The sequence below is a fragment of the Nostoc sp. FACHB-280 genome (assembly GCF_014697615.1).
GTDB lineage: Bacteria > Cyanobacteriota > Cyanobacteriia > Cyanobacteriales > Nostocaceae > Nostoc_B.
In genome coordinates, this window is sequence record NZ_JACJSD010000010.1 from 115,343 (window position 1) to 196,357 (window position 81,015).

Genomic DNA, 81,015 nt, shown 5'->3' on the forward strand with positions numbered 1-81,015 from the left:
ACTATCATTACAAAAAACGATACTCTGATAGCAAATAACACTATGTCTGATAAAAACGTTGTCACAACTCCTTCTGGACTAAAATACGTTGAAATCAAAGAGGGAACTGGGGCAACTCCTCAGCCTGGCCAAACAGTTGTAGTTCACTACACTGGTACTTTAGAAGATGGGACTCAGTTTGATAGTTCTCGCGATCGCGGTCAACCTTTCCAGTTTAAAATCGGCATTGGACAGGTAATTAAAGGTTGGGATGAAGGACTCAGCACCATGAAAGTTGGCGGTCAGCGTGAGTTGATTATCCCTTCAGCGTTGGGTTATGGTTCCCGTGGTGCAGGTGGCGTAATTCCACCTAACGCTACCCTAATTTTTGATGTGGAATTGCTTGGTGTTAAATAAAGTCTGAAGTGTGAAGTATGAAGTCTGAAAATTTCAGACTTCATACTTCATAGTTAATAATTTGGTCTGGCTAAGTTTTTAAACTTGGTATATTGCGGGTCGAATAATAATTTCACTGTACCTGTTGGGCCATTGCGGTGTTTTGCTACTATGACTTCAGCAATGCCGCGATCGGGGGTATCTGGTGAATAATATTCATCGCGGTATAACATAATAACTAAATCTGCATCTTGTTCAATCGAGTTGTGAACAATAATATTATTGGCTACAAAGTTGTGCAAGCCAGGAACAGTTAGGTCAAACACTTCTTCCTCTCCACTTAATTCAATTGAAACTATTTCATCCCAATAAACATCGCTGTTGGCAAGTGTAAGTAGTTGATTTGATTTAACAAGCTTGGCTACTTTTAATGCTCTTTCTCTACTTAAATTTGCTTTGTAAAGTGTAGAGCCACAATAAGATGTTCCTAGGGAGGAATGTAATAGCCTTGTAGTTAAACCAACACTTGGCATTGCAGGTACAACTAGTGTTTTCCAAACATCTTTGGGAATTATGTCTCTGTTTGGGTTATGAATTGATTTTTGCAAGTGTTGAGCAATTTGTTGTAATGAACTTAGCTTATATTCTCCTACTGCTCTAACTTTTTGGATAAATAACTCAAGGTCAGGCTTACCAGTAATTGTTACATGATATTGGTTTCTACCTTTGCCTATTTGAGGAATTATCTTGAGCTTGGCATTAATACCAAGCCTTAACAAAAGTGTTTGTACATCAAACGCTAATCTCTCACTACTGCTGGCATAATACGCAATAGGTCTTGGTCTTTTACCAGCAACTAATTTAATACAACCATCTGTACTCCAAAGGTGTCGTAAAAAGCAGGCGATTAACTCTTGTGGTTGTGAGAATAATTCTTGAGGTACAAATTTTTTGTAAGACCTTAAACCAAAAATTCCGAGGGAATCTAACCATTTAGCAATGGGATTTCTCACATTATGAGTAAGACGTTGTGCTGCGGATAAATAAACTTGATACCAGCCTCGTTCAGGCGAGATTTTAGGAACAATTGAATCTCCAAAAAATTCTCTGGCTAAGAAAGCAACATTCTCTGCTAAATCTATCTCTTTGGTTGTGTACTGTATCACATGACGTGGAAGTGTACAGCCGTCACCAATTAAATGTCCTAATAATGCAACTTCGGCATAGGTCATTGTTTGTTTACCAGAACTAGGAATATGTCTTGGTAAACATAGATGTTGGTTAAGATTTAATTCATCAAGCCTTCTCCAGCCATTAATAGTTAAAAATTTATGATTACCTGTGGCACGAATTTTTCGTCCTAATCGAGTTTTGATGGTAAATACAGGCTTGATTCCTGTAGAAAAAGCATGGCTAACAATTGCCCTTTCTAATTGCATTGTAAATTCATTCAATGCCCAAACAGCAAAACCTGATTGACCAACTAATTCTTTAATTGGTACTTGTAATCCACTATCTGCCAATGTGATTAAACTATCACCAGTTAAACAACCTGATTCTCTCAAATCAGATAACATTGGGCGCTTGTTGGTACGTGCTTCTACACCGCGACTTAACTGTGATAAAGCAATTATAGGTACAGATAATTCACGGGCTAAACCTTTGAGACTGCGTGTGATGCGAGATAATTCTTGTACGCGGTTATCGCCTGCGCCTTCCATTAATTGCAGGTAATCTATGATAATCAAGCCTAAGTCTGCACCTTGTTCAGCTTGCAATCTTCTGGCTTGCGATCGCATCTCGTTGACTGTTATATTCGGCGTATCATCGATATAAAGTGGAATCTCGGAAAGCATACCAATTGCCCGACTTAACGGTTCCCACTGGGTTTGGCTGATACGTCCACTCCGCAAATAACCAGATTCAATTCCCGCTTCACTAGCTAATAGTCGTTGTACTAGCTGTTCTTTTGACATTTCTAAGCTAAACACAGCCACTGGTAATTTATATAAAGCAGCGATATTATGACCTAGGTTCAAACAAAAGGCTGTATTGTGAACACAGATATCGTTAGCGACAAAATTGTGTGTTTCAGGAATTGTTAAGTCATAGACTTGTTTGTAACCTATTAACTCAATCGCTACAATTTCATCCCAATAGATATCACTAGTAGCTAACTGTTGTAGTTGTAAGTTTTCTAAAGCAGTTGCTAAATTCCACAGCCGTTCTCTTTTTAAAGCACGTTTACCGACGTGTATATTTGTAGAGTTTTGAATACCAGCACGTTTGGCTAAACTTGCCCAAGATTCGTTGCCTTTAGCTACTGTTATCTGTTCCCAAATTTCAACTGGAATAAAGTCACAGTTAGTTTGATATCTTTTTTGTGAGATTGCGTCTGCAACTTTTTTTAAGGCTGCTTCTTTACCAAAAATCCCAATTTCAGAAATAAATGTTTTGATACTTTGGGCATCAGTAATATCTAATTGCCAAGCTTGTCTGCGAGTGTCTTGATATTTTACCGAACGTTTTTTCAGTCTGGCAATAATGCCAAATCGCAATAATAAATGTTGTATTTGTCTTGCTAGTTTTTCGCTGACAGAACAGTAACCTAATTGGGATTGACCGCTTGACAGTAAAGTTGCCCATCCATCTGTAGCAAATAGACGATTGAGAAACATAGCTATTTGCGATCGCTCTAACTGAAATACAATGGCTGGTACTGTTTTAGCATGAGCATCTTTGCCCCATAACCCTAGTTCTTCTAACCAATTTGCTAAAGAGTTTCGGCTGGCTTTGCTGATGCTAGTAAATCCATGAGGTGCAAATTCCTCTGGTTCAGTTTCGAGAAGTGTACACAGTTGTTTAAAGGTATCAAAATTTGGTACACATTGCCCTTGCTGCCAAATACTAAACAAAGCTGGACTAACATTTAACTCATAACTCAATTGTCTAGCAGTTAAACTTTGAGACTGAACTAAAGTTTTTAAGCGTTGAGCAAACAGATGTCTTTGACTAGCAATAAATTCTAAATCACCTCGAACACAAAGTGATGGTGTGCGTTGTCCTTGGGAAGTCTCCCAGCGCACAGCTAAACCACCAAAATCAGCCACAGCTTGAGAAAATTCTGCTTGTAGTAACGGATTACTATTTGTAAATCTGGGATTGCTATTAGTTAAACCACCATCACCAATTAAATAGGCTAGTAATTTCACCTCACATTCACGCAAAGTTTTTGTCCCAAATACATCTACTTTGCGCGGTACAGCAATTCGCTCTCCAACTTGGATATTTGCTAATTTTTGCCAACCTTGAATGGTTAGAAATGGATGGGTAATTGTGGTTTCAATGGTTCTTCCTAGGCGAGTTGTCACCCGAAAAACAGGTTTTATACCATCATCTACAAATGCTGATGGTTGAGTAAAGCTAAATTTCCAGTTATCATTTAACGTCAATAAGGAGCCTTGACGTTGTTTATACAATTGTTCAATTGTCGTAATTTGTCCATCTGCCAAGACAATTTCCGCATCAAAACTGAGGCATTTGCCCATTGACGGCCTGCCAGCGACGATAATCAAATCAGAACGCTGAAAACCGCTAGTCATGGCATCTAAATCATAAAAGCCACAAGGAATTCCTGGTAAAGCGACACCTTGATGGCGTGTTTCAATATCTTGAAAAGTATTGACTAAAGTATCAGAAATATGGACTAAACCTGATTGGGGTCGTTCTTGGGTGACACCAAAAACTTTTTGTTCTGCTTTGTCTAAAACTATGGGTAACTCGGTTTCTGTCTCGTAACCAAGATGGACAATTTCGTTACCAGCTTTAATTAACTGTCGCCGCAGGTATTTTTCCATGACTAACCCTGCTAAAGCGTCGATGTTAACAGCAGAAACTGTTCTGTCTACGAGGGTCGCTAGTTTATTTCTCCCGCCAATCCGCGCTAGTAAATCATTATCTGCTAACCAACTGGTAATGGAGAGTAAATCTGTGGGTTTACCTTGGGCATGGAGGCGCAGGGCGGCTTGATAAATATCTTTATGGGCGCTAATGTAAAATGCTTCAGGAACTAAGCGATCGCTAACTCGCCCAATCGCTTCTGGATCTAGTAAAATTCCCCCCAAAATCGCTTCTTCTGCTTCAATATTTTGGGGTGGTAGGCGATCGCTACCATCGCCTTGAAAATTTAATTCTTCCGCCATATACGATTTTGGATGAGTAATGAGGATTCTCTATTACCCTTATAGTCCAAAATCTAGGTAATTACGGAGGCGGCAGAAGGCTGAAGACTAGAAAACTTGTACTGTAAGCTTTTTGTCTTTAACCACAGATTTAACACTGACAAAATATCTGTGTACATCTGTGGCAGAACCTCAAAAAAATCGTTAGCTGGCAACGACTTCAAAGTCGATTTGCGCTGTAACGTCTGAGTGCAACTTGATTTCAGCTTTGTAAGTACCCAGCTTACCAATGTCGGGAATTGTAATCCCACGACGATCAACTTCTTGACTGGTAGCTGCTTGAATTGCATCGGCAACATCTTGAGTGGTGACAGTACCGAAGATGGCTTCGTTTTCACCAACTTGTTTAGCAATTTTTAGACTGCCAACTTTTTCTAAAGCTGCTTTTTGTTCTAAGGCTTGTTGCTTGAGTTCCAATTGCCGTTGACGTTCTTGTTCACGACGGCGTTCTACTTGTTTGAGAATACCAGGAGTGGCGCGGGTTGCCAAACTCTGGGGAATAAGGTAATTTCTAGCATAGCCAGGAGCAACTTCTACTAAGTCACCTAATTTGCCTAACTTGCTGACATCTTGAGTTAATACTAACTGAACGCGTTTCGCCATTGTTTTGTTGTTTTTCCTGTAAAATCTCAATAACTTGGGTTGCAGCCGGATAACCTACATGAGTGTAGCTGTATCCCAAGGGGCTTTGTCTATACCCTAAAGCTTACAGATCCTAGCGAAAGGCGGGGGGCGATCGCAACTGTTTAGTAAGTTAAAAGTTAAAAATCAAAAGGCAAAAGAATAAAAATTTGGATTAGCAAGGGTTTCCGACTTCGGGGGTTTAATTAAAGATTTTGCGAACTTGTTTTTTGACTGTCCGTAGGGTTGTCTCCAATTGACTTGGTTTGGCTGGGGCGGGAATTGCCGCAGGTGGTATGGCAGGATTTAGATTACGGTAGTACTCCCAAATTTCCCAGTAAGGACAGCCTGGTTGAATATGAATCCCTGCCCAATGGAGGAATTGTAAAGGTTGATTAACTGTTGGGTCAATGAGAATCTGACCTTGTTGTTGGAACTGGGGACTACCTGCCCAATTGCCTGGGGCTTTCTCTGGGCGACGCACAATGTTAAAGCGACGGGGAATGCGCCGCAGCAGAAGGTAGTTGAGAATAGGTTGATCAGAAACTTTTTCGCTAAAGTCAAAATATTCTGGATGGGCAGCACACTCAGCAAAGGTGTCGTATAAATCTTGTTCCGAAAAAATGTTTTTCTTTGAACCCCAAAAACCACTGTTAAAAATATCTTTGGTTTCAGCTTGAGTAAATACCTTTGCTTCTACAACATAGGGACTGAAGACATTTTTTATCCCACCCAAATGTTGATAATCGCAACAAATAAAGTCGGATTCTGCTAAATATTGAAAGTTATTACTGAGTTTCTCAAAAACAACAACATCGGTATCGATGTACAAAAATTCATCAAAGGGGCCAAACCAACAAGCTGGTTTGCGGAGTTTATTCGGACTGGCAAAAAACTTACCGCCAAAAATATCAAATAGTTTTTGGGAGAGGTGACTGATAAAATCTAAATCTTCATATAACTGCACTCCATAATTTTGGTTCAGCAGTGCAGCTATATTGTGGTAGTTTTCATCATAGGGAATCATGACAATCGGGATATCCGGGTCTGTTAACCGGATGCTATTTAACAGAGCGATCGCATGATCTGTGACCTTATCATTGGCAAAAATATAAATTCCCTGACTCATCTTACTTACCTCCTACTGCCAAGCCTAATTTTTTGAGAATACGTTTACCTAAACTCGGCGGTGCATTATAAGCTTTGGGTTTAGTGGTAAATTTTGGTCGCTGTTCTGGTGCTTTTAAATAACGATAGTGCAAGAAAATATCTCTATAGGGAAAATCAATATTTTCTCCAGCACACAAGCGATTAAAAAGTTTAGAAGACAAGCCAATATAATGCAGAAAAGTTAATTTATTCCCTTTGTCGTAGAGAACCTCATCTTGATTGATAAAATGTGGCGAATTAGCACAACAACCAGTTAATTGATTTTCGGGCAGATTCAGAGCAAAGTTATAATAAGATACATTACTCTTCATTCGCATATAATTCAAAACTGACTGGTTAGGAGCGCCCATATACAAAATTTCTGAGTCACCATTATTTAATTGTGTAAGTAACCATTCTCTTTGTTCTGGGGGAAATACACCGCGCTTAGAAGCATAAAATCCAGAGCAGAAAATTTCCGATTCTATGCGCTCTTTGCTAAATACTTCGTACAATTTTGGCGATGAAACTTTAAATATATGAGCAGGGTCTTTATATTGAAAGTCGTAGGCGACAAAATCATACTCATCTAACTTGGCAAACACAAAATCTAATGGCTGCATTACTAATGTGTCAGCATCCAAATAGATAAACTTTTCAAAATAACTACCTGGGTCAAAAGCACAATAACGGCGATTTTCACCAACGCGATAAAATTTCTTAATGCCTTTCGCTTGCCAAGTTTCAATAGCTGTTGGGTGAGATTGCCAAACGCGATGAGAAAATTCTTCCCAACGAGCAAAAATTTCTGGATCTTCTAAAAGCGTGACATTTTTTCGGGATGCAACTTCGGCACGTACTAAATCTATTTGATCGTTATAAGCAATCACGCATACCGGCACATCGCCAGCATTAACTTCGATGCTATTGAGTAAGGCTACAAGTTGGTTGTAGACATAATCATTAGCCAAAGTATAAATGCCATTTGTCATAAGTTTTATCCATTATTTTTCACAAAATTTGCCAGCCAATTCAGCAGATTTAATTTATGCAGAATAATTTGACGAGCTTCTGCGATCGCATCTTTAGCTGCATACCAAGCATCAGGTGTAGCAGTGACTTCTTGAATGTAAGCAATGCCTTTTTCATCTAAGCTGGGTAATCTTAAAAAACTCCCAGGTGGTAATAATTTATCCGCAGCCGGGCCGCCATAGTATATTGGCAAACACCATGCTAGTAGAGCATCCCAAAGTTTTTCACTTACATACCAATTATTATCTGCATAGTTTTCAATCGCCAGATTGTAATAATACGGAGCCATGCCATACCATTTATTACCTAGCTCACCCTGAGATTTTGCTGATGTCGGTAAATCACGCCCGTACAAATCAAATTTAATGTTGCTTGATTGCATGGATTGTAAAAAACTTAAACGCTGACGATGGTTAGCTGTGCGGTTAATTCCAGAAGTAATCCAACTACAGGAAGAGACTTTTTCTGGCGGCGGCATTTCATTTAAATCTTTAAATGAGTTGCTGTGATACCAAATCGCTGGCATATATTCGGGAACTGGGGCAAAGTCATCGGGGCCAGATACATAACCACAATATTCTTGGGCGACTTGGTAAACTTTTTTATGTTTTTCTACTACCTCTTCTAAGGGTGGTTCGCGCATCAGGTAAATAATTTTTTCTTTGCTAACTCCCCGGAGAGAAGAGGCAAAATTTGATTCTGGTGCTGGCTGTTTTTTCTGCCAACGACTTAACCAAGTTTCCTTGGGCTTTTTGAGGATATGGGGAAAATCAAACTGATACATCAATAAAAATTCAGGCTTGTTTGCTAATGCCTGAATTTGAATATTTTGCCAAACTCCAAAAGGATGGGGTGTTTGTTGCCACAGCCAATCGCCTTGGGTTTTTAAGGCTTTATAGCTGCTAATCATACCAACGGTTGTAATTTGCATTTGGTTTATTTGGATTGCAATTAAGCTACAAGTTGCGGACGATAAGATTCATCAACATAACTGAGAATTTTGGCAGCGCGATTTTCCCAAGAAAATTGTTTAACAAATTCAATTGTTTCGGGATAACCATCAATTTTTTTGGGATGAGTTGCTAAAACTTGTTGTAGGGCAGCGGCAAATTTTACAGGGTTATCTGGTTCACACCAAGCTGCGATCGCCACAGTATTTTTAAATTCCATTAATGAGGGAATTTCTGTAGACACAATCGGATTTCCCGATGCTAAATAATCAAATAATTTTAAGGGTGAAGTAAAGGTAGCTGCTTGTCCTGAACAATGGGGATGAGCCAAAATATCAGCAGCTTGTAATAAAGGTGCTAATTCATCATGCAAAACATGACCCAAAAAACAAATATTATCTGTTTGTTTGGTTTGGGCTAATTGTTGATAATGTGCAACTTCGCTTGGTTTACCACCAGCACAGGCAAACTGCACATTTGGCATTTGTTTGGCAACATCAATTAAAATATCAATGCCTTTAAATTGTTGGAGCGCCCCGGCATAAACTACTAAATGCGATCGCTGATTTCTTAGTAGCTTATCTCGCCACGCGGTGGCTTTTTCGGGCTGTCTCTCCATAAATAAGCGGTTGAATCCATTATGGATTTTAATGAGTTTTTCCGGCGGCATTCCATGTTTAATCATGCTGTCTCGGACTGTATCTGCCACTGTGACAGCCACTTGAAATAAGGGATGATTAACGATTTCTGGTTCAAATTGCTTATCTTCATGGTGGTGATGCTCATAAATTGCTGGCACACCATTTTTAATTGCCGCTTTGATAAAATTCCAATTCCAAGCATGAACAATTTTCGTCGTTGCTCGGATATGAAAGGGAAAATAATACTTGGTGGCGATGGTTTTAGAATTAGTAAATTTATTTTTAAAATAGTCAACAGGCCAAGGCATTGGTAGCCTAGCTACTTTGAGTTTATCTTGCAAATTGTAATATTTAACAACGCTTTCTGGCGGTTGTTCTGGTTGAAAAGGCTGCAATAAATGAACAGGATTCATTGCTGACAAGCCTCTTTGGGGATAAATTAAAACTGTAGGACAACCTAAGTTTGCAGCTCCATTGGCAGCATTAGCCGCCTGCACATAATAAGCATCTGGTTTAGGCAGTTCTTCTGTGAGAAAGAAGTTATAGTTTTTTTGTAAACTCTGGTTTGGCATAAAATTTAAATTTTGTCTTCAAATTTTTGGAGTTTATCAAGCAGGTCAATGGCAGAACTATAAGCACTGGTAATAAATTGATTTTGTTCTTCCGGGCTGTAAATTGTATTGTCAGACAGAGATTGCAAACTATTCAAAATAATATTTAAGCAGTCATGAAACTCAGAGAACATTAAAATAAAGTGTTGATATTGATCATTGAGGTTTTGATTGGCTTCTGTGGACGGTAGAAATCGCCCTTGAATTTGCGTTTTCAAGACATCTTGAAAAATATCAATGGTGGTGATAATTCTGAGAGCAGATTTATAAGATTCTTCGATTAATTCTTGCTGTTCTTGGACATTATCAATCAAATCATCTATGAGTAAACCCAACACCCCAATCATCGAGTTGAGACGGGTACGAATTTCGTGAGAAATACGGGTTAAACTTTGATGTTGTTTTGTCTTATCATCTGGGCGATCGCCAAATTGCATCGCATACAGGCGAGAATAGTAACCACCTTTTTGTAAAAGTTCTTCGTGGGTTCCTACCTCCATAACTCGTCCTTGGTCGAGGACGGCGATTTGGTTGGCTTTTTGGACTGTGGAAAGGCGGTGGGCGATGACTAAGGTGGTGCGATCGCGGCTTAAATCATCCAATGCTTCTTGGACTAAGCGTTCGGAGACGGTATCTAAGGCGCTGGTGGCTTCATCTAAAATTAGAATTTCGGGATTTTGCAGTAAGGCGCGGGCGATGGCTAATCTTTGTCTTTGTCCCCCAGATAACATTACGCCGCGATCGCCAATTAAGGTTTCAAATCCTTGGGGTAATTTGCTGATAAACTCATAGGCATTCGCTCGCTTGGCGGCACTGATAATTTCATCTTCCGTGGCTTCTGTGCGTCCGTAGGCAATGTTATTTTTGATGGAATTATTAAACAGAAAGGTGTCTTGACTAACAATTCCCATCTTCTGGCGTACAGATGCAATATCAAATTTTCGTAAATCTACGCCATCAAGGGTAATAGAGCCGGCGATCGGGTCATAAAATCGCGGTAACAGGTCGGCTACGGTTGATTTCCCAGCTCCAGAACCACCCACTAACGCCAAAGTCGTACCACGGGGTAAAAACAAATCCACATCTCTGAGAACTAACTTCTCATGGCCAGGATAGGCAAAGGAAATGCAATTAAAATGAATCCCTTCTTTTAACTGTGTATAGATAAGTTCACCTTGAGGCATAAAAGGTTTATTATCTAACCGCAAAAAGTCTGTAACAGCTTCAACACTAGCACTAGTGTTAGCAAAACTACTCCGCAGTCCGTTTAACTGTGAAATTAAGGGCAACAATCGCAACAGTATTAATAAATATGTGAGTAATACTGCCGAAAGTGAAGCAATTTGGTTAGCGAAAAAAGTTTTACTCAAAAATACAATCAAAATTAAGGCAGTAATTCCCATCACCTCACTCAACGGTGCGATGATTTCAGAATTAGCTTGAGATTGAAAATCGGCTTTTTCTCGTTCTCGAATTAATTTTTGGATTTTGCGATATTCTGTATTTTCATTACCTGTTGATTTCACTAACCGAATACCGTTCAAAGTCTCCAGCATTGCTATAGAATAAGCCTTCGACATTTCAGCTAGTTGCTTACCAAATTTTTTGGCGCGGCTAATGGCATACTGATTTACTAAAGTTACTAAAGATAGTAAAACTGTAGAAGCTAAGGTTAACTGCCAAGAAATTGATAGTAATAAGCCAATAAATACTAAAATTGTAATTGCTAAAGTAGCTAATTTAAATGTATTACCAATCGCCGTTGCCGAGCGGCCAATTTCTCCGCCAAGACGGTTGATTAAATCACCCACTTTCATCTTGGCATAATAATCAATATCAATTTCTAGTAATAATTTTAATCCGGCTTCGCGCATGTCTGACATCAACATCCGCGTCAAAGAGTTAGAAACTAATGAACTGGTATAGGTTGCTAAATTCTTGCAAATAATTACTACAATAATTGCCCCAGCCATGACAACTATGCGGTAATTCTCTGGCACTCCATCAAAGGGAGTCATGATTTTTCTTAAAACTGCTGGGGCTTTCGTTAAATCAACATCCTGCCCGACAATTTTTAAAATCACCGGCACAATTAAAGCTGTGCTGACACCATTAAATAAAGCTCCAGAAAATCCCAAAAATATAGTCAGCAGAATTAAACCTGGATATGGCTTGGCAAATCTTAATAGTAACTGCTTGGTGGACATTGTAGATTTATCAAATTTTATATCTTCTCGATAGGTAACAATTCAGAACTCAGAAATCAAAAGTCAGACTTAAAAACTATGTCAGCTTAACTAAGCCAAAGACTGAAAAGCATTTTACTAAATTTTCAACATCTAACTTCTGAATTCTGGCTCCTCAATTCTGACCTCAATACAATATTATTCCTCAAGTAATTACCAAACCAGCTAATCTTGAAATAATTATTCTGCACTTGGCTTTTGCTATGAAAAATTATGTTAAGACGGGCATTAGCCTATCATTTAAAACTTCTACTTACAACCGCGCAATTACTGACTCAAGGGTGGCTGCCATCGCTTCAATGCTATATTTTTCTACACATCTTTGTCTGGCTTTTTTACCACGTTCATTGGCTGCATCTAAATCTTGAAAAATGATTTGAATTTGCTCTGCCAGTTGTTCAGGACAAGCAGGTTCCGCTAAATAACCTGTGTCGCCTAAAATTTCGGGAATATCACCTACCCTTGTGGATAATACAGGTTTAGCCATTGACATTCCATCTGTGAGTTTGAGTGGGAATTGCGCTCGTGTTTCGGGGGTGTCTCTTTGGGGAACAACCACAACATGAGCCGCCGCCACCACATCAGGCATCACATCTGCGGGATAATTGGGTAATTTGATGATCCAATGTCCCCATTTTTGGCGGAGTTCTTCATCATAATTGTCATAGGGACTACCACCAACAATTACTAATCTCAAGTCTGGTTGATTGAGTTTATCCAAAGCCATTAACACATCTTCTAAACCTTTATATGGTCTGGGTGCGCCAGGAAACATTAAGAGACGATAATCAGATAAACCATAGCGATGCCTACTAGCTTCCGGCTGATATTTAGCCGGGTCAAATAAAACTGTATCTTTGCCATTAGGGACAGAAATACCCCCAAAACGTTTTTGTAAAAAGCTAGTATGTGTGGTGATGGCATCGGCACGCTTGACTAAACTTTCCATCCATTTCACATATAAAGGATGATGAGGAATTCTTAAAACTCCATCTTTTTTTAAGATGTCTTTAGCTAACTGTTTAATGCTGGGTTTATAATGCCAATTATCACCACCAAACCAGCTAAGTTCCCAATCATCTATGTCTACAATGACTGGCTTTTTACTGGATAATTTTTTAATAAGTGCTACCCCAAAGCTGGCTGGCTGTGGTTTAATTGCGTAGATAATATCGCCATCAATTAATTTTAAAATCTTGCCGATAGATTTGAAGAAACCTGGATAATTGCCACCTACTACAGTTTTTAATTTAGCTTCTGGGGGAATAGCACGATATAATTCTTTTTCAAATAAGAAGCCGATAATTTCTACTTCACAACCTAATTGATTTAAGGCTTTTTCTAACAGCGAAGCTCGAATGAAACCATCATTAGTTGATAAGTTCCAAACGAGTATGGAAATTTTAGGTTTATTTTGCATCCTTAATAATATTCCTTGAATAATAAATTATTTCTGCCGCCAGGGGTTTTTAACTTGATCTGGCAAAAATAACTGCGCAAGTTTATCAAATATTCTCGTATATAAGGAACGAGTAATATTTTTAGCGTACTGGGGTCGATAAGGATAGGTACAATGCAATACTTTAATTTCTTGATCAATTTTGTACGCATCTTTCCATTTACTCAAGAAATTGTAAGTAGGTGGTAGGACTTTCATGCGAGGTTTCACTGTAGCGATCGCCGCCGCAAAAGCTCCTTGATCTCGCAACAATAACTTATCTTGATTTTCGGTAATAATTGCAAAATATCTTTGAAATTCACTAAAGAGTTTTTGGGTATCTGCGGTTTTGCGGAAAGCGATTAAGCCGCTATTATACTGAATATCGGTTTCTTGGACTGGTAAGCCGACAGATTGTAGTGTTGATAAAACTTTATCTAAGTTTTCTTGTTGGCTACCTCGCAGTAAATTGGTAGCTTTTGATATCTCTGGCTGGACATCTTCTGTTAGCAATAAATCAAATTCATCCAACGCTGCAAACACATCATTGATATCAGTTAATAGGCAAATATCAGAGTCTAGAAAAATGGTTTTATCAAACTCCGAGGCTTCATATAAAGATATTTTAGCCAGCCTTGAAGCTAGAACTGGATTTTCATGTTTTGGTGCTGGTTTGAGAATTACATTTTTAAAGACTTTTAAAAATGGATATAAAATAGGTGGAACTTGATCAATTAAAACAATGATTGGTTCATTATGAAACTTGCGGATTGCGGCTAAAAAGTGGATACAGTCTTGAAAAGAATACAATCCGGTTAAGATAGTAATGAATCCTCTCGTTTCTTTCATAAATTTAATTATTAACCATATTTATTAACATCAATTATGACTTTGATATGAGGTCAAAAGCCTTGACTGTTGATGAGATTTTACCGTGTCTTGCCAAGCAAATATATAAACTAAAGTAGTCAACTCAAGTTTAGCGGCTATAGCAATTGTCAATATGTAATTGATTATGTTGTAGGGTTATTAATTTTTTCAAACAATACAAGTGTGCTTATATGATGGTGAATTTTGCTATCTAACACATCATAATGCACAAGGTAGGAATGAGCGATGCTACGAATACTGATGAATTGTAAATTCTGTCTTACCAGTCAATTAATTTTAACTGCCCTGTTTGAATCTGATCTAAGATGCGGTTAATTTGGCGGCGCACTCTATCGCTGATTTGACCATTAGCAAACACTTGGGAAAGCAGTAAAGCATGGTCTTGACGACTCAGTTTTCCGGATGAAATGATTTTATCTACGATTTTTTTAATAGCAATTTCTGATTGACTATCAACACTGATGTAGATAGACGGGCGATCGCTCATTATTTCTCCTGCAAAATGCAAAAACTACGTACATATTTGTTCACCGAAGTATAGGTAAATGCACCCCAGCTCAAGATTAATTTCGGTAGTCAATAGCAAATATGTACACCCATTGATAACAGTCTTTTTAGCGATTTTTCAACTAAAAAGAACAGAACAAATCTAACTTCGGACTTACTGATACTCCCAGAGGATTTTTACTGATAAAAATAACAGTTTTTTTGGTGTTTTTACAATGTTTTCAGTATAAGCACGGTTGTAGCTGAATATAGCTTATGCAACTTAACCGCTAGAATAAGTAAAATCAAAAGGTTACAGTATCTCAAAAATTACCAAGAATTAATTATTTTAGGAAGTTAAGAGGAAATGCGGGTATTCCGTCTTGAAGCACTCTCAGATAACTACATATTCTTACTGCACAATAGTCAGCAAAATATTGCCGCAGTTGTCGATCCAGCTGAGTCCGAACCGGTGCTGCACAAACTGGCAGAACTGAATGCTGAGTTAGTCGCCATTTTCAACACTCACCATCATCATGACCATGTAGGGGGCAATCAGCAATTAATGCAAAGCTTCCCCAAACTCACAGTCTACGGCGGGGCTGAGGATAAAGGGAGAATTCCGGGACAGCAGGTATTTCTACAACAAGGCGATCGCGTTTTGTTTGGCGATCGCTCTGCTGAAGTCATCTTCGTTCCTGGCCATACTCGCGCCCATATTGCTTATTACTTTCCACCCCAGACAGCAGAAGAACCGGGAGAATTATTCTGTGGGGATACTTTATTTGCAGGTGGTTGTGGTCGCTTATTTGAAGGCACACCTACACAAATGGTCTCATCCCTAGAGAAACTCCGTTCTCTCCCTGATAACACTCATGTCTGGTGCGCCCACGAATATACCTTAAAAAATTTACAATTTGCCCTGACTGTAGATAGTGATAACACTGACTTACAACAACGCTACGCAGAAGTAAAAACCTTTCGCAATCAAGGTAAAGCTACTGTCCCCTCTTTGCTGGGAGTCGAAAAACTAACTAATCCATTTTTGCGTTGGGAACAACCATCCCTACAAGCAGCGGCCAAAAGTAATGATGCAGTGCAAACATTCGCCCGCATTCGCGGAATGAAAGATAGATTTTAGTTAATGCTCATCAGTTATTGACCTTCCTCCCTCCAACTAGTCAGGAAGTAGGGAGGGAGAGGTTGATTGAACTCAGGTTTTTAGTTGATGATCACACCATTTCCGATGATGTTTGCACCACAGGCTGCGGTTGGGGTTGGAACATGAACAAAGAGTAAACTACATCTCGGCGGATGTTGACCATCATGTCGAGGAATAGTTCATAACCTTCGCTCTTATATTCAATTAGTGGGTCTTTTTGACCGTAACCACGCAAACCTACAGACTCACGCAAAGCATCCATTTGTTGCAGGTGTTCGCGCCACAAGGTATCAATGCGCTGCAAGATGAAGAAACGTTCGGCTTGGCGCATTAGTCCTGGTTGCACTTGGTCAATTTGCGCTTCTTTCATATCGTAAGCAATTCGCACTTGTTCGTGGAGGAATGCTTTAATTTCGGTGACAGACATATCCTCTAGCTGACTTGCTTGCATATCTGAGAGCAAGTAGACGAATTCTTTGACTTTCTCAACCAGCTTGTCTAATTCCCATTCTTCTGAGGGCAAATCTGGGTTGATGTAGTAGTCAACGATGTCGTCCATCGTTTTTTCAGCGTATTTGATGACTTGTTCTTTTAAGTCTTGCCCTTCTAATACCCGACGACGTTCGGCGTAGATGGCGCGACGTTGGTTGTTCATTACCTCGTCGTATTCAAATACTTGTTTACGGATGTCGTAGTAGTAGGTTTCGACTTTTTTCTGTGCGCCTTCTAAGCTGCGAGTCAGCATTCCTGACTCAATTGGCATGTCTTCTTCGACTTGGAAGGCATTCATTAAACCAGCAACGCGATCGCCACCAAAAATCCGCAACAAGTTATCCTCTAAACTGAGGAAAAATCTGGTGGAACCAGGGTCGCCTTGTCGTCCGGCGCGTCCCCTCAACTGGTTGTCAATGCGGCGTGACTCGTGGCGTTCTGTACCTATTACGTGCAGACCACCGATTTCGACGACGTTATTGTGTTCGCTGTCTGTGAACTGTTCGTACTCGTGCTTAATGCGGTTGTATGCTTCGCGCAACTTCTGAATTACTGGGTCAGAGGTGGGGGCTTTTTCGGCAGCTACCGCCACCTTATCTTCCGCCTCTAGTTCTGGTAAACTGCGATCGCCATATTCTCTGACTGCAACATCCACCGCTTCTTTCAGTAGTTTTTCGGTTTCTTTAGAAAGTTGGGTGGGGAAGATTTCTGGTGAAGCTTTCCAAGTTTTGACTTTTTTACCAGGGGCAAAACCTTGACCACCGCCATGTCCACCGGGTAGACTACCACTCGCCCTTTGCACACCAAACACATCTTCGTCTTCTGGTTGGACGATGCGTGGCATAAAATATTCCCGCAATTTCAACCGCGCCATGTATTCGGAGTTACCACCGAGGATGATGTCTGTACCGCGACCCGCCATGTTGGTTGCAATGGTGACAGCACCTCTGCGTCCTGCTTGAGCGACAATTTCCGCTTCCCGTTCTACGTTTTCGGGGCGGGCGTTGAGTAATTCGTGGGGAATACCAGCTTGTTTGAGGAGTTGGCTGAGATATTCTGATTTTTCGACACTAGTGGTTCCTACGAGTACCGGGCGACCAAGTTCGTGCATTTCGGCACATTCTCTAGCGATCGCTGTCCATTTACCTGCCTCTGTCTTAAACACCAAATCCGACAAATCTTCCCGTTTTCTGATGCGGTTAGTCGGAATGATACTTACTTCTAGTTTGTAAATTTTTTCAAACTCCGCTTCTTCTGTCTTGGCTGTTCCGGTCATCCCGCCTAATTTGGGATACAGCAAGAACAGGTTTTGATAGGTAATTGTGGCTAGAGTTTGAGTTTCCGGCTGAATTTCTACGTGTTCTTTGGCTTCAATGGCTTGGTGTAGACCATCACTCCAGCGCCGTCCCGGTAATACCCGTCCAGTAAATTCGTCTACAATGACGACCTCACCATTTCGAACGATGTAATTGACATCCTTTAAGAACAATTCTTTGGCTTTAATGGCGTTAAATACAAAGTGCGCCCAAGGATCTTCCGGGTCAAATAAATCTGTGACACCTAATAGTTGTTCTGCTTCTGCAAAGCCTTCATCAGTCAACAACACGTTACGAGCTTTTTCATCTACCTCGTAATGGTCATCTTTTCTCAGCGTCAGGGCAATTTCCGCCGCTTGTAAATATTTTTCTGTCGGTCTTTCTACCTGACCAGAAATAATCAATGGTGTGCGGGCTTCATCAATTAAAATTGAGTCTACTTCGTCGATGACACAATAGTTAAACGGACGTTGCACCACATCAGCCATTGAAGTAGCCATGTTGTCGCGCAGGTAGTCAAAGCCGACTTCACTATTGGTAACGTAAGTAATATCACATTCGTAGTTTTTCTGGCGCTCGCTGGGGTTCATGGTCGCCTGAATTAGTCCCACACTCAAGCCGAGGAAGCGATGCACCTGTCCCATCCACTCCGCGTCCCGGCGAGCTAGGTAGTCGTTGACAGTAACGACGTGGACACCCTTACCAGTGAGAGCATTTAAATAACTAGGCAAGGTTGCTACCAGGGTTTTGCCTTCCCCAGTTTTCATTTCCGCAATTTGCCCAGAGTGCAGGATGATACCGCCCAACATCTGGACATCAAAGTGTCGCAACCCTAAGACTCGCCGTCCTGCTTCTCTCACCACGGCAAATGCTTCTGGCAGAATATCATCCAGAGTTTCGCCTTTAGCAAGACGCTGTTTGAATTCTCCGGTTTTACCTTTTAATTCATCATCAGAGAGAGCTTTAATTTCTTCCTCTAAGAGATTAATTTCCGTGATGTAAGGTTGGTATTTTTTCAGTTTACGAGCGTTGGGATCGCCCAACAGGAGTTTTAACATGGCGGTTATGGAACTAAATCAAGGGGGATGGGAAATATAGCTTTGGTATTGATTATAAGAATTTAACCTAACCCAGCTTTTTTAGTAGGAGATGGGTAGGAAATGAAAATTCACTCAAGAACACAAAAACGTAGATGAAATAAATCTACTAAAAGATTTGCTTTTATTTTACGTTTGATATCGAAACTCTATTAATACTATCATTTTGCCCGAAACTGAAGCAGTGAACCCCGATCATGCTGGAGTAGCGATGCCCGATTAACAGAAGGCAGGAGGCAGAAGGCACTCCGGCAAAGCCAGAGAAGTCAAAAGTAAAAAACCAAAAGTCAAAAGTATTCTTGATTTTTGCCTTTTAACTTTTGCCTTTTGACTTACCGCTACGCGGTTGAGGCAGGAGTTATAAGGATGAAATTTTATACTTTCACACTATATTAGGTCTTATGGGTGCTGAGTACTGGCATTAAATATTGTGTCAATGTATGGGCATCTACGCCTAGTTCTGTGCGTTCTTGGGCTGCTAAAATTCCGGCTTGGGAATGCCACCAAGCAGCAGTAGCGACGATATCTTCTATAGGAATTTGTTTTTTTGTTGCTTGTGCTAATAAACCCCCTAGTAAGCCAGTTAACACGTCACCACTACCACCACGGGCTAGGGCTGGGGTACTTTCGGGATTAATCCAGATGTTACCTTGAGAATTGGCAATGGCCGTCCTCGCACCTTTTAACAATACCACTGCGCCACTTTGGGCGGCGGCTTCTCTGACGGCTTTGATTCTGTCGTGTTTGGCATCTGATACGTTGGGAAATAACCTGTGAAATTCACCTGTGTGGGGAGTGAGGACGGTTGTAGCTTGCCGTTTTTGTAAAGTGGGGATGGTGTCTAGCTGTGCCAAAATATTTAAACCATCAGCATCAAGAACCAAGGTGCGATCGCTCTCGATAACTTGCTGCACAATGGGAGTAGCTTCGCGGGTTAAACCAGGGCCACAGGCGATCGCACTAAAAGCACTTAAATCAGTATTCTCTGGTAATGTTAATTCTAAAATTGCCCCTGTCTCGGTTTCTGGGCAACCAATAATCAATGCTTCGGGTAAATGTGACACCAGAAGATATTTTAATGATTCAGGAACCGCTACAGAAAGCATTCCCACACCACTAGCCCGCGCCCCTAAAGCTGTTAAAATTGCTCCGCCAGCATAACGCCGCGAACCACAAATTAATAATAGATGTCCTTCTTTATACTTATGGGTTACTGCTGGACGCGGCAAAGGTAAAGTAGAAAGTGCAGTTTTTCTAGTAATCTGTCTAATTTTGGGTGTATTTCCCAATACAGCTTCTATATCTGCCACGGGAATATCAAAATCAATTAACTCTGCTTTGCCAACATACTCTAAAGCATGATCTTGCAATAAACCCAACTTCCACAAACCCAAGCATAATGTGTAAGTAGCGCGAATTGCCGTTCCTAAAACTTCCCCGGTATCGGTATGCAAACCGGAAGGAATATCAATACTAATAATCGGTTTTTGCCATTCATTGAATTGATTAATTGTAGAAGCGATCGCACCCGTAAGCGGTCTTTCTAACCCAAATCCAAATAACCCATCAATTAAAAAATCACAATTTGGTAATTGTTCAATATTTTCATAACAAGCAATACCTAAACTTTGAGCATATTGTAAATGCTGTGCAGTTAATTCTTTTAACTTAGAAAAAGGCGAATATATCCAAACTTCATACCCACGAAAGTGCAATTCACGGGCTACAACCAAAGCATCCCCACCATTGTGACCAGGGCCAACTAAAATACCTACACGGCATAAATTATCAGACAAAGGAAACAACTGCTGCACGCGCAGGGCAATCAGTCCAGCCACCTTTTCCATCAAAGCAGCTACAGGCATCCCTACAGCAAAAATCTGTGCTTCAATATCCCGCATCTGCACGGAAGTGACTACAACTTGTGCAGTATATTCTTGTCTGTTTTGCGAGTGGTTGATCTGAATAAGAGACGGGTTTGGCATTGTTATAAATTTCCAGATTTAGTTGCTGATAGGAGTTGAGTTAAAAGTTAGTAAAAGAGAATTCATAAATCAGAAGTCAGAAGCCAAAATTATTAATTCATCAAGATTATGCAGAACTAAGTAAAAGGACTGAATTAAACCTAACTTGAAATTGGCGGGTTTCGACTTCGCTCAACCCTCTTTTAGTAAGGCTATCGAGCATTGAGCGAAGTCGAAATGCGTCTTATAAATTTCAAAAAATCTCCAGATTTTTACTCTTTACTTTTAACTCAGAACTCGGCACTCATACCAATTCTCCATGAAGTTGCACCAAATGATGTAGAGACGTTGTATGCAACGTCTCTACCGTACAGAATCAAGTGCATCTTCATCAAAAAACGGTATCAGAAATTACCTAGCGTAATAAACCCTCGCATCACCAAATCCTAAATCCCGGACATATCTATTCCATCTATCTGCATCACCTCGTTCCACAAATGGCCCTACAGCTACATGGGGGCCAAAGGGTTTTTGTCTCTCTTGAACTAAGCTAGAATAGCCGCTTTTGCGGATGATTGTATTAGCAATTGCAGGTAAATCTTGGGTTCTCCCAGGAATTACAACATAATACCGATTACTTCTATTTTGAGAATTGCTGCTACTATTACTACTGCTAAAATTTTGTATTTCCTGCCCGTTAGAAAAGCTGACAATTTTTGCACCACGAACACCATAAGACTGTAATTCTCTCACACGCTCTTGAGCATTAGATTGTCTACTAAAAACTCCTGACTGAATAATCGAACGTCCTTGATATTGACGGATGTAAGCCTCTGGTTCAATTTGCCGGACTCGTTGTAGTGTTTGATAATTATCACTGTCAACATAGACAAAGTAGCGTTCAAAGTTTTGACTATATTGATTGGGCTGACTCGGTTGAATTAATACAGGAATTTGTTGAGACTGATTATCTGTAGATGGGTAGGGAAAAGGAGTAGAATCATATTGCTCAATTTGCCCTGGTTGTATTTGGGGCAAAGTTTGTTGATTATCTGGGGTAACGGAAGTATCTGGCGGTGGCGGTAAAGTTTCAATGACGGTTTGTTGTGACAGCAGAAGATGATGATTGTTGATTTGTGCTTGGGCTGGATAAATCTGGGAAATCATCGCCAAGGAACTTCCCAAAAATAAAGGCATTATCGACAATGTACTAAACTGACCTGATAACTTTATGGACATAGTAGTAACAAAATTTTTCAAACTATATAGTCTAAGCATAAAATCCACAGGCACAGGTGGCAATGGATACATTATAGGAAACAGGTGACAGGTGACAGGGAACAGATTTGATGATTAGTCTTTTTCCTTGTCTATTTGGTATCCAAAATTTGAGTTACTGTGGTTATGAATTGTTTACTCAATAACCCAAGTGCTTGAGTAGCAAGGGTTTGGGATATATATGCTACAATTGAGGAGTCGCGCAGCTGTCTTTAAAAAAGCCGATCGCTCAGTCAGGGTATTTAGATCCGCTAGTCGGATATCTTACAGCCCATCAGAATTAATGAAAACAGTTTTAATCGCTGTCGTCAGCAGCTGCTAGTCTAAAAAAATTAAAGATATGAAAAAAGTTGTCGTTGGTCTTTCCGGTGGCGTTGACAGTTCTGTTGCTGCTGCTATCTTACATAATCAGGGCTATGAAGTAATTGGTTTGACCCTTTGGCTAATGAAAGGCAAAGGGCAATGTTGCTCTGAAGGAATGATCGACGCGGCTGATATTTGCGAACAACTGGGTATTCCCCATCAAGTTGTTGATATTCGGGATGTCTTTCAGAGCAATATTGTTGATTATTTAGTGTCTGGTTATAGTGCGGGAATTACGCCGTTACCTTGTTCGCAGTGCAATAAAACGGTGAAGTTTGGGCCGATGGTGGAATATGCCCGTGAACAATTGGGATGCGATCGCATTGCTACTGGTCATTATGCCCAGATTAATTATGATGATGCAAGTGGGCGTTATCAGTTATTAAGAGCAGTTGACCGCAACAAAGACCAGTCTTACTTTTTGTATGATTTGTCTCAAGATTTACTCGCAGCTTCCGTATTTCCTCTAGGTGAACTAGAAAAAACAGATACGCGCCGGATTGCTGCGGAATATAATTTGAAGACTGCCGATAAGCCAGAAAGTCAAGACTTGTGCTTAGTGGAAAGTAACGGTTCCATGCGGGCGTTTTTAGATAAATATCTTGCGCCCAAAAAAGGCGATATTGTGGATACCACAGGCAAAGTTTTGGGACAACATGATGGTGTCCATCATTACACCATTGGTCAACGCAAAGGTTTGGGCATTGCGGCGGCTGAACCATTATATGTGGTGGAATTAGATGCTGTGAATAATCGTGTTGTGGTAGGCGATCGCACCAAAGTAACTCAGCCAGAATGTACAGTCGGGCGAGTAAATTGGGTTTCCATCGCTGAACCCTCCACACCAATTCAAGCTGAAGTTCAAGTCCGCTATCGTTCTCAGCCTGTACCAGTGACGGTAATTCCTCTGGAAAATTCCCGCGTCCGCTTGGTATTTGATGAACCCCAGTTCAGCATTACCCCAGGACAAGCAGCAGTCTGGTATGACGGGGAAAAGGTGTTAGGCGGCGGAATTATTGAGCAGTTTAGTTAAATGCTTGTGTAGAGGCGTTAAAATTCAACGTCTCTACTCATCGTCAGCATTTAGCTGTTAAGCATGAGTACCTGTGCTTCTACGTGGTTCATAATTGGGATACTTCTGATTGAATTCTTCAATAAGTGTGCATATCTCATTTTTTAGTTGCTTTGATTGGTTACGGTATAACCAAGGCAGCCAGTAGAGAGTTTTATACACACACAATGGCGCAATATCTATCTGAGCTTTGATAATCTCAAGTACTCGCTTGTAGCCTAAATTGGGCAGAACAGCTTTGATATAACATTCCACTGTGCTTGCGTCACCATAGACTAAACCATTTGCGAGAATCACTTCTAAAAAAATAGGTTTGAGTTGCGATCGCTTGGCTAATTTACAACCCTGCCAAGGATTTGCGTTTAATACACGCCAAACAAAGGTAAATTTTTCCTCATCATTAAGTTGTCGCAGCCACTTCAATAACTCATTTTCCTGTTTTGAATCAATGAGTTCATCAGCGTACTTGAGAGGGTCAAACATACTTGATGGGCAATAACTAATTTTGTCAATCTTCTTTTGACTAATTTTACAGAAGTATTTTTACTCTCTGTACCAGCATTTGATAAGTTAGTTAATACATAGTTTGCAACAATATACAGTTATCGCTAAGAGGGGATTACGTTGAGTTACCATCAAGATGCTATTGCGCCACATGGTGGAGAGTTAGTTAATCGCATCGCCACACCAGAACAAAAAGAGGAATTTCTGTCTAAAGCGGAATTTTTACCTCGCGTACAACTAGACGAGCGTGCGGTTTCTGATTTAGAAATGATTGCGATCGGTGCTTTTAGTCCACTCACTGGTTTTATGAATCAGTCAGACTACGATCGCGTCGTCACAGAAATGCGTCTCGCTAACGGTTTGGTCTGGTCTATTCCAATTACTCTTTCGGTAACAGAAGAAGTAGCTGATCCCCTCAAGGAAGGCGATTACATCCGCTTAGATAACCCCCAAGGTGATTTTATTGGGGTTTTACAACTCAGCCAAAAATATCACTACGACAAAATCCGCGAAGCTGTTAATGTTTACCGCACCGATGACGCAAAACATCCAGGAGTAAAAGTAGTTTATAACCAAGGTTCCATCAATCTGGCTGGTGATATCTGGCTACTCCAACGTGATCCTCACCCTTACTTCCCCAACTACCAAATTGACCCCGCAGCATCACGCCAGTTATTCAAAGAAAAAGGCTGGAAAACAATTGTTGGTTTCCAAACCCGCAACCCCATCCACCGCGCCCATGAATATATTCAAAAGTGCGCTTTAGAAACTGTAGATGGTTTATTTTTACATCCATTGGTTGGGGCAACTAAAGAAGATGATATCCAAGCTGATGTGCGGATGCGTTGCTATGAAATTTTGCTAGAGCATTACTACCCCTTAGACCGGGTGATTTTAGCAATTAACCCAGCCGCTATGCGTTACGCTGGCCCCCGTGAGGCTATCTTCCATGCTTTAGTTCGCAAAAACTACGGCTGCACTCACTTCATTGTCGGGCGGGATCATGCTGGCGTTGGCGATTACTATGGTACTTATGATGCTCAATACATCTTTGATGAATTTGAGCCAAGTGAAATCGGAATCGTACCGATGAAGTTTGAACACGCCTTCTACTGCACACGTACCAAGCAAATGGCGACGACTAAAACCAGTCCCAGCAGACCAGAAGAACGTATTCACCTCTCAGGTACAAAAGTGAGAGAAATGCTGCGTCGTGGTGAATTACCCCCACCAGAATTCTCCCGCCCAGAAGTTGCAGCCGAGTTGGCGCGGGCGATGCGGGTTCCCATTCCTGTTCCAGCTTTGACTTAATCAATAAGATGGGTTGTAGAGACGTTGTATACAACGTCTCTACAAGCTTTATGAAGGATATTTGCTTATCGAACAGCTATAAGTTTTAAACTTGTCAAGATGTAAATAGTAAAAACTTTAACTTTACAGTCACGACTTCAGCCCTTTAAGCTGTTAGCTGACAGGCTGAGGACTGATAGCTAACTTTATGCAGCGTCGGACTTTTTTAAAACGGATTGGCTCAATACTAGCGGTGTTGGGTGTCACGGAAGCGGAATTGTTTACTTGGAGTCAGCACTACCAAGCTTTAGCACAACCAACGCCCCGAAAACTAGCTTTATTAGTCGGCATTAATCAATACCGCAAAAGTCCTTCGCTGAGTGGCTGTCTTACCGACGTGGAATTGCAAAAAGAACTGTTGATTCATCGGTTTGGCTTTTTACCTGCCAATATTTTGACGTTAACTGATGAACAAGCGAGTCGGGAATTTATTGAGGCGGCTTGTTTAGATCATCTTGGTAAACAAGTTAAATCTGACGATGTAGTTGTTTTTCACTTTAGCGGCTATGGCACGCGCATCAAAATAAATGAGTCTGATGAAACACTACAAAATGCTTTAGTGCCAACAAACGAGAATTTAGAAATTCAAGATGAAAAGATAGCCACTTATCTTTTAGAAGAGACTCTTTTATTATTGCTGCGATCGCTCCCTACAGAAAAGGTCACAGCAATATTAGATACTAGTTATGATCTGCCTAGTACAATTCAACCCACAAGTTGGCGAATTCGCGCCCGTCAAGATTTAGCCGCCAAGTTAGCCACCGCAGAAATTGAATTTCTCGAACAACTCAAAACTAAAGCTTCATTGACCAATGCGGTGATTTTATCTGCCACGGCTGATCCCAAACAAGTCGCCCAGGAAGGACTATTTTCGGGGTTTAGTGCTGGCTTATTTACTTATGCTTTAACTCAGTACCTCTGGGAAACCACTCCCGCTACCACACTGCAATTTAGTCTTGCTCATGTAGACAGTGCAATGTCTAAATGGGGTAGTAAACAGCATCCGATTTTAGTCAATGGCAAAAAGTCCGTAACCAGCGAAAGCTTACTGTTAGATCAAAATCTTGGTGCTGAGGGAGCAATTCTGGCTATAGAAGAAGATGGAAAAACCGCCCAAATTTGGTTAGGAGGACTCCCACCACAAGTATTAGAGAATTACGGTATCAATTCTCGCTTGACTTCTGCAAATGGAGAACAGCTAATATTGCGATCGCGTACAGGGTTAACTGCCAAAGCTCAAACTTCTGGTTTAGAATTAGCCACTCCTCTGCAAGTTGGGCAACTAATTCAAGAAGCAGTTAGGGTTTTACCACGCAATATTAGTTTAAATATCGGTTTAGATGCTGGGTTAGAAAGAATTGAAAGAGTTGATGCTACTAGCGCCTTTGCCGCAATGGCATCTATGGTTAGTGTCGTTACAGGAGAACAACCACCCGATTATATATTTGGCAAACTTTCGCAAACTCCCAGCCGTTATGGTTTATTTGCTCCAACTGGACAATTAATTGCGAACGGCGCAGGGGAAGTTGGGGAAGCTGTGAAGGTAGCAGTTACAAGGTTATCCACGAAACTGCCACATTTACTAGCAGCCAAATTATGGCGACTCACAGAAAATGAAGGTTCTTCCCACCTACCAATTAAAGGCAGTTTAGAGATAGTGAATGGTATATCACCCAAGGTCATTCTACAAAGAGAAACCCTACGAACTGTTGACACAAAAACATTACCCAAAAAAACACTCAGCACTCATACTATACCGATTGGTAGTCGCATTCAATACCGCGTCCAAAATAAAGGCGATCGCACAGTATATTTAATGCTAATAGGATTGAAAAATCATAGAACTGCAATTGCTTTTTACCCTTGGCAAACTGTTGAAGAACCCAACACTTCCGAAACAAAACCTGTACTCCAACAAGTAATCATCCCGGCTGGCGAAACCATAACTCTACCCAACAATACTGCAACATCTGGATGGCCGATTTCAGGGCCAGCTTACGAATGCGAACACCAATTAATTTTAAGTCTTGCACCCTTTACCACCACCCTCAAAGCTTTAGAAACTGCTAAATATCCCACAGGCGACCAACAACCAATCGGTGCATTAGTCAATCCTTGGGAAATCGCCCAAGCCATCTTACAAGATTTACATAACGCCAGCCTTACCACCGCCGAAACCAACGCCACAGCGAATGATTTTTATACATTAAATGTGAATCATTGGGCTAGTTTTAACTTTAGTTTTCACGTCAATTGAAATCTGAAGTCTGACAGTATAGCAGGGAATAGGTAATAGGTTACAGGTGACAGGGTTAAAAGCTTTATGGTGTCTAAGTCTCATGATTTATCAATGTCCTAACCAACTTGGCTACTGCTATACAATAAATAGTTATGCCAACCCGATAGATCCATTAAAATTGTCAGTTTTTAGCCAAAATTAGGCAACTAAAAGTGGTCAAGTTCATTTACAGACAACATAAGATAACAGGATAATTGAGCCGCAGTATGGATTAGACTTTTGGCGTAATTTTGTATCGAATTTCAGGTACTTCAATTTCTATGTTCAAAGTAAAGTTACACTTTTCAAGGTTTCTCGGATTGTTGCTGATCGTCTGCTTTACCTTCTTCACGGTATATGTAGCGAATTCTCAACAACCTTCTTTAGTTGAATACCAATCAAAAACACCTCCCAAAGTAACCTCCAAGTATAAATTAGCAACTGAGGTACTACAAGAGATCGGAATTGCACAAAGATACGATATGTATTTCGACCACTTGATTGGCACGTTAATAGGTAAGGGCGACGATTTTAAGCTTTATACAAGGTTTAGGAAGATGTTTGTACGAGAAATTGGTTGGAGATACTTCAAAGATGCCTATGCAGCAAGGTTAGAAGCTGATTTTTCGGAAGATGAATTAAAGAAATTGTTAAATTTATCAAAGCAACCTGTGATGAAAAAGTTGTTGCAGTCTGAAGTTAAAGCATACATGGATACGTCTAAACAAAGGTTCAAAATGGGATTTGAATTGTGGGAGAACTATAATAACGGCAAAATCAGTTTACCACCAGACTAGTACCGCTACGCGGAAGTCAAAAGTCAAAAGTCTTATATTCTTGGCTTTCGCGCCTTTTGAAATGGTGTGTTTATTTCCGCCTTGTTGTACTAGATTTCCATCTGCATTCAGAAAGGCTATAACAAATCATTGGAACTGATGTTTCTGTGTTGATTTGGAGTCGTTCAATTGCTGCTCAATTAAGCCGTTGATCAATATACAAAGGTAGGCGAAAATTGATTTCTTCCTTCAATATATATTAATAATTCTGGATTCTGACTTCTGAATTTTTACTCTCAAATTACATGGTTCCAACTGTGGGTAATGTCAGCCTTAACACCTACGTTCAAGGTCAAGGATTTCCAATTTTAGCGATACATGGTCATCCTGGCTCTGGTCGTAGTCTTTCTGTATTTACTAATCACTTATCTCAACGCTTTCAAACTTTCGCTCCAGATTTGCGTGGTTATGGCAAAAGCCGCTATCAAGGTAATTTTGCCATGACAGACCATTTAACCGACCTAGAAGCCCTTTTAGACCGCTTTGCCATTGAAAAATGCTTGATATTGGGTTGGTCACTAGGTGGAATTTTGGCGATGGAATTAGCTTTCAGGATGCCAGAGCGTGTCACGGGGCTAATTTTGATAGCCACAGCCGCTAGACCTTATGGTAGTCATCCGCCGATTACTTGGCAGGATAACTTATATACAGGCATTGCAGCTTTGTTAAATTTAATTAAGCCTAGTTGGCAATGGAATATTGATACATTTGGTAAGCGATCGCTGTTTCGTTACCTGATTCAACAGCATAATGCCACTGCCTATAAATACATTGCCCAAGCAGCAGTACCAGCTTATTTACAAACCTCACCTGCGGCGACTCGTGCTTTATCCACTGCTTTACGCTCTCGATACAATCGTCTAGCAGAACTAGAGCAGGTTAATTGCCCTAGCCTAGTACTAGCAGGCGCTCAAGACCGCCACATCACAGCCGAATCTAGTTTAGAAACCGCTAGACATCTCAAAAATAGTCAGTGGCAATGTTACCCCAACACCGCACATCTTTTCCCTTGGGAAATTCCGCATCAAGTACTGGGCGACATCGACCACTGGTTAGAAGCGCACCAAGAAAATTTTAGATTTTAGATTTGCGATTTTGGATTGCAAGTTAATCTAACATCCAAAATCCCAAATTGATTGCCTAAATTACATCTGACCGCTAAAGGCAGGCGTTACTTTGCGGTCAATCCGTTCCCCCAGGTCATCAGCAATTGTCAAATTATCTGGCTTACAGCGTTTGACATTCACTTGTATTCCTTGCGCTCCTTCCAGTTCTAAATCTTCTACATAGCCTTTTAAGGCTAATTTTGCATCAGCAGAAGTGAGAAATGGCCCAAAGTAGTAAGTGCAACGGGGGTTTTGTGTCACTATTTCTACCCACCACGCTAATCCGAGGCTATTAAATGTGTTGATTAAAGCTTCTTTCATGTCGTACCCGATGGTTTTCATGGTAGTTGCTGATTGATCAATCTGGTAGTAGTTGTTAGATACTACGTTGTGATTGTGGTTGCTTTACATTTCTTTATACTCTTTTGCTCTTTTTTTTCAAAGAGGTTTTGGTAACTTATTTAGATACAAAGTGTTTAAAGAACGTTGGCGATAAACCTCGTAAAGCGCCATCCCAGCCGCAACAGAGGCATTTAGACTAGGGGTTTTTCCTTGTAAGGGAATTGACACCAAAACATCACATGCTCGTTGAGTTAACATGCTTAAGCCTTCACCTTCAGAGCCGATGACTAAAACTATAGGCCCGTTAAAACGTACTGTATGTATGGGTTCGCTCCCGGTAGCGGCGGTACCATAAATCCAAAAGCCAGCTTCTTTGAGTTCTTCTAAAGCGCGGCTGAGGTTAATTACTCTGGATACTGCAAAGTTTTCTAAAGCGCCTGCTGCAACTTTGACGACTGTTGAGGTGATCCCTACGGCTCTTCTTTGGGGGATAACCAAACCTTGAGCGCCAATTGCTTCCGCAGTGCGGATAATTGCTCCCAAGTTATGTGGATCGGTGATCCCCTCCGCGACAACAATCACGGGATCATTGACAGCAGATTTAGCTTGAGCAACTAAGTCTGGTAATTCTAGGTAGGAATAGGGGGCGATTTGGGCTGCTATTCCTTGGTGATTAGCACCTTCGGTAATTTGGTCGAGACGCTTGGGTTCTACTTCATCGATAACTGTGCCATTTTCTTTTGCTTGTAGTAGCAAATTGTGAAATCGGGGATCGTAGCGTAACCGCGCTGTTACCCATACACGATTGAGTTCCCGTTGACTTTCTAAAGCACTCAAAACTGGATGACGACCGTAGATTAAATCATTTTCGTTGTCTTCGGTTTTCTTGAGAATGGGAGATTGATAAGAAAACTGACGATTTGCCGAGGAATTGCTTGGTGTGGCGTGGTTATCACGCTCTCCTGGTTTGGCTTTCCGAATTGGACTACCACTAAAACGCTTGCCTTTAATTTTCACAGTCCGCCCACGATTGGGTTCACCAGATGTCTGGAGCTTTTTGGGTTTGCTAGTCATAATGAGTTTCAATGTATGAGCTTATAAGTAGGCATCCTGAATACTTAAAGGTGCTGAACCGAACACACCAATTTTTGAATGCTCAGGTGAAATGTCTCACTCTTGTTCGAGATGAAGTTTTTGCAACAATTCGGTTAAGCGTGGGATATCGGTAAGATACAAGTAACCAATCAAAGTTTCTAGGCTAGTTGCTTGTTGATAAATTTCGGGAGCAAGGCGTTTAGGCCGTCCGGTCGAGGCGTTACGTCCCCTGCGGACAATTTCTAGTTCGGCTTCCCTCAGATGAGGAATCAGCAATCGCAAATGTAGGGCTTGTGTTTCTGCTCTCACCTGAGCCACTACCAAACGGTGATAAGTTTCTAGCCGTTGTAATGGCAATAGATAGAACATTCTAGCATAAAGCTCATAGATTGCATCTCCTACATAAGCAAGGGCAGCCGGAGAAATTTGCTGCACTTGGCTTGGGGAAATTGTTTGGTGTAGTTGTACATTGCTGGCTAGACAGGCTTGCACCCAAGATAAATCAGATGTAGGAGGTTCATCTTGTCTATCTATTAGTTCTTCCTCCTGGGAATCCACAAATTCATCATTCCTTAACAGAATACTTTTAGACGATTAATTTTTCTTGAATATATTTAAAATATCTTACGTAGCACAATCTATACTATCAGGATTACCCAATTAATTCTATCTTTTTAGGGGAGATTTTTTACTGGAGTTGGAATTTCTTAAGAAGAGGAATGGTTGAGGCTGGGTGTAAGGGTGTAAGGGTTTTGAACAAATACAACCGACCTACACCCTTTTTGCGATAAAAGGATTTGTGAAATATGTTAGTTTTGCAGACTTCAGTCAAAATGGCTGGCTTTGATACCTCTCTCACGAGGAGAGAGGTTAGCATCCAGTTTTGATAAAAATTAAGCTATCCAGATAAACTATCGGATAGCTGAATTCCACCCCCAGTCAAACTATCAAGACCCTTTGATATTTTCGAGAGCCGCGTCCACTGTGGTTTGCAGAGAGAGAAACTTCTCTAAGCGAACAAGTTTGACTGTTTGGGTGACACGGGCATTTGTAACAATTTGCAAGGTGCCTTCAGCGTTTTGAGCCTGCTTGGCCAGCTGTACCAAGGCTCCCAAGCCAGAGCTATCAACAAAGTCAATTTGAGAGAGATCCAGAATAATGTGCTTTGGCCCCTCGTCAATTTTGCCGCCTAGTACCTTGCGAAATGTCGGTTCAGAAAAGGCATCTAACAAACCTGTGAGGCGGAATAGCTGACAGTTATCCCGGATTTCACGAGTGCCTCTCAGGCTTACGGTTAGATTAAGTGGCTCAGCAATAATTCCCTCCTCATAATTAAAGTGAACGCTCAAGTATAGATGGTTTTTATGCACGTTGTCTACAATCTGCTGAGATAGCAGAGTTTAGCCAAAGTAAAAGGTAAAAAGTAAAAATTTTTTGACTTTTGCCTTTTAACTTTTAATTTTTACAGATCCCATCTAGCACTTTTTATATTTTTACTTAACCTCGCCATTAAACTGTGCGTAGTGATCGCATTGCTTGGACAAATTGCTCAAATAGATAATCAGCATCATGGGGGCCGGGGCTGGCTTCGGGGTGATACTGTACCGAGAAAATGGGCAAAGATTTATGGCGGACACCAGCAACAGTGCGATCGTTTAAGTTGAGGTGGCTAATCTCAACCAATGTTTGAGGTAAACTATCTGGGTTAATGGCAAAACTGTGATTTTGGCTGGTAATTTCGATCCGCCGTTGTAAACCCGCAGGCTGATTTAACCCCCGATGGCCAAATTTGAGTTTAAAGGTTTCTGCGCCCAAGGCGTGACCTAAAATTTGGTGTCCCATACAAATACCAAACATGGGTTTTTGGCTTTCTAAGAGGGCTTTGACGGTTTCAATCCCTTCTGTAACCGCAGAGGGATCACCAGGGCCATTGGAAAGAAAAATACCATCTGGGTTGTAGCTGAGAATTTCTTCGGCGGGTGTATTGACTGGGACAACAATCACGCGACAACCATAACTAGCCAACCGCCGCAAGATATTGCGCTTCACTCCAAAATCAATGGCGACGACTGTAAAGGTTTCTTGACCATTTGCCGTAGTTTCGGGATTAAATTCCCATTCGGGAATAGTGGGTTCTGACCATTCATAAACTTGGGGTGTGCTGACTTCCTTGACGAGATTCAAGCCAGCCATATTGGGAAATGCTTGGACTTGTTCTAGCAGTTCGGCTTCATCCAAAATTTCTGTAGAAATTCCACCATTCATTGCGCCGAACATCCGAATTTTGCGGGTGAGAGCGCGGGTATCGATGCCGTAGATACCGGGAATTTGATTTTGTTTGAGGTAGTCGGGTAGGGATTGGGTCGATCGCCAGTTACTCGGTTGATGACAAATATTGCGAGCGATCGCACCTCGCACTTGCGGCCGCAATGATTCTTCATCTTCAGGATTAACACCTGTGTTCCCTAATTCAGGATAGGTAAAAATGACAATTTGACCGCAGTAACTAGGGTCAGTCAAAACTTCTTGATAGCCAGTCATACCAGTGTTAAACACCACTTCCCCGATTGTGGTTCCCGTCGCACCGAAAGACCAACCACGGTAAGCAGTGCCATCTGCCAAGACAAGTAGAGCGGGTATTGCGTCAGACAGGGACATAAGCGATAGATTAGGGATGGGGTAAGTATGAAGTCTGAAGTATTAAGTCTGAAGTATTAAGTCTGAAATCTGAGATTTTTACTTCGGCACTGTGTCTTCATCCTAAAAAAGTGTAAATCATCAAATGCAAAGTCTGACACTTCATACTTCATAATTCATACTTCATAATTCTGAATGATTTTCCTAGGGTGATTCGGTGGCAGGATTAGTTTTGCAGTTGTTTGGCTAGGTAAAATAGATATCAATTATGCTTCAGTCTTTTTTATCTCGTACAGCCCCGATTTTTCTCGCAAGTGCTTTAGCTGTTTTGGGTGTTGCCTGTAGTGAAGACAAACAGACTACTGAGACTGTTAGTAATCAACAATCTGTGATCACTGACAATTCATCAGTAACACCAAATGTTGAATCAGCAGCCCCAGTTACTAGCCCAGAACCTGAAACACTGCCGCCGTCGGGTCTTGAACCCGATTCTTTTCAGTTGGGATTAGACAAAGCCGCAGGAGCCGTGAGTATTAGTCAATCGGCTCAATCGGTTGAGGATTGGAATTTGGTGGCCAATCAGTTTCAAGAGGCGATCGCCCTCATGGAAAAGGTCAGCCGTCAAAGTCCTGATTATGTGTCGGCACAAGGCAAAATTGTCGAATATCAGCGTAAGGTAACGTATGCGCGGCAAAAGGCGAATCCCAATTTGCCGAGGCCATCAGCTGACAATCAAAACATCGTAGTGGCAGTTCCTCAGCCAAAAACTGTGGCTAAATTTATGCCACAACCGACTGTCCAAACCAGACAACAGCCAGAACAGCGCGTTTTTTCCTCCACAGAACTTCTGCCACGGGAAAAAAATGTGTTTGTTGCGCCGATTAAACGCCGCGTGGGTGGTACGCCGATTGTGGAAGTCACTTTTAATGGTCAGCAGAAATTCGACATGATTGTAGATACAGGGGCCAGTGGCACTGTAATTACTCAACAGATGGCGAATGCGTTAGGTATTATACCTGTAGGCAAAGCCAAGGCGAATACTGCTAGTTCTAGAGCCGTAGAATTTCCGGTGGGTTATGTTGATTCAATGGCAGTTAGCGGGGTAAGGGTGAATCGAGTGCCAGTAGCGATCGCTGGGACAGATTTAGAAACGGGCTTATTGGGACATGACTTTTTTGGTAATTACGATGTCACCATTAAGCGCAATGTTGTTGAATTCCGTCCCCAATCGCATTCTGAAGCTAATTCGATAGAAATTGAACTAGATCCTCCAACTTCTGCCACGGACTCCCGCTCTGTAGAATTTCCCTAGCCCCACTCACGCCTTGAGCATGATCTAACAACGGAATCGCACCTGCAACTTGTAGTGCCAAGGAAGCATTTAAGGCTACAGCATCTTGTTGTGCTGTGGTTCCTTTGCCTTGCAGCACAGCTTTGAGAATTTCGGCATTTTCCTGGACATCGCCACCCTTGAGTGCATTGATAGACACAGGTGTTACACCCACCTCTTGAGGATTGAGAGTAGTTAACTGCACTTTGCCATCAGATAACACTGCTAAATCAGTTAAATCCCCCAGGCTGGCTTCATCAATTCTTTCTCGCCCGTGTAAAACGATCGCTTTTTGTTTGCCCAGATTATGTAACGCTTGAGCAACAGTTTCTAAAAGTTTGGGTGTAAATAACCCCACCACTTGCCCAGTCGGACGCAAGGGATTAACTAACGGCCCCAGTAAGTTGAAAACAGTGCGAATCCTCAGATTGCGGCGTAATTGAGCCACCGCTTTTAAGGCTGGATGCCAACCGGGGGCAAATAAAAAGGTGATCCCGACTTCTTGTAAGGCGGCTTGGACTTTTTCGCTAGGTGCGCTTAAGTTGACACCCAATGCTTCTAAAACATCCGCGCTACCCGTCAGACTAGAGGCGGAACGATTGCCATGTTTCGCTACAGGTACACCATAAGCCGCGACAACAAAAGCCACCGCCGTGGAAATGTTGAAAGTTGATGAACCATCACCGCCAGTTCCGCAAGTGTCAATGATAGTGCTGAGTGCTGAGTGCTGTACACTGAGCGTTCGCGCAGCGTCTCCGACAGGAGAAGTCGAAGTGTGAGTGCTGAGTGGTCTACTCTGAGATTGTAAGACTTCAGCCATACCTGTTAATTCTTCGGCGGAAACGCCTTTAAAATTGAGGGCGGTTAAAATTGCGCCTGATAACTCTGGGGGAACTGCTTCACTCAGCCACCCTTGCATCAATTCCGCAGCTTGGGGGCGTGTCAAGGATTGACCGTCTATTAATTGCTGTAGCAGAATATACCAGCTTGTAGAAATTTCTGAGGAATTTGTCATAGCTAGGGTTGTAAGTGATGAAAATGCGCCAAGGCTTTCTAAAAAAACGTCTGAGAAGTATTAATTGCTTGATCCCCCCTAGCCCACCTTCAAAAGGTGCGAAATGGAGTCAACGTCCTGCTTTTTAAGGGGGATCTACAGGGCTTAAATACAACATCAAAAAGTTTTCAGACATCTCTAAAAAGCGGGTATGGCAGCTATCGTACCGGAAAATGAGCAGCTATCAAAGTTAGTTATTCATAGAAATTTCTCTATTTGATAGTTAGTAATGAATAATTCTTTCCCTTTCGCAGCACCATTTTGTTTGTAATTATTCATGCCATATTGCAATTCCCACTCATAAATATTCGCCCATTGAAAATTATCTCGAATTTGCGGAGAATTATCGTAAGTAATCAGCCAAAGATGGTGACATTGTTTTAAGCTTTCAGCAAATCTCTGATGTTCAAAAGAGGTGTGTAAGGCTCCAGCTTTTCCATATAGTTTAGATTTTGTAGCACTAAAGTATGGTGGATCTAAAAATAAAAATACCTTTTCACCTTTTTCATTTAACAGGTAACTATAATCTAAGTTGGTTATTTTGATATCTGCTGTTAAAATAGACTCTAGTTTTTCTAAGCGTTCTATTGATGAATGTGTGAATCTTTTCTCAAAGGCTTCTTGAGAAAAACCACCGGATTCTATAGTTCCTGAAAAAGTAATTCTGTTAAGGATAAAGAAACGTATTGCTCTTTCTAAATCGGATAGGGTGTTTACGTCTATAGTAGTTAATTCTATAAATAATAACTTACCATCTGGATATGTATTTTTTATTTTGTATATTTCTTTAACCAATACAGATATATCAGATTGTGCAAGTTTCCAAAATAAGAATAGTTCTGGATTTAAATCATTAATCCAAATTTTTAAATGAGGATATTTTTGCTTTAAATAAATAAATACAGAACCGCCGCCAACAAAAGGTTCTCGAAATTCTAAAAAATTATCCGGTAAGTATTCAATAATTTGTTTTATCGCTTTAGATTTACCTCCAGGATAGCGGAGAGGACTTTTAAGCATAAGTAAAAAATCGCGCTTTATCTTAAAATATCTTTATATTTGTTGTACAGAATAAATATTTTTATGTCTCGTTCTGTTCCCTATCAACCGTTGTTATTGCGACTACTGCATGGCGTGAGTGGAATTTTAGCGATCGCTGCCATCATCACTGGATTTCTAGTTTACAATACCTATGATGGCAGATTTGGGAAAATTCCATTTCCGCAACTTGGCGATATTCAAGGGATTCATGGCACTTTTGCCTTATTTTTCTTGATTGTACTACCAGCATTTGCACTTTACAGCTTTCACGCTGGGAATAGACGACTTATCCAAGCTAATTCATGGGAACAATTCAGCCAAGTTGGTAAACCAATTTGGTGGGTGAGTTTGCAAAGACTAGCTAACACTCTCATGCTAATTGCTTCAGTTTTTTCTGTAATTTCTGGCAGGATGATGAAAGAAGAATGGCTTCCTGCTGGAGAAATTCATCATATTTGGTATACCCTACATCTTATCGCTTGGTGTGTGATAGTCGGCTGTTTAGCTATTCATCTTTTAATGTCTATTAAAGTGGGTGGTGTGCCATTATTATTGTCTATATTTTCTTTGCAAGTTCGCCCAGAAGATAGTCCAAATCAATGGGTGACTCGTTACCGTACTTGGTGGAGTAGCTTGCAAACTAACTTTGGTGAAAGATTTAATCAATTATTAGATAATAATTTAAGTTTGAGAATTATTGAGGCGTTTGTATTGATTGGAGTTGTTGTTGCATTTCTCCTACCTGTGTTTTTCTCAGAATAGTCAGATTTAATTAATAGGTTGTGAGTAAGAAAATTTTTATATCTCACGCAAAGGCGCAAAGTCGCAAAGAGTATTTATTTCTCTACTCTCTGTGTTCTCTGCGCCTCTGTGGTTAGTTAAAATAATTCTATTAGCGTAATGAACGAAATATTACTCGTCCAGGAAACTCTTCTTGATTAATGCGTGCATAGACTCGCAAACAAGTTAAAACTTCTCCAGGAATACCGCCACAATTTAGCTGTAAATCATCTTTGGAAAAAGCACATATATCAGCATAAAGTCCTGACAGTTGACGAATTCTGACATTGTGTCCTGATTTATTGGCTTTGTCTGCAATTTTTTTTAAGGTTCGGCGTGATTCTTGTTGTAATTTTCCCCACCATGAATAACGTTCAACTGGGGGAATGAATACTAAAGAATGTATAGCTTCATCTATATCAATCCATGCACGTACAATGGCTAAAATATCATTGTTTTCTTCAGCTTTTTGGGTGCGCTGAAATCGGTCTGTTAAGGCTTCTATATATTGTTGTTGCTGGTCTGGTTTAGAATTGAAAGGAATAATATCAAAGCTAAAAATACTTTTTAAGGCGTGATGTAAATCTGGTTCTATTTCTATAAATTTGAGATATAAATTTAAGAAGCCAGTAAGTAATTTTAAATCTTCTGATTCGTTAATTGGGAAAATTTTTGATTTTAAAAGTGCTGTTTGAGATAAACATAAACCCTGAACATTCACACTACCTTTGAGTCCAGGGTAAATGATTTCATCTCTGATAAAGGGAAGTTGGTAGAAGTGAGAATCGTTTTCTACTGCACCAATTTCTTGAGCTAAATCTAAAGCGCGTTGTTGCCAAAATGCAGCTAAATCATCAGGTATTCGTAGCAGTTTACGGTGAATTTCATGCCATAAATCAGCATCAGTTTGGCTTTGTAATGGTGCATCGCCTAAATATAAACTGAGTTCTGAGTCAGCATTCCAAGCATCACGCAGATGATTTAGTTTTAATTCATTTGAAGATTGGATAATAGTCGTTTCTTCTTGATGTGGAGGCTGCAATAAATTTTGGATTTCTTGCAGCAATTCTGCACAAATTGCAGTACCAGGATCATCGGGTAATTCTGTATAGGCTTGGTTTAATGCAGCTTCTAGTCCATACAGGCTACACCGTAATAACCTGGCTAATTCGGAGTTTTCTGTTTCTAATAGTTGACGTAGATGCTGCATGAATTTCACCTTTTTTTATCTCACGCAGAGACGCGGAGACGCGGAGAGTTTTTACATTTAGATAGGGAGTTAGGCGGAGTAAGTTAATGTATTCCACAGAAGGGATCGCGTTCTTTATCGACTTCGTTAGGTTGTAATTCTAATTCGGCACGATAAACACAACCTTCTTGTTTTAAACATTCTTGACTTGTGGATGTCCAGTAGGGAACTTCGCCGGGGTGCATTCGCAAAATACCTTTGTTGTCGAGGGTGACGCGATATTGACAAGGGTAGTCTGTGGTGACGGATGGTTTACTGAGTGAACCGATACGTATCCATTTTTTTCTGTTAGTTTCGGTGTCGGTTTGATAGACGTAAAATGTGTGTTGTCCAGTGTATGGAAAGGGTGGTAAGGGATTACTAATTAAACCTTTTCCTGGTTGGGGTGAACCATCACGGAGGTAATGAAATTCGTGTAGAGATTTTTGTTCGTTTTGGTCGATTTCAAAGACTAAATGATAAGCATTTGGTTGATCTACGGTTGCTGATTCGATGACATTGACTGCGATATCGCCATCAGTTAAGTCTTTATTTGGTCGTTCTACGGCGATGTTCCATTTTAGTTTACCGTCGGCAAATAATGAGGTTTCGGAAGCTGCTAAGATTGCAGAACCAACATCAATACCAGGAACATCGATTAAATAATGGGGATTTCCTTGACATAATAAAACACTAAATTGTAATGTCTGGTCAATTTCAAATTGCACTTTGATTTTTTTGAGGAACTCGGCTTCTTCCATCCCTAATTTTTCCATGAGATGTTTACCGTCGAAGCTTCCCCACAATCTTAAATCACCGTCTTCGTAATCTTGGCGGTAAATAATATTAGTTAACTGTATACCTTGCCAAGCTGTACGTACTTTGGCGACTGTTTCCCAAGGTGCAATTTGATGGAGTTCTTGTCCGGCTTTAAATATTGGTAGAAGTTCGTTGCTTTGGGTTTTGCGTTTGAAGTTACAAGGTAAGTAATAAAATAGATTTTTAACGTCAATTTCTAATTGATTTGCACCTTTTTGTAGGAGTGCTTTTGATTCTTCAGGGTCAAATCTGAGGCGGCGTAATTTTTCGGCGTAACACGCACCTGCGGAGGTGGCGAGTTTAGTAAATTCTAAAACAAAGGTGATGCGTTCTGGGTTCCAAACGAAGTAGGGAGACTTGCTAAATTCTTGGTAAATATGGCGTTGTACTAAGTCGAGATTGCAAGTTTTTCCTGAGAGAATTAACCAGTCAACTTTGTGGGTGTTCCAAGCATCGATGGTATTATCTTCTGAACGTAGGCGGCTTTCCATTAAGCCTTTAGCAATACCAATGGCTTCTTTAATAGCAGAGGTAGCAACACGTTCAAATTGTTGATTATCTAGGGTGACGGAAATATTATCGGGGTTGTGAATTTGATATTTAATTGCGCTTTGGGTGACAAGTTCGGCAATTTGTTGTTCAGAGATTGTAAAGGTTACAAGTGAATTATCGGTTGGTAATTTTTGTCCAAGTTTGAGTTTGGCGGCTTCTGCATAATCCCACAGTGTGTAGAAAGTTTGTAGGCGTTGTGGTGCTTGTTGCCAACGGGTTGGTAGGACTTTTTCGGCTGTATCTAAGGCATCTTTATAAGCTGCATCGCCTTCGGGATTTTCTCTATCTAGGCATTTTAATAAGCTGCCTGTTTTGAATTTACCTTGGTCAAGAAAACGCTCGTTTAATTCGGAACTAATTAAGTCTTCGAGTTTTTCGCTGTCGATATCACCACGGGTAACTGCTGTGAGAAGAAAATCTGCGATCGCAACTTTTAATAACCTAAATACTCGCAGTGTAATTAATTCACCACCCAATTGTAAATGTCCCGATGAACCTAATAGTTTAGGCGTTAATTTATAATACCTTCCACCTAAGCCTCGGTCTTCATTATTGGCAAAGAATGGGGTTTTATCTTCTAAGGTTAATTCAATTAATGCTAAATCTGTTGTGCCGCCACCAATATCTAAAACTAATACATTTTGTGACCATTTATTGCCATCGCGGCGACAACGGGTTTTAAAAGATTCAATGCCAATATTTAAGTTACCGCCAAATTCTCGCCAGAGGAAAAATATGGCTACCGAAACAGCTTCATCATAAGCTGTTTGCACATCATCTATTCCTAATTGTTCTACTAATTGCTTAACTTCTTTGCGAACTACTGGCGGTGCAACGGTAGGATAAGTAACAACGGCGGTTAACAGTTCACCTTCAGAAAATCTGCGTCTAGCGCGTTGGCGATAATCTTCGGTTAAATCAATTAAATGCGCCCAAGCTGCTTGAATTAATTGGTTAACATTAATATTAATTTCGGTATCATTTAACATTACGGGGAATGTTTTGTTTTGACCAAAATATCGCTTTGGTGAATGATGAAACCGACTGATAATTTCTTTTAAAGAACTGCTAGTTCCTTGGGCGATCGCTTTTTTTCGATTATCTCTTGCCTCTCGCCCCATTTTCAGTTTTAATACTTCTAAGTTGGAGATTTCTAACTCGCTGGGAATTTCGCTATCGCGGCGGTCGATATCTAGAACTACGGGAATTAAATTTTGCGATTCTAAGGTGGGGACACGAAAAACTTCGTGATATATTTGATATAATTTTTTACTAGCAGCGCGTTGAAATTTTTCGCTATTACCTAAAGATAATTCGATTTGGCGAATTGCTTCTAAAAATTTTTCTCTGTTATCACTTTCAAAGATTTCGCCTAAACGACTAGGTTCGATTTCTAAGTTTTTACTAATATCAATAATAAATTTTTGCCACTCAGTTTCGCTGATATCTGGTAGTGCTTCGGACGCGGGAGAATTGAGCCATTGCAACAGGCGATCGCGCAATCTTAATTCCTGCTCCCGTGGTAAAATTTCGGCAATGGGAATTTCTATCGGGTCGAACAAAGTCACGGTAGAATTCGACGTACCAAAATCTAACGCAAACCATCCCGGGAATCTTTTGACTGGTTGATAGTTAACAGGTTCTTCCGGTGGGTTTGGTAGTGACTCAGAATTCATAATTTGCGCTTCAGCAGTAGATGGTGTCCATAAATAACAAACAGCCTGAACTTGTCGCGGTTCAGATAATACTGGTTCCCCTGAAAAGTCGGAATCAAAATATTCAACAATTACTTGTAAGGTACAGTTGATAGGTTCTGTTAAAGGTTTTTCTAATTTACAAGGATATTGTTCTAGTTGTCCGATTTGGGAAATTTTTGGAGTGACTGCATCAAAGGGTTTATATGCTTTTTGAATTTGGGTGATTAATTCGCTGGGTGTACCTTTAACGGAGAAATTGATGCGTGCAATATGGGGTACATTATTACCAATGGCAACTAGTTGAATGGTGGGAAGTTCTAAATATTCGTTGTCGTTGACTTGGACTTGAAAGCGTGGAGGGAGGCGAATTTCTACTGGCATTTTTTAGTTCCTTTCTTTTATTTCGCGCAAAGGTATAATTTATCGAATAAATAAATTTACTATCTCACCATTAAACTACCTACATTTTTTAAACGAACCGCAAAGAGCGCAAAGGACACAAAGGAAGAAAAGAAAGAGAGGAAGATATTAGCTAGGCAATAAATTACCTAGTAACCAGGGATATCTAACTCAGAAGTGGTGGCGATTTCTGCGAGAATATTTAACCAAGTGGGAATAGCCAGTTTTGGTGGTGAGTCGCCAGCAGCAAGGTATCTCAGCAATGCTTCTTTTTTGGAAATATTTTGCAGTGTGGGAATAATTTGGTCTAAAATGCCTTCGATTTCTGAGTTGACTTGTTGGTTGACTTCACTGACATACTGTACTAAATGTAAGCTGGCACTAGCTGTAATTTCATCACGCAAACGTAATACTAACATTTGATGATGGCTGGCTCTGGGTGAATTTTGATTTCGTTCGGGAGACCAATCAAATATTTGACCGATGTTGTGTTTTTCGTCTTGGCGCGCGAGGGGAAATATCAATTCGGGGGCAATTTCTTTGTCTTTACTATTCAGTTCTGCAAGGATAGCTTCTTTCCATTGGTTGGGGTCGGAACCTAACAGTAATTTATAAAATAAGTCGGCTTCTTCTCCACCAAAACCAATTTCGATTTCTTGTTCCATTGCGGGTGAGAGAAGAGATTTAAGATAGTCCCGTGCTTCGGCTACTTGATTGGATAGTTTATTTAATAAATCTACCACTGCTTGCCGAATGCGATCGCGGGCAAATATCTCGACTTCTTGCACAGTTTTTTCAAAGGTGGGATAGAAATCATCGCTCTTAGTTGGCAAAGTATTATTAGTTCTGTTTCCTCTTTCAAATAACTTGCCGGCTGCACCTTTGGTTTCGGCGATAGTAATAGCGCCGTTGTTGGCTTTGTTAAATAACAAAGTCCACTGGTTCCAGTTGACAATTTTAAAGGTGAGTTCGTCTTTCACTACTTCACTCACGACAGTTCCGCGACGGTCTTTGAGTGGTTCTTTGCCTAATTCTTTTTGAAAGTTGCGGTAGGTTTTATCTAAACTATCGATAGCATTTCGCAAATCAATTAATGTGGGACTATCGAGTGTTGGTATGCCTTGTTCGTGAATTTCCGCGATGAGATTTTTCAGGTTTTCTTGTTGTTGACGGAGACTTTCAGCCGCGCGACGGGTGTCTTCATACAGTTGCTTAAGTCCGTGCATGGCGACGTGATTTTGAATTAACTCGCGCAGTTTGGCAATACCACCATCTTGAGCAAAGTAACCTAATTGTCTACCCAATTGACTACGTGCATCTGAGTCTAATAGTCTTTCGCTGAGGCGAGTCCATTTTTGCTGCAAGCGTTTCGAGGTTTCCAGGTAATTAGGATAATCTAAGTTAGATAAAAATTCTGGCGAACCAGCTTTGACACTACTGGAACGTTTTGCTAATTCTGCTAGTCCCAATAAGGGTGATAACAACACAATACGGTCTTTTTGAGTGGTGAATGCACTCGCGCCATCAATGGTTGTTTGCAGAACTCGGAGTTTTTTGAGAACAGCATCTTCAGATAAAGGTGTGTTGGCGATGTTCTCAGCAATGAATTGGTCGAGTTCTCTTTCACCGCCTTCACTTTCTAGAGGTAACTGGTCAAAACGACCAACACCAACTAAAATCAAATCTTTCAGGTCTTGTCCTGGACGCTGTTGCTGCATCATGGTGAAAATTTTGTGAGCGCGATCGCTCCCCGGCGATTTACCATTGAGCAAGATTAAAATTGTCTGGACTTCCGCCAACTCTCGCAGCGATAAAAATGTGTCTCTCGCGCCGGAGTTCGCCGCACCCAAACCCGGAAAATCTAACAAAATAAATTCGGAAGCATCAGTAACATCCCAAATTTCCCGCGAAATTTTCACTTCAATATCAACGCGGCGAATTAAGGGGAAGCTATTTTGTAATAACTTTGATGCTAATTTCTGCGGTGGACTGGGTAAGCGGATATGTGCTGGCGGTAAGTCTGTAAACCGGAAAGTTTGGATAGCCATTGGCTGTTCTGGCAGCTGTAAACCTTCTTGGGCTGTGGCATGATCAATTTGATAGCGTCCACCACACATCGCCTCACCATAGGAAGCGTAAGCACGCACAAATAACACCAACTCCCGCAGCAAATAGCGCAACTCTAAATTATTACTTTGGTTCCACGCTTGTTCACACCAAGCCAGAATTTCTTTACCAGAGTTTAACTGCGCCAGTTGTACAGGTACAAGTCCGGCAGCGGCGGAACGGCGACTCGCTTCTGCTAACATAAACCGCAAGCACTCTTTCACCCCTTCGTGAGAAAGATACTCTACCGTAAAATTCCCGACTTGGGTGGTGGCAAATTCATCTTGGGCGACGAGGTGAATGGCTGTAACATTCCCCGTAGTTGGGTTTTCGTTGACTGGTAAAGCATCGGCATAGCCAATTAAACTACCCAAAAGTAAGGTTTTACCACTACTAAATTCTCCCATCACGCCAATTTTGACTGGTGAAGTGGCAAGTTCTATAGTTTTTTCCGCAGTTTCTCTGAGACGCGCCAGACATTCATCCAAACTGGCGGGAACCCAGTCTTCTTGTTGAGAAGGATACTGCGGTACAGAGTTAATTTTTTGCAGTATAAATTCACCGTATTCTTTAAAATATGCGAGTCTTTCTAGTTCCATAGAATAATTACCGTTAAAAATAAAATTTATGTGAGTTTTATAACATAAAACTTGCTAGCAGATGTTATGTTGTCTCTGATTTTAGGGAGTTATATCTGATTGAGGTCAAACTATGGAGGCACTCAGATGAGATACTAAATGTCGCAGATGCAATAGTGAACTATTCTATCTATTGATTGGGAATTGGGTAGCATTTATGTATCACAGTTCTCAAGCAAATAGATATTTATTCTATGTAAAAACTCAATTCCAGTAATTTTTAACTAAAATTTAACTTTGTGACCTGGATTCTCACATATATAAGTCTGGATGCACAAGTTTGCACTTCTGCACCATCACTTCTTGATAATTTTTGTATTGTAAAAATGGTTCACATAATTACGGCAAAAATAAAGGTGTGATTAACAACTACTGAGGAATATTGAATTATTTGTATAAAATTTATCAAACAAGTCAGCCAATAATATTATGTTTAAAAATGAAATCTACTGAGTCAGATTAAGATATAGACTAAATTCATAGCAGTTTTATTGTAGGCAATTTTAAGTTGAATACCCAGAATAAACTATGTATTATAAAAAACTTGTATATTGAGGTAGTTAAAAGTATCCCATTATAATTATCAACACCAAAAAACTTTACTTTCTGTAAATCTCTATCATCAGGTATCAGTTTTTTCGACTCCTGACTTCTTTTCATACAAATTTCAATATTAATACTTAAAAGTTTAAGCATAATTGATTTTACTGCTCAAAAATCATGATAGATTTTATTTACTCAAAATCTTATTTAATAAACTTGATGACCATTCTCAAGATAGATGTTTTACTGAGGTGATTTTTAATAAAATAAATATTGGCTAGAGTTGATGTTTTAAGTGCAGTCTGGGAAATTTTAAAATCAAAATTTTCCCAGTAATTTGATATAGTCTTTTACTAGTTTTCTATAATATAAGTCCCCGCATAACTAGGCAGGTAAAAGTGTTCTCTGAAAGGGTGCAGAAGTTAAATAATAAAGATGAAAGTGCGAAAGTAGTACCGAAGCGCAGTAAAAACAAGACGAGCGATCGCAAGTTAATTAATATAGCACTAGCAGCCGCTAATCATGAGCCAGAAGCGGAAATCGTCAGTCAGCCAGCTTCCCAAATGCAGGTAATTTTGCAAATGCTTGCAGATATCTACTTTCGTATTGATCCCCAAGGCATTATCTTAGAATATCAATTAAATAAAACTTATAATTTCATTAACCAAGCACATCTAGTTCCAGGTAAGCAATTACTAGAGTGTTTTCCCACATCTATTGCTATTCGCTTTCATCAAGCAATTAATCAAGTCCGGCAAACTCAATCTGTAGTTAGTTTTGCATATAGTTTGAATGTCGGCGATAATAAAGCCCATTGTGAAGCTCAATTATTACCATTAGAAGCAAACGAAATTATTGTGTTGCTGCGCGATATTACTCACATAGTCCAAGAAGCTTTTATCGAGTGTGAAGATCATTTTCGGACTATTGTGGAAAATGCCAACAATATTATTTCTGCCCTCACTCCCGATGGTTTCTATTCTTATGTGTCTCCGAACTGGAGGGAAATTTTAGGGCATGAAGTTTCCGAAGTTGAAGGTCAGCCTTTTGCCTCTTTTTTACATCCCGAAGATTTATCAACTTGTACAGATTATTTCACCAAAGCTTTAATTACAGGTGAACCGCAAGACACAATTGAGTATCGTATTAAACATAAAAATGGTACTTGGCGATGGCACAGTTGCTACTTATCAGCCATCAAAGATGCCAGTGGTAGTATTATCTACTTTGTTGGTATTTGCCACGATATTACAGTCCGCAAACGGGAAGAAATCCGCAGACAGCGGATAGAAAAAGCTTTAAGAAAATCAGAAGCCAAGTTTCGCACCAAAACTCAGCAGTTAGAAGAGACACTGCGACAACTACAACAAACCCAGTCTCAACTCATTCAATCAGAAAAAATGTCGAGTTTGGGACAGTTGGTCGCGGGAATTGCCCACGAAATCAATAATCCGGTGAATTTCATTTATGGCAATGTGAAATATGCCAATGATTATGTACAGGATTTATTACATTTAATTGAAATATATCAACAATACTGTTCTCCTTCATCACCAGAAATTTACCAAGAAATTTATGCCGTTGATTTAGATTTTATTCGCCATGATTTGCCGAAAGTTCTCGACTCAATGAATACTGGGGCCGAGCGTATCCGCCAGATTGTTTTATCTTTACGCAATTTCTCACGAGTTGACGAAGAAGGCATGAAATTTGTGAATATTCACGAAGGTATTGATAATGCCTTGTTACTGTTGCAAAATCGCCTGAAATCTCAACCAGAATCTTCAGAAATTGAGGTGATTAAAGAGTATGGTGATTTGCCACAGGTGATGTGTCATCCTGGGCAGATTAATCAGGTATTTATGAGCCTATTAACCAATGCCATTGATGCTTTAGAAGAAGTTGCTATAGCTCACCCTCAAATTCAGATTCGTACCCAAGTACAAGCAAACGATCGCATCAAAATTAGTATTACTGATAATGGTTCTGGAATCAATGAAAAAATCCGCGATCGCATCTTTGACCCCTTCTTTACCACTAAACCTGTAGGCAAAGGTACAGGTATGGGGTTATCTATTAGCTATCAAATTATCGTTAAAAAACACCGTGGAGAATTATATTGCATTTCTACACCAGGCGGAGGAACTGAGTTTGTCATTAGCATACCCACACAACTAGTAGAAGAAGCTTAAATTCAGAACTCAGCAGTCGGAAGTCAGAATTCCAGACTAATTTACTGTAAATTTGGTACAAGCTTTCCATAAAAGCGATCGCTCATCCTTTACCTTGTTGTTGTGCTTGGACAATTGTTACATTAACTTCTTGACCATAGGCAATCTCAAGTTGATAACCATCAGGGTCACGGATAAAAGCCCAGTAACCCACAGGCGCACCGTAATCATCTGGCCCTGCTTGCAATACACCTTCTGATTTTGCTTGCTGACACAGATAATCTACTTCTTCACGGCTTTTACAGGCTACGCCAATATGAAACCCCGGTGAAGGTTGACATTGTGATTTATCTAATTGCAGCAGCACAATCACAAATGGCCGAGTTAAATCACTAATCCAAGCCACTTCACAATTGTTAGTTTCATCAGTGCGGCGATGCACCACTTTCATACCAGCATACTTTTGATAAAAAGCAATGCTTTTATTGATGTCGGTTACTCCCAGCGCAACATGAGTTAAGCCAATATCTGCCATGAGTTTTTCCCTATACACATCAAAAATATCTTTTAGATTTATGATATTCCGAGTTTCAAGTACACACACACTATGAAAAAGACGTTGCAGTGCAACGTCTTTTTCATTACTCATTACTCAGCACTACTCATTGCATCAAAATTTGCCGAGTTAAAATACACATCACCTCATCTGGATTGTCTGTTGGAAGTAGTGGACTCCAATCTGCAACATTAGCGTAGCCCAGCAGATGCAAGTGGTGAATTGTACTGGTGACAGCTTTGGGAGAACCGATGAGCAAATGTTTGATTGGTTCTCTCTGGGGAAATGGCTGTGGTGCGAATTGCTTGCGGCTGGGAGAATTGGCATTTGCGCCTAAGAACTGCGCTAATTTGGATTGGGCAAATTGTAGTAAATATGCAATCATGGGGTTGAAACTCCAGGTTTGGGTTTTTATAAAAGCGATCGCCGCCTTCTTGCCGGAATTACGCGATCGCTTTTATTTCAGTTTTGGGTTTAGATAAGGGCGATCGCTTTATTCTTGATTGAATTGGGCGATCGCCTTTATCATGATTTTATATTAATGTATAATTTTATACTTGTCAAACACTAATGCAAAAAAAATTATGAAAAACCACCCCCATTTTTGTAGAAAAAAATAAGGTTGAATCTCCAGGTAGTTAATAGCATTTTCTAATACAATAATTATTGACCACGTACAGATTTCATAATATAAAAAAAGAGAATTAATCAATAAACAACTGAGTGCTGTTGTCGCAAAAAGTGATGATTTTGTTGTTGAATATATATAAAAAACCTTAATAATTAATAAACACCATCTTCCTTGTCTCCCTTGTCGCTTTCATTCGGATATAAATAATGCTAGAATTAGCATCGAAATAATTCGTATATTTAAATATTTCAGTGAAACGTGACTCTATTTATTACCAAATTTTCAAGCGGTTTCCAGCGTTAATATTTGAACTCATTGATAAACGTCCTGCACAGGTGCAAGACTATCGATTTGAATCAGTCGAAGTAAAAGAAACCGCTTTTCGGATTGATGGTGTTTTCTTACCACCAGAAGACACAACATCTAGAGTTATCTTTTTTGCTGAAGTGCAATTTCAGAGAGACGAAAGTCTTTATCATCGGTTTTTTACTGAATCAATGATGTATTTGAACCGAAATCAATCTCAATACAATGATTGGTATTGCGTGGTAATATTTCCATCACGCTCTTTAGAACCAAGCGATAAAAGAACTCATCGCATATTTTTAAACAGCGATCAAGTTCAGCGCATTTATTTGGATGAGTTAGGTACTTCTGATACTCTGCCAATAGGCATCAACTTAATGCAGTTGACAACCGCATCCTCTGAAACAATGGCAGAGCAAGCCAAGCAACTAATTCAACGAGTAAAATTAGAAGAAACAGGCACACTGCCAAAAACCGAAATCATCGAAATTATTACGACAATTGCTGTGTACAAGTTTTCGTCTTTGAGTCGAGAGGAAGTAGAAGCTATGCTAGGACTGACTTTAGAACAAACAAGAGTATATCAGGAAGCCAAAGAAGAAGGTCGAGAAGAACGGGAAGCTGAATTGTTAAAAGTTGCTGTCCCACTGTTACTAAAAACAGGGATGAGTGTCGAACAGATTGCTCAACAATTTAATGTTGCAGTGGAATCTGTGGAGAAATACAGGTAAGATTACCTGTGATGAGTTATGGCGATCACACTTCATCTTACCCGAATTGCTCAAGATTCGTTATGTACAATTGACTAACCCGCCCCCAAGAGCGATCGTCATTACATTTGGCGTATAAGTAATATCACCACTAGAATATATACAGACAAACTTTGACGTTATTTAGCCTATTTATAGTGGATTTATGACACCTGAGAGCTTTTTTATTGCTTTAGCTACTCTGCTTCTGACTAAAGCAGGGGGGAAAATTGGCAACAACATTGGTGATGTTTTATGGACAGTTCCTGGTAAGTTGATAGAATTACTGCGCCAAAAGAACAAAGTCCCATCTCTGACCAGTAATGAACCGCAGCCTTTAGACTATGGTCAAGCAGTGCTGGAAATAAAAGCCGCAGCAGACACAGACCCAGAAATTGCTCAAGCTGTTGTGGAAGTGGAAGCAGCAGTTAATGATAGTCAGTCTGAGACTGCTAAGGAAATTAAAAAGTTAGCAGATGAAATCAGGTCACACCCATCAATCGTCAACAAATTTGGTAAGTTAGCAGACAAAATCGGGCAAGTTGTCATTGGTGGTACTGGTAAAATCGAAAACATGAATTTTTGACAAGGGCATGGCTCATGTATGCCTGAAGATTCTGGCAAGTTAGCAGACAAAATTGGGGCTTATGCTGCTTATGGCGGTACAGTTAACATAGATAAACTGATAGTTAATGCTTCAGATAGTTCTGAAGTTATTGGTTTTACATTGGCAGACTGGTGTGAAGTTTGCACCGCCATGTTGAAAAGTCAGCAGGAAAAAGCAACAGAACTCAGACGCAAAGCGACAGAACAAGGTTTTGAAATTAACGTTTATGTTCCCTTGGGGTTGGTGGAACGCAAACAGCAGCAACGCCGACAACAAGATGAACAGCAAGACAGAGAAAAAGTCTATGAATTAACCGAAGAAGTCATTGTCACAACTTATGAACATGGCGCATTTCTCCGCGAAGTAATTGCACAACAGCCAGCCGAAAAAAATAAACATATTGCTATCATTGGTGAACCGGGAGCAGGGAAAACTACTTTATTGAGTACCATTGCTTCTTTTATTAATGACAGCACTCAAGATTTACCAATCTGTATTTCTCTAGGCAATTTACAGGGAAAAACCATTGAGGAATATTTACTCAAGCAATGGCTGACTGAAGCAATGAGATTAGCCAAACCTCATGTTGCAGTCACACAAAAAATTGAACATCAATTAATTGAGTGTTTTAGTACAGGAAGAGTTTGGCTACTTTTAGATGGTGTAGATGAAATGGGTGAAAATTCACCTGTGCAAGCATTAGCCAAAATTAATCGAGAACTGATAGCATCTCTGAGACAGGCGCGGGTGGTTTTAACTTGTCGGTTAAATGTTTGGGATGCCAAGGTTAGTAATCCACTTATAGGATTTGATACTTATAAAACCCAAAAGTTTAAACTAGAACAAATTGATGAATTTATTCAAAAGTGGTTTGAGCGTGCTGGTGATTTAGTAAAAGGGAAGACACTACAGGCAAAATTAAAAGAAACGAAACATGATAACATTCGTCAATTAGTGAGAAATCCTCTATGTTTATCGCTCTTGTGTCAGACATTTGATGTTAAGCAGGGAGAATTACCAAAAACAAAAGCCGCGCTTTATAAGACATTTATCCGCTATTTATATGAATGGAAATCAGAGTTATTTCCTGATTTGTATGACTCTGATGATTTAAAAGATAAATTACACCTTGCTTTAAGTAAATTAGCTTTTGCAGGGATTGATACTAAAGCTGGATTTCGCTTAACAAAAAAGTTAGCACGTCAGCAAATGACTGAGAAACTATTTCAACTTGCTTGTGGTAGTTTCTGGCTAATTTTAGTAGAAAGAACAGATGAAGACGATGAAGAAGTTTATACTTTTTTTCATCCTAACTTTCAAGAATATTTTGCGGCTTTAGCAGTAGATGATTGGGATTTATTTCTACCTCGCAAACACACAGATAGACCCGTAAAAGAGAAAGACGAAAGAGGAGAAGATAAGCATTACCGCATTTTTGAATCACAGTGGCGAGAGGTTATTTTACTGTGGTTAGGGCGAGAAGAAGAAAACATAAAACAGCAAAAACAAAAGTTTATTAATGCTTTAGTCAACTTTAAAGATGGATGCGGTAAGTGGAATAGTAAAAATGTAGACAAAGGTTTTTATGAATATCGCGCTTACTTTTTAGCTGCTGTAGGCATTGCAGAGTTTAGAGAATATTCTAGAGCCGATGAAATAGTCGCGCAGATTCTCAAATGGGGCTTTGGTTATTCCACAGAAAAGCAGAATTGGGTGGAATTTCTGCGTCCAATTTCAAACGAAGCTAGAGCAGCACTGCTACAAACAGAAAGAATAAAAGCGATCAAAGCTTTGGAGAAACAGCTGCAATTAAAAAATTTGCCTAACAAATCCCGTCGTAACTATGCGGCGGCAGAAAGCTTATGGCAAATCGACCCTAAGAATGAACAAGCCATTAACGCGTTAGCGCCATTTCTGCTATCCAAAGAAGCGTTTGGTATTGGTAATGAACAAGTCATATCAGATTTGATGCAACTGGGGCAGTTGAAAAAAGAGTTTGACAACACTGCTAGGCAGAAAGTGGCATCTACTTTAGAGCAATTCGACGCTAACAATCGACAAGCAATTGATGAAGAGATTGACCTGCTAGTACAACGCCTACAGTCTAAAAATTTAGAGGATGACTACATCCGTTGGCAGATAGCAGATGGGTTAGTGAAAATCGACCCAGGTAATGAAACAGCGATCGCCACCTTGGTAAAACTGCTGGAATCCACCACTGTAGATGACTTCACCCGTAGGTATGCAGCATATAGCTTAAGGACAATCACCATAGGAAATAAAGAAGCGATCACTGCTTTGGTAAAACTGCTGCAATCCACCACTGTGAGTAACTCCACCCATAGGGAAGCAGTAGAAAGCTTAGGGAAAATTGGCATAGGAAATAAAGAAGCGATCGCTGCTTTGATAAAACTGCTGGAATCCACAACTGTGGATGACTTAACCAGTTGGCAGGCAGCATCAAGTTTAGGGAAAATCGCTATAGGAAATCAGGAAGCGATCGCCGCTTTGGTAAAACTGCTGCAATCCACAACTGTGAATGACTACACCCGTAGGTATGCAGCAGATTGCTTAGGAAAAATTCTACAGAATAATCAGGATCGCTCTACTGTAGTCAAAGTGTTAAGTAATTATTGGAAATTGGATGGTAAATACTATGATTTAGCCTGGCAATGCGCCCAGAATATGCCTTACCCCGATTTCTATCAAGCTTGGCATCCGCACAATTTTGCTATTCGTACAATGCGAAGCTTAAAGCAAATCCTCTTCACCAGAATCATTTAAGCTATTTTCCAACCGTGACATTACAAATAGCTATTTGTGGATTGTTAAAATACGCACTCTAGATTGTTCATATCAATCAAAATTTTCATGCGATTCTGAGAGGTACTTCAATTTCTTCAACTCGCCATGCAGCATAGGCAAGCGCCTCATAAATATCAGCTTCTTCCAGATAGGGATACGCTTTGAGGATATCACTATTACTGTGTCCAGATGCCATTAAACCAACTATAGTACCAACAGTAACGCGCATTCCCCGAATGCAAGGTTTACCACCCATCACTTCTGGATTGCGAGTAATTCTGGTGAGATTTTGCATGGTTGTGGCTTCGTAATGTATGGTTATTGGATTGAGAAACTAGACACAACTGTGTCAATATTTCCTATTATCTGACCTTTCCAGGCAATGAAACAGTGTTTTCCTAAATCAATTAAATTACTTCGGTAGGAAAGCAAACCTCTATTGCTTTTTCGATTAAATCAATACCTTTGCAAACTACAGTATTCCGCCAAGTTATATCTGCGGGTGCAAACACTTCTTCTAATCTTTGACGTGTCCATATTTTAGAAGGGTGTTCTGGCGGTGAATAAAAATAAGCGCGATTTTCTGCCCGTAATGCTTCTACAACTTGGATAACTGGGTAAGTGCCGAACTCTGCCGTGAGAAACTTGTAATCGGACTGGGGAAACATCGCCTGACACCAAGTTCCTAAACCCCCACGAATTTTATAAATCTTCCCGTCTGGTTGGTAGGGTTCAACGACATCAGCACCGAACTTTTCTATTAACCACTGAGCTGATGTGGAATTAGGGGGGTCATCAATAAACAGTTTATAAGTCCCTTTTTTACCCAAACCCGTGTGTAAATCAATATGCAGAACATTTTTGGCATCACCAATCCATCGGGGAAGATTGTCAGCTAAGATTTGATGTGTTTTAGCTGGCCTTTGTCCTCCAAAAAATAGCCCTTGGGGAAAATCGTATTGTCCTACAGGTAAGGTATTGATTAAAGAATTAATGCCATGATGCAAAATAGTAGCGATCGCTTTGATCAAAAATGGTTCTAAAGGTGAAGGTGGTGAAGTTGGGTTAAAGAAGCTATTCAATTCCCCATACTTTTCTGGACTACCTGTATATTCTTCCTGGGGTAGCAGGAAATTACGGTTCAGGTCGATATTTTCCTCATTCCCACGCCTTCCCCAAGCAAAACCATAGGGATTTAAAGCATGTAACAGCACCAAAGCTGTTCTTGGGCTGGGACTCCAACCAATCAGACGTTCTTCTAACAAAGCACATTGAACAGCCGAACCAAAAAAACCCTCAACCCCATGCAAGCCACTAGAAACAACCAAAATTTGCTCAGGTTGAACGTCTCCTAAAATTGCCACATCAATAGTTAAGTCTTCCTCATCGGGGCCTGTTTGGTCAATGGAATAGGTTTCTAATTGACAACCCAAAGCCTGTGCCGCCGCACAAAACCGATATCGTGCAGTCGCGTAGTTGGGACTAAAGGCAAAAGCGTAAGACATGAGAACTGTGAGTTAAGGTTAAGGCCGCAGAGGAGGTACTGAGGGATACGTAGGGGGTTCTTCCAGGAGCAACTACCGTTGAGTGGGGGAGAGGGTTTTAACGTTTCCGCACAGATTTCTGGAATCATAACTGATTAACCGGACGTGATATGACAGTGTAAGCTGTGAAGCACATAATTTGCTTGTTGAGATGGCAAAGCAACAGAGTTTGAGCGTGTTCACCCATACCTACATAAAAAACTTACACCTGTCAATCTGACCCCTGTGGTCTATATGTATCAAACTTTCAGCGAAATGGGATCAGCACTCAGCTATAACTGTAAAATTACTCGTGCCAAATTGAAATAAATCAAGACTCCTAAGACATCAACGGCTGTGGTGATAAATGGCGCAGACATCAAAGCTGGGTCTAAACGTAACATCCGAAATAAAAATGGCAGTGTGGAACCAGACACCGAAGCTAAAATCGAAATTGCCACTAAACTAGTACCGACAGCGATCGCAACTTCAATTCTGCCTTGTAAAAAATATGCCCAAATTGTAGCGATTAACCCTAGCATACCACCCAAGAGTAAACCAGCGATCGCTTCTCTGCCAATTACTTGCCATGTGCCGAGTGAGCGAATTTCTTCAGTATTCATCCCGCGAATTACCACTGTCGAAGATTGAGCGCCCACGTTACCACCAGTTCCTGTTAATAAAGGAATAAATGCTGTTAGTGTAACTACTTTAGTTAAAATATCTTCTTGGGATTTAATAATTGTGCCTGTAATAGTATTCGTAATTAATAAAACAAATAACCATACTACTCGTTTACGTGCGACTTTCATCAAGTTCATCTGGAAATAATTATCGCCACTCGACTGCACACCACCACCTAACGCATAAATATCTTTGGTGGTTTCTTCTTGTAAAATATCAATTACATCATCAACGGTAACAATACCCACTAAAAGCTGTTGTTTATCTACCACAGGTACAGCTAAAAAGTCATATCTTTGAATAACTCTTGCTACTTCTTCTTGGTCTGTATCTGTGCGGACAAATATCACATCACGGGTCATAATTTCCCCAATGATTTGTTCTGGTTGAGATGTTACTAAATCTCGCAAAGATACAATCCCTGTCAAGCGTCTTTCTGCGTCTGTAACATAGAGATAGTAAATTATTTCGCTGGCATTAGCTAAACGGCGAATCCGTTCTAGAGCCTGAGTAACTGTAATATTTTCCTTGAGAGAAATAAACTCTAAAGTCATAATTCGTCCGGCTGTATTAGGTTCATAACCTAACAGCAAAGCCGTAGCTTGACGTTCTACCGGACTTAATTGTTCTAGTAAACGGTTGACAACTTTGGCAGGTAATTCATCAAATAACCTCGCCCTGTCATCCGAAGACATTTGATCGACAATATCACGAACTTCTTGACTTTTTAATTCTTCAATTAATCGTTCTTGTACACTATAGTCAAGATACTCGTAAACTGCGATCGCTTCATCTTTAGAAAGCAAACGAAAAGCTAAAGCGTGCATCGCTTCTGGTAAGCCTTCAATTGCTTCAGCAATATCCGCAGGTTGTACAGGTATAAGAATTGATTTTGCCGCTTGTAAATCTGCTGCTTCTAACAACATTTGCAGTTGAGTTCTGACTAAATCTCGCAATTCTCTACGGGACACATCCTGGAAGGTAGAGTTTAAGTTGTTTGTCTCAGTCAATTTCCACTTTCCTCAGCCAGTTTTAATAAGGTTGCTGCCCCTAGTCTATGAGACAATGCCGGAAGATGAAACCTTAAACGATGTAACTTTTTTTACTTTAAATCAACTTTTCTTGAATTTCTCCTATTAACGTAGCAAATAGACTGTTAATTAATACTTGAAACTTAGTCAGGAAGGGGAGTGTGGGAGGTGTGGGAGGATGGTGGAGAAATCTTTCCCCCCACACTCCCCACACCCCCACACCCAATCTCACCAGTACTATGAGTCTGTCATCCCTCAAGAGAAGGAATTACTAATCTATCTAGAACAAGTTTTGAGAACTTGGGCAAAACAACTATGGTGTTTTCGGGTAATAATAACTTTGTTACTTAATAGCGTTGCTGGTAACGGAAATGACGCGCCCTCCCAACTCAGAGAATGATCAGGAGCCAATTAACCGTCGTTTATATCTCCTACTTTTCAGTCGTAGTAGTTTAGTTATAGGAATTTTCTTGCTTGCTGGTATTGCATCAGGAATTTGGTGGGCAAGAAATTATGTGTATAACGATTTAGCGCCGTTAGTAGAGACAAATCTGGAACAATTACTAGGGCGACCAATTAATCTAGGGCAAGTGGAGTCTTTTTCACTTTCGAGTTTGAGATTTAGTTCTTTATCTATACCTGCAACACCTACTGATGCTGACCAAGTAACAGCAAAGGCTGTTGAGGTGCAGTTTGCGCTGTTACCAGTCATTTTCAGCCGCACATTACCGTTAAATGTCACCTTGGTGCAGCCGCGTGTTTTTATTCAACAAGATCAAGATGGTCGTTGGGTGACAGCAGAGGTCAAAAGTGCTGAAGGTAAAGGGATTATTCAAACGCAATTACAAACACTGCAAATTGTTGATGGCAATGTAGAACTTTTACCAGCTGCTGCGCCAACTAAACCAAAAGGTTCTGTAATAATTAATCAATTCGCTGGTGTGGCGAGATTTGCACCAGATAATGCAGAGATTGGTTATGAAATTAATGGTCAATTTACTAGAGGTGGTGCAGTTAAAATTACTGGGTCAACACAACCAAAAGCACAACAAACTAATCTACAGGTTGTCGCCCAAAGTTTACTAGCATCTGATGTGAGTCGATTAATTCAGTTACCCATTGTTTTGCAAGCCGGAAAAGTCAGTGCTGACTTGGGTGTACAAATTCCTGCAAATGCGTCAGAAATAGCGATTACCGGGACAGCTATTCCTGAACAAGTCACAGCCCAAATTCAAAATATTCCCCAACGCTTCATTAATTCTAACGGTAGATTAGTATTTCAAGGTCAGGCGATCGCATTAGATAATCTCTCCACAAATTTAGGCAAAGTTCCTCTCCTCGCCAATGGTACAGTCAATCTCAAAACAGGTTTTGACCTTTCTGCCCAGGTAAAACCCGTCAGTGCGAAAAATCTCTTAGATACCTTCAACGTTAAATCTCCCGTCGTCGCCACAGGGGAAGTCCAAGCCAAGGTCAAGGTACAAGGTTCTCTGCAACAGCCGGTTCTTAGCGGTACAGTCAGCAACACCAAACCTCTGCAAGTTGACCGTCTTCAATTTCAAGCTGTTAATACTGACTTTCGCCTCAATGTCAACAAAAATGCTTCTCAAATCACCGTCTCAAATCTCAAACTTGTCCCCGCCGCAGGTGGAATCATTACAGGTGGCGGTCAAGCAATATTAGGCGGACGAGTAAAATTTGACCTACAAGCCGAAGGTATTTCAGGAGATATACTGGCGCAAAACTACGGGATTACACCACCAATTAGCATTGGCAATGTCTCAGCTAATACACAAGTTACTGGCTCCCTCGGCAGACAACCTTTAATCCTCAATGTTGCCAGAGTCTTGGTGCAACCACCAGCCGGGGGGCAAATTGTCGGTGGTGGTCAAGTGCAACTAGCGCCCCAAGGCAGAGTATTGTTGAATGTTCTCGCTCAAAATTTACCAGGGGATGTCATCGCCAAAACCAACAACTCTGCATCTAGCATTAAAGTTGGGAATGTCTCAGCCAATGCTAAGGTGTTTGGTTATCTAGGGAATTTGCGGACAGTCGCTCAAGTACAAGCGCCAAATGCTACCTATCCAACTATCGGTGCAGTAGTCATTGAGCAACAAGGGCAGAATTTTGTTTTGCCAACGGCTGTGTTTAATGTAGCAGGCAATACCATCACCGCTAAAGGTCAAGTTGCTCAAAACCGTTGGCAAGCTGTTGTTAATACAGAAAAAGTTCAGTTAAGCCGATTTAAAGAAATTCCCGCCCAATTTCAGGGAGTATTAACTAGTGCATCGGTAAGTTTGTCGGGCAGTACGAAATCTTTTCAAGCCACAGGGGAAGCAAACTTGAATGTGGCGGGGGGTAGAGTTAATGTCAGGAATATTAACTTGAATAATAATCGTTGGCAAGCAGTGGCGAATGCTTCTCAAATTCAACTCAGTCGTTTTTCCCAGATTCCTGCACAATTCCAAGGAGTATTAAATAGTGCTTCTGTGAATTTATCAGGCAGCACGAAGTCTTTCCAACCAGAAACCATTCAAGCGTCAGGACGAGCAAACTTGAGTGTGGCGGGGGGTAGAGTCAATGTCAGGGATATTAGCTTGAATAATGGTCGCTGGCAAGCAGTGGCGAATGCTTCTCAAATTCAACTCAGCCGTTTTTCGCCCCAACTACGGGGTAGGCTGAATGGGAATGTGCAGGTGGCTGGGAATACAAAATCTTTTGCTTTAGCAGATATTCGCGCGGCTGGACAAATTCGCGCCAACCAAGGAATAGCGCAGTTAGCACAACCATTGTCAGCCGAGTTTCGCTGGAATGGTCAGCAAATTATTGTGCCACGGGCGACGACACCGGGGGTAAGTGCGAGTGGTGCGATCGCTGTACAATTACCAGCAACAGGTACACCGAAAATCGCCGGCTTTAATTTCGATGTCCTGGCGCAGAATTTCAACCTCAACAATACTGGTGTGCAAGTTCCCGGAGATATCGCCCTATCAGGTTTTGTCGATTTTAACGGGCGAGTCACAGGTACTCCAGCAGTTCCCCAAGCCACAGGTAATGTACGGCTGAAAAATTTCAATGTGGGTAACGTGGCATTTGACCCCGTTTTAAGCGGTAATGTTAACTTTCAAGGCGGACAAGGGGGAAGTCTGCGCCTCGCAGGTACACAAGATAGGATAGCCCTCAACCTCGATGGCAATTATCGCCCAACTTCCTTTTTAGTCCGACATGATGGCGCTGTCACCACGGGTAGAACCGAGGGAGATAATTTAATTATCAACGCCCAACAATTTCCCATCGCTTTGGTTGGCGGCTTTTTACCTAACAATAATTTGAAACCCTTGGGCGGGCAATTATCAGGCAATTTAGTAGTTAATCTGAATAATTATGCAGTGGCGGGAGATGTGGCAATTTCTCAGCCTCGTGTTGCCAGGGTTTCAGCTGAAGAATTTCGTGGTAATTTTAATTATGCCAATGGTTCAGCTAACTTAACTAACGGTCTGTTGCGTCTGGGAGAAAGTAGCATTGCCCTGAGTGGAAGTGTACAAACTGGCAATAACCCCCAATTTCAAGTCCAAGCGAATTTAGTAGAAACGAGAATACAAGAACTTTTACAAGCGTTTAATATCTACGATTTTCAAGATTTCAGCACAGGTACAGAACCACCCACACTAGCAGGTGCAACCGCACTTGATACCACATCTGTGCGCTTACCAAATGCAGACTTGCTCACACAACTAGAATACTTCTCTAAAATTGCCACAGTCGCAGAACAGCAACAACAGCAAGACAAAAAACAAGCACCGCCTTTACCCAGTTTGGCAGAATTAACAGGTGCTTTGAATGGAACCTTAGTAGCCAGTGGTTCTTTAAAATCTGGGTTGAATGCTGGGTTTAATCTCCAAGGTAATAACTGGCAATGGGGACAATATACGATTAATCAAGTGATTGCTCAAGGTAATTTTGCCAATAATGTAATTACTCTTTCACCCTTGAGTATTGGCATTAATCAAGGACAGGTAGCTTTTGCCGGCAAATTAGGTTTGAACCAACTAACGGGACAGTTGAATGTAGCGAGTTTACCGTTATCTTTATTTCAGCCGTTTATTGCCCAATATCCGCTAGATGTCACAGGTGAAGTGAATGCTGTGGCTAATTTGCAAGGTAATTTCCTCAACCCCAGGGTAAATGGTGAAGTGTCACTGGCAAATGCGACTCTGAATAACCAACCAGTGCAGACAGGACAGGTAAAATTTGCCTACGAAAATGCCCGCTTACATTTTGACAGTGCTTTACTGCTGACAGGAACCCAACCCATCACAGCTACAGGTAGTGTTCCTGCACCCTTACCCTTTGTTTTTGCCAAACCAGCTAGTAATCAAATTAGTGTCCAGGCGAATGTGAGTAACGAAGGTTTAACACTGTTAAATCTGCTGACTAACAATCAAGTCTCATGGCTAGATGGACAAGGACAAGTGGCTGTGAATGTTGGCGGTACGTTAAATCAGCCAATTATTAACGGTAATGCCACATTGAATAATGCTACTATTCGCGCTCAAGCTTTATCCGAACCACTCACCAATGTCACGGGAACAGCCCAGTTTAACGGCAATATAGTAAATATAGAAGGTATTCAAGCTAATTACAATCAAGGGTTAGTTACAGCATCGGGAATTTTGCCAATTTTTACACCCCAGGCAAATACAACCAATCCTTTGACAGTATTAATAGAACAACCCCTAGATTTCCAAGTTCCTGGTTTGTATGAAGGTGGTGTGAGTGGTAATGCCGTGATTCAAGGAACAGCACTCAAACCGCAAATTGGTGGTGAAATTGAACTGAGTGATGGACAGGTAATTATTGGTAACTCCACCACCGCTAACGCCCAACCAACAACGACCGATAGTAGTGACATTAATATTAGTGCTGTTACAACCACAGAAACTAACCCCAACCCTACAACAACAACTACTGCTGCTGTAACTAGACCTAATTTACCTGTGGCGTTTGACAACTTACGCTTGACCTTGGGTGATGATGTGCGGGTGACAAGTCAATCTTTACTCAGTTTTGTACCGGGAGTAGGCGGCTTTAGTCAACCGATACTCAGCTTTAACGCCAAAGGCGACCTAACAATTAACGGTACATTAGCCAAACCTCTCCCCCAAGGAGAAATTCGGTTAACAGGGGGAAGAGTCAGTTTATTTAGCACCGAGTTCACGTTAGAACGTGGCTATGAACAAACAGCCACCTTTACCCCCAGTCAAGGACTTGATCCTACCTTGAATGTGCGACTGTTAGCGATCGTTCCTGAAACTTCAGCAATCAATAATCGAATTTTAAGATCCCCTGCATCGGCAGAAATCAGCGATGCTTCTGCAATCAATTTTGGCACTTTACGCACCGTGCGCGTCCAAGCAAGGGTGACAGGACGTGCTAGTAGATTAAACGAAAATTTAGAATTGACAAGTCAACCCCGCCGCAGTCAAGGAGAAATTGTCGCTTTACTGGGTGGTTCAATTTTGAATAACTTTGCTCAAACCGGAGATATCACCCAAGGGTTAACTAATTTTGCTGGTACGACAATTTTAGGTAGTTTACAAGGTACGATTACTGCGATCGGTCAAGCAATTGGTTTTAGTGAATTTCGCATCTTTCCTACTCCCATTACAGATCAAACAGCAAGACGCTCATCAGTTCTCGATTTATCAGCCGAAGGTGTATTCAACCTAAATCGAGATTTTTCTGTTTCTTTATCACGACCATTATTTAGTAGTGATGCGTCCTTCCGTTACAACGTCCTTTATCGACTCAATGACGAAATTTTAGTACGCGGCGCAACCGATTTAGGCAATGAAAATCTACTGTTCTTTGAATATGAAACTCGATTTTAACATCAACATGGCGCACAACGGTTGTCTGTGAAGAATGGGTGTAAGGGTGTGAGGGTGTGGGGGTTTTGAACACTTACAACCCTATACCCCCTCGTAATGACATCTTACTCTTTGCGCCTTTGCGCCTTTGCGTGAGACAAAAGTCTATATAGCAATACTATCTGAGTTGTGAAAAAGTATTCTTTTTAACGAACCGCAAAGGACGCAAAGGACACAAAGAAGGAGAGGAAGGGAAAGAAAGAGAATTTCACAAATGGTTTAGGACTGCTATATTTACTTATTGGCAAAATCAGTAATAATAGCTTCAAGTTAATAACCAACAGTCAAGTATGTCGCAAAATCGCTCAATTGCTGTTGAATTCCGCGATGTCAGCTTTAGCCGCAACCGTCGCAATTTAGTATCAAATCTTAATTTTTCAATTCATCAAGGAGAAGCATTAATATTACTTGGACGCAGTGGTAGCGGTAAAACTACCACGATGAAATTAATTAATCGTCTGTTTACACCAACCACAGGTGATGTCGTATTTGATGGAACTCCGACAAGTCAATGGGATGAAATTAAACTGCGGCGCAAAATTGGTTATGTAATTCAAGAAACTGGTTTATTTCCCCATTTCACTGTAGAACGTAATGTTGGTTTAGTTCCTAGTTTAGAAGGTTGGAAACCGAAACAAATTAAAACAAGAGTTTATGAATTGTTGCAGTTGGTAGGTTTAGATCCTGTGCAGTTTGCTGGGCGTTATCCCCATCAACTTTCGGGGGGACAACGACAAAGGGTAGGCGTAGCGAGAGCGTTAGCCGCAGATCCTCCAGTGTTGTTGATGGATGAGCCTTTTGGCGCACTTGACCCCATTACGCGCTTAGAATTGCAACAGGAGTTTCGGCGGTTACAGCAAGAACTCGGTAAGACAGTGGTGTTTGTGACGCATGATATCCAAGAGGCGTTTGTCTTAGCTTCTCGAATTGGGTTAATGTATGACGGAGAACTGGTAGTATTAGGTACAAAGGAGGAGTTTCTGCGATCGCAACATCCAGAAAGCCTAGCTTTTCTTCAATGTCTGCGTTCTCTGCAAGACAATTTATGAAAGACTTTTTCTTGATTAAGTATGCCCCAGAAATTTTACAGCACACGCTGGAACATTTATTTTTGGTAGGTATTGCCATTACAATTGCCACACTTGTTGGCATTCCGTTAGGTATTTTAATTACCCGTCAAACTCGGTTGCGTCAACCCATTCTTGGTATTGCCAATGTACTGCAAACTATTCCCAGTTTGGCCTTATTTGGTTTACTAATTCCTGTGCCGATTATTGGTGGAATTGGTGTTGTTCCAGCTATCGTTGCTTTAACTTTATATTCTTTTCTGCCGATAATTCGCAATACTTACACAGGTATTACGAGTGTAGATCCAGCAATTATCGAAGCTGGTAGAGGTATGGGAATGACTGATCAAGAATTATTATTACAAGTCGAAATCCCCTTAGCAATGAGTGTAATTTTAGCAGGGGTGAGAGTTGCCGCAGTCATAGGTATTGGTGTTGCTACAATTGCGGCTGCTATTGGCGCTGGTGGTTTAGGCGTGTTTATTTTTCGCGGTATTGCGGTAGTAAATAATGATTTAATTTTAGCCGGGGCAGTGCCAGCCGCCTTAATTGCTTTACTGGCAGATTTGTTAATTGGGTTGTTGGAAACCAGATTAAAAGTTAAATAAGTAATGAAAAGATTTTTAATATTTTTTATTTTAACTTTTACTTTAGTAGTGGCGATCGCAGCTTGTAACCCTAGTGCGAATAATACCACGGGCGATATTGTTGTTGCTTCTAAAGATTTTACCGAACAAGATATTTTAGGCGAACTCTTAGCCCAACAAATTGAAGCAACAACTAATCTCAAAGTTGTCCGTCGTCCCCGTTTAGGCGGTTCTTTTGTTTGTCATAATGCTATTCTGGCTGGAAAAATTGATGCTTATATTGAATACACGGGTACAGCTTTTACTGGGATTTTAAAACAAAAAGCCGTCAATGACCCGAAAGTAGTTTACGAGAAATTAAAACAAATATATGACCAAAAATTTAAGCTGGAAGTTATGCCTAGCTTAGGTTTTGAAAATACTTTCGCAATGGTTATTCGTGGTGAAGATGCCAAGAAGTATAATATTCAAACTTTATCCCAGGTTGCCCAATATACACCCCAATGGCGCGGCGGGTTTGGCTACGAATTTTTAGAACGAGAAGATGGTTTTCCAGGGTTAGCTAAAACTTACGATTTGCGTTTTTCTAAACCACCGCAAATTATGGACTTGGGTTTAATATATCGAGCTTTGGTGCAGAAGCAAGTAGATATGGTGGCGGGAAATTCAACTGATGGACAAATTACGCGGCTAGGTTTGGCTGTGTTAAAGGATGATAAACAATATTTCCCACCTTACGAAGCTACGCCAATTGTTAGACAAGAAGTGTTGAATAAATACCCAGAGTTGAGAGGTGCGATCGCTCAACTTTCTGGTAAAATTTCCGCAGATGAAATGCGGCAGTTAAATTATTTGGTTGAAGGGGAGTTACAAGATATTAAAGAGGTTGTGCGTGAGTTTCTGAAATCTAAGGGGTTAATCTCGCGCAAAGGCGCAAAGGTGCAAAGTTTTTAAGTGGGAAATTTATGAAGTTAAGCACAACTTTTAAAGCTGCAATTATCTGGTTTTGTGTTTCTAGTGGAACTGTTATTGCTCAAACATTACCCCTCTCCAATAACTTGATTGCTTTTAATTCTAAGGAGGGAGAGAAGTTATTAATTCAAAGTCGCTCCAGAGAAGATTTCTTTCCTTTGAGTATGCAGTTTGTCACGCAAAATAATCAAGCTTTTTGTGGTGTGGCTAGTAGTGTGATGGTGTTAAATAGTTTAGGAATTGTCGCACCAGAATCACCACAATATTCTCCTTATAGAGTGTTCACCCAAGAAAACTTTTTTAGCAATGAAAAAACTAAAAAAGTCATTGCACCTGAAGTTGTCGCCCGTCAAGGAATGACTTTAGCAGAATTAGGCGGATTAATTGCTAGTTATGATGTCCAAGTCAATGTTTATCATGCAGCCGATACTAATTTAGAACAATTTCGTAAGTTAGTCTCGACAAATTTAAAGCAATCTAATAATTTTGTGATAGTTAATTATTTACGTAAAGAAATTGGTCAAGAAAAAGGTGGACATATTTCACCAATTGCTGCTTACAATGAGCAGACAGATAGATTTTTAATTATGGATGTTTCTCGTTATAAATATCCGCCAGTGTGGGTGAAAGCCGCAGATTTGTGGAAGGCGATGAATACGAAGGATACAGTTTCCGGTAAAACACGCGGCTTTGTTTTAGTGAGTAAAGTTAATTAAGTTCCTAAATCCCCGGAGCATTGTCCATCAAAGCATTTAACATCGGCTGGAATTTTTGGCGGAACACTACAGCTAATAAACCGCAGAATATTGTAGTTGCTGCCATCACCCACCAAAAGTGAGTGATGTGCCATAGTCCGCCGAACAGGGCAAAGATGATTAGTCCAGCACCAGCCCCCCCTGCAAACAGTAGAGTTGTTTCTTTAGCGGTTTGTTTGAAGATACGTGGTTTTGATTCCATAAGATTATCTCCTGCTCCCTTAAGCACTCGTTACTTTATTGTAGCGAGATGATATTGATATGAATTTAGAAAGTATTGATCTATGAAAATTTAAATAATTAACTGCGATATCAAGCGATAGGCTAAGACATAGCAATATACAACAGTATCAAAATGCAAATCTTTGCTAAACCCAAACAGGTTGTATTTACCGTCTTTTACTTTACCGTTCTCTGTTACAGCCAAGTTGCAGCAGCCACTACCACTTTACCCCTACGCAGCAAAAAGGGGATGGTAGTATCTGCACATCCTCTGGCGAGTGAGGCTGGGTTAGCAATGTTACGCAAGGGAGGGAATGCGGTAGATGCAGCCGTCGCCACAACTTTTGCGATATCTGTAGTTGAACCTTTTTCGGCGGGAATTGGTGGCGGGGGATTTTTACTGCTGCATTCTGAGAAAACTGGCGAGATGAAAGCTTTGGATTTTCGGGAACGCGCACCTATCAAGGCTACCAGAAATATGTATTTAGATGCAGATGGCAAGGTGCGTCCGAATGCCAGTGTGAATGGTTATTTGGCGGTGGCGACACCAGGAACAGTAGCGGGAATGTATGAGGTGCATAGCCGTTATGGTAAGTTGCCGTGGAAGGAAGTTGTCAAACCTGCGATCGCTCTAGCTAAAAATGGCTTTATCTTAAGTAAACAACTAACTTGGCGTTCCATTCAAGTTTACGAAAACCGCAAACCCGTAATCCTCCAGAATTCCGCCGCTAGAGGCATATTCACCCGCAACGGCGAATTTTATCAGCCTGGAGAAAGATTAGTCCAACGAGATTTAGCACGCACTTTAGAAATTATTGCCGACGATCCCCAAAGTTTTTATACTGGTAAAATTGCCCGTGCGATCGCCTCAGATATGGCAAAAAATGGTGGTTTAATTACGTTAGACGACCTCAAGGCATACAAACCCATCTGGAGAACTCCTCTCTGCGGTAGTTTTCGTCAAGCTAAAGTCTGTTCTATGCCACCACCATCATCAGGCGGCGTTCATCTATTGCAGATTTTAAACATTATCGGTGACAGTGATTTAAAAGCTTGGGGATGGCACCATCCCAACAGTTTACATCTAATGGCGGAAGCGATGAAGATAGCCTACGCCGATCGCTCACAATATTTGGGTGATCCTGATTTTATCAAAGTCCCTGTACAAGCCCTCATTAACCCGGCTTACGCCAAACAGCGTCGTCAACAAATCAATATGGATGTGGCGAAACCTGCATCAGAAATCAAACCAGTAGCACCAGAAATTCTTCAACGTTTTGGCCCCGTTAGCAATCAAATTGTCCCTCTACCCAACAAATCATTAAGATTGCCAGCCACTCGCTACGAATCTACAGAAACCAGCCATCTTTGCGTTGTGGATGAACAACGTAACGCTGTGAGTTTGACTTTTACAATTAATCTTGGTTTTGGTGCGGGTGTAGTCAGCCCAGGAACAGGAATTTTACTCAATAATGAGATGGATGATTTTGCCACTGCGCCAGGAGTTCCTAACGCTTTTGGTTTAATTGGCAACTCAGCAAATGCGATCGCACCCCGAAAAACACCCCTTTCAAGTATGACTCCAACAATAGTCACAGAAAATAATCACCTCCGAATGGCAGTGGGGGCCCCTGGTGGCAGCACAATCATCACTCAGGTATTGCAAGTAATTCTCAATGTGCTGGAATACAATATGGACGTTGGTGCAGCTGTCTCCGTACCACGCATACATCACCAATGGCTTCCTGATGAGTTGCGCGTTGAACCTTGGGGTTTGGATGCTTTAACTCTGCAAGACTTACGCCGTCGTGGACACAACATCAAGGAACAAAACACTCCTTGGGGTAATGTTAACGCGATCGCTACTCAAGCAGATGGCAGCCTAGAAGCAGCCGCCGATCCTCGCGGTGAAGGTTCGCCTAGAGGCTGGTAGACAGTCATTACAAAATAACGCAACACTGCCGTTTTTCGAGATAGTTAAAATTCTGAAATACTAACTGCAACTATTGATTCTGTAACATTGATTCTGAGTATTCTACTTGAGTGCTAAATTCATTTGCTCGCGCACTGGGTACTAGTGTCCAACCCGCCTTCAGCAGTTTTTGATAAGTTGCCCAACCCTTAGAACCCCCAGGAATTTGATAATCTGGCACTGCAAATTGCGGATAAGCTGTGTAAGGTCGCCAACCTTTATTAGCCTCTACTTGCAAATACAAAATCTTCTCACCGTCGCCACTAGACTTAGATAACCAGCACATTTGTCGATTCATGGCAAACTCCTTAGTGTTTAGCTAAAATTGCATAATCGCAGACTTTTGTCAAGCACTGCATCAATCTTCTGGGATAATTTTTAATTCCCCTAGTATGTGTCCATATACCTACAAATTGGTTTAGTAAAATTACGTAAGCCATCAGATAGATTTTCTAGACAGTTTTTAAAGATACAGCAAGACAAAATCACGCCATCCCCAACCTTTGATACTTGCAAAAAGTGTCAAATATTGTGGATTTTGTAGGAAAAAGCTGACAATAGCTCAATATCTTCGGCTCCATGACTGAATAATGATTCAACATCGCTTATAGGCGTAAAAATATAACGCTGCTCGGCGATACTTTGCTGGTTATGAGGGCAAGATTTTTCTCATGTTATCTGTGGTTGCTGTTAGTGTATGTAACAAGAGTTACTATTTTCCTAAATAGCTGAATTACAAATTATTTGTTTTGCTAGTTACACCAGTAAGATTTAGTTATCAGTGCTGAGTGCTGATACCCAGTTGCTATTAAAGATAGTCATGTGGGGAGTTGGGGTAGACAAGGTAGAGGGGGTAGACAAGGTAGAAATATTGCTTCCTTGTCCCCCTTGTCTCCCTTGTCCCCCTAACCTCAGCACTTAATAAAATCACTAATAATCGTGCGAATTTCGTTCACTATTGCCGAGTAGTCAGCATCAGATAAAACAGGTGTTGCATCTGCGATGTCGATTGGTTGCACTAAATCAATCCAGGACTTGCAACCACCATATTTTGGCAGATAGGGAATTTCTTGGACTTTGGGCAATTTATAAGTGCGTAACAGCAGAACATACAACGGCTGACGTGGTTTCCATTTTAGGCGATCGCTAATAAAATACTCATTCCAGATATGAAACGGGAGTAGCGCGTTAACAGTAGACTCCTCACTAATCGGCAAAATATCTGTAATCTCTGCCCAACTGCCAATGCGAATTGTTTCTGGATGCCAACCAGGAGTTACTGGACAGACGAGATTTGCATATTCTGATTTTAGCAGAAACGGCTGTTGATGTTCAAAAGTTGGGTAAAGTAAAACCTGCTCATGAGCAACTTGAAAACGTCCATTCTGCTCATGAATACCACCTTTACGCAGCAACATGATGGTTTTAGCAGTTTCCAAAGCATTGATCGCCACAGACCATTCTTTGAGAGCATATAAACTCGAAGTTAAATTCATCGGCATCTGCTGTAACTCTGATTTAATTTCACGCTAAGACCGTTAAAGTATGAAACTATCCGGGGAAATGTAATGAGACAACCATTATGGAAAAGCGAAAATTAGGTACATCTGCCGTAGAAATCACACCCATTATTATTGGAACTTGGCAAGCTGGCAAAAAGATGTGGGTGGGAATTGAAGACGCTGACTCTATTAAAGCCATTCGCGCCGCCTTTGAAGCCGGAATCACAACCGTTGACACAGCCGAAGTTTATGGTGAAGGTCATTCTGAGCGCATTGTAGCCGAAGCTTTAGCGGATGTGCGCGACCAAGTACAATATGCCACAAAAGTTTTTGCCAACCATCTCAAGTACGATCAAGTGATTCAGGCTTGCGATCGCTCTTTAAAAAACCTCAAAACCGATTATATCGACCTTTATCAAATTCATTGGCCTGCGGGTGCCTTTAACAGCGAAATTGTCCCCATCGCCGAAACGATGAAGGCTTTAAATGAGCTAAAACAACAAGGAAAAATTAGAGCAATTGGGGTGTCTAACTTTTCTGGCGCACAATTGGCCGAAGCATCACAATATGGACGAATTGATAGCTTGCAACCCCCATATTCACTATTTTGGCGGGCGGTGGAAAAAGATGCTCTGCCCTATTGTATCGAAAATCAAATTTCCATCTTGGCTTATTCACCCTTAGCCCAAGGATTATTAACAGGTAAATTTCCTCGCGGACAGAAATTTGCCCCAGAAGATAACCGTTCTAGCAATAAATTATTTCAAGGCGAAAACTTTGAACACGCTCAACAAGCTTTAGATAAACTCCGCCCCATAGCCGAACGCCATAATTGTACCTTGGCACAGTTAGCATTAGCTTGGTTAATTGCCCAACCCCAAGCCAATGCGATCGCAGGCGCACGTTATCCCGAACAAGCACAAGATAACGCCAAAGCCGCCGATGTCAAACTTTCCCCTGATGAAATTGCCGAAATCGACTCTATTGGGCGAATTGTCACCGATCATTTAGATAACAACCCAGTCATGTGGAATTGGTAAGCTGAAGGTGACAGGTTATAGGTGACAGATCAGATCCCTGAATCTTCAATAAAATCAGGGTTCTGAATCTTTTGCTAAACAAAGTAACAACAAAGATTGCAAGAATAAACAAAATGTCAACTTTAGTAAACTACTAGTTGCTGTTTCCTAAGTCAGTGCTAAATTGAATAACAAGACATCAAACAGATTCCAACCAAACCAAAAGGGCAAATGACTCTGATGTCTCCCGTCTGTAGCCCAAGCAAATTTTCAGCAAGCCCTAATTAAATGTGGTGAAAGCCAAAGCATACAAAAGGCAGAGCCAAATCCCAAAGCGGAAAAACAAAGATTGCTGAAGTTGCTAGTTATTAAGTCCACCTTAGTTGTTTACTCTCTCAATTGTTTAGCTAATTTTAAAAAATTTGAAACCTGTGAATTCCCAATAACCTGGTCATCGTTGACCAGGTTTTGATGTTTTTAGCTATGATTTTCAATTAGCACTTTAAGTTAAATAAAGTAGCAGTGCTTTTTGCTCTTTAACAGCAGTTTCATAGTAATCAACTATTTCGTTGTAGTAATCTACCATCGAGTCAAGCATATCTTCGTCTGACCAATCAATCCAAGGTACAGGGTTTGGTTTTTGCGACTCTTGTATAAAACGATTTTCAAAACCTTCTTGAGAAAGTTCTAATAAACCATCCAGAATTTGCCCAACTTCATCACCTGCTTGCAGATATCTAACTGGCCCATAGTCTCTGTCAAAATAGAGGTCTTTACCAGCACCAAAGGCATTAACTAAAGGTTTACCATCCCACTGGGAATTTGCAATTACTAGAAATGGTAAAAAATCTTTTTTATATCCTTTTTCCACTATTAATTCTGGGATTTTGCCTTGAGTTTTATCATAGTAGCATGGAATATAACCTGCTAGTAAAAACGTCAAGTCCTGCCAAGATTTATCTAAATCTAATTCGGGATTTTCCCACTCAGAAAGAAACAATTCCTCTAATACTTGCCAATCATAAGTATTTTTCCACTGTTTGCTTCTACCAGCAGGTAAATTACCAAATATTGCTCTAGCATTTTGTTTTATTTTTTCCGCAGATTTTACTATACCGTAGGATTCTTTTTCCCAAAGAGGAGATTCTGGCAACCATTTAGCATCAAAAAACGCATCAACAAGATATATATCTTTGATAAATAAATCCAAGGTTGAGGAAGAAATTTGTTTTATTTCACCTGTTATTCCCATAAAATAATTTTGAAATTGTTTAATATTTAATCCTAGTAAGCTTTATCATTGATGTTTGATTAAATTGAGATATATAATTTTGTGCGTTTTAGATAAACAATTAACTATTGAGAGACACAAATAAAATTTATCTTATTAACTCATTATAAACTTTACAGGATACTATAATTTTCCTAGCAACTCAAAGAAAGTCTCCTTGTCAATGCCTATATCCTGAATCATACCCATTAAAGTTCCTTGTTTTATGTCTTTTCCAGCATGGATAGGAATTACAACCCTCTGTCCTTGGCTATTTTTGTAAATAGCATGACTACCTTTCTGACGGTCAAAATAAAAGCCTAATTGTTCGGCAACTTTAATAAAATCCTTCGCTTTGACACTAGGAAAATTACTTATACTAGTATACTCAAAGGCTTAACAATTAAATCTTCTTTAGGAATTGGTTGATTATCAGCCTTTAAACTTTCAATATATAATTCAATAGCTTCTGTAATATTCTCAATCGCTTCTTCAAAAGAATCTCCTTGAGAATGACAGCCTTTTAAGCTAGGACAAAATGCGTGATAACCTCCATCTGATTCTTTTTCTAAAAGAACGGTATAATTGTAAACCTGTTTACTATGATTCTGCATTATGTTTTTAACTTATGAGTGATTTGGCTACTTTTAGCTTATGCTGAATTTTATAATAAACGCTTTTAAATATTGATAAAAAAAGTACGATCGCAAGTTAAACTATAGTACACAGTAGTTTTTTTCAATGGCTTTAGTAATTGCAGGTGAACGTAGCGGGGTGGGTAAGACAACAGTCACACTCACCCTTTTAGCATCTTTATGCCGTCGTGGTGGTCAAGTACAATCTTTCAAGGTCGGGCCAGACTACATTGACCCAATGTTTCATCGGTATGTGACTGGTCTTGCTTGTCGCAACTTAGACCCAGTGCTGACTAGTGAAGCTTACGTTCAGCAATGTTTTCGCCATCACAGCCAAGCGAGTGAATATGCTTTAGTGGAAGGGGTGATGGGGTTGTTTGATGGAATAGGGAGTCGAGAAGAAAATACTTTACATCCATTCACTTTTGCTAGTACAGCGCACATTGCACAGTTACTCGATTTACCTGTGGTGTTGGTAGTTGATTGTAGTCGGTTATCGGGTTCTGTAGCGGCGATCGCTCACGGTTATTGTACCTTTGACCCTAAAATTAAAATAGCTGGTTTAGTGCTGAATCGTGTGGGGAGCGATCGCCATCTTTCTTTACTCAAAGATGCTCTAAAATCTCTACAATTCCCGATTCTCGGTGTGCTGCGTCGTCAAGATAATATTACAATTCCTGACCGCCATCTTGGTTTAGTCCCCACAGCCGAACTCAGCGAATTAGACGCAGTTATAGAACGTCTAGCAGATTTAGGTGATGCTTGCTTTGACTGGCAAAGTTTATTACCTTTGTTGAGAGACAAGGGGGACAAGGGAGACAGGGGAGAGAATAACTCTGGTTGTTTGGGGAAATCGTCTTCTGTAGTTAGGGTTGCGGTTGCGTGCGATCGCGCTTTTAATTTTTATTATCAAGACAATCTCGATTTACTGGAAAAATTAGGTGCAGAGTTAGTTTTTTGGAGTCCTTTAGAAGATGCAGAATTACCGCCAAATATTCAAGGTATGTATTTTGGTGGCGGTTTCCCAGAAGTATTTGCTCAACAATTAACTAAAAATACCCATGTTTTGCAAGCAGTAAAAACAGCAATTCTTCAAGGGATGCCAACAATTGCTGAATGTGGTGGCTTGATGTATTTGTGTAGAGAAATCATTGATTTTGAGGGTAAATCTTACCCAATGGTAGGGATAATTCCCACATCTGCTTGTATGGATAAACGTTTAACATTGGGGTATCGTCGAGCCGTAGCGTTACAAGATGGTTTATTAGTAAATGCCGGCACAAATGTTTACGGACATGAATTTCATCGCTCAACTTTAAAAGCCAATTCTCATCAACCACTGTTTGATACTTACCGCTATGATTGCGATGAAAATACAGGCTTTGAAGGCTGGAATTTACCTATTAATCTTCATGCTTCATACATCCATTTACACTGGGGAGCTAGTATAGAAATTCCCCAGCGATTTATTCAACAATGTCAGTCTAGTTCCTGGGTAAGTTTAAACTTTTAATTCTCTAATTGCCAACCAAGGGCAGTGGCGACTTGACTAGCTAATTCTAGGGGGTTGAAAGGTTTTGCGATCGCTGTTACTATACCCATTTGAGCATAACGACGGCGATCGCTGGCTTGGATTTTAGCGGTTAATAAAATTACGGGAATTTCTTTTGTGGCTGCATTGGCTTGGAGTTGCTCAAAGGTGGTGATTCCATCCATATCTGGCATCATCACATCGAGTAAAATGGCATCTGGCTGGTAAGTCTCGGCTTGTGTAATACCGTCTTTCCCAGAACTGGCTGTCACCACATCCCAACCAGCGACGGTTTCTAAACAAATTTTGGCAACTTCTTGAATATACTGTTCGTTATCTACAACAAGAATCCGTTTTACTGCCATAATTCATACCAATATATAGGAATCCGGTTTGATTGTTGAAATTATCTGTAAAGGTGGGGAGTGGGGAGTAGGGAGTAGGGAGTAGGGACAAGGGGGACAAGGGGGACAAGGGGGACAAGGGAGAAAAATATTTTACTAGCAACTCAGCACTCAAGACTCAGCACTCAGCACTCAGCACTCAGCACTTAAGACTCATCACTCTCAACTGTATGATGAGTGATGCGCTGAAGTAAGTCCATTACTCTTTGTTCAAATTCTTGGGTGGTTACACGTCCTTTGGTTAAAAATTCGGTGTAGCCTAATTTAAGTCGTTGGCGTTCGGACTCGTCTAAATCTTTGGCAGAGTAAACTACTACGGGCATGGTACATAAATGATTGTGTTGTCGTAACCAATCAATTACCACAAAGCCATCGCTTTCTGGCAAAATTAAATCAAGAATTAATAAGTCAGGATGCAATTCTTGGCTGAGGTGAATGGCTTCTCTGCCTGTTTGTGCCAAGCAAGTTTCAATATCATGGCGCTCAAATAAAGTAATTAATAATTGTGCTAAGTCGTTGTCATCTTCCACAATTAAAATTCGGGCGCGTTTCGATGGTTTGGCAACAACTTGTTTTAGGGATTGTAATAAGTAACTTTCTTGCACTGGTTTACTTACCCAATCAGCAAAATCTGTGATGGGTTTACCATTAGTTTCTGATTGATAAACGCTACAAATGACAATCGGAATATGTTGCGTATCAGCACGTTCTTTTAAAATGGCCATTGTTTGCCAGCCGTTCATTTCTGGCATCAGCAAATCAAGTAAAATCACATCTGGTTGTTGAATTGATGCGGTGGCGATCGCTTCTTTTCCAGTAGCAACTGTTACTACTCGATATCCACCTTTTTGCAATAAAGTTTCCAGTTCATTAGAAATATCTGGATCATCATCGCAAACTAAAACCAAGGGAGAATAAGCAACAGGCAGTGAGCAGTGAGGAGTTGGTTGTCCTACATCAGTAATTTGTGGAGCTTGATAAACGGGTAGGGTAAAGTAAAATGTACTACCTTCTCCTAAAGTACTTTCCACCCAAATTCGCCCGCCATGTTGCTGCACAATGCTTTTACAAATTGCTAAACCCAACCCTGTACCATCATGGTTACGTGAATCAGAGGAATCTACCTGTTGAAATCGCTCAAAAATACTTTCTAATTTATCTTCTGGAATCCCTCGTCCGGTATCTTTAACTGTGAGTAAAACTTCATTTTGTTGCTGCTGAATTTCTAACCAGACTGTCGCCTCACTCGCCGAGAATTTAATGGCATTACTCAAGAGATTTGTTAATGTTTGGACAATGCGATCGGGATCAGCCCATAACATCACCGATAAGCTAGAAATTGCTAATTGTACGCCTTGTTTATTTGCTAAAGGTTGAATAATATTGACTGCTGATTGCACTAATTCATCAAGGTCGCAGATTTCCCGCGCCATCTTGACTTTACCTGATTCAATGCGTTCAATATCTAAAATATCATTAATTAATCGAACCAGGCGATCGCTACTATCTATGGCAATTTGCAACAGCCGTTTGCCTTGCTCTGAATCTGCTTTTAATAAACCACTAGTGAGCATTCCTAAAGAACCATGAATTGATGTTAAAGGTGTACGGAGTTCGTGACTAACAACAGATACAAATTCATCTTTCATTCGTTCAACTTGTTTGCGTTCTGTGACATCCCGCAAAATCACTGTATAGTAAACTTCCTCACCCATATTTAACTTAGAAATAGAAGCCTCCGCCGGAAATTCACTGCCATCTTTGCGCTTACCAAATAACTCTCGCCGTTCTCCCATTCTTCGGGCTAAATTTGCTGATTTACCAAAGTCAGATACGTGTTGACGATGAGCTTGGGTAAATCGTAATGGTAAAAGTATATCTAATTTCTGCCCAATCACTTCTTGAGCCGTATAACCAAAGATTTTCTCGGCTCCTTGGTTAAATAAAGTAATACTTTGGTTGCTATCTATAGAAATAATTGCATCATCAGCAATATCTAAAATTCGGGCTAATTTTACTTGAGAAACTCGCAATTCTTCTTCGATACGTTGACGTTTATCTAGTTCTGATTGTAATTGACGGTTGACAGTAATTAACTCGGCCGTGCGTTCGGCAACTCGTAATTCTAATTCATTATTGGCTTTTTGTAAGGCGGCTTGAGTTTGTTGTAATGCTGCTTCGGCTAAAGTGCGATCGCGCTGGTTGCGTAATGCGACAATACCATAAGTTAAATCTTCTGCCAGTTTTTTTAATAGCTGCACTTCATCATCATCAAAAGCGTTTGGTTCCGCCGCATAAATATTCAACGCGCCAAAAGTTTGATTATTTGTTTTTAAAGGTAAAGCGATCGCCGCCGCATAACCCCGTTCTTCTGCCTGACAGCGCCAAACTTCATATTTGGGGTCAGTTAAAATATTCTGAATAATGCAAGTTTTACCTGTGCGAATGGCGGTACCCGTTGGCCCTTGACCACGCACAGTATCCGACCAAGTAAGCTGGAGTGTTTGTAAATAGCCATCGTCATAGCCAGCTTGCGCCACTGGTAGAATATTTTTGTCCCTATCATCTTCCGCAAAGCCTACCCACGCCAGCCGATAACCGCCAACTTCCACAATAATTTGGCAAATTTTCTGGAGTAGTTCTAGTTCGTCTTGCGTGCGGACAATAATATGATTGCAACTACTCAATGTCTGGAGTGTGCGATTAATGCGGCGAATTTCGGTTTCTACTTGTTTATAGTGGGTGATATCGCGGGTAATTGCCAACTGGACAAATTTGCCATCAGTTTGATTTTGTAGGGGTACAGCATGAGTTTCCATCCACCGACGCTGACCTTGATAGGTAATCATTTCAAACTGCAAAGCACCTTTATTACCTTGACAAACACTTTCATGGAGTTGGCGAAATGCAGCTTGATATTCTGGAGTAATCAAAGAGTAAACTGATTTACCAATCACCTTGGCTTTGCTTTTAGCTTCAAGAACCGCCAGTCCCGCAGCATTGATTTCTAAAATTGTGCCATCAGCCGCTACTACTTTCACACATTCCGGTTCACCTTCAAAGATGGTACGCCAGTCAGCCGTAAAGTTAGATGTTGAAGATGAAAGAGACGCTGTTTCCTGGGACGGTTGTTGCTTGGTTTGTCCCATCCGCTTGAGTAATTGTATCCGTTCCAAGCGATTGACAATCCGAGTTACCAGTTCTGGCCCGACAATGGGTTTGCTGACAAAATCATCAGCACCAACGCTATACACCTGATTTACAATGTCCGCCTCACTATGGACTGTGAGAAATAAAATCGGTAACTCACTCCAATGAGAGTCATTTCGCACCACTTGACACAACTCAATACCGTTGCTGTGGGGCATTTCTACATCCAGAATCAACATATCTGGCTTGACTGTTTCCAAAGTTTCCCAAAACCGACGCGGATCATCTAAGCCAATTACTTGTAAACCCCAAGGTGTGAGTAAAGTTTGTAACAACGCAAGAATTTTTGGGTCATCATCGACAGCCAGGATTTTCGCTTCGCCGTGGGGTAATTGTTGGAGTAATTGAGCGATCGCCTCTGCGACTTGTTCGGCAGACATTGGCTTTTGCAAAAATGTATGTCCCCCTTGCCGCGCCAGATGCAAGCGATTACCTAAATCTGTTTGCTCGGTAAAAACTAACACTGGCACAGGTGGTTTTCTTTGTGCCAATTCTGCTAAAAAACTCCAACTATCTTCTTGATTGTCAGAAAAATTAGGGTCAAGTAACACTGCACTGGGATGGTCGCGGTAAAGTATAGTTCTGGCAGACTCTAGATTTGTAGCAATGCTGACTTGAAATTCTGCACCAGCCGTAGTTTGTCTCAGTTGTTCCCCGATAGTCTGGTCTTGATCAACCACCAAAACTAAAGGTAATCTACTATCAAATGTTCTTGAGTTTGCCTCCTCACCTTGAGTTTGAATTTCCTGGCGCAAGGATTTTACCCAAGTTTGCATTTGAGTAATTTCTTCTGGCGTTAACTTTTGACCAGATTTAAGTAATTGCTCAATTTGACGCGCCAACTTTGAACCAGTCGGAAAGCCAAATGTCCCTAACGAGCCGGCTAAGGTATGGGCTTCTTTAGTTGCTTGGTTGAGCAATTCCCCATTTAAACCTGACTCAGCAAAAGCCGCTTGTTCGATGACTTTGATTTGCTCATCGACTCGCCCTTGAAATCTTTGCCAAACTCCTGCGATCGCTTGGAGTGTTTGTTGTTGCGATGATAGTTCGGCTTTGGGTTTCTGGTTTTTAGATTTAGCTGGTTTTGTTGCGGGTTTCTCTTCTTCCTGGGGTTTGAGCCGATAGCCAATTCCATACACAGTCTCAATTAAATCACCAGGCGCACCCACAGCTTTTAATCTCTGGCGTAAGCCTTTAATATGAGTCCGCACTGCTTCTTCTCCTGGTGTATCTTCATAAGACCACAAATGTTCTAAAATCATCCCGCAGCTAAATACGCGGCGACTATTGCGTAAAAATAACTCCAAAAGTGCATATTCTTTTGGAGTTAATGATAGTAATTCGTTGCCATAAATCACTTCACAACTACTAGGGTCAAGGCGTAAATTTCCCCATTCTAAAATAGGTTGTGATGATGCACCACCACGACGTAATAAAGCCCTGACACGGGCAACCAATTCTTCTTCAGCAAATGGTTTCACGACATAATCATCTGCCCCTGCATCCAAGCCAATTGCCTTCTCATGACTACTATCACATCCGGTCAACAGCAGGATAGGCATTTGCAAATTATTGGAGCGAATTTGCCGACACAAACTAATTCCATCTAACTTCGGCAAAATTACATCTAATAAAATTAAATCATAATTATAAGTTTGAATTAAATCCCAAGCAGTTTCACCATCATTTGCCACTTCCACTGCATAGTTTTGGTTGGTAAGAACGGCAGTTAGTGCATAGGCATTTAACTCGTCATCCTCGACAACTAAAATTTTCATATTTTAAGATTTCCTAACGTTAAGATTATATAGATAATGAGTCGAAAAATTAAAATTCAAAACAAAATTAAGATTGACAATTTGCGCTTTAAAGCATATTAAAGTATTCATACTCTAATGTTAAGTTTAATTCACAATTATCAACATTTATCAATCTTTAGAAATAGTTGCCGAGATAATTCAGCTCTAAAATTAACAGCATCCCTTAAAGCTTTTGCTGGCACAGTGAAATTCTGAAATAACTATTAAGGTATTACTTTAAAACTCATCAGATTTGCATTGTCGTTAAAAGCTGAAAATCGCCTCACATAACAATCTTGAGTGCTGATTCATCGCAGTCACAACATCTAAATTCCGTCATACCAGGCGGGATCATCCTCACAAGTTCCTCAAATTCTTTCTTTATAAATTAAAGATAGATGTCATATACAGGGTGTTCGATGATTACAGCTATTAAATAAATTATTTTTGCAATTTTTGCCAAAAACAGATGCAGATTTCTCAATTATGGTGATTCTGCATTTAAAAACCAAAAACTTCCAAGTTATTCGCAATTACAGCCAGAGGTCTATATGCTGAAAAAGATTTTAGTCGCATTGGATCGTTCGGAAATGGGAACAGAGGTTTTTGAGCAAGCATTGACCTTAGCCCAAGCTATATCCGCCCAACTCTTGCTACTACATGTTCTCTCTCCAGAGGAAGAAGGTAGCCCTTATATTCCCATGTTATCTAATGTTGACTACTATCCAGGTTTGAGCGCCCAAAGTTTAGATTTATACCAAAAACAGTGGGATAAATTTAAAGACGAAGGCGTGCGGATATTGCAGTCTTTCTCGGCTCAAGCCAACACAGCCAATGTGACAGCAGAATTTAGCCAAATTTTAGGCAACCCTGGTACTACTATTTGTAAACTGGCTGCTCAATGGAATGCAGACTTAATTGTGATGGGGCATAGGGGACGTTCTGGGTTCACAGAATTTTTCTTGGGTAGTGTGAGTAACTACGTGCTGCATCACGCCAAATGTTCAGTCTTTATCGTCAATCACCCGCCTGTGCAGAAAGACACTGTCGCACCAGCCGTGACGGTGACTAGTCAGGCTTGATTGAGGGATGAGAGGGGGACAGGGTAGACAAGGGGGACAAGGTGGACAAGGTAGAAACTGAGTTAACTAAGTTTTTTCTCCCTTGTCTACCCCTCCTCCCTTGTCTCCCTTTCAAGGGTAGGGGTTTAAGAAAGAGGCAGTTGAGCTAGTAAAATACAGAACTGAGGACAAACCGCAAAAATAACTAAGGTAGATGCGGCAAAGAATTTCAGGGTGTTGGAGGTAAGAATGCAGG

At 40.6% G+C, this 81,015-nt stretch carries 59 protein-coding genes (1 of these 59 running past the window's edge); 22 read left to right on the forward strand and 37 right to left on the reverse strand.

Going from position 1 to position 81,015, the window contains the following annotated elements; translation table 11 throughout:
- Positions 1-396, forward strand: the 3' portion of a protein-coding gene (locus tag H6G75_RS09975) for an FKBP-type peptidyl-prolyl cis-trans isomerase (RefSeq protein ID WP_190979778.1). It extends 126 nt beyond the left edge of the window; only the last 396 of its 522 coding nucleotides appear in the window; its start codon lies off the left edge, out of view; the stop codon is at positions 394-396.
- Between the two features lie 53 nt (positions 397-449).
- On the opposite strand, the gene H6G75_RS09980 is transcribed toward H6G75_RS09975, so the two are convergent.
- From H6G75_RS09980 to H6G75_RS10025, 10 genes are all read right to left on the reverse strand, one after another.
- Complete coding sequence (locus H6G75_RS09980; protein WP_190979779.1) at positions 450-4,577, reverse strand: replicative DNA helicase; 4,128 nt, start codon at positions 4,575-4,577, stop codon at positions 450-452.
- Between the two features lie 183 nt (positions 4,578-4,760).
- Positions 4,761-5,219 (reverse strand): 50S ribosomal protein L9, encoded by a 459-nt coding sequence (gene rplI, locus H6G75_RS09985; protein WP_190979780.1) that lies wholly within the window; start codon positions 5,217-5,219, stop codon positions 4,761-4,763.
- Positions 5,220-5,439: 220 nt separating this feature from the next.
- The gene (locus tag H6G75_RS09990; protein WP_190979781.1) at positions 5,440-6,366 is read right to left on the reverse strand and encodes an Npun_R2821/Npun_R2822 family protein; all 927 of its coding nucleotides are present in this window, start codon (positions 6,364-6,366) and stop codon (positions 5,440-5,442) included.
- A 1-nt stretch (position 6,367) separates the two neighbouring features.
- Positions 6,368-7,378, reverse strand: coding sequence for an Npun_R2821/Npun_R2822 family protein (locus H6G75_RS09995; RefSeq protein ID WP_190979782.1), 1,011 nt, complete (start codon positions 7,376-7,378; stop codon positions 6,368-6,370).
- 5 nt (positions 7,379-7,383) lie between these two features.
- A complete protein-coding gene (locus H6G75_RS10000; protein WP_190979783.1) occupies positions 7,384-8,349 on the reverse strand; it encodes a glycosyltransferase family 10 domain-containing protein in 966 nt (321 codons plus the stop codon).
- Between the two features lie 20 nt (positions 8,350-8,369).
- Complete coding sequence (locus tag H6G75_RS10005) at positions 8,370-9,581, reverse strand: glycosyltransferase family 4 protein (RefSeq protein ID WP_190979784.1); 1,212 nt, start codon at positions 9,579-9,581, stop codon at positions 8,370-8,372.
- A 5-nt stretch (positions 9,582-9,586) separates the two neighbouring features.
- Positions 9,587-11,827, reverse strand: a complete 2,241-nt coding sequence (locus H6G75_RS10010; RefSeq protein ID WP_190979785.1) for an ATP-binding cassette domain-containing protein — start codon at positions 11,825-11,827, stop codon at positions 9,587-9,589.
- Positions 11,828-12,119: 292 nt separating this feature from the next.
- On the reverse strand, positions 12,120-13,286 hold the full coding sequence (locus H6G75_RS10015; RefSeq protein WP_190979786.1) for a glycosyltransferase family 4 protein: 1,167 nt from the start codon (positions 13,284-13,286) through the stop codon (positions 12,120-12,122).
- 27 nt (positions 13,287-13,313) lie between these two features.
- The gene (locus H6G75_RS10020) at positions 13,314-14,153 is read right to left on the reverse strand and encodes a glycosyltransferase (RefSeq protein ID WP_190979787.1); all 840 of its coding nucleotides are present in this window, start codon (positions 14,151-14,153) and stop codon (positions 13,314-13,316) included.
- 301 nt (positions 14,154-14,454) lie between these two features.
- Positions 14,455-14,682, reverse strand: a complete 228-nt coding sequence (locus H6G75_RS10025; RefSeq protein WP_190979788.1) for a hypothetical protein — start codon at positions 14,680-14,682, stop codon at positions 14,455-14,457.
- A gap of 366 nt (positions 14,683-15,048) precedes the next feature.
- Between H6G75_RS10025 and gloB the strand changes: the two genes are divergently transcribed.
- The gene (gene gloB, locus H6G75_RS10030) at positions 15,049-15,822 is read left to right on the forward strand and encodes a hydroxyacylglutathione hydrolase (protein ID WP_190979789.1); all 774 of its coding nucleotides are present in this window, start codon (positions 15,049-15,051) and stop codon (positions 15,820-15,822) included.
- Between the two features lie 91 nt (positions 15,823-15,913).
- Here the strand turns inward: gloB and secA are convergent, their stop codons facing one another.
- The 3 genes from secA to H6G75_RS10045 form a co-directional block, all read right to left on the reverse strand.
- Positions 15,914-18,709: a preprotein translocase subunit SecA gene (secA, locus tag H6G75_RS10035; protein ID WP_190979790.1), complete on the reverse strand. Its 2,796-nt coding sequence runs from the start codon at positions 18,707-18,709 to the stop codon at positions 15,914-15,916.
- 431 nt (positions 18,710-19,140) lie between these two features.
- Positions 19,141-20,733, reverse strand: coding sequence for an NAD(P)H-hydrate dehydratase (locus H6G75_RS10040; protein WP_190979791.1), 1,593 nt, complete (start codon positions 20,731-20,733; stop codon positions 19,141-19,143).
- A 390-nt stretch (positions 20,734-21,123) separates the two neighbouring features.
- Positions 21,124-21,951: a hypothetical protein gene (locus tag H6G75_RS10045; RefSeq protein WP_190979792.1), complete on the reverse strand. Its 828-nt coding sequence runs from the start codon at positions 21,949-21,951 to the stop codon at positions 21,124-21,126.
- Between the two features lie 379 nt (positions 21,952-22,330).
- Here H6G75_RS10045 and mnmA point away from each other — a divergent pair, with 379 nt between their 5' ends.
- The gene (gene mnmA, locus H6G75_RS10050) at positions 22,331-23,386 is read left to right on the forward strand and encodes a tRNA 2-thiouridine(34) synthase MnmA (protein ID WP_190979793.1); all 1,056 of its coding nucleotides are present in this window, start codon (positions 22,331-22,333) and stop codon (positions 23,384-23,386) included.
- Positions 23,387-23,443: 57 nt separating this feature from the next.
- Here the strand turns inward: mnmA and H6G75_RS10055 are convergent, their stop codons facing one another.
- Positions 23,444-23,908 (reverse strand): hypothetical protein, encoded by a 465-nt coding sequence (locus H6G75_RS10055; RefSeq protein ID WP_190979794.1) that lies wholly within the window; start codon positions 23,906-23,908, stop codon positions 23,444-23,446.
- 141 nt (positions 23,909-24,049) lie between these two features.
- Between H6G75_RS10055 and sat the strand changes: the two genes are divergently transcribed.
- The 4 genes from sat (at position 24,050) to H6G75_RS10075 (ending at position 29,478) form a co-directional block, all read left to right on the forward strand.
- A complete protein-coding gene (gene sat, locus H6G75_RS10060) occupies positions 24,050-25,240 on the forward strand; it encodes a sulfate adenylyltransferase (RefSeq protein WP_190979795.1) in 1,191 nt (396 codons plus the stop codon).
- Positions 25,241-25,427: 187 nt separating this feature from the next.
- Positions 25,428-27,536, forward strand: coding sequence for a caspase family protein (locus H6G75_RS10065; RefSeq protein ID WP_190979796.1), 2,109 nt, complete (start codon positions 25,428-25,430; stop codon positions 27,534-27,536).
- Positions 27,537-28,114: 578 nt separating this feature from the next.
- Entirely contained in the window at positions 28,115-28,354 is a 240-nt protein-coding gene (locus tag H6G75_RS32945; protein WP_242051497.1) for a DUF2059 domain-containing protein, read from the forward strand.
- 284 nt (positions 28,355-28,638) lie between these two features.
- Complete coding sequence (locus H6G75_RS10075; protein WP_190979798.1) at positions 28,639-29,478, forward strand: alpha/beta fold hydrolase; 840 nt, start codon at positions 28,639-28,641, stop codon at positions 29,476-29,478.
- 60 nt (positions 29,479-29,538) lie between these two features.
- On the opposite strand, the gene H6G75_RS10080 is transcribed toward H6G75_RS10075, so the two are convergent.
- The 5 genes from H6G75_RS10080 to carA all read right to left on the reverse strand — a co-directional run bounded on the left by H6G75_RS10080 (position 29,539) and on the right by carA (position 33,594).
- Positions 29,539-29,841, reverse strand: a complete 303-nt coding sequence (locus tag H6G75_RS10080; RefSeq protein WP_190979799.1) for a DUF1816 domain-containing protein — start codon at positions 29,839-29,841, stop codon at positions 29,539-29,541.
- A gap of 96 nt (positions 29,842-29,937) precedes the next feature.
- Positions 29,938-30,915, reverse strand: coding sequence for a 23S rRNA (guanosine(2251)-2'-O)-methyltransferase RlmB (gene rlmB, locus H6G75_RS10085; protein WP_190979800.1), 978 nt, complete (start codon positions 30,913-30,915; stop codon positions 29,938-29,940).
- Between the two features lie 96 nt (positions 30,916-31,011).
- Positions 31,012-31,494, reverse strand: coding sequence for a ribonuclease III domain-containing protein (locus H6G75_RS10090; RefSeq protein WP_190979801.1), 483 nt, complete (start codon positions 31,492-31,494; stop codon positions 31,012-31,014).
- Between the two features lie 389 nt (positions 31,495-31,883).
- Entirely contained in the window at positions 31,884-32,285 is a 402-nt protein-coding gene (locus H6G75_RS10095; RefSeq protein WP_062292916.1) for an STAS domain-containing protein, read from the reverse strand.
- A gap of 160 nt (positions 32,286-32,445) precedes the next feature.
- A complete protein-coding gene (gene carA, locus H6G75_RS10100; RefSeq protein ID WP_190979802.1) occupies positions 32,446-33,594 on the reverse strand; it encodes a glutamine-hydrolyzing carbamoyl-phosphate synthase small subunit in 1,149 nt (382 codons plus the stop codon).
- 247 nt (positions 33,595-33,841) lie between these two features.
- On the opposite strand from carA, the gene H6G75_RS10105 reads away from it, so the two are divergent.
- Positions 33,842-34,885 carry a TIGR02281 family clan AA aspartic protease gene (locus tag H6G75_RS10105; RefSeq protein ID WP_190979803.1) on the forward strand — a complete coding sequence of 348 codons (1,044 nt, stop codon included), beginning with the start codon at positions 33,842-33,844 and terminating at the stop codon, positions 34,883-34,885.
- Here H6G75_RS10105 and trpD read toward each other — a convergent pair.
- A complete protein-coding gene (gene trpD / locus H6G75_RS10110; RefSeq protein ID WP_190979804.1) occupies positions 34,815-35,918 on the reverse strand; it encodes an anthranilate phosphoribosyltransferase in 1,104 nt (367 codons plus the stop codon). The two genes, H6G75_RS10105 and trpD, sit on opposite strands and share 71 nt — an antisense overlap.
- 237 nt (positions 35,919-36,155) lie before the next feature.
- A complete protein-coding gene (locus H6G75_RS10115; protein WP_190979805.1) occupies positions 36,156-36,977 on the reverse strand; it encodes a DNA adenine methylase in 822 nt (273 codons plus the stop codon).
- 63 nt (positions 36,978-37,040) lie between these two features.
- Between H6G75_RS10115 and H6G75_RS10120 the strand changes: the two genes are divergently transcribed.
- Positions 37,041-37,760 (forward strand): cytochrome b/b6 domain-containing protein, encoded by a 720-nt coding sequence (locus tag H6G75_RS10120; RefSeq protein ID WP_190979806.1) that lies wholly within the window; start codon positions 37,041-37,043, stop codon positions 37,758-37,760.
- A gap of 130 nt (positions 37,761-37,890) precedes the next feature.
- Here the strand turns inward: H6G75_RS10120 and H6G75_RS10125 are convergent, their stop codons facing one another.
- The 3 genes from H6G75_RS10125 to H6G75_RS10135 form a co-directional block, all read right to left on the reverse strand.
- Positions 37,891-38,988 (reverse strand): hypothetical protein, encoded by a 1,098-nt coding sequence (locus H6G75_RS10125; protein WP_190979807.1) that lies wholly within the window; start codon positions 38,986-38,988, stop codon positions 37,891-37,893.
- An 83-nt stretch (positions 38,989-39,071) separates the two neighbouring features.
- Positions 39,072-42,455 carry a virulence factor SrfB gene (locus H6G75_RS10130; protein ID WP_190979808.1) on the reverse strand — a complete coding sequence of 1,128 codons (3,384 nt, stop codon included), beginning with the start codon at positions 42,453-42,455 and terminating at the stop codon, positions 39,072-39,074.
- Positions 42,456-42,622: 167 nt separating this feature from the next.
- Complete coding sequence (locus tag H6G75_RS10135; RefSeq protein WP_190979809.1) at positions 42,623-45,178, reverse strand: proteasome protein; 2,556 nt, start codon at positions 45,176-45,178, stop codon at positions 42,623-42,625.
- Positions 45,179-46,158: 980 nt separating this feature from the next.
- Between H6G75_RS10135 and H6G75_RS10140 the strand changes: the two genes are divergently transcribed.
- Entirely contained in the window at positions 46,159-47,952 is a 1,794-nt protein-coding gene (locus tag H6G75_RS10140) for an ATP-binding protein (protein WP_313934824.1), read from the forward strand.
- An 82-nt stretch (positions 47,953-48,034) separates the two neighbouring features.
- Here the strand turns inward: H6G75_RS10140 and H6G75_RS10145 are convergent, their stop codons facing one another.
- Together H6G75_RS10145 and H6G75_RS10150 are read right to left on the reverse strand one after the other, a co-directional pair.
- Positions 48,035-48,580, reverse strand: a complete 546-nt coding sequence (locus H6G75_RS10145) for a VOC family protein (protein WP_242051498.1) — start codon at positions 48,578-48,580, stop codon at positions 48,035-48,037.
- 13 nt (positions 48,581-48,593) lie between these two features.
- The gene (locus tag H6G75_RS10150) at positions 48,594-48,872 is read right to left on the reverse strand and encodes a hypothetical protein (RefSeq protein WP_190979810.1); all 279 of its coding nucleotides are present in this window, start codon (positions 48,870-48,872) and stop codon (positions 48,594-48,596) included.
- A gap of 497 nt (positions 48,873-49,369) precedes the next feature.
- Here H6G75_RS10150 and H6G75_RS10155 point away from each other — a divergent pair, with 497 nt between their 5' ends.
- From H6G75_RS10155 to H6G75_RS10165, 3 genes are all read left to right on the forward strand, one after another.
- On the forward strand, positions 49,370-50,155 hold the full coding sequence (locus H6G75_RS10155; RefSeq protein ID WP_190979811.1) for an Rpn family recombination-promoting nuclease/putative transposase: 786 nt from the start codon (positions 49,370-49,372) through the stop codon (positions 50,153-50,155).
- Positions 50,156-50,339: 184 nt separating this feature from the next.
- On the forward strand, positions 50,340-50,759 hold the full coding sequence (locus H6G75_RS10160; RefSeq protein WP_190979812.1) for a hypothetical protein: 420 nt from the start codon (positions 50,340-50,342) through the stop codon (positions 50,757-50,759).
- An 18-nt stretch (positions 50,760-50,777) separates the two neighbouring features.
- Positions 50,778-53,564 (forward strand): NACHT domain-containing NTPase, encoded by a 2,787-nt coding sequence (locus H6G75_RS10165; protein WP_242051499.1) that lies wholly within the window; start codon positions 50,778-50,780, stop codon positions 53,562-53,564.
- An 85-nt stretch (positions 53,565-53,649) separates the two neighbouring features.
- Here the strand turns inward: H6G75_RS10165 and H6G75_RS10170 are convergent, their stop codons facing one another.
- From H6G75_RS10170 to mgtE, 3 genes are all read right to left on the reverse strand, one after another.
- Positions 53,650-53,880, reverse strand: a complete 231-nt coding sequence (locus tag H6G75_RS10170; RefSeq protein ID WP_190979813.1) for a DUF433 domain-containing protein — start codon at positions 53,878-53,880, stop codon at positions 53,650-53,652.
- A 112-nt stretch (positions 53,881-53,992) separates the two neighbouring features.
- Positions 53,993-55,090 (reverse strand): DUF2817 domain-containing protein, encoded by a 1,098-nt coding sequence (locus H6G75_RS10175; protein ID WP_190979814.1) that lies wholly within the window; start codon positions 55,088-55,090, stop codon positions 53,993-53,995.
- 311 nt (positions 55,091-55,401) lie between these two features.
- On the reverse strand, positions 55,402-56,802 hold the full coding sequence (mgtE, locus tag H6G75_RS10180; protein WP_190979815.1) for a magnesium transporter: 1,401 nt from the start codon (positions 56,800-56,802) through the stop codon (positions 55,402-55,404).
- Positions 56,803-57,194: 392 nt separating this feature from the next.
- On the opposite strand from mgtE, the gene H6G75_RS10185 reads away from it, so the two are divergent.
- The 5 genes from H6G75_RS10185 (at position 57,195) to H6G75_RS10205 (ending at position 66,095) form a co-directional block, all read left to right on the forward strand.
- Positions 57,195-62,714 (forward strand): translocation/assembly module TamB domain-containing protein, encoded by a 5,520-nt coding sequence (locus tag H6G75_RS10185; RefSeq protein WP_190979816.1) that lies wholly within the window; start codon positions 57,195-57,197, stop codon positions 62,712-62,714.
- Positions 62,715-63,043: 329 nt separating this feature from the next.
- Positions 63,044-63,802: an ATP-binding cassette domain-containing protein gene (locus H6G75_RS10190; protein WP_190979817.1), complete on the forward strand. Its 759-nt coding sequence runs from the start codon at positions 63,044-63,046 to the stop codon at positions 63,800-63,802.
- Positions 63,799-64,428: an ABC transporter permease gene (locus H6G75_RS10195; protein WP_190979818.1), complete on the forward strand. Its 630-nt coding sequence runs from the start codon at positions 63,799-63,801 to the stop codon at positions 64,426-64,428. The genes H6G75_RS10190 and H6G75_RS10195 overlap by 4 nt, the downstream gene beginning before the upstream one ends.
- Before the next feature lie 3 nt (positions 64,429-64,431).
- Positions 64,432-65,361, forward strand: a complete 930-nt coding sequence (locus tag H6G75_RS10200; RefSeq protein WP_190979819.1) for a glycine betaine ABC transporter substrate-binding protein — start codon at positions 64,432-64,434, stop codon at positions 65,359-65,361.
- A gap of 11 nt (positions 65,362-65,372) precedes the next feature.
- Entirely contained in the window at positions 65,373-66,095 is a 723-nt protein-coding gene (locus H6G75_RS10205; protein WP_190979820.1) for a phytochelatin synthase family protein, read from the forward strand.
- Positions 66,096-66,099: 4 nt separating this feature from the next.
- Here H6G75_RS10205 and H6G75_RS10210 read toward each other — a convergent pair whose 3' ends face one another.
- On the reverse strand, positions 66,100-66,336 hold the full coding sequence (locus tag H6G75_RS10210; RefSeq protein WP_190979821.1) for a hypothetical protein: 237 nt from the start codon (positions 66,334-66,336) through the stop codon (positions 66,100-66,102).
- A gap of 153 nt (positions 66,337-66,489) precedes the next feature.
- On the opposite strand from H6G75_RS10210, the gene ggt reads away from it, so the two are divergent.
- Positions 66,490-68,289 carry a gamma-glutamyltransferase gene (ggt, locus tag H6G75_RS10215; RefSeq protein WP_190979822.1) on the forward strand — a complete coding sequence of 600 codons (1,800 nt, stop codon included), beginning with the start codon at positions 66,490-66,492 and terminating at the stop codon, positions 68,287-68,289.
- Positions 68,290-68,359: 70 nt separating this feature from the next.
- Here the strand turns inward: ggt and H6G75_RS10220 are convergent, their stop codons facing one another.
- Both H6G75_RS10220 and H6G75_RS10225 read right to left on the reverse strand, forming a co-directional pair.
- Complete coding sequence (locus H6G75_RS10220) at positions 68,360-68,626, reverse strand: hypothetical protein (protein WP_190979823.1); 267 nt, start codon at positions 68,624-68,626, stop codon at positions 68,360-68,362.
- Between the two features lie 613 nt (positions 68,627-69,239).
- Positions 69,240-69,830: a DUF1802 family protein gene (locus tag H6G75_RS10225; protein WP_190979824.1), complete on the reverse strand. Its 591-nt coding sequence runs from the start codon at positions 69,828-69,830 to the stop codon at positions 69,240-69,242.
- A gap of 80 nt (positions 69,831-69,910) precedes the next feature.
- On the opposite strand from H6G75_RS10225, the gene H6G75_RS10230 reads away from it, so the two are divergent.
- A complete protein-coding gene (locus H6G75_RS10230) occupies positions 69,911-70,870 on the forward strand; it encodes an aldo/keto reductase (RefSeq protein WP_190979825.1) in 960 nt (319 codons plus the stop codon).
- A 481-nt stretch (positions 70,871-71,351) separates the two neighbouring features.
- Here the strand turns inward: H6G75_RS10230 and H6G75_RS10235 are convergent, their stop codons facing one another.
- The 3 genes from H6G75_RS10235 to H6G75_RS10245 all read right to left on the reverse strand — a co-directional run bounded on the left by H6G75_RS10235 (position 71,352) and on the right by H6G75_RS10245 (position 72,733).
- Positions 71,352-72,101 (reverse strand): DUF1877 family protein, encoded by a 750-nt coding sequence (locus H6G75_RS10235; protein WP_190979826.1) that lies wholly within the window; start codon positions 72,099-72,101, stop codon positions 71,352-71,354.
- 162 nt (positions 72,102-72,263) lie between these two features.
- Positions 72,264-72,497 carry a type II toxin-antitoxin system HicA family toxin gene (locus tag H6G75_RS32950; RefSeq protein ID WP_190979843.1) on the reverse strand — a complete coding sequence of 78 codons (234 nt, stop codon included), beginning with the start codon at positions 72,495-72,497 and terminating at the stop codon, positions 72,264-72,266.
- On the reverse strand, positions 72,494-72,733 hold the full coding sequence (locus H6G75_RS10245) for a type II toxin-antitoxin system HicB family antitoxin (RefSeq protein WP_190979827.1): 240 nt from the start codon (positions 72,731-72,733) through the stop codon (positions 72,494-72,496). The genes H6G75_RS32950 and H6G75_RS10245 overlap by 4 nt, the downstream gene beginning before the upstream one ends.
- A gap of 127 nt (positions 72,734-72,860) precedes the next feature.
- Between H6G75_RS10245 and H6G75_RS10250 the strand changes: the two genes are divergently transcribed.
- Positions 72,861-74,267, forward strand: a complete 1,407-nt coding sequence (locus tag H6G75_RS10250) for a cobyrinate a,c-diamide synthase (RefSeq protein WP_190979828.1) — start codon at positions 72,861-72,863, stop codon at positions 74,265-74,267.
- On the opposite strand, the gene H6G75_RS10255 is transcribed toward H6G75_RS10250, so the two are convergent.
- Both H6G75_RS10255 and H6G75_RS10260 read right to left on the reverse strand, forming a co-directional pair.
- Positions 74,264-74,650 (reverse strand): response regulator, encoded by a 387-nt coding sequence (locus H6G75_RS10255; protein ID WP_190979829.1) that lies wholly within the window; start codon positions 74,648-74,650, stop codon positions 74,264-74,266. The genes H6G75_RS10250 and H6G75_RS10255 overlap by 4 nt on opposite strands.
- A gap of 185 nt (positions 74,651-74,835) precedes the next feature.
- Positions 74,836-79,677, reverse strand: coding sequence for a response regulator (locus H6G75_RS10260; RefSeq protein WP_190979830.1), 4,842 nt, complete (start codon positions 79,675-79,677; stop codon positions 74,836-74,838).
- A 572-nt stretch (positions 79,678-80,249) separates the two neighbouring features.
- Here H6G75_RS10260 and H6G75_RS10265 point away from each other — a divergent pair.
- Positions 80,250-80,780 carry a universal stress protein gene (locus H6G75_RS10265; RefSeq protein WP_190979831.1) on the forward strand — a complete coding sequence of 177 codons (531 nt, stop codon included), beginning with the start codon at positions 80,250-80,252 and terminating at the stop codon, positions 80,778-80,780.
- Positions 80,781-81,015: the final 235 nt, after the last annotated feature.

Coding starts and splice junctions, on each gene's coding strand:
- H6G75_RS09980 (WP_190979779.1), bottom strand. CDS start 4,577: ATGGCGGAAGAATTAAATTTTCAAGGCGATGGTAGCGATCGCCTACCA.
- rplI (WP_190979780.1), bottom strand. CDS start 5,219: ATGGCGAAACGCGTTCAGTTAGTATTAACTCAAGATGTCAGCAAGTTA.
- H6G75_RS09990 (WP_190979781.1), bottom strand. CDS start 6,366: ATGAGTCAGGGAATTTATATTTTTGCCAATGATAAGGTCACAGATCAT.
- H6G75_RS09995 (WP_190979782.1), bottom strand. CDS start 7,378: ATGACAAATGGCATTTATACTTTGGCTAATGATTATGTCTACAACCAA.
- H6G75_RS10000 (WP_190979783.1), bottom strand. CDS start 8,349: ATGCAAATTACAACCGTTGGTATGATTAGCAGCTATAAAGCCTTAAAA.
- H6G75_RS10005 (WP_190979784.1), bottom strand. CDS start 9,581: ATGCCAAACCAGAGTTTACAAAAAAACTATAACTTCTTTCTCACAGAA.
- H6G75_RS10010 (WP_190979785.1), bottom strand. CDS start 11,827: ATGTCCACCAAGCAGTTACTATTAAGATTTGCCAAGCCATATCCAGGT.
- H6G75_RS10015 (WP_190979786.1), bottom strand. CDS start 13,286: ATGCAAAATAAACCTAAAATTTCCATACTCGTTTGGAACTTATCAACT.
- H6G75_RS10020 (WP_190979787.1), bottom strand. CDS start 14,153: ATGAAAGAAACGAGAGGATTCATTACTATCTTAACCGGATTGTATTCT.
- H6G75_RS10025 (WP_190979788.1), bottom strand. CDS start 14,682: ATGAGCGATCGCCCGTCTATCTACATCAGTGTTGATAGTCAATCAGAA.
- gloB (WP_190979789.1), top strand. CDS start 15,049: ATGCGGGTATTCCGTCTTGAAGCACTCTCAGATAACTACATATTCTTA.
- secA (WP_190979790.1), bottom strand. CDS start 18,709: ATGTTAAAACTCCTGTTGGGCGATCCCAACGCTCGTAAACTGAAAAAA.
- H6G75_RS10040 (WP_190979791.1), bottom strand. CDS start 20,733: ATGCCAAACCCGTCTCTTATTCAGATCAACCACTCGCAAAACAGACAA.
- H6G75_RS10045 (WP_190979792.1), bottom strand. CDS start 21,951: ATGTCCATAAAGTTATCAGGTCAGTTTAGTACATTGTCGATAATGCCT.
- mnmA (WP_190979793.1), top strand. CDS start 22,331: ATGAAAAAAGTTGTCGTTGGTCTTTCCGGTGGCGTTGACAGTTCTGTT.
- H6G75_RS10055 (WP_190979794.1), bottom strand. CDS start 23,908: ATGTTTGACCCTCTCAAGTACGCTGATGAACTCATTGATTCAAAACAG.
- H6G75_RS10065 (WP_190979796.1), top strand. CDS start 25,428: ATGCAGCGTCGGACTTTTTTAAAACGGATTGGCTCAATACTAGCGGTG.
- H6G75_RS32945 (WP_242051497.1), top strand. CDS start 28,115: ATGTTTGTACGAGAAATTGGTTGGAGATACTTCAAAGATGCCTATGCA.
- H6G75_RS10075 (WP_190979798.1), top strand. CDS start 28,639: ATGGTTCCAACTGTGGGTAATGTCAGCCTTAACACCTACGTTCAAGGT.
- H6G75_RS10080 (WP_190979799.1), bottom strand. CDS start 29,841: ATGAAAACCATCGGGTACGACATGAAAGAAGCTTTAATCAACACATTT.
- rlmB (WP_190979800.1), bottom strand. CDS start 30,915: ATGACTAGCAAACCCAAAAAGCTCCAGACATCTGGTGAACCCAATCGT.
- carA (WP_190979802.1), bottom strand. CDS start 33,594: ATGTCCCTGTCTGACGCAATACCCGCTCTACTTGTCTTGGCAGATGGC.
- H6G75_RS10105 (WP_190979803.1), top strand. CDS start 33,842: ATGCTTCAGTCTTTTTTATCTCGTACAGCCCCGATTTTTCTCGCAAGT.
- trpD (WP_190979804.1), bottom strand. CDS start 35,918: ATGACAAATTCCTCAGAAATTTCTACAAGCTGGTATATTCTGCTACAG.
- H6G75_RS10115 (WP_190979805.1), bottom strand. CDS start 36,977: ATGCTTAAAAGTCCTCTCCGCTATCCTGGAGGTAAATCTAAAGCGATA.
- H6G75_RS10120 (WP_190979806.1), top strand. CDS start 37,041: ATGTCTCGTTCTGTTCCCTATCAACCGTTGTTATTGCGACTACTGCAT.
- H6G75_RS10125 (WP_190979807.1), bottom strand. CDS start 38,988: ATGCAGCATCTACGTCAACTATTAGAAACAGAAAACTCCGAATTAGCC.
- H6G75_RS10130 (WP_190979808.1), bottom strand. CDS start 42,455: ATGCCAGTAGAAATTCGCCTCCCTCCACGCTTTCAAGTCCAAGTCAAC.
- H6G75_RS10135 (WP_190979809.1), bottom strand. CDS start 45,178: ATGGAACTAGAAAGACTCGCATATTTTAAAGAATACGGTGAATTTATA.
- H6G75_RS10145 (WP_242051498.1), bottom strand. CDS start 48,580: ATGAGTAATGAAAAAGACGTTGCACTGCAACGTCTTTTTCATAGTGTG.
- H6G75_RS10150 (WP_190979810.1), bottom strand. CDS start 48,872: ATGATTGCATATTTACTACAATTTGCCCAATCCAAATTAGCGCAGTTC.
- H6G75_RS10160 (WP_190979812.1), top strand. CDS start 50,340: ATGACACCTGAGAGCTTTTTTATTGCTTTAGCTACTCTGCTTCTGACT.
- H6G75_RS10165 (WP_242051499.1), top strand. CDS start 50,778: ATGCCTGAAGATTCTGGCAAGTTAGCAGACAAAATTGGGGCTTATGCT.
- H6G75_RS10170 (WP_190979813.1), bottom strand. CDS start 53,880: ATGCAAAATCTCACCAGAATTACTCGCAATCCAGAAGTGATGGGTGGT.
- H6G75_RS10175 (WP_190979814.1), bottom strand. CDS start 55,090: ATGTCTTACGCTTTTGCCTTTAGTCCCAACTACGCGACTGCACGATAT.
- H6G75_RS10185 (WP_190979816.1), top strand. CDS start 57,195: ATGACGCGCCCTCCCAACTCAGAGAATGATCAGGAGCCAATTAACCGT.
- H6G75_RS10190 (WP_190979817.1), top strand. CDS start 63,044: ATGTCGCAAAATCGCTCAATTGCTGTTGAATTCCGCGATGTCAGCTTT.
- H6G75_RS10195 (WP_190979818.1), top strand. CDS start 63,799: ATGAAAGACTTTTTCTTGATTAAGTATGCCCCAGAAATTTTACAGCAC.
- H6G75_RS10200 (WP_190979819.1), top strand. CDS start 64,432: ATGAAAAGATTTTTAATATTTTTTATTTTAACTTTTACTTTAGTAGTG.
- H6G75_RS10205 (WP_190979820.1), top strand. CDS start 65,373: ATGAAGTTAAGCACAACTTTTAAAGCTGCAATTATCTGGTTTTGTGTT.
- H6G75_RS10210 (WP_190979821.1), bottom strand. CDS start 66,336: ATGGAATCAAAACCACGTATCTTCAAACAAACCGCTAAAGAAACAACT.
- ggt (WP_190979822.1), top strand. CDS start 66,490: ATGCAAATCTTTGCTAAACCCAAACAGGTTGTATTTACCGTCTTTTAC.
- H6G75_RS10220 (WP_190979823.1), bottom strand. CDS start 68,626: ATGAATCGACAAATGTGCTGGTTATCTAAGTCTAGTGGCGACGGTGAG.
- H6G75_RS10225 (WP_190979824.1), bottom strand. CDS start 69,830: ATGCCGATGAATTTAACTTCGAGTTTATATGCTCTCAAAGAATGGTCT.
- H6G75_RS10230 (WP_190979825.1), top strand. CDS start 69,911: ATGGAAAAGCGAAAATTAGGTACATCTGCCGTAGAAATCACACCCATT.
- H6G75_RS10235 (WP_190979826.1), bottom strand. CDS start 72,101: ATGGGAATAACAGGTGAAATAAAACAAATTTCTTCCTCAACCTTGGAT.
- H6G75_RS10245 (WP_190979827.1), bottom strand. CDS start 72,733: ATGCAGAATCATAGTAAACAGGTTTACAATTATACCGTTCTTTTAGAA.
- H6G75_RS10250 (WP_190979828.1), top strand. CDS start 72,861: ATGGCTTTAGTAATTGCAGGTGAACGTAGCGGGGTGGGTAAGACAACA.
- H6G75_RS10255 (WP_190979829.1), bottom strand. CDS start 74,650: ATGGCAGTAAAACGGATTCTTGTTGTAGATAACGAACAGTATATTCAA.
- H6G75_RS10260 (WP_190979830.1), bottom strand. CDS start 79,677: ATGAAAATTTTAGTTGTCGAGGATGACGAGTTAAATGCCTATGCACTA.
- H6G75_RS10265 (WP_190979831.1), top strand. CDS start 80,250: ATGCTGAAAAAGATTTTAGTCGCATTGGATCGTTCGGAAATGGGAACA.